Raw genomic sequence first — 113,736 nt, 5'->3', positions numbered from 1 at the left:
TGCTCTCCTTCGGCGACCTGGAGGTGGACACCGAGGGCATGGAGGTCCGCCGGGCGGGCGCCGCCGTGGCCCTGACCCCGACCGAAATGCGCCTGCTGCTGGAGTTCTCCTCCGCACCCGGCACCGTACTGTCGCGCGACCGCCTGCTGGAGCGGGTCTGGGACTACGACTGGGGCGGCGACACCCGCGTCGTGGACGTCCACGTCCAGCGGCTGCGCACCAAGATCGGCCAGGACCGGATCGAGACGGTCCGGGGCTTCGGATACAAGCTCAAGGCATGAGACGGTTCACTTTCCGCACGGGGATCCGCTGGAAGATCACGGTCGCCATCGCCTCCGTGGGCGCCCTCGTCACGATCGCGCTGAGTCTGGTGGTGCACAGCGCTGCCCGCGTGTCGATGCTGGAGAGCGCCCGCGAAGTACAGCTGGAGCGCGTGCAGTTCATCTCCCGCAATGCCGATGCCGGACGCAAGCCGCCCATGGGGGCCAAGCTCAACGATCCCGAACTGCCCGCAGAACTGCGGCACAAGGCGCAGTCGGGCCGGCGCGGGACCTACATCCAGGAGCGGCCGGGCGGGGGGCTGCCCGAGGTGTGGGCCGCCGTACCGCTCGGGAACGGGATGGTGCTGTCGCTGCACACGCCGTTCCGGGAGAGCACCAACCTGCTCCCCGACCTGGACCGGGCCCTGGTCATCGGCGGGCTGTCCGCCGTGATCGGCGGCTCGGCGCTCGGCGTGCTCATCGGCGGTCAGATCTCGCGCCGGCTGCGCAAGGCCGCGGCCGCCTCGCAACGGGTGGCGCACGGCGATCCCGACGTACGCGTACGGGATGCGGTCGGCGGTGTCGTGCGCGACGAGACGGACGACCTCGCGCGGGCCGTGGACGCCATGGCGGACGCCCTCCAGCAGCGGCTGGAGGCCGAGCGGCGGGTGACCGCGGACATCGCGCACGAACTGCGGACTCCGGTGACGGGCCTGCTCACGGCAGCAGAACTGCTGCCTCCGGGGCGGCCGACGGAGCTGGTGCGGGACCGGGCCCAGGCCCTGCGCGCGCTGGTCGAGGACGTACTGGAGGTGGCCCGGCTGGACAGTGCGTCGGAGCGGGCGGAGCTCCAGGAGGTGGCGCTGGGCGAGTTCGTGAGCCGGCGGGTGGCGTCGCTGATGCCGGAGGCGACCGTACGGGTCGTCGCGGACGAGATCGTCAGCACCGACCCGCGCCGCCTGGAGCGGATCCTGGGGAACCTGCTGGCCAATGCCGCGCGGTACGGGCAGCCGCCGATCCAGGTCGACGTCGAGGGACGGGTCGTACGGGTCCGCGACCACGGGCCGGGCTTCCCCGAGGCGCTGCTGCGCGAGGGGCCGAGCCGCTTCCGCACCGGGTCCACGGACCGCGCGGGCGTGGGGCACGGGCTGGGGCTGACCATCGCGGAGGGCCAAGCGCGGGTCCTGGGCGCCCGGCTGACCTTCCGTAACGTGGCCGCCCGTGGCGGCTCGGAGCGTGAGGGCGCGGCGGCGGGCGCGGTGGCGGTCCTGTGGCTGCCGGAACACGCGCCGACGACGACGGGCAGCTTCCCGATCCTCACGCTGCCGCAGGGCTGAACCGGGGCGGGTCGGGCGGGTCGGGCGATACGGGTACCGGGCGGTACCCGCCCGGGGGTCCGTGACTTAGCATCCGTGGCATGACCGACGGTACGAATCCCCCGAGCCACCCGCAGCCCGAGCCCGCCCCCGGGAGCGGCGGATACGGGTTCCCGCCGGGACCGCCCGCGCAGGGCGGCTACGGCTACCCGACCCCGTCCGCCGGCTACGGCTACCCGCAGACGGGGCAGCAGCCGAACCCTTACCAGCAGGACCCGGGAGGCGGCCACCCACAGGACGCGGGAGGCGGCTACCAGCAAGACCCGGGGGGCGGGTACCAGCAAGACCCGGGCGGCGGTTACCAGCAGGACCCGGGGGGCTACGCACCGGACCCGGCGGGCTACCAGCAGGACGCGGGAGGCGGTCAGTGGGCTCCGGCCCCGGCCCAGCCGGGATTCACGAGGCTGGCCGGTCCGGACCTGCCCGGCGCTTCGCAGCAGCCGGACTGGGAGGCCATGGCCGACCGCTCCGCGGCCGAGCGGCGCAAGAAGCGGCTGTGGACGCTGGGCGGCGGGGTGATCGTGCTCGCGCTGCTGGCCGGCGGTGGAACGTTCTTCCTGCTGGGCGGCGACGAGGACGGACAGGACGCCCAGCCCGCGAACTCGGCCTCCGCCTCGCCCGAGCCGGATGATTCGAAGGGGCCCGCCGCCTACACCGCGACCGTCGCGGGCGACGACACGCTGCTGCGCGACAGCTACGGCAACATGGGGATCCGGCTCGGCCCCGACCTCAAGGTCGGCCCGCTGGGCAAGCGCTTCCAGGTCATCGGCAAGGGCAACGGGAACTCGTGGGGGCAGTCCGCCGAACCGGTCGTGGACGTGACCAAGAGCTTCACCGTCACGGCCCGCGCCTACAACTCCGCCGCCAAGGGCTCCCGGATCATCATGAGCCAGGGTGACGGGGAGTCGTTCTCCTTCGAGCTGGGCGTGAACGAGGTGAACGGCAAGCAGGCCTGGATCTTCCGCGTGCAGACGGGCGACAAGGGCGCCGCGGCCACCACGCGGACGGTCGCCGCCGAGGGGCTCAGCATGGTGAAGACGCCCACGCTGCTGATGGCCACCTACGACGCCGAGAAGAAGGCGATAGCCCTGTACGTGGACGGCAAGAAGGCCGGGGAGACCCCGGTGCCGCCCATCTGGCAGGCCCCGGGTCCGCTCCAGCTAGGCCGATCCAAGCACCACAACATCTGGACCGGTCCGTGGCAGGGCGCCCTGCACAGCATCAAGACCTACGACATGGCCTTCACGGAGGAGCAGGCCGCCGGGTACAAGGAGGGGAAGCTCGAACCATCGCCGAAGCCGACCCATGCCTGGCTGCTCACCTGATCGGTGAGCAGGGCGGGTCGGCCGGTACGACGGGTGCTGCGGGTGCTGCGGGTGCTGCGGGCGGGACGGGTCAGACGGTGACGCCGTTGGTGCGCAGGAAGGCGACCGGGTTGACGGCCGAGCCGTAGTTCGGGGTGGTGCGGATCTCGAAGTGCAGGTGCGGGCCGCTGGAGTTGCCGGTGTTGCCGGACAGGGCGATCCGCTGCGAGGAGTTGACCTTCTGGCCGATCTTGACCTGGATCTTCGAGAGGTGCGCGTACTGCGAGTACGTGTTGTTGGCGTGCTTGATCACGATGGCGTTGCCGTACGCGGGGCCGTCGCCGCCGCCGTTCGGGCCCGCCTTGACGACGGTGCCGGCGGCCGCGGCCTTGACCGGGGTGCCGACCGGGACGGCGAAGTCCTGGCCGGAGTGCTTGTGGGACCACATGTTGCCGCCCTTGCCGAAGGTCGCGGACAGCGTGTACTTCTCCAGCGGCTTGTCCCAGAGACCGGTCTTCGAGGAGCCAGCGGCACCGGCGGCGCCGGCGGCCTTGGCGGCGGGGGCGGACTGCGGGGCGTCTGCGAACGCGGCGGTCGTGCCCGCCCCGAGGGCCAGCACGGCACCGAGAGCAGTGGTGCCGACAGCGATACGGGTACGACGGGTGTAGACGCGCTTCGCGAACATGTGCAGACCTCCGGGGCCGGGGACAAGGGGTGTTTCACACCTGTGAGAGGCATGAAGTGACCCGGCACGATCGAGCGAGTGCCGGGCTGGCTCATCTTTGGTAACCCGCGCCCCGGGACTTCCCCAAATGTCCGGATTACTAGCGGAACTCGTAGCGGCGCCCCTGTGACGTGCCCCGTTGACGGCCTCCCTCCAGGGACGAAGGTCCCGCGGCAGGGTGTTTTGGATCTACGAAACGACCTAGTACGTCCGATTTGTCCTGTGCGGCTTGTCACCGGCCCCCACCCCCGTCTGAGGCCCAGGTCACTAGGGGTGTCCCGGCCCCCGAGCCCCGCCCGTCCCGCCGGAGGGGGCGGGCGCGGGCCCGCGTGCCGGGGCGGATCGGTCCCGAGCGGATCGGACCCGAGCGGATCGGACCGCTGGTCCTTGACCTGCCCCCGCCCCCGGAACGGGCCCCTGCCGGCCGGGCGGCCCTGCACACGGTCCAGACCGCGGGCGGGGTGCCGTCCGAGCTCGCCGTACCGGCCCTGTCCCTCCTGCCCCCGCACGCCCCGGTGACGCGTTCGTAGGGGTGCACGCCGAAAAAGGGGCGGCCCCGGAACCTGTTGGTTCCGGGGCCGCCCCTTGGTACTGCGCCGCGCTTACGCGCCCTTCGACAGGTCCGGGCCGGAGCCCGTGGCCTCGATCGGGGGGAGGTCGGGCAGGGCCGACTTCTCCTCGCCGCGGAAGGTGAACTTGGCTTCCTCGCCCTCACCCTCCTTGCCGACGACCACGATGTGACCGGGACGCAGCTCGCCGAAGAGGATCTTCTCCGACAGGATGTCCTCGATCTCGCGCTGGATGGTCCGGCGCAGCGGCCGGGCACCCAGGATCGGGTCGTAGCCGCGCTTGGCGAGCAGGAGCTTGGCGTCGCCGCTCAGCTCGATGCCCATGTCGCGGTCCTTGAGGCGCTCGTCGACCTTCGCGATCATCAGGTCGACGATCTGGATGATGTCTTCCTCGGTGAGCTGGTGGAAGACGACCGTGTCGTCGACACGGTTCAGGAACTCGGGCCGGAAGTGCTGCTTGAGCTCTTCGTTGACCTTCGCCTTCATCCGGTCGTAGCCGGTCTTCGTGTCGCCCTGCGCCGCGAAGCCCAGGTTGAAGCCCTTCGAGATGTCCCGGGTGCCCAGGTTGGTCGTCATGATGATGACCGTGTTCTTGAAGTCCACGACCCGGCCCTGGGAGTCGGTCAGACGACCGTCCTCCAGGATCTGGAGAAGGGAATTGAAGATATCCGGGTGGGCCTTCTCGACCTCGTCGAAGAGGACGACGGAGAACGGCTTGCGGCGCACCTTCTCGGTGAGCTGGCCGCCCTCTTCGTAGCCCACGTAACCGGGGGGTGAACCGAAGAGACGGGAAACCGTGTGCTTCTCGCTGAACTCCGACATGTCGAGGGAGATCAGCGCGTCCTCGTCGCCGAAGAGGAATTCGGCGAGCGTCTTGGAGAGCTCGGTCTTACCGACACCGGACGGACCAGCGAAGATGAACGAGCCACCCGGGCGCTTCGGGTCCTTCAGACCCGCACGAGTACGGCGGATCGCCTGGGAGAGCGCCTTGATGGCGTCCTTCTGGCCGATGACCCGACGGTGGAGCTCGTCTTCCATGCGGAGCAGTCGCGAGGACTCCTCCTCGGTGAGCTTGAAGACGGGAATGCCGGTCGCGGTCGCGAGGACTTCGGCGATGAGCTCGCCGTCGACCTCGGCGACGACGTCCATGTCGCCGGCCTTCCATTCCTTCTCGCGCTTGGTCTTCGCCGCCAGCAGCTGCTTCTCCTTGTCACGGAGAGACGCCGCCTTCTCGAAGTCCTGGGAGTCGATGGCCGACTCCTTGTCGCGGCGCACGCCCGCGATCTTCTCGTCGAACTCGCGGAGGTCCGGCGGTGCGGTCATCCGGCGGATGCGCATCCGGGAGCCGGCCTCGTCGATCAGGTCGATCGCCTTGTCCGGGAGGAAGCGGTCCGAGATGTACCGGTCCGCCAGCGTCGCCGCCTGGACGAGGGCCTCGTCCGTGATGGAAACGCGGTGGTGGGCCTCGTAGCGGTCGCGCAGGCCCTTGAGGATCTCGATCGTGTGGGGGAGGGAAGGCTCCGCCACCTGGATCGGCTGGAAGCGGCGCTCGAGCGCCGCGTCCTTCTCGAGGTGCTTGCGGTACTCGTCGAGCGTCGTGGCACCGATGGTCTGGAGCTCACCACGGGCCAGCATGGGCTTGAGGATGCTGGCGGCGTCGATCGCGCCCTCGGCGGCGCCCGCACCCACGAGGGTGTGGAGCTCGTCGATGAACAGGATGATGTCGCCGCGGGTGCGGATCTCCTTGAGCACCTTCTTCAGGCGCTCTTCGAAGTCACCGCGGTAGCGGGAACCCGCGACCAGGGCGCCGAGGTCAAGCGTGTAGAGGTGCTTGTCCTTGAGCGTCTCGGGAACCTCGCCCTTGACGATCGCCTGGGCCAGGCCCTCGACGACGGCGGTCTTGCCGACGCCGGGCTCGCCGATGAGGACCGGGTTGTTCTTCGTACGGCGGGACAGCACCTGCATGACCCGCTCGATCTCCTTCTCGCGCCCGATGACCGGGTCGAGCTTGGATTCGCGGGCCGCCTGGGTGAGGTTGCGGCCGAACTGGTCCAGGACGAGCGAGGTCGAGGGCGTGCCCTCGGCCGGGCCGCCGGCCGTGGCCGACTCCTTGCCTCCACCGGTGTAGCCGGAGAGCAGCTGGATGACCTGCTGCCGGACTCGGTTGAGATCGGCACCCAGCTTCACGAGGACCTGGGCGGCGACGCCCTCGCCCTCGCGGATCAGGCCGAGCAGGATGTGCTCGGTGCCGATGTAGTTGTGGCCGAGCTGGAGGGCCTCTCGGAGCGAAAGCTCCAGGACCTTCTTCGCCCGCGGAGTGAAGGGGATGTGGCCGGACGGGGCCTGCTGCCCCTGACCGATGATCTCCTCAACCTGCTGGCGAACAGCCTCGAGCGAAATCCCGAGGCTCTCCAGGGCCTTAGCGGCGACACCCTCACCCTCGTGGATCAAGCCCAGGAGGATGTGCTCGGTGCCGATGTAGTTGTGGTTGAGCATCCGGGCTTCTTCCTGAGCCAGGACGACAACCCGCCGCGCGCGGTCGGTGAACCTCTCGAACATCGTTTATCGCTCCTCAGAGCGGTCGGGCAGTTCGGGGTCGGTCCCCGCCCTGTCCTTCCGCATGCTAGTCCCGCGGGGCGGGACAGCTCATTCCAACTGCCGACATCCGTCCGCGGCTCACCCCTGCATCAGCGGGAAAACCGGCTCGGAGAGCCGACAACTGCTCCAACTCGATGGTGCGAGACGATGTTCCCGCAGGCCAGGCAGATACCCGTCATGCGTGTACGCCGACGGCGAACGGATGCCCGTCAAATCAGCGTGTCGCCCCGATCCACTAGGAATGTCTTACCCGTAAGGACTGACACTCCATGCCGGTGCCACCGGTTCCCTCAGCTAAGGGCGAACACAGTTGCGCCTCGAATGTGGACTCCGTACTCCACGGACGTTTACGTTCCGCATGGCGGTGAGTGCGGTGCGTCACATTGAGCGTAACCCTGCGGCCTTTCGGAAGTTGCTCCGGACATGGCCGTAACCCTCCCGCCGCTCGCCCCGCCGACCGTGCCGCCGCCCCGCCCGGCGCCCGAGGAGGACGCGTACGCCTCCTGGTACCGGAGAGTGCTCGGCTGGACCGTCGTGGGCGGGCCGCCCGCCCAGCTCGCGACCGGGAGCCGGTTCGACGTGCTGGAGCTGCCGTCCGACGCGGGGGCCGCCCTGCTGCGCAGGCCGGTCGCCACGGGCCCGGTGGCCCTGATGGGGCGCCGGATGCGGTTCCTGGTGGCCGCGGGGAGCGCAGAGGAGCTGGACGGGCTGCTCGACTGGCTGGAGTGGGGCGGGGTCGCCCTCGATCTCGCCGCCCTGGGTGCGGGTGGCCGGATCACCGCCCCGGTGCCGCCGGGGCATTGCGTACGGGACGGGAGTCCCCGGGGGGCCGCCGTGTGGCTACGGCCCCCCGAGCAGGGGTGCGAGGCACTTCTGCCTGCCCTGTCCGGTCCCGGACAGGGCGCCGGTCCCGGGCGGGTGGGCGCCGGGGCCGATCTCGTGCGCCTGGTCTCCGCGGCGGCGACGGAATGTCACCGCGCGCGGCTCCGGCGCCGTACGCCCCTGCGGAGCGCCGTGGCCGGGCCTCCCTCACGGGCCGGCCGGGTCAGTCCCTGACGGGTCAGCCCCGGTTCTCGTAAGCGTCGCGGATGTCCTGCGGCACGCGACCGCGGTCGTTGACGCTCAGGCCCTGGGACTTCGCCCAGGCGCGGATCTCCGCGGTGTCCGGGTTACCGGACGCCACGGCCGCACGGCCCTTGGCGCGGCCGGTGGACGCGCGGCCACCGGTACGCCGGCCGCCCTTGGTGTACGGGTCGAGCAGACCGCGGAGCTTTTCAGCGTTGGCGGTGGTGAGGTCGATCTCGTAGGTCTTGCCATCCAGAGCGAACGTCACCGTCTCGTCCGCCTCGCCGCCGTCGAGGTCGTCGACAAGAAGGACCTGAACCTTCTGTGCCACCGGGATTTCCTTTCATCGAAAAGCAGTACGCGGAAAGGAAACCGCTTTTGCCTGGAAAACACAAACCCCCGGTGAGAGGTTCGAGACCGCAACAGGGCGGGAAACGTACGCGATTCGGACATAGGCCACAGGTGCGCGGAGCACCGGAAAAGCTGAGGCCATCGATCAGAGGTGCAGAAGCATCCGACTGTTGCCCAAGGTGTTCGGCTTCACTCGTTCGAGACCGAGGAACTCGGCGACACCCTCGTCATAGGAACGCAGCAGCTCCATGTAGACATCGGTCTTGACCGGGGTCTCGCCGATCTCGACGAAGCCGTGCTTCGCGAAGAACTCGACTTCGAAGGTGAGGCAGAAAACCCGGCTCACCCCGAGGGTACGGGCGGTACGCAACAACTGCTCCAGTACCTGATGCCCGACTCCGGCGCCCTTCAAGCCCCGGTCGACGGCGAGAGTGCGCACTTCGGCAAGGTCTTCCCACATCACGTGGAGAGCGCCGCAGCCGACGACCTGGCCGTCGGAGTCGCGTTCCGCGACCCAGAACTCCTGGATGTCCTCGTAAAGGACGACCGGAGCTTTGTCGAGCAGGATCCGCTGCTGCACGTACTGGTCGAGGAGTCGGCGCAGCGCGGGAACATCACGCGTCCGGGCACGGCGGATCGTCACTGTTTCTGCATGTGCAGTGGAAAACTCTCCCATGGCTGCGGACGTTATCGCCCCGGCTCCTGCGGGCGCTCGTCGGACTCCCCCTCGGCCACGGGCGGAGCGGGGGGTTCGGGGGCGGCGTCGGCGCTCGACTCGTCGTCGTACTGGACGACCCGCACGGCGTCCCGGAGGGCTTCGCGCTGTTCCGCGGACATCATGCCGAAGAAGGCCACGAGGGCGGCCGCGGGGTTGTCGCTCGTCGACCAGGCTTCGTTCATGAGTGCGGCCGAGTAGGCGGCGCGGGTGGAGACCGCCGTATATCGATAGGCGCGGCCTTCGGCTTCCCGGCGGACCCAGCCCTTCTGATGGAGATTGTCCATAACGGTCATGACCGTGGTGTACGCGATGGACCGTTCCTGCTGGAGGTCTTCCAGTACTTCTCGCACGGTGACCGGGCGGTTCCACTGCCACACCCGCGTCATGACGGCGTCTTCGAGTTCTCCCAGGGGGCGAGGCACAGCAGCACGATAGTGCGGCTTGTGCTGAATTGCCCGACTACTCGCTCGGCAACGCGCCGGAAAATAGGGCGCACGGCCGGTGAAGCCGCACGCCCCGAGGGTTACTTCTGCTGCTGCTGAGTGGCTTCGGCCCGGGCGAGCACGGCATCGACCGCCGCGTCCTCCTTGGCCTTGTTGGAACCGCCCTGGCTCTTCACGATCGTCATGACGAGAGCAATGAAGAACACGGCCATCACGAAGGGGGGCACGAGCGCGGAAACGTAGTCCATGCCCCACAGCGTAGCTACCCGGCGGCCAGCCCGGCCGCCGGGGGCGGGGTGGGCTTGCGGCGCGGCGGGAACACCTCACCGGGGGTCGGAATCGGCCGCTCCGGGCGGGGCGGCTCCTTGGGGTGCGGAGCCGGGCGGGCCGGCGGCTCGTCCTTCTCCTTGCCGCCGGCCAGGGCCAGCAGCCGGGTCCGGGGCGCGGGGGCGGTCGACAGCCGCCGCCGTACGGAGCGCTCCGCGACCGTCCGGACCCGTTCCAGCAGCGCGGCGGCGATCGGGTTGGCGCGCAGCGCCCGCAGGGCGGCGAGGTCGTCGGGCTCCGGTTCGTACCCGGCGGCCAGGGCGTCCTGCAGCAGCTCCAGGTAGCCGGAGAGACTGCCGGGCAGGGCGCCGCGGTAGCGGGCGAGGTCCGCGAGGAGGAACGCTCTGAGCCGGCCCGCCTCCTGGACCGCTTCGTCCACCGACTGCGCGAGGCGCAGGCAGTCCTGGACCTCCTCGGCCGCCAGGGGGGCCGAGGGGGACTGAAGGGCGTGGGCGAGGAGGCGCGTGAGCAGGTGCAGCTCAGCGGCGCTGAACGCCATGCCGCCGCGGGATCCGTAGGGCGTGGGCATGGGCCGAAGATACGCGCTAATCGGACAAAATCCCCTGATCGCGGGTGCGGCGCGCTCGGCGGGTCCCTCAGCCGGTCTCTTTGACCGCGCGCAGGAAGTCGGCCCAGGCGGCTTGGGTGGTGGCGAGCACGAGGTGGGCGGGGTCGGCGCGGTCGGCGACCTTGACGAGGGCTCCGGGGGCGGTGGCGACGTAGACGCAGGCGTCGCCCTCACTGCAGAACGAGGACTTCCGCCACGCGGGCTGAGTGGTCATGGTGTCTCCTCCGGGCGCGATGGCCGGTAATTGCCGTCAATGACGGTAACGCCGTGGCCGGCTTGCGCCGGTGGCTTTGGGGAATTCCGCATTTCGCCCTTGCCTTCCGGGGGCGCGGATGTGGGTGCGGGTGCGGGTGCGGGTGCCGCTGCGCGGGGCCTCTCCCCGCCCCGCCCTTTCGCCGTTTCCCGGGGCTCCGCCCCCGGACCCCGCGCCTCAAACGCCGGCGGGGCTGGAAGTGCGGGCTCCGCTCCAAGCCCCGCGCCTCAGACGCCCGCGGGGCTGGAGGGGTGGGTGGGGCTGGATCGGGTCCTTCAGATCCGGGCCACGAAGGCCGAAACCGCTTCGTGGACGTCGGACTCCGTCCAGGACAGCCCCGGCTGCGTGATTTCCAGTTCCGTCACCGCGAGGCCCGGCGGGCCGTCGGCGGACCAGCGACGGAAGAGGACCGTCCCCGTCTCCTCCGCCTGCCGCAGGCCCGCCTCCGTCAGCCGGTCCGCCTCGTACGGGAGCCACACCTGGAACTGGTGGGTGTGCGGCTCCTCCGGGTTGATCCGGGCCCACGGGACCCCCGAATCCGCGAACGCCGAGCGCAGCGCCCCGGCCACCACCCGCGCCTGGGCCACGTACGACGGCAGCCGGGGCAGTTCCCGTTCCAGTCCGGCGAGCGCCGAGAGGGCCTGCGGGAACTGCCGGAAGACCTGGCCGCCGTAGCGGTGCCGCCAGACCCGGGTCTCCTCCACGAACTCCCGGGGCCCCGCCAGGGCCGCCCCACTGAGGCCGCCGAGCGACTTGTAGAAGGAGACGTAGACGGAGTCCGCGAGGCCCGCGATCTCGGGCAGGGTGCGGCCGAAGTGGACGGTGGACTCCCACAGCCGGGCCCCGTCGAAGTGGACGACCGCGTCCCGCTCCCGGGCCGCTTCGGTGAGCGCCTCCAGCTCCTCCCAGGTGGGCAGCAGGAAGCCCGCCTCCCGCAGGGGCAGCTCCACCATCAGCGTGCCGAAGGGCTCCCGGAGCGCCTCGACGTCCGCGGCCGACGGCGGGCGGGCCTCCGTGGTCGGGTGCGCCACCCGCAGCCCGGAGACGACCGACAGGGCGTCCCCCTCCCACCGCTCCGGATGGCTCATCGGGTGCAGGGCCACCACCGGGTTCCCGGTCCGACCCGCCCAGCACCGCAGCGCGATCTGCTGGGCCATCGTGCCGGTGGGGAAGAACGCCGCGTCCTGGGTCCCGAGCAGCTCGGCGACCTTGCGCTCCAGCGTGGTGACGACCCCGTCGCCGTAGACGTCGGCCGGCCCGTCCATGTCGTACGGGGCTTCGGCGAGCGAGCCGAGCAGCTCCCCCACGGTGGGCTCCAGCAGACTGCGGGACAGCCTCCGCTCCGCCCCGCGCCAGGCCGCGACCAGCCGCTTCGTACGTTCGGTGTCCTCGCTGTTGTCACTCATGGGGAAAGATCCTCGCTCCCGTCGCCGCCGACCGGCCAATTGCCCCAGGAGCTAGCATGGCGGCGTATCGTCCGGTACCCCCGCGGACTGGAACGGAAGGGCCTCCCCCGCGTGAATCCATCACAGCAGCCACGCCCTGCCCGGCTCGCCGTCGGCGTCGTCGGTGCCGGCCGCGTCGGTCCCGCGCTGGCGCGTGCGCTCCAGCAGGCCGGGCACCGGCCCGTCGCCGTCTCCGGAGTCTCCGACACGTCCGTGCGCCGGGCCGAGCGGATGCTGCCCGACGTGCCGCTCGTACCGCCCGCGCAGGTGCTGGAGCTGGCCGACCTGGTGCTCCTGACCGTCCCCGACGACGCGCTGCCGTCCCTCGTGGAGGGCCTCGCCGACACCGGCGCGGTCCGGCCCGGACAGCTCCTGGTGCACACCTCCGGCCGGTACGGGACCTCCGTGCTCGACCCCGCGCGCCGCGCGGGCGCCCTGCCGCTGGCCCTGCACCCGGCGATGACCTTCACCGGCACCGAGGTCGACGTGCAGCGGCTCGCCGGCTGCTCCTTCGGGGTCACCGCCCCCGAAGAGCTGCGCCTGGCCGCCGAGGCCCTGGTCATCGAGATGGGCGGGGAGCCCGAGTGGATCCGGGAGGAGGACCGTCCGCTCTACCACGCGGCCCTGGCCCTCGGCGCGAACCACCTGGTCACGCTGGTCGCCCAGTCCATGGAGCTGCTGGCCAAGGCCGGGGTGGAGCACCCCGACCGGATGCTCGGCCCGCTGCTCGGCGCGGCCCTCGACAACGCCCTGCGCTCCGGTGACGGCGCCCTGACCGGGCCGGTGGCCCGCGGGGACGCCGGTACGGTCAGGGCGCACGTCTCGGAGCTGCGCCGGCACGCGCCCGCAGCGGTCCCCGGTTACCTGGCGATGGCCCGTACGACCGCGGACCGGGCCCTCGCGCACGGTCTGCTCAAGCCCGAACTCGCCGAGGACCTGCTCGGCGTGCTCGCCGACACGGAGTCCGACGGGGGCGACCAGTGACCGACCTGCTGCTGCACACCGCGGAGGAGCTGCACAAGCTGTCGCGCACCGGCCGCCGGGCCGTGGTGATGACCATGGGCGCCCTGCACGAGGGCCACGCCACCTTGATCCGCACGGCCCGCGAACAGGCCGGGCCCGAGGGACAGGTCGTCGTCACCGTCTTCGTCAACCCGCTGCAGTTCGGGGCGGGCGAGGACCTCGACCGCTACCCCCGCACCCTCGACGCCGACGTGGCGATCGCCGAAGGGGCGGGTGCCGACGCCGTGTTCGCCCCGGCGGTCGACGAGGTCTACCCGGGCGGCGACCCGCAGGTGCGGATCAGCGCCGGCCCCATGGGCGAGCGCCTCGAAGGGGCCACCCGCCCCGGGCACTTCGACGGAATGCTCACCGTCGTCGCCAAGCTGCTCCACCTCACCCGCCCCGACCTGGCCCTCTTCGGCCAGAAGGACGCGCAGCAACTGGCCCTGATCCGGCGGATGGTGACCGACCTGAACTTCCCCGTCGAGGTGGTCGGCGTACCGACCGTCCGCGAGGAGGACGGGCTCGCGCTGTCGTCCCGCAACCGCTACCTCTCCGCCGCGGAGCGGCACACCGCCCTGGCCCTGTCCCGCGCCCTGTTCGCCGGCCGCGACCGGCTCGCCGCGCAGGCGGCGCTGCGCGCCCGCGCCGAGGCCTCCCCGGCCAGCGACGAGCGGGCCACCGCCCTGGCCCGCCTCGGCGAGATCCGTGCCTCCGCCGACGCGCACGCCGTCTCGGCGGCCGGCGCCGGTCTGCCGGACGCCGTACGGGCCGCCGCGCTGCACGTCCTGGACGAGGCGGGCCGCCACGAGCCGCCGCTCGTGCTGGACTACCTGGCGCTGGTGGACCCGCTGGACTTCACCGAGACCGGTCAGGACTTCACCGGGCAGGCCGTGTTGGCCGTGGCCGCGAAGGTGGGCTCGACCCGGCTGATCGACAACATCCCATTGGAATTCGGAGCACACTCGTGAGCACCCCAGGCAGAGGCATCCCGTCGGACGGGGCAGGCGAAGGCACCGGCATACGGCTGCACGCCCCGGCCCCCGGCTGGTCCCTCGACGCCGACGTCGTGGTCGTCGGTTCCGGCGTGGCGGGCCTGACCGCCGCGCTGCGCTGCGCCGCCGGGGGCCGCCGTACCGTCGTGGTCACCAAGGCCCGGCTCGACGACGGCTCCACCCGCTGGGCCCAGGGCGGCATCGCCGCGGCCCTCGGCGAGGGCGACACCCCGGAGCAGCACCTCGACGACACGCTGGTCGCCGGTGCGGGCCTGTGCGACGAGGAGGCCGTCCGGCTGCTCGTCACCGAGGGCCCCGACGCGGTACGGCGGCTGATGGCCACCGGCGCGGTCTTCGACACCTCCACGGAGACCGGCGAGATAGAGCTGACCCGCGAGGGCGGGCACCACCGCCGCCGGATCGCGCACGCGGGCGGCGACGCCACCGGCGCCGAGATCTCCCGGGCGCTCGTCGAGGCCGTCCAGGCCGCGGGCATCGAGACCGTGGAGAACGCGCTCGTGCTGGACCTGCTGCAAGACGCGCAGGGCCGTACGGCCGGTGTGACCCTGCACGTCATGGGCGAGGGCCAGCACGACGGGGTGGGCGCCGTGCACGCGCCCGCCGTGATCCTCGCGACCGGCGGCATGGGCCAGGTCTTCTCCGCCACCACCAACCCGTCGGTGTCCACCGGTGACGGCGTGGCGCTCGCGCTGCGGGCCGGCGCCGAGGTCTCCGACCTCGAATTCGTGCAGTTCCACCCGACGGTGCTCTTCCTCGGCCCGGACGCCGAGGGACAGCAGCCGCTGGTGTCGGAGGCGGTCCGGGGCGAGGGCGCGCACCTCGTCGACGCGGACGGCGTGCGCTTCATGCAGGGCCAGCACGAGCTCGCCGAGCTGGCGCCGCGCGACATCGTCGCCAAGGGCATCATGCGCCGCATGCAGGAGCAGGGCGCGCAGCACATGTACCTCGACGCCCGGCACTTCGGCGCGCAGATGTGGGAGCAGCGCTTCCCGACCATCCTGGCCGCCTGCCGTTCCCACGGCATCGACCCGGTGACCGAGCCCATCCCGGTGGCGCCCGCCGCGCACTACGCGTCCGGCGGCGTCCGCACCGACCTGCACGGGCGGACCACCGTCCCCGGCCTGTACGCCTGCGGCGAGGTCGCCTGCACCGGTGTGCACGGCGCGAACCGGCTGGCCTCCAACTCCCTGCTGGAGGGTCTGGTCTTCGCCGAGCGGATCGCCGAGGACATCGTCGCCGAGCGGCCCGCGGGCAGCGGCCCGGGCATACCGGTCCCGGCGACCGGCCCGCTGCAGCCCGGCGCGGCCCGGTACGAGGTCCAGCGGATCATGACGGAGGGCGCGGGCGTGCTGCGCTCCGCCGACTCGCTCAGTGCCGCGGCCGACGCCCTCGAAGCGCTGTACGCCACCGCCCTGAACGACCTCGAAGCGCACGGCAAGACCGCCGAGCCGGGCGTGGACACCTGGGAGGCCACGAACCTGCTGTGCGTGGCGCGGGTCCTGGTCGCCGCCGCGCAGCGGCGCGTGGAGACCCGCGGCTGCCACTGGCGCGAGGACCACCCCGAGCGGGACGATGCCCACTGGCGCCGCCATCTCGTCGTCCGGCTCTCGGCGACCGAGAAGCGCGCCCTGGTCGTCGTACCCACCGACTCCGCGGACTTCCCGTCCGTGCACCCCCTGAGCACCCCGAGCCTGGAGCAGTGACCGTGAGCACCCCCGAACTTCCCCTGATCGACCAGAACGACGGCGGCTGCGGCGACGACTGCGCCTGCGGCGACGGCGAGGAGAGCGGCCTGGACCCGGCGCTGGCGCAGCTGCTCGCCGACGCCGGCCTGGACCCGATCGAGGTCGAGGACATCGCGCACATGGCGCTGTCCGAGGACCTGGACGGCGGCGTGGACGTGACGACGGTGGCGACCGTGCCGGAGGAGGCCGAGGCCGTCGCCGACTTCGTCGCGCGCGAGGACGGTGTCGTGGCCGGTCTGCGGATCGCCGAGGCCGTGTTCTCCGTGGTCTGCACGGAGGCCTTCGAGGTGGAGCGGCACGCGGAGGACGGCGACGCCGTCCAGGCCGGGCAGCTGCTGCTGTCCGTGCGCTCGCGCACCCGTGACCTGCTCACGGCGGAGCGCAGCGCGCTGAACATCCTGTGCCGGCTGTCGGGCATCGCGACGGCCACCCGCCGCTGGGCCGACGTGCTGGAGGGCACCTCGGCGAAGGTCCGCGACACCCGCAAGACGACGCCGGGCCTGCGCTCGCTGGAGAAGTACGCGGTGCGCTGCGGCGGCGGCGTCAACCACCGGATGTCGCTCTCGGACGCGGCGCTGGTCAAGGACAACCACGTGGTGGCGGCGGGCGGCGTCGCCCAGGCCTTCAAGGCCGTGCGCGAGGCCTTCCCCGAGGTCCCGATCGAGGTCGAGGTCGACACGCTGGAGCAGATCGGCGAGGTCCTGGAGGCCGGCGCCGACCTGATCCTGCTGGACAACTTCACGGTCGAGCAGACCGCGCAGGCCGTGGCCCTGGTGGCCGGCCGCGCGGTGCTGGAGTCCTCCGGCCGCCTGTCCCTGGACACCGCCCGCGCGTACGCGGAGACCGGCGTGGACTACCTGGCGGTCGGCGCGCTGACCCACTCCTCGCCGATCCTGGACATCGGGCTCGATCTGCGCGAGGCGGTGTAACCCGTGCTCCTCACCATCGACGTGGGCAACACCCAAACGGTCCTGGGCCTGTTCGACGGTGACGAGATCGTCGAACACTGGCGCATCTCGACCGACCCGCAGCGCACGGCCGACGAGATGGCCGTGCTGATGCAGGGGCTGATGGGCATGCACCCGATGCTCGGCAGCGAGCTCGGCGACGGGATCCACGGCATCGCGATCTGCTCGGCGGTGCCGTCGGTCCTGCACGAGCTCCGCGAGGTGACCCGCCGCTACTACGGCGACGTGCCCGCGGTGATCGTGGAGCCGGGCACCAAGACGGGCGTGCCGATCCTCATGGACAACCCGAAGGAGGTCGGCGCGGACCGCATCGTGAACGCGGTCGCGGTGGTCGAGCTCTACGGGGGCCCGGCGATCGTGGTCGACCTCGGTACGGCGACCACCTTCGACGCGGTGTCCGCGAAGGGCGAGTACGTGGGCGGGGTGATCTCCCCGGGCATCGAGATCTCGATGGACGCGCTCGGCGTACGGGGTGCCCAGCTGCGGAAGATCGAGCTGGCGCGGCCGCGCAACGTGATCGGGAAGTCCACGGTCGAGGCGATGCAGTCGGGCGTGGTCTACGGCTTCGCCGGGCAGGTCGACGGGGTCGTGACCCGGATGGCGAAGGAGCTGGCCGGACCGCACGGCGACCCGGACGACGTGCGGGTCATCGCCACCGGCGGGCTGGCTCCGATGGTGCTGGGCGAGTCCTCGGTGATCGACGACCACGAGCCGTGGCTGACGCTGATCGGGCTGCGGCTGGTGTACGAGCGCAACGCGCCGAATTTCGTGTAGTGCGGGCGGAGGGGTCCCGGGCCGGGCCGGGCTCGGGGCCTCGCCGGATCAGCACGCCCGCGGGCGGACGAATATCCGGCGCAGGGCGGCGCGCCAGGGGTGGCGGCCCGATCTGCCGTCCAGGACGGCGCGGGCCTGTTCGTACGAGCGGAGCGAGCGCAGGACGGCGACGTCGTCGCGCCCGGGCGGCGGGGGCATCGGGGCGCCCTGCTGGGAGGCCCGGTAGGTGTCGATCATGTACTGCTCGATTGCGGTCATGACCCAAGCCTCACCCCGTCGGCGGCGTTGCGCACGACAATTAACGTTCCCCGTCAATCGACGGCTCGTAAGCGCCCCCGTGGCCATAAACGATCACTCGTCCGGCCGTCGCGCCGGGCCGTCCGCGGCCACCCGTACGGCGGGGCCGACAGGCCCGTCCCGGCGTGCCCGGCGTGCGCGGAACGACAGAATGGCCTGATGAGCGTCACGATCGACATCGCAGGCCTGCCCATCGAGCGGATCACTTTCGCGCCCTCTCCGCTCGCCGAGCTCTGCATGGCCCTGCACGCGCTCTCCCAGCCCGCGCACCACCCCGGGCTGACCTCCTGGACCACCGCCACCGCCGCCTCGCTCGATCCGTGCCTCGCGGACCGGCTGCTGGAGGCCGACTTCATGTGGCGGAGCTCGTTCTCCGACATCTTCATGCCCTTCGCCGGGCTGCCCGGCGGAACCGGGCAGCCGGCCGCGACGCTGGCCGAGGCGCTGGACGTGCTCGACCGCCTCGACGACGAGCGGTTCGTGCGGGCCGCCCTGGAGCAGTGCTGGCTGGCCCTCTACAACGAGGGCGGCCCGGCCTCCTCGCCGCTGGCGAACCCGGCGGCGCGGGCCAAGGCGCTGGAGACGGCCGCCGCCCGCGGCCCGCGCCAGCTGGACTTCTCCATGCGGCTCCTCGACGACACGGCGGCCGTCCGGGTGTGGATGCGGCGCCTGCTGGAGGACTGCGACGAGGCCTTCTTCGCCGAGACGTGGAAGCGCGTGGAGCCCGGGCAGAGCGCCGACGCCCGGCACAAGACGGAGGTGCTGCGCCGCAAGGGGCTGCCGACCGTGCTGAAGGAGGTCTCGGCGGCGCTGAGCGTCGACGAGGGCGGCACCACCATCACCGCCGACAAGATGGTCCACGGATCGACGACCGCGACCGATCCCCGAATAGGCGCCGGCCTGGTCTTCGTACCGACCAACTTCGGCTGGCCGCACCTGCTGGTGCTGCACGCGCCGGGCTGGCGGCCGGTGGTCCACTATCCGCTCGGCTCCCCCGAGCTGGCTTCCGAGCCCGGCTCGGTGGAGTTGCTCCAGCGGCGGATGGAGGCGCTGGCGCACCCGATGCGGATGATGCTGTGCCGGAGCCTGGCGCGGGCCCCGTTCACGACGGGCGAGCTGGCGACCGTGTACGGGATCACCGCGCCGGAGGTGTCGCGGCACCTGGCCGTCCTGAAGAAGGCCGGCCTGATGCACACGCGGCGCCAAGGCCGCTACGCCCAGCACCAGTTGAACCTGCCGGCGGTCGCCCGCATCGGATCGGACTTCATCGAGGGCATCCTCCGCTAGGGCCAACCGGCGGGCGATTGGCTTGATTTGGGCGGCCCAGACTCACCGATATACGGAATTCATAAACCGGAATCGGCGAAAACTCTGGCCATGGTGGCCACTTGCTGTCTAACGTGCGTCCACCGATCCCCCACGTAACGCGCACCACTTCTGCAAACGCGCTCCACGACGCTCCGCCTCGCTGTGCCCTGCTCCGCCCTGCCCTGCTCGCCTTTGCCGTGGAAGGACCTTCATGCCCTCACGTCGTATAGCCGCAGCAACCGCCGCCCTGGCAGCCGCAGCCCTCGTCTCGCCGCTGCTGCTGGCCGGACCGGCCGGCGCCACCGGAAGCCCGCAGAGCGACGCCGCCCGGGGTGACGCGCTCGCCAAGAAGCTGGTCAAGGAAGCGACCGGCAAGGGCGCCTACAACCACCTCAAGGTCCTGCAGTCGCTCGCCGACTACAACAACGGCAACCGCGCGGCCGGATCCAAGGGGCACGTGCAGTCGGCCAAGTACGTCGAGGCCGTGATGAAGGCGGCCGGTTACAAGGTCACCAAGAACGAGTTCGACTTCGTGTACGTCGAGACCATCGAGGAGAAGCTGACGGTGGGCGGCGCGAACCAGCGCGACGTACCGATCCACCTGATGTCGTACACGGCCAACAGCCCCGAGGGCGGTGTGACCGCCGGCGTCGCGGTCGCCCCGGTCGACGCGGACGGGACCAACGGCTGCGAGCCCGGCGACTTCGCCTCCGGCACCTTCACCGGCAAGATCGCCCTGGTCAAGCGCGGCGGCTGCACCTTCGCGGCGAAGCAGGCCAACGCGGCATCGGCCGGCGCGGTCGGCGCGATCATCTACAACAACACCGCGGGCGCCCTCAACGGAACCCTCGGCGACCCGAACGCGGGCAAGATCCCGACGGGCGGCATCACCCAGGAGGACGGCGAGAAGCTCGCCGCCGAGGCCGCGGCCGGTCCGGTCGAGGTCACCCTCGACATCCGGCAGCTGCGCGAGAACCGCAAGACGTACAACGTCATCGCCGAGACCAAGGGCGGCGACGAGAACAACACCGTCTTCCTCGGCTCGCACCTCGACTCGGTCGCGGCCGGCCCCGGCATCAACGACAACGGTTCCGGTTCGGCCGGCATCCTCCAGGTCGCGCAGCGCCTCGCGAGCAGCCAGTCGAAGATCAAGAACAAGGTCAAGTTCGCCTGGTGGTCGGCGGAGGAGTTCGGCCTGCTCGGCTCCGAGGCGTACGTCGCCGGGCTGACGGACGCGCAGAAGAAGCAGATCAAGCTCTACCTGAACTTCGACATGATCGCCTCGCCGAACGCCGCGTACTTCGTCTACGACGGCGACGACTCCGACGCGACCGGCGCGGGCCCCGGACCGGAGGGCTCCGCCCAGCTGGAGAAGGGGATCAACGACTTCCTCGACTCGAAGAAGATCCCGCACGAGGGCACGGACTTCTCGGGCCGCTCGGACTACGGCCCCTTCATCGAGGTGGGCATCCCGTCCGGCGGTACCTTCACCGGCGCCGAGGGCATCAAGACCCCGGAGCAGGCCGCGAAGTTCGGTGGCCAGGCGGGCGTCGCCTACGACGTGAACTACCACGGCAAGGGTGACGACATCACCAACATCGACCAGAAGGCGCTCGACATCAACGTCGACGTCATCGCGGACGCGGTCGGCCACTACGCCTTCGACCTGGCCCCGCTGTCGAAGCCGGTCGTCTCGCAGCCGACCGACGGCACGGGCAGCGGCGGCGGCCTGCACCAGGGCCACGACGAGCTGACGCAGTAAGCACGCGAGCAGGTCGACAGGAGGGCCGGGATCCCGCAGCGGATCCCGGCCCTCCGCGCGTCTGCCCGGCGGCCGGGGGCCTCGTCGATCAGGCCCGGCCCGCGGCTCCCGGCCACGACGGGGCCGGGATGCCGGCCGGCTGGACCAGCCAGCCGAAAGCACCCAGCCCGGCGCGGTCCGTGAGCTCCGCCGCTTCACCGGCCGAGGACAGGGCCCGTACGTAGGCCAGCGGGTCCGTGGAGGCCAGGGCCAGCGGGGGCCGGGCGCCCGAGACGCCGAGCGCGGCCAGGGCTTCGCGCTGGGTCAGCAGGACCGCCCCCGGCCCCGCGCAGGAGTCCAGGGCCACGTGGGCGGTGACGTCGCAGGAGCCGTCCGGCACCGGCGGGACCTCCCGGCCGCCGCGAAAGCCCGTCAGGGTTCCGTAGGGGGGCCGGGCGCCCCGGGTGTGGGCGTAGTCCACCGCCACCGCCAGGCCCCGCTCCAGGGTCCCGGCGGCGGCCGCCCAGGCCTCGTCGCGGGCCCGGCCGATCTCGGCGCGGCCACCGCCGGGCCACCACCGCTCCAGCCAGGCCCGGTCCGCGCCGTCCAGCGGCCCGCCCGGGCTCTCCGTACCGTCCGGGGCGACCAGCACGTAGTGCCCGTCCTCGGCGACCTCCAGCGGCACGTTGTCCAGCCATTCGTTGGCGAAGAGCAGCCCCGTCGTCCCTTCGGGCGGGGCCGCGACCCAACGGATCCGCGGGTCGAGCCCGGCGGGCCGCTCCGCCCGTTCCACGGCGTACGGGCGCACCCGCGCGGCCGTCTGCGGCTCCAGCGCGGCGAGCACCCCGGCCAGCAGCTCCCCCCGCCCGGCCCCGACGTCGACCAGGTCCAGCCCGGCCGGGTGCCCGAGCTCGGCGTCCACCCAGCGCAGCAGCCGGGCCACGGCCGCGGCGTACAGCGGCGAGGCGTGCACGGAGGTACGGAAGTGCCCGGCGGGTCCCGGCCCGCCGGGCCGCACGTAGAAGCCGTCGGGACCGTACAGCGCGGCCTCCATCGCACTGCGCCACCGGACCGGAGTCACGCATTCACCCTGAGAGCTCACCGGACAAAGGCTATGCTTCCGTCCACCTTGGGGAGTACGCCCCCGGCGTCAGGTTCGAACCTCTGGTTGACTCCAGCACCTATCTGCGTTCCCTACTCTGGGTTACGTGCAGCGCCTCTACGACTTCCTCCGCAGACACCCGACGGGCGTCGACAGCTTCTGGGCTGTCTTCCTCTTCGGGATCGGGATGCTGCAAGTCGCCGGCGACAGCTTCAGCAGCACCACCGCACGGCTGCTCGCCGTCCCCGCGGTGGTCGCGATGGGCGTCGTGGTGGCCCTGCGCCGCAAGTGGACGCAGGCGATGTTCTGGCTCGCCGTCGCTACCGGCGTCTACAAGCTGATCACCCATACCGAGGTGAACAACGCCGACCTCGCGATGCTGATCATCCTGTACACGGTCGCCGCCTCCGCCGAAATCTCGCGCCGGATGTCCCGTACCGCGTTCGCCATCGGCTTCCTCGCCTCCCCCCTGTACGCCCTGCGCTTCCAGGTGGACAAGGGCGACTTCCGCGACAACGTCCTCTTCACGCTGTTCGCCATGGTCCCCTTCGCCCTCGCCTGGGTGCTGGGCGACTCCCTGCGCACCCGCCGGGCCTACTACGCCCAGCTCGTCGAGCGGAACCAGCGCCTGGAGAACCAGCGCGAGGCCCAGGCCAAGGTGGCCGTAGCCGCCGAGCGCGCCCGGATCGCCCGCGAGCTGCACGACGTCGTCGCGCACAACGTCTCGGTGATGGTGGTCCAGGCGGACGGGGCGGCGTACGTCATGGACGCGGCCCCCGAACAGGCCAAGGAAGCCCTCCAGACCATCTCCGGCACCGGGCGCCAGGCGCTGGCGGAGATGCGCCGGCTGCTGGGCGTCCTGCGCACCGGCGAGCCGCAGGAGTCCGAGGACTACGTGCCCCAGCCGGACGTCGAGCAGATCGAGGTCCTGGTCGAGCAGGTGCGGACGGCCGGGCTCGCGGTGGACTTCGAGGTCGAGGGCGCGCCGCGGCGGCTGCCCAGCGGGGTCGAGCTGACGGCGTACCGGATCGTGCAGGAGGCGCTGACCAACACCCGCAAGCACGGCGGCCCCGGCGCGAAGGCCAGCGTCCGGCTGGTCTACTTCGACGACGGGCTCGGCCTGCTGGTCGAGGACGACGGCCGGGGCGCGGCCCACGAGCTGTACGAGGACGGCGGCGCCGACGGCGCCGGGCACGGGCTGATCGGCATGCGCGAGCGGATCGGTATGGTCGGCGGAACCCTGGACGCGGGGCCGCGGCCCGGTGGCGGCTTCCGGATCAGCGCGCTGCTTCCCCTGAAGAAGAGATGACGAGGTCGAGGTAACTGATGTCCATCCGCGTGATGCTGGTCGACGACCAGGTGCTGCTGCGCACCGGTTTCCGTATGGTGCTCGCCGCCCAGCCGGACATGGAGGTGGTCGCCGAGGCGGGAGACGGCCTGGAGGCGCTGGAGGTGCTGCGGGCCACGAAGGTGGACGTGGTGCTGATGGACGTCCGGATGCCCCGGCTGGACGGGGTGGAGGCGACGCGGCGGATCTGCGAGCCGGAGGAGCACCCGAAGGTGATCATCCTGACCACCTTCGACCTGGACGAGTACGCCTTCTCGGGCCTGAAGGCGGGCGCGAGCGGATTCATGCTGAAGGACGTCCCGCCGGGCGAGCTGCTCGCGGCCATCCGCTCGGTGCACAGCGGGGACGCGGTGGTGGCCCCGTCGACGACGCGGCGCCTGCTGGACCGCTTCGCGCCGATGCTGCCGACGACCACGCAGGAGCCGCAGAACAAGGAGATCGAGCGGCTGACGGAGCGCGAGCGCGAGGTCATGCTGCTGGTGGCGCAGGGCCTGTCGAACGGCGAGATCGCGGCCCGGCTGGTCCTCTCCGAGGCGACGGTGAAGACCCACGTGGGCCGCATCCTGACCAAGCTCGGGCTGCGCGACCGGGTCCAGGTGGTGGTCCTGGCGTACGAAACGGGCCTGGTCCGCGCGGGCGGCGGCGCGGCTTAGGGCGTGTCCGCAAAGTAGCGCCGGCCGCCCGAAGGGCGGGCCCCGCGGCGTCCGGTGCCGTGCGTGGCGGGGCGGGCGGGCTTTCCGGGGCTACGTCATCCAGCGGTCCGGACGGGCCGCGGCCCGGGAGGTGCGGGAGCGGGCGGCCTGGTCGTGCAGCAGGGTCGCGGCCTCCGGCTCCGGGCGGAGCCGGGCCGTGACCGTGCAGTTCGCGCCGGTGTCCACGTGGACGTCGGCGACGCCGCGGGCGCGGGCCCACGGGCCCTGCGTGAGGCGGACGCTCTGCACCTTGGCGTGCGGGACGATGTCCGTACGCCGGCACAGGCGGCCGTGCCGGGCGGCGAACACCTCCGGGGAGAGCGCCAGGGCGTAGCCCTTCCACCACACCGGGACCACCCAGCGGGACCCGGTCCGCGGGGAGCCGGAGAAGGACAGGGCAGCCAGGTCCACCCCGGGCAGCACCCGGGCGACGACGGCGGTGGCGGCGTCCCGCGAGGCCACCGGGACCAGGACGGCGTTGTTCGAGCCGGCGACCTTCAGCTCGACGCGGACCAGGCCGCGCCGCCGCCACAGCAGCGGCTCCACGATCCGTACGTTCTGCACGCGCCCCGGCGGCACGGTCTCGTGGGCCCGGTCCAGCAGGCCGTGGTCCAGCCGCAGCCCGTCCGGGGACTCGGCGACCCGCCAGTCGTACTCTGTGAGGAAGCGGCCCGCGGTGCCCGCCCAGACCGCGCCGAGCATCGGGAGCACGGAGACGAGGGCCGCCCACGGGCTGGAGCTGAGCCACCACACGACGACCGGCACGGTGAGCCCGGGGACCAGCAGGGCCCAGACGCCCAGGTTGAGCAGGAGCGACACGACGAGCTCGCGCGGGGTCACCCGCAGCAGTTCGCGGTCGGGGGCCTCGCCCAGGCTCACGGCCTCCTCGGGGGCGAAGCCGGCCGCGCGGGCGAGGAGCTCGGCGCGCAGGGCGACGGCCTCCTTCTCGCCGAGGAAGGACAGCTGGTCCTTCTCCTCGGTGCCGATGACGTCGAGCCGGAGGCTGGCGACGCCGGTCAGCCGGGCCAGGAGGGGCCGGGTGACGTCCACGGCCTGGAGCCGGTCGAGGCGGATGTGCGCGGTGCGGCGGAAGAAGAGCCCGCTGCGGATGCGCAGTTCGGTGTCGGTGATGGCGTAGTGGGTGAACCACCAGCTCAGGAATCCGTAGGCGCCGAAAACCATGATCAGGCCCGCCACCGCCGCCACCCGCAGGAGGGCGGACAGGTCGGCCACCCATCTCCCGGCCTGGTCGCCCTGCTGGGCGATCACGCCGACGGTCGCGGCGATCGGCACCCAGGCGCGGCGCAGCGGGGTGAAGGGGTGCAACCGGCGCTCCACCGGGCCGCCTGCGGCGAGCTCGGCGGGGGTTTCCCCACGTACGGGCCCGGGCGCGTGAGCGGGTTCCGCGGCGGACGGCTCACCAGCGGATGCTTCGCCGGCGGCGGGCTTCGCACGCACGGGGTCGTCTGCCGCCGACGGCTCGGGTGCGGTGTGCGCGTCGCGTGCCTCGGGGCGGGGGGCCGAGCCCTGCGGGCCGGGGCTCACAGGCCCGCCGACCTTGCCTCGCCGAGGGCGGTGAGCCGGTCGCGCAGCCGCTCCGCCTCGGCCGGCACCAGCCCGGGGATCTTGGCGTCGGTGGCGGCCGCGGCCGTGTGCAGCTGTACGGAGGCCAGGCCGAAGCGGCGCTCCAGCGGGCCGGAGGTGACCTCGACCAGTTGCATCCGCCCGTACGGCACCACGGTCTCCTCCCGCCACAGCACGCCCCGGCTGATCAGCAGGTCGTCCGCGCGCTCGGCGTACCGCCAGGACCGCCAGTTCCGGCCGAGGAGCACCCAGCCCCAGGCCAGGACCGCGAGCCAGAACGCACCCAGGGCCGCCCACGCCGCCCCGAGCGTCAGCCCCAGTACGACGGCGGTCACGACGGCGAGCAGCACCGTCCACATCAGCAACAGCGTCCGCCGCAGAGTGAGCAGCCCGCCCGGCAGCCCGACCCATGCGGGTCCGCCCGTCTCACCCATCGTCCCCGTTTCCATGCGTCCACCCTAGGGCTGAGACAATGCCCGCATGACGGAGACCACGGTCGGTATCGGCGGAGCGGCGGAGAGCACCGACATGGTGCTCAACATCGGCCCCCAGCACCCTTCCACGCACGGCGTGCTGCGCCTGCGCCTCGTCCTGGACGGCGAGCGGATCGTCAGTGCCGAACCGGTGGTCGGCTACATGCACCGCGGTGCGGAGAAGCTCTTCGAGGCCCGCGACTACCGGCAGATCGTGATGCTCGCGAACCGCCACGACTGGCTGTCCGCGTTCTCGAACGAGCTGGGCGTGGTCATGGCCGTCGAGCGGATGCTCGGCATGGAGGTCCCCGAGCGGGCCGTGTGGATGCGGACGCTGCTGGCCGAGCTGAACCGGGTGCTGAACCACCTGATGTTCCTCGGCTCGTACCCCCTCGAACTGGGTGGGATCACCCCGATCTTCCACGCGTTCCGCGAGCGCGAGGAGCTCCAGGCCGTGATGGAGGAGATCTCCGGCGGCCGCATGCACTACATGTTCAACCGCGTCGGCGGCCTCAAGGAGGACCTCCCGGCCGGCTGGCTCGGCCGGGCCCGCGCCGCGATCGCCGACGTCCGGACGCGGATGGACGTCTACGACAAGCTGGTCCACGGGAACGAGATCTTCCGCGCCCGCACGCGCGGGGTCGGCGTCCTGTCCGCCGAGGCGGTGCACGCGTACGGGGTCTCCGGCCCGATCGCCCGCGCCTCCGGCGTCGACTTCGACCTGCGCCGCGACGAACCGTACCTGGCCTACGGCGAGCTCCAGGACGTCCTGAAGGTGGTCACCCGCACCGAGGGCGACTGCCTGGCCCGCTTCGAATGCCTGCTGGACCAGACCCACAACGCGCTCGACCTGGCCGTGGCCTGCCTGGACCGGATGGACGACCTCCCGCCGGGGCCGATCAACCAGCGCCTGCCGAAGGTCCTGAAGGCGCCCGAGGGGCACACGTACGCCTGGACCGAGAACCCGCTCGGCATCAACGGCTACTACCTCGTCTCCAAGGGGGAGAAGACCCCGTACCGGCTGAAGCTGCGCAGCGCCTCGTACAACAACATCCAGGTTCTGGCCGTACTGCTGCCGGGCCAATTGGTGGCCGACATGGTGGCGATCCTGGGCTCGCTCTTCTTCGTCGTCGGCGACATCGACAAATAGCCCGTCCCGCGGACATGTCCGGATCTAGTCTGTCCACATGATCACTGGCATATACACCGACTACCTGGCCCGGATCGGCATCACCGAACCCGGATCCCCCTCCGTCGAAGGGCTGTTCGCGCTCACGCGGGCCCATCTGGAGCGGATCCCCTTCGAGAACACCGAGATCCAGCTGGGCCGGCCGCCGGGCATCGACCCCGAGCTGTCCGTGCGCCGCATCGGCGCCGGGCGCGGCGGCTACTGCTTCCACCTCAACGGCGCCTTCGCGGCGCTGCTGGAGCACCTCGGGTACGACGTGACGCGCCACTTCGGGGGCGTGACGGCGGATCGCGAGTCCGAAGAGGTGAGCGGGGACCATCTCACCCTGACCGTACGGATCGACGGGGAGGCCTACTTCGTGGACGTCGGCCTCGGCGACGGCCCGCCCGAGCCGCTGCCGCTGCGCGAGGGCTCGTACGAGCGGGGCTTCCGGTACGGCCTGCGGCCGCTGGGGAGCGCGGACGGGCCCGACACGGGCTGGAGCTTCCTCAACGAGAGCTCGCCCTTCCCCGCGATGAACTTCCGCTCGGCCCCCGCGACCATGGCCGACTTCGAGGACGAGCACCTGCGGCTGTCCACCGCCGAGGACTCCCCCTTCCTGCGGTCCTTCTTCATGCTGCGGCGCAACGGCGAGGTCATGAACCGGCTGCACGGCAAGGTCCTGCTGACCCTCGACCCGCAGGGCGGACGCGACAAGCGCGAACTGGCCGGACCGGAGGAGCTCTTCGAGGCCATGTCCACGGTCTTCGGGCGTGAGCTCGACGACCTGACGGCGGCGGACCGGGCGGCGCTGTGGGCCCGGATCGAGCGGGCGCACGAGGCGTGGCTCGCCTCCCAGCAGGACTGATGTCGGTGCGGCAGGGCAGACTGGGCGGCATGTCCCACTCTCCCCGCCGGGCCTGCCCCTCCTGCGGTCGCGACTGCGCCGTCACCGCCGGACGGATCGCCCGCCACGATCCGCCCTCCGGGCGGGGACGCGGCGACCTGGTGTCGTGCCCCGGATCCCGGGCCCGGGTGGTGCTCGGTGCCTCGGCGCCGACCCTGGACGGCTTCGTCCTGTCCGAACACCCCGGACAGCTACCGCTGTTCTGAGGACCGGGAGGGCCGGGGAGCGGGCAAGCGGGCGAGCCGGGGGCTGACGAGCTGCGGAGCTGAGTACGGGGGCCGCGCGGGCTGGGTGCCCGCGCGGATCCCCGTACGGCGGCCCCGCGGCACCGTGGTGGCATGACCCGGAAGCCACTACCCGCCACCGTCTGCGCGTCCCGGATCCGGTCGCGCTCGGTGCTCGCCGCCCTGCTGTTCCCGCCCGCCCTCCTCGTCATGAAGGTGCTGGTGCTGACCACCGACCGGGGCGGCCGGTGCTTCGTGAACGACACCGGGTGCGCGCCCTTCCCGGTCGGCGCCTTCGGGGCGCTGCTCGCCGCGCAGGTGGCGCTGGAGGCGGTGGCCGTACTGCTCGTCGTGGCCTTCCCCTGACCTTTCCCTGACCTTTCCCTGACCCCGGCGGACTCCCCCGGCCGACCGGGGGATATCCCCCTCGGCCGACGGGTGTTGCCGGGATGTCGGGGCGCGGCGGGCGTCCGTAGCGTTCCCGGCATGACGATCACGCAGCACAGCAAGCAGCTCCGCGGGCAGTGGCTGCGGCGCGGCGCCGCAGCCGTGGCCCTCGCCGCCGTACTCGGCGGGATCGCCGCCCCGGCGGCGCTGGCCGCGCCCCCCGCACGGGCCACCGCGTCCGCCGTGTCCGCCGCGTCCGCCGCGTCCGCCGCCCGGGGCGACCTGCTCTCCGTCGTCCCGCTGGACACCCTCGACCGCGACCAAGTCGTCGCCGAACTCGGCACGCTGGGCATCGACCCGGCCACCGTCCGGTACGGCGTGCGCGCCTACCGGCTGACCTACGCCACCGTGGACCCGCAGGGCCGGCCCACCACCGCGACCGGGCTGTTCGTCCTGCCGCGCGGCGGCCCGCACCGCCCTGACCTGGTCTCCGACACCCACGGCACGGTCGCCACCCGCGACGACGCCCCGTCCGGCGGCCCCGGCTCCAACCGGCTCACCCCCTATCTGCACGCCTCCGCCGGCCGGGCCGTCGCCGCACCCGACTACCTGGGCCTGGGCGGCGGCCCGGGCAGCCACCCGTACATGGACACCCGGTCCTCGGTCACGGCCTCCGTCGACATGCTGAAGGCCGCCCGCACGGCCGCCGACCGGCTGGGCCGCCCGGTCAGCCGGGACGTGTACGCCACCGGCTTCTCCCAGGGCGGCCAGGTGGCGATGGCCCTGGGCCGCGAGCTCTCCCGCGGGCGGGACGGCCTGCGGCTGCGGGCACTGGCCCCGATGGCCGGACCGCACGACCTGCTCGGCACCGAGTTCCCCGGGCTCACCGACGGCCGGGTCGATCCGCGCGTCGGCGTCTTCTACCTCTCCTACTTCCTCACGGCCCAGAACCGGCTCCACCCGCTCTACGAGGACCCGGCCGAGGTGTTCCGCGCGCCCTATGCACAGGCTGTGGAGGGCCTGTTCGACGGGAGCCACCCGTTCCAGGACATCGTGGCCGCGCTCCCGGCGACGCCGCAGGAGCTGCTGACCCCGCAGTGGGTCGAGAACATCCGGAGCCCGCGCGGGGCCCTGCTGGAGGTCATACGGGCCAACGACGGCGTCTGCGACTGGAAGCCCGCCGCGCCCGTACGCCTCTACGCGGGCGGTGCCGACACGGACGTCCCGGCCGCCAACTCCCGTGCCTGCGCCGCCGATCTGGCCCGTCACGGGGTCCGGGCGAAGGTCGTGGAAGCGGGCCCGGACGCCGACCACACGGCCACCGCGGTCCGCTCGGCGCCGCAGGTGGTCCGCTGGTTCGACGCGATCCGCCAGGGCCGGTCCAGCTAGGCGGTTCTAGGGCTTGCCGCCCAGCAGGCCGATCAGGCGCGAGCTGCTGTCCGCGCCGAAGCCCGCCTCGACACCACGCCGGTAGAGCTCGGCGTGCGCGGCCAGGATCCCGGTGTCCACGCCGGAGTCCGCGGCCGTGCGCAGGACGTGCTCGACGCTCGCGGCGCACATCGCGAGGCGCTCGTGCTCACCGCCGTGCTCGTCGGCGTCGATCAGCGGGGTACCGCCGGTGTAGAAGCCGCGCATGGTGTCGGCCGTGTAGCCGGCGTACGGAAGGATGTCGGTCGCCGTCAGCCCGTTGGCGCGGGCGACGGCGACCGCCTGGTACCAGCCGGTGTAGGCGGTCCAGAAGAGGATCATGTTGAGCTGGTAGTAGAGCTGCGCGTGGCCGGGGTCGGCACCGCGGTAGTCGGTGGCGGCGAGCAGGTCGAGCGCGGCGCGGTGCTCCTCGTAGACCTCGTGCGGGCCGCTGATGAAGATCGATGACCCCTCCTGCCCGATGCCGGTCGGCGGCACGTTGACCCCGCCGGTGAGGTAGCCCGCCCCGCGCTCCGCGGCCCACCGGGCGGCGGAGCGGGCCTTGTCCGGGACGTCCGAGGACAGGTTGACCAGCACGCGGCCGCCGAGGTCGGTGTCGCCGAGCGTGCCGTACATGGCTTCGACGTCGATGAGGCTGAGCACGGTCAGCCGGCTCGCGGCGACGGCTTCGGCGATGCCGGCGGCGCGGCGGGCTCCGCGGGCGACGAGCTCGCCGTCCTTGCCCGCGCTGCGGTTCCACACGGTGACCTCGTAGCCGGCGTCGAGATAGGCGGCGGCCATGGCGCGGCCCATCGGGCCGAGCCCCACGACGGTGACCTTGGCGTCCCGGGCCCGGGTGGTACGGATCTGGTTCATGACGGAGTTCTCCCCCAACGCATCGTCTAGAACGAACGCTCTATCTAGCGCTCGAGACGACCGTAACACGGGACTAGAACGAACGCTCTATCTAGATTCGGCGGTAGGATCGCGCCCATGGCAACAGCAGCGACGACCACAGCACCCGGGACGCGCGACCGGCTGGTGCGCACCGCATCCCGCCTCATGCAGCACGGCGGATACGAGAACACCCCGATCAAGCAGCTCGTCCGCGAGGCCGAGGCCACCCTCGGCTCGCTGTACCACTTCTTCCCGGGCGGCAAGCAGGAACTCGCGGTGGCCGCGATCCACTTCGGCGACGAGGAGTTCGCGGAGCTGCTCCGCGCCGGGCTCGCCGCCCACGCCGACCCCGCCGATGCGGTCGAGGGCGTGGCCGTCGCGCTCGCGCAGGCGCTGGAGGACTCCGACTGGCGGGACGGCTGCCCGGTGACGGCCACGGCCCTGGAGACGGTCGGACGCCTCCCCGAGCTCCAGGCGGCCTGCGCCCGGGCCTTCGCCAACTGGCAGCACCTGGTGGCCGCGAAGCTCCTGGCCTCGGGCTACCCGGAGGCGGACGCCCGCGACCTGGCGATCACCGTGATCAACACTCTGGAGGGCGCCGAGACGACCTCACAGGTCACCATGAGCCGCACCCCGCTCCTGGTGGCGGGCCGCCACCTGGCCCGGCTGGTGGCCTCGTACCGGGACTGATCCCCGGAGGGGCCGTGGAAGGGCGTCGCGGAAGGGCGCCGGGCCGTCCCTTGCGCAGGGCCGCCGGCCGACGGGGCTAGGAGATCGCGGTCCGGAGCCGGACCACGTCGATCGGCTCGGTCTCGTCGTGAGCCGTCAGATCGATGACCTGGCCCACCGCGCGGGTCTCGTCGGTCGCCGGCTTGAACTCCGGCTCGGCCACGGCCCGGGCGGACTCGGCCTTGTGCACCGCGAGGGCCTCCGCGCCGACCACGTCGGCCAGGTCCTCGTTCTGGACCGCCTCGATCACCGCGCGGGCCTGCGCCGCGTTCTTGGTGCCGAAGAAGTCGAAGCCGCCCTCGACGCGCGAGGTCGTGCGCCGCTGGGCCGCGTACGGGGCCACCGCGGCCGCCGGACGGCGTGCGGGGACCGAGGAGGGTACGGTGGCGGGGACCGGAGCGTGGCCACGGCCGGGGCCGGAATCGGGCTCCGGGGCCGACGGCCCCGCGGGCAGGGCCCGCGCCGCCCGCCTGCGGGCCAGCGCCTCCAGGGCCGAGTGGGCCAGGGCGTAACCGACCGCGGTGGGCGCGCCCGCCGAGGTGCGCTCCTCGGTGACGGCCGGAAGTTCCTTCGGCGCGGCGGCCGGCGCGGCGGAGGCCTCGATGGCCAGCAGCCGACGGCCCTCCAGGGCGCTGGCACGCTCGGTCTCGGCGGTCGCGTACCGCCGCAGCAGCGCCGCGTGTTCGCCGCGCAGGCCCGCCAGTTCGACCCGCTTGGCGCGCAGCTTGGCGTCGAGCCTGGCCCGCAGCATCCGGGCCTCTTCGAGCTCGGATTCGAGCTCGGCTATCCGCTCGTCCGTCCGCCACTCGTCCTTGACCCGCTCGCGCGCGAGCTCGGCGACGCGGCGGCCCGCCGAGCGGTCCCAGGCGCGCATGACGACGGCGCCGGCGACCCCGGCCGCCGCCGTGACGGCCACGAGGAGCCGGAGCGCCATCGGTTCCGCCAGCAGCCAGGCCGCGCCGGCGCCGACGACGGATACACCGGCCACGGTCGTCGGCGTGAGCAGCCGGTGCAGGGGTTCGGGATTGCGGTGGCGTCCACGGGGCATGGCCCGAAATTTACAGGGCATGGGGGTCGAGTGGGATACCCGCCCGGCAAACTCTTCCCGGGCAGTTAAGCCACTTTTCTCCATCAACCCCGTGCACGCTACTTCTTCAGCAGGCCCTTGGACTCCAAGTAGGCCTTCGCGACGTCGGCCGGCTTGGCCCGCTCGGCGTCGACCTTGCGGTTCAGGTCGACCAGATCGGCCGTCGTGAGCGCCTTGGTCAACTTGTCGAGCGCGGCGGCGACCTCCGGGGCCCCGGCGTCCTTGGCGTTGACCACCGGCAGGACGTTGTCGGCGTTCTGGAGCTTCTTGTCGTCGTCCAGCAGGACCAGGCCGTAGCTGTCGAGGGTGGCGTCGGTGGTCGTGGTGAGCACGAGCTGGTCGGCGCCGTCCTTGACCGCCTGCTTGGCCTGCGGGGTGCCGACGCCCTTCGGATCGATACCGGAAACTTGAATTCCGTACGTCTTCGTCAACCCGGGCGCGCAGAAGGGCCGGACGCTGCATTCGTCGCCCGCCGCGATCTTGATCTTGAGTCCGGACTTGCCGAGGTCGGAAAGCGTCTTCAGGTTGTTCTTCTGGGCGAATTCCTTGGTCACGGCGAATGCGTTCTGGTCGACCGCTTCACCGGCGGCCAGCGCCTTCAGGCCAAGCGGGGCCGCGAGCTTCTCCAGGCCCGCCACGGTCGCCGCGACGTCGCTGGAGGCGACCGGCGTCTCCTCAGGCGCCTTCGGGCCGTTGACCTTGGCGTTGAGGAACTCCGCGAGCGTGGCCGCGTACTCCGGGACGACGTCGATCTCGCCCTTCTCCAGCGACGGCTCGTACAGCTCGCGGTTGTTGACCGTCTTGATCGAGGTGCTGTAGCCCGCGTCCTTGAGGACCTGCGCGTACAGCTCGGCCAGCACGTTCGACTCGGTGAACCCGGCCGCGCCGATCACCAGGGCGCCCTTCCCGCCGCCCGCGGACGAGGAGGAATCGGCGGAGCCCGAGCCGCCGTCCTTGCTCTTCTCCAGGCTGTCGCCGCCGCACGCGGCCAGCGACACCGTCAGGGCCAGGGCGCCCAGGGACGCGCCGAGGACGCGCGTGGTCTTGGTCATGGAGGTACTCCGTTCGAGGCGATGGACAGGAATCAGCGGGACGCCGCCGCCCGCGGCAGCAGCAACCGGTCCGCCGCCACCAGCGCGCCCTCCACCAGCAGGGCGAGCGCGGCCACCAGCAGGGCGCCCGCGACGACCTGCGGGGTGTTGTACGTGTTGAAGCCGGCGGTGATGATCCGGCCGAGGCCGCCCTGGCCGACCATGGCGGCGATCGTGGCCGTGGCGATGACCTGCACGGCGCCCGAGCGCAGCCCGGTCATCACCATGGCGCGCGCGAGCGGCAGTTCGACGCGCAGGAAGAGTTGGGTTCCGGACATGCCCATGCCGCGGGCGGCCTCCACGACCGAGCGGTCCACCTCGCGCATGCCGACGTACGCGTTGGTCAGCAGCGGCGGGACGGCGAAGAGCACGAGCGCGGCGATGGTGGGCAGGTAGCCGGCGTTGCGCAGCGGGGAGACCATGAACAGCGCCAGCACCGCGAAGACGGGGACGGCCCGGCCGATGTTGGAGATGTTGATCGCGAGGGTGCCGCCCTTGCCGAGGTGGCCGAGGAACAGGCCGATCGGCAGCGCCACCGCGCAGGCGATCGCGAGCGCGACCGCGCTGACGTAGACGTGCTCGCCGAGCCGGTGCCAGACACCGCTCTCCCCCGACCAGTTGGCCCCGTTCGCCAGCCAGTCCCAGGCCCCTGTGATCACGTCCACGACTTCAGGCCTCCTTCGCCGGAGCCGGAGCCGACGCCGATGCCGCCGACGATGACGGCGACGACGACGCCGATGGCGAAGCCGCGGGCCGGGCGCCGGCCCGGGTCCACGGCGTGAGCAGCCGCTGTACGCCGAGCAGCAGCAGGTCGGCCACGAGCGCGAGCAGCACGCACAGCACCGAGGCGGTGAGCACCTGCGCCTTGAAGGAGCTGTTCACGGCCGGGGCGATGAGATTGCCGAGGCCGCCCTTGCCGACGATGGAGCCGACCGTCGTCAGCGCGACCGTCGAGACGGTGGCGATCCGGACCCCGGCGAGCAGCGCGGGCAGCGCGAGCGGCAGCTCGACCTGCCACAGCAGACGCCCCGGACCGTACCCCATGCCGCGGGCGGCCTCCCGCACGTCCTCGGGGACGGCCTCCAGCCCGGCCAGGACGTTGCGGACCAGGATCGTCAGCGAGTACAGCACCAGCCCGGTCACCACCAGCGCCGCCGAGAGTCCGAAGACCGGCAGCAGCAGGGAGAACATGGCCAGCGAGGGGATCGTGTAGAGCAGGGTGGTCAGGCCGAGGACGGGCGCCGCCCAGTGGCGGCCGCGGCGGGCCAACAGGGCGAGCGGCACGGACACGGCGATGCCGATCAGGACCGACACGCCCGTGATCCAGATGTGTTCGAGGGTGGCGTCGGTGAGTTCCTGGGAGCGGGAGGTGACGTAGTCCCAGCAGATCCAGTCGTTCGCCACCAGGCAGTTCTGTGCCGCCATGCCCCTCACCCCCACCCGTCATTCGAACGTACGCATTCACGATCACCCGTCACGGCGACCCTAACCCCCACCACCCCCGATGGCCGGAATCCTTCGCAGGGGGGCAACACGCCCTTCACAAATCACCGGCCGCCGTGCGGAAAGATGGGTGTGTGATCCGATTCGAGCACGTGACCAAGCGCTACCCCGACGGGACGACAGCCGTCGAGGACCTGTCCTTCGAGGTGGCGGAGGGTGAGCTGGTCACGCTCGTGGGACCGTCCGGCTGCGGCAAGACGACCACGATGAAGATGGTCAACCGGCTGATCGACCCGACCTCCGGCCGGATCCTGCTGAACGGCGAGGACATCGCGGCCGCCGATCCGGTCGAGCTGCGCCGCCGGATCGGGTACGTCATCCAGCAGGTCGGGCTCTTCCCGCACAAGACGGTGCTGGAGAACACGGCGACCGTGCCGCAGCTGATCGGCACCCCGAAGGCGCGGGCCCGCGCCCGGGCGGCCGAACTGCTGGAACTGGTGGGCCTCGACCCGGCCGTGTACGGGGGCCGGTACCCGCAGCAGCTGTCCGGCGGGCAGCGCCAGCGCGTCGGCGTGGCCCGCGCGCTCGCCGCCGATCCGCCGGTGCTGCTGATGGACGAGCCGTTCGGCGCGGTGGACCCGGTGGTGCGCGAGCGGCTGCAGAACGAGTTCCTGACTCTACAGAAGACGGTGCGCAAGACGATCCTGCTGGTCACCCACGACCTGGAGGAGGCGATCCGGCTCGGTGACCGCATCGCGGTCTACGGCACGGGCACCATCGAGCAGTTCGCCCGCCCGGCGGCCGTGCTCGGGGCGCCCGCCACCGACTACGTGGCCTCCTTCGTCGGCGCCGACCGGGGGCTCAAGCGGCTCGCGGTCACCGCGGTCGGGGCGGCCGACCTGGCCCCGGCGCAGGGGGAGGACCCGGCGGCCTCGGTGAAGTTGGGGTCGACGCTGCGCGCGGCGCTCGCCGCCCTGCTCCAGGAGGACTCGGGGCGCATCGGGGTCACGGACCCCGAATCCGGCGCGCTGGTCGGCGTACTGACGCCGGAGGGCGTCCACCGGGCGCTGCGCCGGGCCCAGCTGCAGGAGGCGTGACTCCGTAAAGGGCCCCGCGAGGGCGCCGGGCGGCCCCGGAAACAGCTGTGACCGGCCTCGGGAGGCCGGTCACGGGTGTCGGGCGGTCGGGTGTCGGGCGGTCGGGTGCCGGGTGTCGGCACGCGGCGGGTCAGGCCTGGATGCGGCCGCTCATCCACATCAGCATCGGCGGGATCTCACGTCGCCACGTGTTGAAGTTGTGGCCACCGCTGTCGAGGATGATGGAGGAGACCCGGTCCGGGCCCTGCACCTTCTTGATGAACTTCTTGGTGTCGGCGAGGTTCGGCTCGCCCTTCTCGCTGCTGGTCACGAGGAAGGACGTACCGGTCGGCTTCTTGTGCTCGACGCTGTGCAGCACGTCCGCACGCTTCTTCAGCTTCTCGTCCCCGTGGAACAGGTCACCGGTCGTCGGGTCGTCCGGGGCTTCGTAGTACGCGGACAGACCCGCGGCGGCGCCGAAGGTCTGCGGGTAGTGCGCGGCGATCTTCAGGGCGCAGTAGCCGCCCGTGGAGTTGCCGATGAAGCCCATGTTCTGGGGCTTCTTGCCGACCCGGAAGGTGTCCGTGATGGCCTGCGGGAGGTCCTCGCCGAAGAAGGTCTCGGTCTGCGGGCCGCCGGGTATGTCGACGCACTCGGTGTCGCGCGGCGGCGCCACGGTCGGGCGCAGCATGACCAGGATCATCGGCTTCATCTTGCCCGACTTGGACAGGCTGAAGGCCTTCATGGGGTAGTCGAGCCCTTTGATGAGGTTCTCGGCGGTGCCCGGGTAGCCCGTCAGGACGATGGACGCGGGGAAGTTCTGGTCCTTGTGCTGGGGCTGGAAGTACTCCGGCGGGAGCCAGACGTAGCCGGGGCTCGTTATCTTCGACTTCTGCCCGGTTATGGCAACCTTCAGGATCTGACCACCGACCTGGGGCTTGGCGCCACCGGGTACGTCCAGCTTCTGCTTGTCGACGACCTTGATGTCCTTGCTGCTCATCGAGTGGTCGACGACCTTGCCCATGGACGTCTCCTGACCGAGCAGGTCGGCCCAGGAACCGTAGAAGAGGAACGACTTGTTAGCCGCCAACCCCACTGCCGAGAACAGCGCCAGCTGGGTCGCCAGCAGCAGCCCGATCCGACCGGCGAACGCGCGCCAGGTGCGGCCCGAGAGCTTCGGCCAGAACCAGACCGTGGCTGCGAAGAGCAGCACACCGGCGAGGATCGCCAGCGCCAGAACCGTATTACTGGTGAGACCCATGAGCAGTCAGTCGACTTTCTTGTAACAGGACCGTTTTTTCCGACGAAAGAGTGAACCCGCTCCTCGTCGATGTCGTCCTAAGGGACGCACCACACACCGGAGGCTGTCGCGGCCTTCGGCCACATGATCTCTCGCGGAGCAACGGGAAGCGATGTCTAGCAGGATAGATGGCGATAAGTCGGGACAGGTTCCGAGCAGGGTCCGCCGAATCCTCCGAGGTCCACAGCCGGAGTCGGTGCCCGGCCTGGTAGGTACGGCCGTCATGATCGTCGGCCTTCTGGACATCGCAGCAGGGGTGTTCCCGAGATTCCGGCACAGCCGGATCCACGCGCTCGCCGAGGTGCTGCCGGTGTTCGGCCCCTTCGCAGCGGCCCTCGCCATCAGCGCGGGCGTACTGCTCCTGCTGCTCGCGCACGGCCTCAAGCGCCGCAAGCGCCGGGCCTGGCGGGCAGCGGTCGTGCTGCTGCCGGCCGGCGCCGCGGCGCAGTTCCTCTACCGGCACTCGATCCCCGGCGTGGTCATCGCAGCGCTGCTCTTCGCGCTGCTGCTGCGCCACCAGAGTGAGTTCAAGGCGCTGCCCGACCCGCGCAGCCGCTGGAAGGCCCTCGCCAACTTCGTACTGATGAGCGCCGGATCCATCGGGCTCGGCCTGCTCATCGTGAACGTCCACCCGAACCGGGTCGTCGGCAACCCGAGCCTGTACGAGCAGATCACGCACGTCGTCTACGGCCTCTTCGGCTTCGAGGGCCCCGTCGAGTACACGCACTCGGTGTCCTGGACCGTCGGGTACTCCCTCGGCGCCCTCGGCATGCTCACCGCGCTCACCACCATCTACCTGGCCTTCCGCCCCGAGCACCCGGCCGCCCGGCTCACCGCCGACGACGAGGGCAAGCTGCGCGAGCTGCTCGCCAAGCACGGCGGCCGCGACTCGCTCGGCCACTTCGCGCTCCGCCGCGACAAGGCCGTCGTCTTCTCCCCCAGCGGCAAGGCCGCCGTCACCTACCGCGTCGTCTCCGGTGTGATGCTCGCCTCCGGCGACCCCATCGGCGACGTCGAGGCCTGGCCCGGCGCGATCGAGCGGTTCATGGAGGAGGCCAAGGCCCACTCCTGGACCCCGGCCGTCGTGGGCTGCAGCGAGACCGGCGGCGAGGTCTGGACCCGCGAGACCGGCCTGGACGCCCTGGAGCTGGGTGACGAGGCGATTGTCGATGTCAAAGACTTCTCCCTCGCGGGCCGTCCCATGCGCAATGTCCGCCAGATGGTGAAGCGCATCGAGCGCAACGGCTACACCACCCAGGTCCGCCGGGTCAGCGAGCTGACCGACGAGGAACTGGAGCGGGTCCGCGGCGCGGCCGAGGCCTGGCGCGGTACCGACACCGAGCGCGGCTTCTCGATGGCCCTGGGCCGGGTCGGCGAGGAGGGCGACGGCGATTGCTTCATCGCCACCGCGCACCGCGTGGAAGAGGGCGACACCAGCCCGTTCGGCGACCTGAAGGCCGTCCTGCACTTCGTCCCGTGGGGCAAGGACGGCATGTCGCTGGAGCTGATGCGCCGCGACCGCGCCGCCGACCCCGGCATGAACGAGCTGCTGATCGTCGCCTCCCTCCAGGCCGCCCCCGACCTGAAGATCGAGAAGGTCTCGCTGAACTTCGCGATGTTCCGCGCGGCCCTCGCCCGCGGCGAGAAGATCGGCGCCGGCCCGGTCCTGCGGATGTGGCGCGGCCTGCTGGTCTTCCTCTCCCGCTGGTTCCAGATCGAGTCGCTCTACAAGTTCAACGAGAAGTTCCGCCCCCGCTGGGAGCCGCGCTTCATGGTCTACCGCACCACCCGCGACCTGCCCCGCATCGGCTTCGCCGTGATGCAGGCCGAGGGCTTCGTCACGGTGGCGCTGCCCCGGCTCTTCGCCAGCCGCCGCCGTCCCAAGCCGGTGCGCACCTGCACGCACAACCACATGACGACCGTGCCCAAGCAGCAGGAGCGCGAGGTCCAGGCCGCGTAGCCCCCGCCGGGCGCGCGGACGGTCCTCAAGCCCCGGCTCCGGGCGGGTCCCCCACGTCGGGGTACCCGCCCACCGCAGGCCGGGCCGCAGGCCGGTACGGACGGAGAACCCGGCAGGAGCCGGGAGAGACCAACGCGGCCCCCGCACGCCGGACCTGGCCCCGGCGCCCTCGTACCGCCCGGATAGGGCAAGGGCGCCGGGGCCCTGTCGTATCCAGGTCAGCCCTACCCTTGGACCTATGAACACGAAGCGCGGAGCCACCGGCAGGGGCCGGGTCGCAGGTCTGCCTGACTGGGACCGCTGCGCGGTCATGGGCGTCGTCAACGTCACTCCCGACTCCTTCTCCGACGGCGGTCGGTGGTTCGACACCACCGCCGCGGTCAAGCGCGGCCTCGACCTCGTCGAGCACGGCGCCGACCTCGTCGACGTCGGCGGCGAGTCCACCCGACCCGGCGCTTCCCGCGTCGACGAGGAAGAGGAGCTGCGCCGGGTCGTCCCCGTGGTCCGGGGCCTGGCCTCCGAAGGCGTCACCGTCTCCGTGGACACCATGCGCGCGGCCGTCGCCGCCCGGGCCGTCGAGGCCGGCGCGACCCTGGTCAACGACGTCAGCGGCGGCCTGGCCGACCCCGGGATGATCCCGGCCGTCGCCGCCGCCGAGGTGCCCTTCGTCGTGATGCACTGGCGCGGCTTCAGCGCCGACATGAACAGCCTCGCCGTCTACGACGACGTGGTCGCCGAGGTCACCGCCGAACTGCGGACCCGGATCGACGCGGTCGTGGCCGGGGGGATCGCCCCCGAGCGGCTCCTCGTCGACCCCGGCCTCGGTTTCGCCAAGAACGCCGAGCACGACCTGGCCCTCGTCGCCCACCTGCCCGAGCTGCGCGCGCTGGGCTTCCCGCTGCTGGTCGCCGCGTCGAGGAAGCGTTTCCTCGGCCGGGTCCTGGCCGGTGGGGCCGACACCACCCCGCCGCCCGCCCGCGAGCGGGACGCTGCCACGGCCGCCGTCTCCGCGATCGCCGCCCACCAGGGCGCCTGGGCCGTACGGGTGCACGAGGTACGGGCGACCGCGGACGCGGTTCGAGTGGCCCGTGCCGTGGAAGGCGCACTCTGATCCGTACCCACCGACAAGGAGCACCGTGAGCAGAACCGACATCGAGGCGGTCGAAGAGGTCAACACGGCCTTCTACGAGGCAATGGAGCGGGGGGACTTCGACTCACTGTCGGCGCTCTGGCTGGAGGACGAGATCTCCTGCGTCCACCCCGGCTGGCCGGTGCTCTCGGGCCGCGGCGAGGTCCTGCGCTCGTACGCGCTCATCATGTCGCACACCGACTACATCCAGTTCTTCCTCACCGACACCAAAGTGGCCGTAATAGGCGATACCGCCCTGGTGACGTGTACGGAGAACATCCTCAGCGGAGGCCCCGCCGAGGACGGCGGGGAGCTAGGCCCGCTCGTCGGTCAACTGGTCGTCGCGACGAATGTGTTCCGACGCACATCCGAGGGCTGGCGGCTCTGGTCCCACCACGGTTCTCCCGTCCTCACGGAGTCCGACGAGGACGAGGAGGAGGACGCCTCCTGACCCCTCCGGCGGGAGCCGGAGTATTTCGCAGGTAAATTCGAAGACGGACGACGCCGACCGCACTCGGCGCAGCCATGGCCCCGGGGAGCCCCGGGACCGGAAGCACCTACCAAAGCAGGAGTGATTCGCGTGGATCGTGTCGCGCTGCGCGGCCTCAAGGCTCGCGGGCACCACGGCGTCTTCCCCCGGGAACGCGAGGAAGGCCAGACCTTCATCGTCGACCTCGTGCTGCACCTCGACACCCGCCCCGCGGCGGCCGGAGACGACCTGGCGAAGACCGTGCACTACGGGGTCGTCGCCGAGGAGGTCGTCGACGTGGTCCAGGGCGAGCCCGTCGACCTGATCGAAACCCTGGCCGAGCGAATCGCCCAGCAGTGCCTCAAGCACGAAGCGGTGGCGCAGGTGGAGGTCGTCGTCCACAAGCCGGACGCGCCCATCACCGTCCCCTTCGACGACGTGACCATCACGATCACCCGGAGCCGCGCATGAACAACGGACTGAACGCTCAGAGCGACCCCACCGTCCAGCCGGTCCCCGCCTCCGTCGTGGAGGCGGTCGACGCGGCGGACGTGACCCTGTCCAACCCCAAATGGGCCGTGATCGCGCTCGGCGCGAACCTCGGCAACCGGCTGGAGACCCTGCAGGGTGCCATCGACGCCCTCGGGGACACGCCCGGCATGCGGGTCAAGGCCGTCTCCCCCGTCTACGAGACCGAGCCGTGGGGCGTCGCACCCGGCTCGCAGCCCTCGTACCTCAACGCGGTCGTCGCCGTGAAGACCACCCTGCCGCCGTCCTCGCTCCTGGAGCGCGCGCACGCCGTCGAGGAGGCCTTCGACCGCGTCCGCGAGGAGCGCTGGGGGCCGCGCACGATCGACGTGGACATCGTCGCGTACGCCGACCGGGTCTCTGACGACCCGGTCCTCACCCTCCCGCACCCGCGCGCCCACCAGCGCGCCTTCGTACTGGCCCCCTGGCACGACATCGACCCGGAGGCCCAGATCCCGGGCCGCGGCCCGGTCACGGCGCTGCTGGCCGAAATCGGCCTGGTCGGCGTGGAGCCGCGCCCCGACCTGGAACTCCACCTCCCCGAGTAGTCGTTAGTAGCCTGTTCACGGCTACTCGCTGAAAGTGGGGAACGGGCAAGTGAAGCAACTGAGGCCGGCGGTCCTGGCGGGCATCTTCGTGGTCGCCGGCATCCTGTCCTGGGCGGGCGCGCGCCTGTGGAACGCCTACGGCACCCTGCCGGGCGTTCCGCTGGCCGCGCCGATCGTCCTGGGCGTCATCGCGGCAGTGCTGCTCGCCACGGCCCTGTCCATGCGCGCCCGCCTCAAGGCCCAGCGCGAGCGCCGCCCGGGCGCCAAGGGCGTGGAGCCGCTGATGGCGGCCCGCGCGGTGGTGTTCGGGCAGGCCAGTGCGCTGGTGGCCGCACTGGTGGCGGGCATGTACGGCGGTGTGGGCGTCTTCCTGCTGACCGACGCCCTCGACGTTCCCGCCCGCCGCGACCAGGCCTGGTACGCCGGTTTCTCGGTCCTGGCGGGCATCGCGGTCATCGCCGCGGCCCTCTTCCTGGAGCACGTCCTGAAACTCCCCGAGGACGACGACACCCCCGAGGCCCCGGCCCACGCCTAGGCCGCCTCTTTCGGATCTTGTCGGCCGAGCCCACGCCACCACGGTGCCGACGGCATCGCGCGCGTGCGTCCATCCGGTCCACAAGTGATGTCCGGGGCGGACATCACCGCAGGCCCGAAGCCGCCCGCCGACGGCGTTGACCGTCTGCCTGCTCGGTAGACCCCCAAAGCATCGGTCCCCCTCCGTGAACTCACGGAGGGGGACCGTAGCGGACAGCACGGACGATCCGGCTAGCGCGCCATGATCAGGCTCATCGCCTCGGCACGGGTGGCCGTGGCACGGAGCTGGCCGCGGACTGCGGACGTGGTGGTCTTGGCGCCCGGCTTGCGTATGCCGCGGACCGACATGCACATGTGCTCGGCCTCGATCACCACGATGGCGCCGCGCGCGTCGAGGATGTCCATCAAGGAATCCGCGATCTGCGTGGTGAGACGTTCCTGTACCTGCGGTCGGCGGGCGTAGACGTCCACGAGGCGAGCCAGCTTCGACAGGCCCGTGATCTTGCCGTTCTCCGCCGGGATGTAGCCGACGTGGGCGACTCCGTGGAACGGCAGCAGATGATGTTCGCACAGGGATACGATTTCAATGTCCTTCACCAGGACCATCTCGTCATGCCCCAGGTCGAAGACCGTCGTCAGGACGTCTTCGGGCTTCTGCCACAGACCCCCCAGGATCTCCTTGTACGCCCGCGCCACGCGCGCCGGGGTCTCCAGCAGGCCCTCGCGGTCCGGGTCCTCGCCGACCGCGATCAGGAGCTCACGGACCGCCGCTTCGGCGCGCTTCTCGTCGAACACGCCGATCGTGCCCTCATCGCCGGTCAGGGTCACTGGGTCCGTCATCGATTCCTCGTTCCTGTGAAAAAATACCGCGCCCCCCAGGCTAGAACCTGGGGGGCGCGGCTTCCATTCCGGGTGGGTCGAGCCGCCGGTTACTCGGGGCGGTCCTCGGGAGCCACCTCGATGCCCTTCTCCGTGGAGACCGGCGCGACACTGGCCGACGTGCCGTTCGCCGAGTTCGTCAGCTGGAGCTCCTTGGGAGAGAGCACCGGCGGACGGGTGGAGGGGGTGCGGCGGGCGGAGCCGGTCCACGCGGGGCGGGCCGGACGCTTCACGATCGTCGAGAAGATCTCGGCGATCTGCTCCTTGTTCAGCGTCTCCTTCTCCAGCAGCGCGAGGACCAGGTTGTCGAGGACGTCACGGTTCTCGACCAGGATCTCCCAGGCCTCGTTGTGCGCGGTCTCGATGAGCTTCTTGACCTCTTCGTCGACCAGCGCCGCGACCTCTTCCGAGTAGTCCCGCGGGTGCGACATCTCGCGGCCCAGGAACGGCTCGGTGTTGTCGCCGCCGAACTTGATCGCACCGAGACGCTCGGTCATGCCGTACTGCGTGACCATGGCCCGCGCCGTGGCGGTGGCCTTCTCGATGTCGTTCGCCGCGCCGGTGGTCGGGTCGTGGAAGACCAGCTCCTCCGCCGCGCGCCCGCCCAGCATGTACGCCAGCTGGTCGAGCATCTCGTTGCGCGTGGTGGAGTACTTGTCCTCGTCGGGCAGGACCATGGTGTAGCCCAGGGCCCGGCCGCGGGACAGGATCGTGATCTTGTGGACCGGGTCGGAGTTCGGGGAGGCCGCCGCGACCAGGGCGTGTCCGCCCTCGTGGTACGCGGTGATCTTCTTCTCCCGGTCCGACATGATCCGGGTCCGCTTCTGCGGGCCCGCCACGACGCGGTCGATCGCCTCGTCCAGCGAGTGGTTGTCGATCAGCTTCTTGTCCGAGCGGGCCGTGAGCAGCGCGGCCTCGTTCAGGACGTTGGAGAGATCGGCACCGGTGAAGCCGGGCGTGCGACGGGCGACGGCGCCCAGGTCGACGTCCGGGGCGACCGGCTTGCCCTTCTGGTGGACCTTGAGGATCTCCAGACGGCCCTGCATGTCCGGACGGTCGACCGCGATCTGCCGGTCGAAGCGGCCCGGGCGCAGCAGCGCCGGGTCGAGGATGTCCGGGCGGTTCGTGGCGGCGATCAGGATGACGCCGCCCTTCACGTCGAAGCCGTCCATCTCGACCAGCAGCTGGTTGAGGGTCTGCTCGCGCTCGTCGTGACCGCCGCCGAGACCCGCACCGCGGTGCCGGCCGACGGCGTCGATCTCGTCGACGAAGACGATCGCCGGGGCGTTGGCCTTGGCCTGCTCGAACAGGTCGCGGACACGCGAGGCACCGACACCGACGAACATCTCGACGAAGTCGGATCCGGAGATCGAGTAGAAGGGGACACCGGCCTCGCCCGCGACGGCACGCGCCAGCAGGGTCTTTCCGGTGCCGGGCGGACCGTACAGCAGCACGCCCTTGGGGATCTTGGCGCCGACGGCCTGGAACTTCGCCGGCTCCTGCAGGAACTCCTTGATCTCGTGGAGTTCCTCGACGGCCTCGTCCGAGCCCGCGACATCGGCGAACGTGGTCTTCGGGGTGTCCTTGGTGATGAGCTTGGCCTTGGACTTCCCGAAGTTCATGACCCGGGAGCCGCCGCCCTGCATCTGGTTCATCAGGAACAGGAAGACAACGACGATGAGCACGAAGGGCAGGAGCGAGAGCAGCACGCTCAGGAACGGGCTGGTCTTGTCCGGCGTGACGGAGTAACCGTCCGGGATCTGACCGGCGTCGTACTTGGTCTGGAGGCTCTGGGCGAGCTGGACGCCCTGATCCCCGATGTAGTTGGCCTGGAACTTGGTGCCGTCGTGCTTGCCGAGCTTCTCGCCTTGCTTGAGCTCGATCTTGATCATCTGGCTGTCGCCGGTGGTCAGCTTGGCTGTCTCCACCTGGCCAGTGTTGATCGCCTTGATGACCTCGCTGGTGTCCACCGACTTGTAGCCGCCGCCGGAGCCGACGACATTCATCAACACGACCACGGCGAGGACGGCCAGCACGATCCACATGACCGGCCCACGGAAGTATCGCTTCACGTCCATCCATACGGGACGCCAGGCGTCCCGTCCCTCCTGCCCGTAGGTAAATGCTGCTGTGAGTAAAGACTGTTCTTCGGAATGTACCCCTGAATTGTCACCCGCGGCCCTGTGGGACGGCTGACAGACCCGTCTTCCCCTGCTTCAACGGCGGGGAACGCCCCCAGGTTCCCCGCGGACTGCCGGGGTTCCCGGGGGCGGGAGCGGGAGCGGGATCAGCCGCCGTAGACGTGCGGGGCGAGCGTGCCGACGAACGGCAGGTTGCGGTACTTCTCCGCGTAGTCCAGGCCGTAGCCCACGACGAACTCGTTGGGGATGTCGAAGCCGACCCACTTCACGTCGATCGCGACCTTGGCGGCCTCGGGCTTGCGCAGCAGCGTGACGACCTCCAGGGAGGCCGGCTGGCGGGAGCCCAGGTTCGACAGCAGCCAGGACAGCGTCAGGCCCGAGTCGATGATGTCCTCGACGATCAGGACGTGCTTGTCCTTGATGTCGGTGTCCAGGTCCTTGAGGATCCGCACCACGCCGGAGGACTGGGTCCCGGCGCCGTACGAGGACACCGCCATCCAGTCCATGGTGAGCGGGGTGGACAAGGCACGCGCCAGGTCCGCCATCACCATCACGGCGCCCTTGAGCACACCGACGATGAGCAGGTCCTTGCCCGCGTACTCCGCGTCGATCTTCGCGGCCAGCTCGGCCAGCTTCGCGTCGATCTCTTCCTTGGTGATGAGCACCGACTGGAGGTCGTTGCCCATGTCCTTCTCGTCCACCCGCATCACTTTCGTTGTCGGCCGGGGCTCCGGGGTGCGACCCCGGAGGACTCAGCCGTGTTTCAGCACCAATCAGCCCTGCCGGATGACAAGTCTGCCACCCTGCCGCTGGGCCTCGACCCGGCCGGGCAGGTTGATGGCGCCCTGACCCCGCCATCCGGTGATGAGGCGGTCGACTTCTTCGATGTGGCGGGCGAAGAGGGAGCCCGCGGGGGAACCCGCCGCGACGACGGCCCTGCGCAGCACGCGGCGGCGGACGGCCGGGGGCAGGGCGTAGAGCTTGGCGCACTCCAGGCGGCCGTCCGCGTCGCGCACGCCGGTCTCCGCCTCGGCGGCCCAGGCGTCCAGGGCGTCTGCGTCGTCCCGGGAGAGCTGCGCGGTGCGGGCGAGTGCCTCGACGACCCCCTTGCCGAGCGCCTTCTCCAGGGCGGGCAGTCCCTCGTGGCGCAGCCGGGAGCGGGTGTAGGCGGGGTCGATGTTGTGCGGGTCGTCCCAGACGGGGAGGGACTGGACCATGCAGGCCTTGCGGGCGGTCTGCCGGTCGACCTGGAGGAAGGGGCGGCGGTAGCGGTTCGTTCGGCCCGCGCTGCCGCCGGAGACCTCCGGCATGCCGGAGAGCGAGCGGATGCCGGAGCCGCGGGCCAGGCCCAGCAGGACGGTTTCGGCTTGATCGTCCCGGGTGTGGCCGAGCAGCACTGCGGCGGCGCCGAGGCGGTCCGCGGCTTCGTCCAGGGCCCCGTAGCGGGCGTCGCGGGCGGCGGCCTCGGGTCCGCCGTCGCGGCCGACGCGCACGGCGACGGACTCCACCGGGTCGAGGCGGAGCGCGGTCATGCGGGTGACGACCTCGGCGGCGCGCAGGTCGGAGCCGGGCTGCAGTCCGTGGTCGACGGTGATGCCGCCGGCCCGGATGCCGAGCTTGGGGGCCTCGAAGGCGAGGGCGGAGGCGAGCGCCATGGAGTCGGCGCCGCCGGAGCAGGCGACGAGGACGAGCGGCAGGGAGTCCCCGGCGCGGCGGGGGCCGGCGGGACTGCCCGTGTGGTCGGTGAGGACGTCGTGGAGTACGCGGCGGACCGCCAGGCGTATCGCCGCGACCGCAGGATGGGGACCCATGTCCGGTGCCCTTCGATGGAGTTCGGATGCCTCGGAGGCGTTGGGGTGGTGCGCCGGGGTGCCGGGGTGCTGCTCCCGGCCGCCCCGCGGAACGGGAGGATGTCACTCAGAGTGCGTCGATGGTGACAGAACCGAGCCGTTCCCCGAGCATCGCACGCCCTTCCACGGCCCACGGTCCCTCGGACGGGTGACGCTGCTTCCCCCAGTGAGACATGTTTACGCCCCCTGTGTCACTCCGCTTCGCTCTGTTCGCTCCCCTTGCGGTGCACCCGGGCCACCCAGTCGGCGGGCCTGGCGATCTCGGCCTTGGTCGGCAGTGTGTTCGGGGAGGTCCACACCCGGTTGAAGCCGTCCATGCCGACCTGGCCGACGACGGCGCGTACGAAGCGCTCGCCGTCGCGGTACTGGCGCAGCTTGGCGTCGAGGCCCAGCAGCTTGCGCAGGGCGGCGTCGAGGCGGCCGGCCCCGCTGGCCCTGCGCTGCTGGAACTTCTCCCGGATCTCGGCGACCGAGGGCACCACCTGGGGGCCGACCCCGTCCATCACGAAGTCGGCGTGGCCCTCCAGCAGGGACATGACGGCGGTGAGCCGGCTCAGGATCTCGCGCTGCTCGGGGGTCTGTACGAGCTCCACGAGGGAGCGTCCCTCGTCACCGTGCTCGGCGTCGGGGCGGGCGCCCGCGAAGGACTGGGCGGCCTCACGGATGCGTTCCAGCACGGTGGAGGGGTCCATGTCGGTGGCGCCGAGGAACGTCTGGATTTCGCCTTCGAGGTGCTCGCGCAGCCACGGGACGGCCGTGAACTGTGTACGGTGCGTCTCCTCGTGCAGGCAGACCCACAGCCGGAAGTCGTGCGGGTGCACCTCCAGCTCGCGCTCGACGTGCACGATGTTGGGCGCGACGAGCAGCAGCCGGCCGCCGGCGGCGGAAGCGGGCAGGTCCCGGGAGACGGGCGCGAAGGTCTCGTACTGGCCCAGGACCCGGGAGGCCAGGAAGCTCAGCAGCATGCCCAGCTCGACGCCGGTGACCTTGCCGCCGACGGCTCCGAGGACGGCTCCGCCCGGGGCGCCCGCGCGGCGGTCCTGCATCTTGCCGAGGAGCGGCTGGAGCAGCTCGCGGAAGCCGGCGACGTTGGCCTTGACCCAGCCGGCCCGGTCGACGACCAGGACGGGCGTGTCGGGGACGGCCGACCCCTCGGGGATCATCCGGGTGAACTCGCGCACGTGCCGTTCCGAGGTCCTGGCGTGCCGTCGCAGCTCTGCCACGACGGCCCGCGCCTCGTCCCGGGTGACCTCCGGGCCGGGTCGTACCAGTCGGGTCGCGGTCGCCACCGCGAGGTTCCAGTCGACCATCTCCACACCACCGATGCTCGTCATGCGTCAACCGTACGTGGACCGGCCCTCCTGCGGACCCCCTACGAAGCGGTCGCGACGGCCGCGGCCAGCTTGTCGAGGGCCTTCTCGGCGCCCTCGGGGCCGGGGGTGTTCGCCGTCAGGAAGGCGAAGGCGAGGAGTCGGCCGGAGGGGTCGACCACCGTTCCGGAGAGGGAGTTCACCCCGGACAGGGTGCCGGTCTTGGCGCGGAGCAGGCCGGCGGCCGGGGAGCTGCCGGAGTTGCGGGCCTTCAGGGTTCCGGTGAATCCGGCGACGGGCAGTCCGGTGAGGACCGGCCGCAGCTCGGGGCGCTGGGGGTCGGCGGCTTTGGCGAGGAGCCCGGTCAGCAGGCCCGCGCTGACCTTGTCGGCGCGGTTCAGGCCGCTGCCGTCGGCGAAGCGGGAGCCGGCGGTGTCGACGCCGAGGGCGGTGAGCCGGTCGGTGACGGCCTGCTCGGCGCCCTCGAAGCTCGCGGGTCGGCCGGAGGCGAGGGCGGTCTGCCGGGCGAGGGCCTCGGCGATGTCGTTGTCGCTGCTGGTCAGCATCCGCTCGACGAGCCCGGCGACCGGGGTGGAGAGGGTCACGGCCAGCGGCTGGACGCCGGCGGCGGGTTTGGCCTTCGCCGGTTCGCCGGTGACCTTGATGCCGCGATCGGCCAGCAGGGTGCGGAAGGCCCGGGCGGCGTCCCTGGAGGGGTCGTCGGAGCGGTCCACGGGCCCGGAGGTGGAGTCGTCGGGGCGGCCCTCGTCGGCCGTCAGGGCGGTCACCGGGGCGATGTTGGGGTTGACGCCGATCGGGTGGCGGGCGGGTCCGGTGTAGAGGCCGTCGTCGTACCCGAGGGTCACGGTGTCGGTGCCGGCGGCCTTGAGGGCCTGCGCGGTGTCACCGGCGAGGGCGACGAGGCTGCCGCCGGATCCGGCGGGACTCTTCTTCTTCGCGGTGAGCGAGGGGTCGCCGCCGCCGACCAGGACGATCTGTCCGGGGGTGGCGCCGGGCGTGACGGTGGTCCTGATCCGGTGTTCGGGCCCGAGGGCGGCCAGCGCGGCGGCGGCGGTGACGATCTTGACGGTGGAGGCGGGGGTCATCGCGTCCCCCGCCCCGGACTCGTAGAGCACCTGCCCGGTGGCGGTGTCGACGACGGACGCGGTACGGACGGTGCCGAGCGCGGGATCGGCGAGCAGCGGCTTCAGCGCTGCGGCCAGGCCCCCGGCGGCGGCGGGGGCGCTCTGCGCGCGCGGTGCGCCGGGGCCGATCGCCCCGAGCACCCCGGGGGCGCTGGGCGCGGCCTCGGGCAGGGCGCCGGAACCGGGCCCTCCATCGTGATCTGCGCCACCCGTACGGCCCCAGGAGGCGGCCCTGGCCCGCTCGGCCTTACGCTGGCCGGAGTCCCAAGGACCGGCGGCGGCCACCGCTGCCACCGACAGGGCGAGGCCGGCGACGGCCGACCCCGCGATGAGCTGCCAGGTCTTGACCAATGGCACCTCGGACCAGCCCCTTTCGCGATCACACATATGCGTGAGGGACACTTAACCACTGCGTCTTGCCGCGAGCATGGCACCCCACCCGGCAGGGCTGGGACGGACGCGCACGCAGGTGAAACGACGCAGTCCCGAAGCAATGCAGCTGATCATGGAGGAGCAGGACGTGGAGTTCGACGTCACCATCGAGATCCCCAAGGGTTCGCGGAACAAGTACGAGGTGGACCACGAGACCGGCCGGATCCGTCTGGACCGTCGCCTCTTCACCTCGACCAGCTACCCGGCCGACTACGGCTTCGTCGAGAACACCCTCGGCGAGGACGGCGACCCGCTGGACGCGCTGGTCATCCTGGACGAGCCGACCTTCCCGGGCTGCCTGATCAAGTGCCGCGCCATCGGCATGTTCAACATGACGGACGAGGCGGGCGGCGACGCCAAGCTGCTGTGCGTGCCGGCCTCCGACCCGCGTGTGGAGCACCTGCGCGACATCCACCACGTGTCCGAGTTCGACCGCCTGGAGATCCAGCACTTCTTCGAGGTCTACAAGGACCTGGAGCCGGGCAAGTCGGTCGAGGGCGCGAACTGGGTCGGCCGCACCGAGGCCGAGGCCGAGATCGAGGCCTCGTTCAAGCGCCTCGAGGCGCAGGGCGGCCACCACTGAGCTCGCGCTCGGCGGTAACGGGCCGGGGCACTGCCCCGCGCCCCTCGTGACATGGCGGGCGGTATCCCACGGGGATGCCGCCCGTCGTCGCGTTCGCGGGCCGCCGCGGCGGTCGCGGCCGGGTGCGCACCGGGTCCGTGCCGGGGGTGCGGTGGGGCCGTGCCCGGGGGCAGGGTGGGCGTGCGCTGGGCGTGCGGCGGGAGGAAACGATTCCGCATACTGATACCCCGGGTGATCACGGACTGGAGGACGCGTGGCGGAGGCCGACGGGGCAGAGGACAGGAAGCCCCAGTCCGACGAGGCGCACAGCGCCTTCACGCCGCCGCCCGGCATGGAGCCGGACGTTCCCGAGGAGGACCAGCCCACCTCGGAATTCGCCCGTCCGGCGGGCGCCGATCCGGTGCAGCCCGAGCCCGAGGGGTCGGCCTTCGCCGCCCCGGCCACCTACCGGGCCGCGCAGTCCCCGCCCGCTTACACCCCCGGCCAGGGCTTCCCCGTCGCGCAGATGAAGGAATCGCCCTGGCAGGACCGCATGCGCACGATGCTGCGCATGCCGGTCGACGTGCGGCCCGTACCGGAGCTCGTGCAGCGCCACAGCGAGACCGGGCCCGCCGTGGGCCGCGTGCTCGACCTGACCCTGCGCATCGGCGAGCTGCTGCTCGCGGGCGGTGAGGGCGCCGAGGACGTGGAGGCCGCAATGTTCGCGGTGGCCCGCTCGTACGGGCTGGACCGCTGCGAGCCGACCGTCACCTTCACCATGCTGTCGATCACCCACCACCCCTCGCTGGTGGGCGACCCGGTCACGGCCAGCCGGACCGTGCGCCGCCGCGGCACCGACTACAACCGGCTCGCGGCCGTGTTCCGGCTCGTGGACGACATCAGCGCCCACGAGATCGACGTGACGCTGGAGGAGGCCTACCGGCGCCTCGCCGAGATCCGCCGCAACCGGCACCCGTACCCCGGCTGGATGCTCACGGCCTCCGCCGGACTGCTCGCCGGAGCCGCCTCCACCCTCGTCGGCGGCGGGGTCCTCGTCTTCGTCGCCGCTGCGATCGGCGCGGTCCTCGGTGACCGCCTGGCCTGGCTGTGCGCCGGGCGCGGGCTGCCCGAGTTCTACCAGTTCGTGGTCGCCGCGATGCCGCCGGCCGCCATCGGGGTCGCGCTCAACATGACGGCGATCGACGTCAAGGCCTCCGCCGTGATCACCGGTGGGCTGTTCGCGCTGCTACCGGGCCGGGCCGTGGTCGCGGCCGTGCAGGACGGCCTGACCGGCTACTACATCACCGCGTCGGCCCGGCTGCTGGAGGTCATGTACCTCTTCATCGGCATCATCATGGGCGTGCTGGTGGTGCTCTACGTGGGGTTGCAGTTCGACGCCTCGCCACGGCCGGAGGAGGTCCTCCAGATCCAGCAGCGGCCGCTGATCCAGATCGCCGCCTCGATGGTGCTGGTGTTCACCTTCGCGATCCTGCTCCAGCAGGAACGCTCCACCGTCTTGATCGTGACGCTGAACGGCGCGGTCGCCTGGGTCACCTTCGGGGCCCTGCACTACGCGGGGGGCATCCCGCCCGTACCGTCCACCGCCATCGCCGCCGGGCTGGTGGGCCTCTTCGGGCAGCTCTTCTCCCGCTACCGCTTCGCCTCCGCCCTGCCGTACGTGACGGCCGCCATCGGCCCGCTGCTGCCCGGCTCGGCGGTGTACTACGGGCTGCTGCTGATCGCCGAGAACCGGCTGAACGAGGGCCTGGGCTCGCTGGTGAACGCCGCGGCCATCGCGCTGGCCATCGCGATCGGGGTCAACCTCGGGTCGGAGGCCTCGCGGCTGTTCATGCGCATCCCGGGGGCCACGAGCGCCGCCAAGCGCCGCGCGGCCAAGCGGACCCGCGGCTTCTGAGCGCCCGGGTCCCTCAACCGGCGGAAGCGTCGAGCCAGCGGCGCGCCGCCGTGCTCAGGGGCGGCTCGTCCGCCCGGTCCACCGCCCCCTGGGCCACCCATTCGGCGAACCGGCGCAGGACCCGCGAACGATGCGGCGCCGTCAGCACCGAGGTGCTGATCGAGTGTTGCCACGTCGTGGCGAAGCACAGCACGTTCCCGTCGAGCGAAAGCATGCGGAACTCGGGGCGCAAGGGCGCGCTGCCGAGCGGCCCGGCCGCGCCCTCGCCCATGATGTCCCAGTCGTCCTGCAGTTCGACGCAGCGCCACCCGACCGGGCCGCCCTCCGCCGGACGGTGGGGGAGCAGGAACCTGCGGTCGGCCTCGGAGAAGAGCCCCCCTTCGACCGCCAGGCGGTACCACTCGGCGTTCGCCTTCTCGTGCAGCAGGGGGTCCGTGACGTCGAGCACCGACTCGACGCGGCCCTCCCAGGGCGGACAGCTCGGCGCCTGGCCGGTGAGGAACGGCGGTATGAGCCCCACGGGCTCGCGCCACCCGTCCACTGCCCGCAGACCCGCTGCGGCGAGAGATCGCATCATGTGCCCACCCTGCCGCAGGCGGGAGCCGGGGGCGTGGGCGGCCCCGTGCGGGCACACGTACGCCCCGGGGCCTCTGGTGGGCCTCCGGGGCGTTACGGGCGGGCAGGGCGCCGCAGGCGGGCGCTCAGCGCTTGGCGTGGCGGCCGCGCGCACCCGGGGCCTGCGGGGCGGAGCCGTCGGCCACGGCCTCGGCCGCCTGGGCACCGGCGTTCGCCTTGTTCTCCTTGCGGGCCTTCATCACCTCGAAGACCACCGGGATGACCGAGATCAGGACGATGCCCACCAGGATCGGCTCGACGTTCGTCTTGATGAACTCGATCTGGCCGAGCCAGTAGCCGGCGATCGTGACGCCCGCTCCCCAGCCGATGCCGCCGATGACGTTGTAGGTCAGGAAGGTGCGGTACTTCATCGTGCCGGCGCCGGCGACCATCGGGGCGAAGGTGCGGATGATCGGCACGAAGCGGGCGAGCACGATGGCCTTCGGGCCGTGCTTGTCCATGAACTCGTGCGCCTTGTCCAGGTTCTCCCGCTTGAAGAGCTTGGAGTTCGGCCGGTTGAAGAGCTTCGGCCCGAAGAACTTGCCGATCATGTAGCCGACCTGGTCACCGATGATCGCGGCGGCCACGATCAGGGTGCAGACCAACCACAGCGGCTGCTTGATGTACTGCCCGTCCGCGACCAGCAGGCCCGCCGTGAACAGCAGGGAGTCGCCCGGGAGGAACGCGAAGAGTCCCGACTCGGCGAAGACGATGACCAGGATGCCGATCAGACCGAAGTGCGAGATCAGATAGTCCGGGGACAGCCACGTAGGGCCGAGCGCAAGCGTATACACGGGTTCCGGGCTCTCCTGGATCGGGGGACGTGCAGCGGGACGGGCGGTTTTCAATTATCAACGCACACGACCCCTACCCAGTTCCAGGTACGGGAAGGGGTCGCATGCGTGACATTCCGCTTACGCCCTGCGCACGCCGTTGGCCAGGATCGCGTCCCGCAGGTGCTCGGCGAGGCCCGGCTTCATCGCGTCGTAGAACGCCGTGAACCGCTCGTCCGCCACGTACATCTCACCGAGACACGTGTGCATCTCGTACGAGCAGTCGTAGAACCACTTGTGGATGTGCAGGCGGTGCTCCTCGGCCAGCTCCGTCGCGCGCTCGCCGTCGGCGGGTTCGCCCGCCTCCATGGCCGCTACGTACCGGCGGCCCCAGTCGGCGGACTCGTCCTGGATCCGCTGCCAGTCCTCCTTCGTGTACGAGGCCGCCCGGCGCTGCGACTCGGCGTACGACTCGGTGTCGCCCCAGCGCTCCTCGACCTCCTGCGCGTAACTCTCCGGGTCCTGGTCCCCGAAGACCTCGAACTTCTCCTCGGGCGTGAGGTTGATGCCCATCTTCTTCGCCTCCATGGCGTGCTCAACGGCCTTGGCCATCTGCTGGAGCCGGGCGATCCGGTCGGTCAGCAGGGCATGCTGCCGGCGCAGGTGCTCCTGAGGATCCGATTGCGGGTCGTCCAGCAGGACCGCGACCTCGTCGAGGGGGAAGCCGAGCTCCCGGTAGAACAGGATCCGCTGCAGCCGGTCCATGTCGGCGTCGTCGTACCGCCGGTGTCCCGCGCTGCTGCGGCCGCCCGGGGAGAGCAGACCGATCTCGTCGTAGTGGTGCAGGGTGCGCACCGTGACCCCGGCGAAACCGGCGACCTGGCCCACGGAGTAGCCCATCTCTTCCCTCCTCTGCTTGGGTACGCCCTTCACTGTGGTTCCTCACGCCGCGTGAGGTGCAAGTCCCCTTCGGCGGCTACGTGCTCAGTCCCCGGTAGCGGCCCACCGCCAGCGGGAAGAAGACCGCGAGCAGCAGCAGCGGCCAGGCGACCGCCAGCAGGGCCGCGTGGTCGGCGGCCCACGACGGGGGCGCCGCGGCCGGGTTGCCGAACAGGTCGCGGACGGCCGTGGCCGTCGCCGAGAGCGGGTTCCATTCCACCACCGCGCCCAGCCAGCCCGGCATCGACTCCGGCGTGGCGAACGCGTTGGACAGGAAGCCCACCGGCCACACCAGGATCTGCACCGCCTGCACCAGCTCCGGACGGCCCGCGACCATGCCGAGCCAGATCCCGATCCACAGCATCGCGAAGCGCAGCAGCAGGAGCAGCCCGAAGGCGAGCAGCGCGGCCGCAGCGCCGCCGTGCCAGCGCCAGCCGAGCAGCAGTCCGACCGCGGCCAGGACCGCCAGGCCCACCGCAGACTGGAGCATGTCGGCGGCGCTGCGGCCCATCAGGACCGCCGACGAGGACATCGGCATGGCGCGGAAGCGGTCGATCACCCCCTTGTTCAGGTCCTGGGTGACGGCCGTCAGGGTGGCCTCCAGCCCGAAGGCCATCGTGAGGGCGAGCATCCCCGGGACCAGGAACTCGACGTACTCGCCGTCGATCCCGCGTCCGCCGCCCACCAGGAAGCCGAACATCAGCAGCATCATCACGGGGAAGACCAGGCCGACGACCATTTGGACCGGCTGCCGCGCCCAGTGGGCCAGCTCGCGCCGGGTCATCGTCCAGGAGTCCGAGACCACCCATGCCGCGCTCATGCGGCCACCTCCTCACGGTCGGTCAGGTGCAGGAAGACCTCGTCCAGCGTGGGACGCCGGACGGCGAGGTCGGCCGCCTCGACGCCCGCCTCCTCCAGCGTCCGCAGGGTCCGGGCCAGGCCCGCCATCCGGTCCTCCACCGGGAAGCTCAGGGTCAGGGTGTCGGGATCGACGAGGGGGTCGGGCAGCAGCCGCGCCGCCTCCGCCAGCCGTGCCGCGTCCCGCAGGACCACGACGATCCGGTCCGCCCCGACCAGGGCCTTCAGTTCGTCGGCCGTTCCCTCGGCGGCGACCCGGCCGCCGTCGATCAGGGCGATCCGGTCGGCCAGTTGGTCGGCCTCCTCCAGGTACTGCGTGGTGAGCAGGACGGTCGTACCGCCGCCGACCAGGGAGCGGACCGCGCCCCACACCTCGGCGCGGCCGCGCGGGTCGAGACCCGTGGTCGGCTCGTCCAGGAAGAGCACCTCCGGGTCAGTGATCAGGGAGGCGGCGAGGTCGAGCCGGCGCCGCATGCCGCCGCTGTACTGCTTCACCGCCTTGCGGCCGGTGTCCGTGAGGCCGAAGCGTTCCAGCAGTTCGTCGGCGCGCCGCCCGGCCCGGCGCGCGCCCCGGTGGTGGAGGCGGCCGAACATCTCCAGGTTCTGCCGCCCGGCCAGTTCCTCGTCGAGCGCCGCGTGCTGGCCGAGCAGCCCGATCCGCGAGCGGACGGCCGCCGGGTCCGTGGTGACGTCGTGGCCCGCCACCCGGACCACCCCCCGGTCGTGGCGGAGCAGGGTGCTCATGATCCGCACGGCCGTGGTCTTGCCGGCGCCGTTGGGGCCGAGCACCGCGTGCAAGGTGCCGCGCGCCACCTCCAGGTCCAGCCCGGCCAGGGCCTGCTTGTCGCCGTAGCGCTTGTGGACACCTTCGACGGAGATCGCCAAAGCCACTCCTCATTAATCAAATTTGACTACCAGGATCCGCAAAAGTAGTGCCCGCTCGCGGGCTAGTCAAACTTGATTAGGCGTACGGGTTCTCCTGGCCCTCCGCCAGCACCCCGACGAACGGTTCGCCGCCCTCGCCCGCGAAGGAGTACGCGCCCCCCTCGATCCGGGCGACCAGCCCCCGCGTCCACTCCGCCTCCGCGTCCGCGGAGTGGACCCACCTGTGCATGATCTCGCCGATGTGGCCCAGCGCCTCCGGGCCGCCCTCCGGCGTGTAGTAATCCGTCACCGACGACCGCCAGAGCGCCAGCTTCGCCATCCGCTCCCGGAGCAGCGCGAGGACTTCTTCCCGCGGCAGGTCGACCATGAAGCCGATCGCCGCCGACAGCACGTCCGTCTTCTGGTCGTACGCCGCGAGGGCCTCGCGCAGCAGCCGGAAGTACTCCTCGCGGCCGGCGTCCGTCACCTCGTACTCGGTCCGCGGCGGCCCGCCCGCCGCGCTCGGCCCCACCTCGTGCGCGTGCAGGACGCCCTGCTTCGCCATCTGCTTGAGCGCGTGGTAGATCGATCCGGGCTTGGTGTTCGACCACTCGTGGGCGCCCCAGTACTCCAGGTCGTTGCGCACCTGGTACCCGTGGGCCCGCCCGTGCTGGCGGACCGCACCGAGGACAAGAAGCCGGATCGCTGACATGGGGCCAGGCTAAGCCCCCGCCGTCTAGCCCATCGCCTTGGTGCCGTCGAGCGACTCGCGGACGATGTCCGCGTGGCCCGCGTGCCGGGCGAACTCCTCCACCAGGTGCAGGAGCATCCAGCGCATCGAGACCTTGGCGTCCTTGGGGAACCAGGGCGCCGGCGGGAGGGGGAAGGTTGCGTCCAGGCTCGGGAGGGCGGCGACGAAGGCCGCCGTCTGCTCCGCGACCTCGTCCCAGAAGGCGAGGACCGACGGGATCGACTCGCCGTCGACCAGGCGGAAGGCCTCGCCCCAGGTCTCCTGCGTGCGCTGCCGCTCGTTCGGCGCCTGCTGCGCCAGGCGCAGCCAGTTCAGCTCGACCTCGGCCACGTGCTTGAGCAGACCGGACAGGGTGAGCTCGCTGGCGCTGGGGCGGCTCGCGGCCTGCTCCTCGCTGAGCCCGAGGATCGATTCGCGGATCGCCGTGCGCTGGGCTTCGACGAAGGCGAGGAGGGTGCCGCGCTCGTCGCCGAGGACTTCGGTGGAAATCTGAGCCATGACCGACCGCCTTGTGCGTGGGGTGTCGTGTCGGGGGGCTCCTCCCCCCGACACGACACACGCTACGGAGCGATGCGGTCAGATCCTGTCCTCATTGGCCGTTCAGTTGCCTTCGATCTCCCCGTCGGGGCGGATCGCCGGCAGGGCGGTGGCGGGCTGCGGGAGCAGGGCCTTGGAGAGGTCCTGCTTGCCCGTCGGGTCGAGCCCGTACATCGCCTCGTAGATGTTGCGGACCGCCGGTCCCGAGGCACCCGAGCCGGTACCGCCCTGGGAGATCGTCATGACGATCGCGTAGTCCTCGGTGTACGAGGCGAACCACGAGGTCGTCTGCTTGCCCTGGACCTCGGCCGTACCCGTCTTGGCGTGCATCGGGATCTGCTTCTGCGGCCAGCCGCCGAAGCGCCAGGCCGCGCTGCCGTTGGTGGCGACGCCCGCGAGGGCCTCGTCGATGTCGTCGCGGGTCTTCGCGTCCATCGGCAGCTTGCCCTGCTCCTTCGGCGCGATCTCCTGGACCGACGTGCCGTCGGCGCTGACGATCGCCTTGCCGATGCTGGGCTGGTGGAGCGTGCCGCCGTTGGCGATGGCCGCGTAGACGGAGGCCATCTGGACCGGGGTGACGAGCGTGTCGCCCTGCCCGATCGAGTAGTTGATGGCGTCGCCCTCACGCAACTGGTTGCCCTGGCGGCAGTTCTCGTAGGCGATCTTCTCGGCGAAGGAGCCGTTCTTCTTGCCGTCGCGGCACCAGGCGTCCTTGTTCGCGTCGAAGAAGTCCTGCTTCCACTTCCGGTCGGGGACCCGGCCGGGGACCTCGTTCGGCAGGTCGATGCCGGTGCGCTTGCCCAGCCCGAACTCGTGGGCGGTCTTCAGGAACCAGTCCTTCGGGTCCTTCTTCGGCTTGATCCCGCCGTCCTTCTTCCACTCCTGGTCCGCGAGGGCGTAGTAGACGGTGTCGCAGGAGACCTCCAGCGCCCGGCCGATGGTGATGTCGCCGTGGCCCTGCGACTCGAAGTTCGTGAAGGTCTGGCTGCCGACCGAGTACGAGCTCGGGCAGGGGTAGCGGTTGTTGAACGGGTACCCGGCGTTGACCGCGGCCGTCGAGGTGACCACCTTGAAGATGGAGCCCGGCGCCGCCTGCCCCTGGATCGCCCGGTTCAGCAGCGGGTAGTTCGACTCCTTGTCGGTGAGGGAGGCGTAGTCCTTGGCGGAGATGCCGCCCACCCAGGCGTTGGGGTCGTACGTCGGGTTCGAGGCCATCGCCACGACCCGGCCGGTCTTGGTCTCCATCACCACGACGGCGCCCGAGTCGGCCTCGTAGTTGCGCCCGGTGTTCTTGTCCCGGACCTTGCGGGCCTCGACCATCGCGTTGTTCAGCTCGCGCTCGGCGACCGCCTGCACCCGGGAGTCGATCGACGTCACGATGTTCGAGCCGGACCTCGCCGGATCGGTCTGACCCTGGCCGATGACCCGGCCGAGGTTGTCCACCTCGTAGCGGGTGACGCCCGCCTTGCCGCGCAGCTCCTTGTCGTACGTGCGCTCCAGGCCGGAGCGGCCGACCTGGTCGGAACGCAGGTACGGCGAGTCCGACTTCTTCGCCTTGGCGATCTCCTCGTCGGTGACCGGCGAGAGGTAGCCCAGCACCTGGGAGGTGTTGGCCGCGTCCGGGGCCGCGTAACGGCGCAGGGCGGTCGCCTCGGCCGTGATGCCCGGGAAGTCCTCGGGGTGCTCGCGGATCTGCAGGGCCTGCTCGGTGGTGGCCTCGTCGCTGACCGGGATCGGCTGGTAGGGGGAACCGTTCCAGCAGGGCTGCTTGGTCTTGGCGTCACAGAGCCTGACCTTGTCGATGACCTCCTGGGCGTCCATGCCCAGCACGCCGGCGAGCCGGGTCAGGACGGACTTGCCCTTGTCCTTCATGGTCAGCAACTCGGTGCGGCTGGCGGAGACCACGAGGTGGGTCGCGTTGTCGGCGAGCGGGACCCCGCGCGAGTCGAGGATCGAGCCGCGCACGGCGGGCTGGACCACCTGCTGGACGTGGTTGTTCTTCGCCTCGTCCGTGTACTCCGACCCATTGCGTATCTGGAGGTACCACAGGCGCCCGCCCAGCGTGAGCAACAGCGAGAAGACCACGATCTGGATGACGACGAGACGGTTCTGGACCCGAGGGGTCCGGCCGGTCTCCGGTATGTTGCTCAACTCGTTCTCCCCCGGGCGGCTTCCTACGCCCGGCCGAGTCTAGGGGTGCGACCCGGAAGACCTAGAACGGGAAGGTCGTCCGACCGTGCTGTACGGAGATCCACTTCTGCGTGGTGAAGGCCTCGATCGTGGCCTCGCCGTTCAGCCGGCCCAGACCCGAGGCCTTCTCGCCGCCGAAGGCGGCCAGCGGCTCGTCCCCGATCGTGGAGTCGTTGACGTGGATCATGCCCGTCTCGATCCGCTGGGCGAAGCGGACGCCCCGCTCCACGTCCCGGGTGTGCACGGCGCCGCTCAGCCCGTAGGGGGTCGCGTTGGTCAGCCGTACGGCCTCGTCCTCGCCGTCGAAGACCACCAGCAGGGCCACCGGGCCGAAGATCTCCTGGCTCAGCAGCGGGGAGTCCTCGGGGATCCCGGCGAGCACCGTGGGTTCGACCAGGTTGCCGCGCGTAGACCCGCGTACGAGCGCCTGCGCGCCGGATTCCACGGCCTGGTCCACGAGCGCGGTCAGGGCGTCGGCCTGGAAGGAGTTGATCAAGGGGCCGATGTGGGTGTCGGCCTCGTGCGGGTCGCCCGTCTTGAGGGCGCGCACGCGCGCGGTGAACTTCTCGGTGAACTCCTCCGCGACGGAGGCGTCGACGAGGATCCGGTTCGCGGCCATGCAGACCTGGCCCTGGTAGACGAAGCGGCTGAAGACGGCCGCGTCCACCGCGTAGTCGAGGTCGGCGTCGTCGAGCACGACGAGCGCGCTGTTCCCGCTGAGCTCCAGGACCGTGCGCTTGAAGTGGCGGGCGGCGATCGCCCCGACGTGCCGGCCGACCCGGTCCGATCCCGCGAACGAGATGACCTTGGGGACGGGGTGGGTCAGGAGCGCGTCGCCTATTTCGGCGATGTCGGTGACCAGGACGTTCAGCAGGCCGGCCGGCAGCCCGGCGTCCTCGAAGATCTTGGCGATCACGCCGCCGCCCACGACCGGGGCGTTCTGGTTGGGCTTGATGACGACCGCGTTGCCCAGCGCCAGGGCCGGGGCGACCGACTTCAGGGCCACCAGGAAGGGGAAGTTGAAGGGGCTGATCACCGTGACGACGCCCACGGGGAGCCGCTGGACCCGGTTCTCCTTGCCCTTGACCAGCGAGGGCAAGATCCGCCCCTCGGGCCGGACGGCGAGCTGGAGGGACTCGCGGATGAACTCCATCGCGAGGTAGACCTCGTACTCGGCCTTGGGACGCGTCCCGCCGAGCTCGTCGATCATCGCCTCGACGATTTCCTTCTCGCGCTCCTCGGTGATCCGCAGGGCGCGCTCCAGCACGGCGCGTCTGATGTAAGGGCTGGTGGCGGCCCACTCGCGCTGGGCGCGCTCGGCGCCGCGGTAGGCCTGGTCCACCTGCTCGACCGTGGCCACCGTGATGGCCGCGAGCTTCTCCCCGTTGAAGGGGTTGACGTCGATGATGTCCCACGAACCGGTACCGGCCAGCCATTCGCCGTCGATGTACTGGTGAGCCAGGTCGCTGAATATGGACATGCCATCCCTTACTGCGAGCGCGCACCCGTGCGCTGCACCGGAGACCGATCGGTCATCATGCACTGATCAGACGTCATACTACGTGCGATTCAAGACAGTTGGAGCAGGCCGCGGAGAAGATCCCTGGTCCGTTCGACATCGGGGCAGTCCGCCTGGAGCCGTTCCATCGCCCGCTCGTACTGCCCCACTTCCTCGCCCTTGTCCAGGTAGAGGGCACTGGTGAGCTGTTCCAGATAGACGATGTCCTGGAGGTCGGACTCGGGGAAGCGCAGCAGGGTGAAGGCTCCGCTCTCGCCCGCGTGGCCGCCGAAGGAGAACGGCATCACCTGGAGCTGCACGTTGGGCCGCTGGGAGACCTCGATGAGGTGCTCCAGCTGACCGCGCATGACCTCGCGGTCGCCGTACGGGCGGCGCAGCGCGGCCTCGTCGAGGACGGCGTGGAAGACGGGGGCGTTCTCGGAGACGAGGACCTTCTGGCGCTCCAGGCGCAGGGCGACGCGGCGGTCGACCTCGGCGGCGGTTGCGCCGGGCATGCCGCGGCTGACGACGGCGTGGGCGTACGCCTCGGTCTGCAACAGTCCGTGGACGAACTGGACTTCGTAGATCCGGATGAGCGAGGCAGCGCCCTCCAGGCCGATGTACGTCTGGAACCACCCGGGCAGCACGTCGCCGTAGCTGTGCCACCAGCCGGTCGCATTGGCCTCCCGGACCAGCCCGAGCAGTGACTCGCGCTCCGTGCTGTCCGTGACTCCGTAGAGCGTGAGGAGGTCCTCGACGTCCCTGGCCTTGAAGCTCACCCTTCCCAACTCCAAGCGGCTGATCTTCGATTCGGATGCGCGGATCGAGTAGCCGGCCGCCTCACGGGTGATGCCGCGGGATTCTCGGAGTCGCCTGAGCTGGGAGCCCAGGAGGATGCGGCGCACCACAGAACCGCTTGCTTCTGCGGTCACTAGTACTGCCCTCCCCATCGCATTGGCGTGCGCGTGGTGTGCGCGAGCGTCTCGGGGCCCCCGTACCCCAGGGGCCGCAGTCTGCCACCAAAACGCATCGGCTCGTACTCGTTCTGTAACGGAATCCCGTCTCCGGGAAAAGAAGTCCGTCAGTGTGCGTAGGAAGAAATGAGTCAGAACCGTCACGGGAGGGGACAGGTCCGGCGCGTGCACGTGCATCTGCCCTTGCATCCGGCTCCGGCATTCGGAACGATGGTCCCCGCGCACCTGCGTGCTGTTCGCGCCGGCGCCGGACCCACCCCGCAGTTCTTTCTGGACGGAGATGACCGCTCCGCCCGCGAATCCCGGGAGTGCCTCGCATGGGGACGAATGGATCGACCATGCTCGAGCCGTTACGGCAGGGGCTGCCCCCGGTCGACCCCACGGCTGTCTCCGGGTCCGCCTCCTGCGCTCTGCCCGCCCGCTACGACGCGGTGCGCGGAGCCCGCTCCTTCTGTCGCTCGACCCTGTCCCAATGGGGCCTCGACGACCGCTTCGACGACGTGGCCCTGGTCGTCTCCGAGCTCGTCACCAACGCGCTGCGCCACGCCCTGCCCGAGGACGCACGGGGCGCGGACGCCGAGCCGGAGCCGCCCGTACGGCTGCACCTGATGCGGTGGAGCACGCGACTGGTGTGCGCGGTGCGGGACCCCAGCGAGGACCGGCCCGGAGGGGCGTTCTCGCCGGAGCGCACCGAGGAGAACTTCGACCTGGAGTCCGGGCGCGGGCTGTTCCTGGTGGACTCGTACAGCGACAGCTGGGGCTGGCACCCGCTCGCGGGCCGGCTGACCGGCAAGGTGGTCTGGGCGCTGTTCCTGCTCCAGGACTGAACGGCCGCCAGCCGCCGATCAAGGGCGAACACAGGACGACTGGCCGGGATCGATCATTGCGATCGGTCCCGGCCAGTGCACGTGCATGGCGTGATGGGTGCGCTGTTCCGTCAGTGGATCAGGTGATCGAACTCGCCGTCCTTGACGCCCAAGAGCAGGGCCTCGATCTCGGCCGGTGTGTAGACGAGCGCCGGTCCGTCGGGAAAGCGCGAATTGCGCATGGCGACATCGCCTCCCGGCAGCCGTGCGAACTCCACGCAGGAACCCTGCGAGTTGCTGTGTCTGCTCTTCTGCCACGTCAGCTCAAACAAGGTAGCGAGTTCTGCAGCTGCCATCCCGTTGTACGCGTGGTCCACAGGAAGCCCCCGATAGTGCAGATGTCAACTCCTCCGGATCATAGCTGTGTTCACAGGCTGCTGCACGGGCAGATGCACGTGCACGCGGGGTGGTCCGTTGATCACAGACAGGTCCCTACTCGCGGGTAGCACCCCATCGTGACACCCGTCGCTCCCGTACCGGCTGCGCGCCGGCCCCGTGTCGCCGCGCAGCGCCTCGGCCCGTGGCGCCGAGCGCAAGGGTTTTCAGGACTTCTTCAGATTTGTCCTGACCCGGACCGGGGCTGGAAGGAGCTCCCCGACACGGCCCGCTCGCTGGGCCGGTCGATGCGCATCCTGAAGTCGGAGGCGCGGGCCCCGCGCGCGGAGGACTCCCGTACGGACGGGGGGACGGACGCAGGTACGGACGAGGGCAAGGGCGCGGGTACGAACGCGGGGACGGACGCGGGGACGGACGTGCCCGCGGTCATGCGTACGGGCGCTCCCTAGCGGGGCAGCGGCTTCCGCCCGCCGCCCATGTGGGCACGGTCGGCCGCGGCCGTACCGTCCTCCCAGCCCGCGTGGTCGGTGGCGCCGCGCAGCCGGGTCGTGGTGGTCCGGGGGAACATCTCCTCCGCCCGCGAGGTGACCGCCACGTCGCGCGCCACCAGGGCCGGCAGGTTGTCGGGGGCCTCCGTCGCCGCGTGCTCGGCGGTCTCGGCGAGCCGGTGGCCGAGCCGGCTGGCGTAGGCGAGTAGGAAGGACTGCCGGAATGTCTTCGTCCGCTTGCGCCCGCCGGAGCGCTGCGCGGCCTCCGCGCGGGTCATCGCCGCCGTGCCCTGCACGAGCAGCGAGGTGTAGAGCAGCTCCACCGCCTCCAGGTCGCTCTCGAAGCCGACCACCGTGGAGAACTCGAAGCCGCTGTTCCACACCGCCCGGCAGCGGTTGGCGGTGGCCACCGCATCGAGCAGCACCGCCTTCGCCTCCTCGTACGGCGGCTCGACACCGATCCGGCAGGCGCCGGGCACCTGGGCCGGGCCCTTGCCGCTCGCCGCCAGCAGCGCCTCGTCCACGGTGTGCCGGGCCATCAGCTCCTGGGCCTTGGCACTGAGCGCCTCCGCCTCGTCCGGGAAGGTCGTCGCCTCGGCCTTGGCGAGCAGGGCCCGGATCCGGCTCAGCATGCGCGGCTCGATGTGGGCGTGCTCGGCGAGCGCGTCGGCCGGGTCGCCGGGCAGCGGACCCACCGGTTCTATCGAGGGCAGCCGGATCAGCAGCCGCAGCACCTCCAGGAAGGCGGTGGCCAGCGTGAACCGGTCGGCCCGTTCCCTCTGGGCGAGCCGGTCGGCGTACTCCTCGTCGCCCGTCCACCACACCTCGGTGGCGCCCCAGCGCGCCGGGAGCCGGGCGTAGCGGCGCGCCTCGGCGGCGATGAGGTCCCCGGTGATCCGCAGGTGCCGCTCGTCGAGGTCCCGGCGGACCAGCCGCAGCACGTCGGCCGGCTGCCAGCCCCGCTCCCAGCCCTGGCGTACGTACGCCTCCCCGCGCGCCAGCAGCTCCCGCCCGACCGCGGGCCAGCCCCCCTGGTCCGCGACGAGCAGCGAGGCGCCGGTGTCCAGCCCGGCGTCGTCTTGGGCGTAGAGGGCGGCGGCGAAGGCTCGGTCGACGGTCTCGGCAAGGTCTCTCACACCCCTCAGCTTGGCATGTCCGCCTTCGCGTCCCATTCCCGGCGGGCGGCCTCGATCCGTGCGCGGTGCGCCAGCGACCAGTCCGCGAGGCCCTTGACCAGGAGGGTCAGGCTGCGTCCGAGGTCGGTCAGCTCGTACTCGACCTGGGGCGGCACGGTGGCGTGCACGGTCCGGGTGACCAGGCCGTCGCGCTCCAGGCGGCGGACGGTGAGGGTGAGCATCCGCTGCGAGATGCCGTCGACCGCGCGCTGGAGCTCCTTGAACCGGCGCATGCCGGAGCCGAGTTCCACCACGACCAGGACGGACCACTTGTCGCCGAGCCGGTCGAGTACGTCACGGATGCCGCAGTCGTCGTCACAGCTCAACAGCGGCTCGGGCAGGGGCTCGGGGGTGGTTATCCCGGTGTGCCCTACTGACATGAAAGTGCCTCCTTACGCGCCGTGCGCCCCTCGGCACACGATGTTCCCGCCACCGAAGCCAACCAGGCCGGCCGGCACGAACACGAAGGACTTCCCATGCTTTTGATCACCGGCACCTCCGGCGGACTCGGCTCACTGATCGCGCGCCGGCTGGCGGACCACCCCGACGGCGCGGGCCTCCCGGACGGCGCGGACCGGCCGGACCGGCCGGACGTACGGTTCGGCACCCGCGCCCCGGACGGTCCCGGTCAGGTCCGGGTGGACTTCGACGACCCGGACTCCCTCGACTTCACCGGTGTGGACACCCTGCTGCTCATCTCGGCCGGTTACGGCGAGGACGACCAGGTCATCGCACGGCACGGGGCCGCCGTCTCGGCCGCCGAGCGGGACGGCGTGCGGCACGTCGTCTACACCAGCCTCACCGGGGCGGGCGACCACCTGCCGTACGCGCTGGCGCACCGCTGGACGGAGCGCCGCCTGCGCGGCTCCGGCCTGGCCTGGACCGTCCTGCGCAACGGCCTGTACGCGGAGCTGCTGGCCGCGCTCGCCGCGCCGGGGCCCGACGGGGTGATCACCGCCCCGCTGGGCACCGGCCGGCTGGCGGCGGTCGCGCGGGAGGACCTGGCGGAGGTGGCGGTCCGGGTGGCCCTGGCACCCGACGCGCATGCCGGGCAGGTCTACGAGCTGGTCGGCGACCGCCCGCTGGGCGGAACGGACCTCGCCGCGGCGGTGGGCGCCCGCTACGCCCCGGGCTCCCTGGCCCGGGCCCGCAGCGCCCTCTCCGGCGCCGACGCGGCGCCCTTCCAGCCCCCGATGCTGGTGGCCACGTACTCGGCCGTCGCCGCGGGCTTCCTGGACGCCCCGGACACGGGCACCCTGCACCACCTCCTCGGCCACCCGCCGCGCCCGGCCCTGGAGGTATACGCCGCAACCGCCCATCCCAGCCGCGCCGGCATTTGAGGCGCGGGGGTCCGGGGGGGGCAGCGCCCCCGCAACGGCGCCGCGCCCGGCCGACGGCCGCCGCGCGGCCACTGTCAGACCCCGGTGGGACACTCGCACCCATGAGCGACCGCACTCCCCGGTGGGCCCTCGCCGAGGACGGCGACGGGTGGTGGCACGCCGCGCCCGTACCCCCCACGGACGGAGTCCGGCTCCGCGTCCGCGACCCCGCCGAGGCGATCCGCTCCGCCCCGCCCGGCACCCGCTGGGTCTGGCGGTCCACCGCGGCCGTGTACCCCCGCCTGCTCGCCGCCGGCGCACGCGTCGAGCGGTGCCACGACATCGAGGACGCCGAGCTGCTGCTCCTCGGCCACGAGGGCCGCTTCGGAGAGCCCCGCTCGGCGGCCGCCGCCTGGGCCCGGCTCACCGACGCCCCCGTGCCGCCCGATCCGCGCCCGCGCGCCGCCGAACCCCGCGCCCAGGATTCCCTCTTCGACCCGCAACCCGCCCCGGTCCCCCTGGACGCGCTGCTCGCCATCCACGCCGACCAGGCGGAGCGGCTCGCCGCCACCGCCCACCCCGACCGGATGCGGCTGCTCACCGCCGCCGAGTCGGCGGCCTTCCTCATCGCCGCCGAGATGAACCGCGTGGGCCTGCCCTGGCGGGCCGACGTGCACCGCGCCCTGCTGACCGAGCTGCTCGGTGAGCGGTACGCGGGCGGCGGGGAGCCCCGGCGCCTCGCCGAGCTGGCCGACCGCGTGTCCGCCGCCTTCGGCAGGCGCGTGCGCCCCGATCTGCCCGCCGACGTGATCAAGGCCTTCGCCGGGGCCGGGATCAAGCTCAAGTCCACCCGGCGCTGGGAGATCCAGGAGCTGGACCATCCCGCCGTCGAGCCGTTGATCGAGTACAAGAAGCTGTACCGGATCTACACCGCCCACGGCTGGGCCTGGCTCACGGACTGGGTCCGGGACGGCCGCTTCCGCCCGGAGTTCATCCCCGGCGGCACGCTCACCGGCCGCTGGGTCACCAACGGCGGTGGGGCCCTGCAGATCCCCAAGGTGATCCGCCGGGCCGTGGTCGCCGACCCCGGCTGGCGGCTCGTCGTCGCCGACGCCGACCAGATGGAGCCGCGCGTGCTCGCCGCGATCTCCCGCGACCCCGCCTTCATGGAGGTGGCCGGGGAGGCCTCGGACCTCTACACCGCGGTCTCCCGCCAGGGCTTCTCCGGCGACCGGGAGAAGGCCAAGCTCGCCGTGCTCGGCGCCGTCTACGGCCAGACCTCCGGCGACGGCCTGAAGAACCTGGCCGCGCTGCGCCGCCGCTTCCCCCGGGCCGTCGCGTACGTGGACGACGCGGCGAAGGCCGGGGAGGAGGGCCGGCTCGTACGGACCTGGCTGGGCCGCACCTGTCCGCCGCCGGCCGGTTCCGGCGAGGGGGACGAGGCCGGTGACGGCGGCGTCGACCCCGGCGAGGGGTACGGGGAGGGCGGGGCCGGGACCCCGCAGGACCGGGACGACGGCTGGACCCCGAGCTACGCCTCGACCAACACCCGGGCCCGCGGCCGGTTCACCCGCAATTTCGTCGTCCAGGGCAGTGCGGCCGACTGGGCCCTGCTGCTGCTCGCGGCCCTGCGGCAGGCGACCGCCGGAATGCGGGCCGAGCTGGTGTTCTTCCAGCACGACGAGGTGATCGTGCACTGCCCGGCCGAGGAGGCCGGGGCCGTCGTGGAGGCGATCCGGGCCGCCGGCGAACGGGCCGGCCGGATCGCCTTCGGCGACACCCCGGTCCGCTTCCCGTTCACGACGGCGGTCGTGGAGTGCTACGCGGACGCCAAGTGAGGGCGGTCAGCGGTCCGGCGTGCCCACGTTCCACTCCGGGGCGAGCGCGATCTGCCGCAGCTGCCCCATCGTCAGCGCGGGTGAGGGGCGGGTGGCCGGGCCGTTCTGGTCCGCCGTGTTGAAGGCGCTGACCACCACGCGCAGCCCGTCCTTGCGCAGGGTGTCCACCTTCCACTGGGTCACGCCCCTGTTCTTCTCCCCGGGCCCCGCCGTGACCTTCACCTTGGTCCCGTCGGGGCCCGGGGCGACGGCGGAGTTCCCCGTGAAGCCCGAGGGGTCCGCGTTCGACTGGACGTTGATCTGGACCAGGGACTTGCCCTTGCCGTCGTCGAGCACGACGTAGCCGTACGTCCCCTGCCCGCCCTTGGAGGCGATCGGGACGGTGATCTCGAACCGCTTCATCAGCTGCTCCAGGGCGTCCACGGCCTTCCGGTCCCGCAGGGCGAGCGACTCCGGCCGGGGCGCCGGCTCGGGATCGGCCGCCGGCAGGTCGTTCAGGGCCGGGTGCCACGTGTCCGACGTGACCAGGGTCTTCAACTGCTCGATGGTCAGCGGCGGGTCGGTCCGGGAAACGCGGGCGTCCTTGTCGGCCGCGGCGTTCCACTCGGACGCGTCGACCAGGAAGCCCTGCACCGTCACCAGCACGGCCCGCCAGACCTTGGTGTCCGTCCGGCGGTCCGGGTACTCGTACCCCTGGTGGAGCAACAGCCGGGAGCCGTCCGGCAGCTGCTCGGTCCGGCATTGGTCGTAGGCGTGCAGGTTCTCGTCCTCGCACTCGGTCTGCGCGCGGGACCCGCTGCCGAACGGGTCCACCCGCTGGAGGCTGAGGGAGATGGCCGCCGGGCCCTTCCCGTCGTCGTACACGACCCCGACCCGCGGTCCCAGCTCGTCGTCCGTGCCCCGCGCCTCGGGTTCGGTGAGTCGACCGCCCGGCAGGAGCGACTTCAGGTTGGCGATCATCTGCTCGGCCGTGACCGCGCCGGTGCCGGTCAGCCGCCCGTTGCCCGGCGGGGTCGGCGGCGGCGCCGCGACGTGGACCGCGCCCTCGGCCCCGGAGCCGCCGAACAGGCCGCCGGAGTAGGCCGCCGCCGTGACGATGACGGCCAGGGCCAGCACGGATCCACCGGCCAAGGCGGCCCGGCGGCGCGCCAGTCGCCGGCCGCGCCGCTCACCCGCTTGCGCGAGGGCCCCGGGGTCGACCGCGAAGCCCTCCCCCGTGCGCCGGAGGGCTTCGGCGAGTTCGTCTTCAAAGGACATAGGGAGCCAGACCTTCCGTTTGCCGGGTGGAGTCGGGGGAGGGAGCGGACCGTCGGTCTCAGCGGTCCACGAAGGCGGTGAGGCTGCCGCCCAGCTGTTCCCGCAGCCGGGCGAGCGCCCGCGAGGTCCGGGTACGGACCGCCGCCGAGGAGGCGTTCATCGCGTCGGCGGTCTCCTCGACGCTGCGGTCCTCCCAGTAGCGCAGCACCAGCACCGCCCGGTCCTTGGGCGCCAGCCGCCCCAGCGCCTCCAGCAGCGTCAGCCGCAGCGCCGGATCCCCGCCGCCCGGCGCGGGCGCACCCGTGTCGGGGAGCTCCCCGACCGGCCGTTCCCCCGCCGAACGACGGCGCTGGTGCGTGAGGAAGGCCCGTACCAGCACCGTCTGGGCGTAGGCCGCCGGATTGTCGATGCGGGAGATCCGGCCCCACCGCTGGTACATCCGCCCCAAGGTCTCCTGCACCAGGTCCTCCGCGAGGTGGGTGTCCCCACCCACGAGCAGACACGCCGACCGGTACAAAGGGCCCGAGCGGCCCGCGGCGAACTCACGGAACCCGTCCCTGCGCCCCTGACGCATCTGCTCCCCCCTCGCGTCCGTCCCACCCCTGTGACGCGATGGCGGCGGAGAATGTTTCATCCCCCGCCGCCTTTTCCGCCGCCGTCCCCTTCGGTACTCCTGCCGCCGGCCGGTCAGCCCAGGTCGTGGAAGTACACGTGGAACTCTTCCCGGACGAAGCCCTCCGCCTCGTACAGCCCCTGCGCGACGGTGTTGTCGTACGCGGTCTCCAGCTGCACGCCGGACACCCCGGCCTCGCGGGCCCGGCGCAGCACCTCGCGCAGCAGCGCCCGGCCGGCTCCGGTGCGGCGGCCGGCCGGGGCGACGTAGAGGTCGTTGAGGACCCAGGCGGTCCGCAGGGAGAGGGACGAGAACCCGCGGTAGACCTGCGCGAAGCCGACCGTTCCGGCCTCCGGGACATCGGCGAGCAGCACCAGCGATTCGTCCTTGGCGATCCGCTCCGCCAGGAAGGCCCGCGGGGCGTCCGGGTCCTCGACGTCCACCTCGTAGAAGTCGAGGTAGCCGCGGAACAGCACGGCCGCGGTCTCGACGTCCGCCTCGCCGGCCGCACGGACCGAGACCACGGGAGCGGAGTCCTCCGCCGGGGACCGGCCGTCCCGCTGTACTGCCTGACCGTTCATGTGCGTCTCCCTCAGGGGTGTTTCGCGCGCCGCGGACCGTGGTGGGTGGAGGGTGCCGAGCCGTCCGGACCCCCGGCGCCCTCGACTCCCTACGCTACGGCCGGAGTCGGCCGTGGCGAAGGGCGGGCCGCGCACGCGGTTGCGGGCCCCGGGACCGAAGTCCCGGGGCCCGCCGCGCACATGGGCCGCCGGCCGGCCCGGCTCACGACGCCGGCTGGGCGGGGAGCGTGTAGACCCGGTCAGGGGTCACGATCTTGGTGATCGCCTCGCCGAACAGGGTGCTGGGCTCCTGGCCCTGGTACCCGATGTCCGTGTTGAGCAGCACGACCAGCGTGGCCTTCGCTTCCGGGAGGTAGAGGACCAGCGACCCGTAGCCCGGCAGTGAGCCGTTGTGCCCGATCCAACCCTGGACGTTGAAGATGCCGAGGCCGTAGCCCGTGCCCGGGAGGGCGTCGACCACGTCGAGGCGCTGGGCCTGGGTGGCGGGGGTCAGCAGGGTCCCGGTGGCCAGGGTCTTCGCCCAGCTGCGCATGTCGGGGAGGTCGGAGATCATCGCGCCGGCCGCCCAACCCCAGGAGGGGTTCCAGTCGGTGGCGTCCTCGACCTTCCCGGAGGCCGTCTGGTTCGTGTAGCCGTGGGCGTGCGGGGTGGGGAACTCCGGGCCCGTGGGGAACACGGTGTGCTTCAGTCCGGCGGGCGCGACGACCTTCTGGTCGATGAAGCGGTCGAGGGGGACGCCGCTGACCTTCTCCACCACCAGCCCGAGCAGGATCAGGTTGGTGTTGCAGTAGTAGAACTTGGCGTTCGGCTCGAAGAGCACCGGGTGCTTGAAGGAGTAGCCGAGCAGCTCCTGCGGGGTGAAGGGGCGGTCGGGATTGCTGGTCAGCGCCTTGTAGAAGTCCTCGTCCGCCGAGTAGTTGAACAGCCCGCTCCGCATACCGGCCAGCTCGCGCAGGGTGATCCGGTCGCCGTTCGGGACGCCGTCGATGTACTTGCCGATCGGGTCGTCCAGACCGACCTTCCCCTCGTCCACCAGCTCCAGCAGGGCAGTCACGGTGAAGGTCTTCGTCACGCTGCCGATCCGCATGTTCAGGTTCGGGGTCATCGGCGCGCCCGTAGCCTTGTCGGCGATGCCGAAGGACCGTACGTAGTCACCCTTGCCCGGGGCCGACACGGCCACGATCACGCCGGGGATCTTCGCCTCCGCCAGGACCTTCTTGATCGCGGCGTCCAGTTGGCGGGTGACGGCGGGGGTCAGCTGCGCGAACCCGTCCGAGGCGGGCGTGGGGGTCGGCGCCGGGACGGTAGCGGCCGGCACGGGTGGCGCAGGTGGCGCAGGCGCAGCGGACGCGACCGCGCCCCCTGCGTACACCGTGCCCGCGCTTGCGCCCGCGCCCGCACCCACGGGCCCCGCCACGAGTCCGACCGCCGCCACGGCCACGGCGGCACTGCGCCAGCGCGTCGTCATGACCGGCCTCCTCACCCGCCGAGCCAAGGAACCACCACTCCACGCTAGACCTGTGCACCGGGGCGGGCGACCGGAGCTGGGGACGGCGAATTCGTCCAAAAATCTATTCTAGAAATATCTCCGGATCGGCCAGACTTCCCCCATGACCGGTCGTACCTCCGGCCCGTGGCCGGAACCCGACGAGCAGCGACCCGACGGCTTCGGCCCGCCGCCCGCACCCTTCGCACCCCCGACGCCGCCAGCACTGCCCGCACCCTTCGCAGCGCCTGCACCCTTCGCGGCGAGCGCCCCGCGATCCGGCGGCCGGCGATCCGGCGGCCCACGATCCGGCGGCCGGCGGCGGCCGCCCCGGCCCGTGGCCGCCGTCGGCGCCGCCCTGGCTCTGCTCGCCGCCCTGCTCCTCATCGGCGGCGGCGCCTACCAGCTCACGGTCCGCGGCGGGTCCGCGCAGCCCCCGGCCGGACCCTCCGGTTCGCCCTCGATCGACCGGGGCGACGGCAAGGGCCCCGGCGGGGGACCCGACGCCTACGACCCCAACGCCGGCATCCGGGCGGGCGAGGCCCGGGTCTGGCTGCGCGACAACCAGGCCGAGGTGGCCGGGGCCGGCACCTCGCAGTACGGCCCCTGGCGGGTGGGCGACACCGTGGTCGGCGCCATCACGAGCGGTCTCACCGGCTACGCGGTGGCCGACGGCCAGGAGAAGTGGAAGCTCCCGCTCCAGACCCCGCTGTGCGGGGTCCCGCCGGCCCCGTCCGCACACGGCACGCTCGTCGTGGGGGTCAAGGAGAGCGCGTCGGAGACCTCGCGCTGCACCCACCTCCAGCAGATCGACCTCGCCACGGGGCGGGCGGGCTGGAAGGTTCCGGTGCCGCCGGAGAACGCCCACGACACCACGACGCAGTTCGAGCTGGCGATCAGCGGTGACACCGTGGTCGTCGCCCGGGCGGCCGTCATGAGCGGCTTCTCGGTCACCGACGGCCACAAGCTCTTCGGCACGTCGAGCCCGAACGGCTGCTACCCGTCCGCCGTCGCCGGGGGCTCGCGGCTGATCGGCATCCGCCACTGCCCCGACCCGAACGACGTCCGCGCACCCGGACAGGCGGTGGTCGAGGAGCTGGATCCGGCCACCGGCGGCGCGCGGTGGAGCTACAAGTACGCCCAGGACTGGACGGTCGGCCGGGTGCTCTCCATCGACCCGTTGGTGATCGCCGCGCACCACAAGGACAAGAAGACCTGGAACCTCACGGCGTTCGCCGCTGACGGCACGGTCCGCTCGCAGGGCTCCCCCGCCTTCGGGGTCAGCGGCCGGTGCAACGGATTCGGCAACGCGAGCGGCTTCCAGGAGTGCTACGCCGCCGCGGCCGACGCCGACTCCCTCTACATCGGCGCGGGCAAGCCCGGCACCACCCTCGACACCGAGGTCACCGACCAGGTCGTCGCCGTAGACCTGAACACCGGCAAGGAGCGGTGGCGCACCGCCGAGCAACCCAAGGGGCGCACCATGTGGCCGCTGGCCGTCGAGGACGGCCGGGTCCTCACGTACGTCACCCCCGGCAACGACGAGGCGGGGGCCGTCGTCTCCCTCGCCGCGGCCGACGGGGCCGCGCAGCCGGTCCTGCAGAGCCCGGCCGCGGCCCGCGGCGCCGAGGGCGTCTTCTACCCCCACGGCATCCGCATCGCGTGGGCGGGCGGACGGCTGTTCCTGCTCAACGGCCGGGTCTACAGCCCGGAGCCGCGCAAGGCGAGCCGAGCGATCCTGTCCTTCGGCAAGTAGGGCAGGCAGGTACCAGGAGGGGCACCGTGCACAATCCGTACCACCAGCCGAGTCACCCCGGCGGCGGCCCGTACCCGCCCCCGCCCTTCCCGCCGCCGCACGAGCCCGGCGGCGGGCGCCGGACCAGCAGAAGACGGCTCGTCGTCGGGATCTGCGCCCTGACCGCCCTGGCGGTCGCCGCCGCCGCGACCGGCGTCGTACTCGGCGTCCGCGAGAACCGGGACCGTGCGCGGGCGGCCGTGGCGGCGTCGGCGGCGGACCCGACGAAGCCGCTCGTCGCGGGCTGGAAGACCGTGATCAACCCCACCCACGGCACCGCGTTCGACGTCCCGCCGGGGTGGGAGGTCCTCGAGCCCCAGATCTTCAGCGGCTACGAGGACAGCAAGGACCGGGAGAAGGTCCTCATCGGGCACACGGCCCCGGCCTTCTACAAGTCCCAGTGGTGCAGCATCGACGCGGACGGCGACGGCCAGGTCACGGACGTCCGGCTCGGCAACGTCGGCACCAAGGGCGCCGGCGGCGCCAAGGACCCCGCCGACATCGCCGTGAAGGAGGCGCCCACCTGGGTCTACGCCGCCTACACCCAGCCGGACAAGAGCGTGGTCAAGGCGGACGGGCCGGTGGAGTACACCACGAAGTCGGGGGTCAAGGGGAGTTACGTCAAGGCCCGCTCCTCGGGCGCCCCGCGGCCCCACCGCTGCGCGGGCGACGGCCAGGCGGTCGTCTTCGGCTTCAAGAACTCCCGGGGCGACCTCGTCTCCTGGAACTTCTACGGCCGCACCGGCGTCCCGGGCGCCGTCGACGACGCCCTGATCATGCGCATCCTGAGCACGGTCCGGCTGGCGGGCGACCCGAAGGACCCCGGCCCCGGGCCGTGATCGCCCGCGGCCGTCCGCGGCCGTCCGCGAGGGCCAACTCGGCACTCCTCCTTGGTCCCGGCCACACCCGTGCCCCGCCAGCCGAGGGGCACTTCGCGCCCCTCGGCCCAGGTCGAGTGCTGCTCTTCCCCGTTGACGACAACGGGGAACCGCCCCACGCCACACCTCCACGGACGCGCCGACCCGACGGCCCGGTGACCTCATCTGCGGGCCCAGCCGATCGCGGGCCGCGCCGGCGCCGCGCTGAGCGGGCGCAACCGTGGCGGACGGGACCTCGACGGAGCCGTGATGCGCGACAGGCCCGTGGAGGAGCCGCGGCTTCGAGGCGTCTCCTACCCGATCTGACGCGCGGAGCTCTGGCGGGAGAATGCGCAACCACGAGAAGCCATGCGCAGGGACCTCGGGACGGACGGCCCCGCAGACCCGGAAGTGGGCCGGTACCGCCTCTCAGACGGGAACAGAAGCGGACCCGCAACAGACTCGTGACCGCCCTCGGGTCCGACCCGTACGCGCCGCGCGGCATCGAGGCCGAGCAGCGGGCGGAGGCCACCACCGACCACCACGTTCGCGCCGTCGTGGTGGCGATCGTCCGCAGGACCGGCGCGGCCGGGGACCAGGGGGGCACGCCCCCCGTTATGTTTTTCGCGGTCCTGCAATGGGGCCGCTGGCCTCCGGGCCCGGTATGACTGTGTCCCCTCTGTCGAAGGCATGACCTGGGGGGTGGTGTCGCCGGGCCCGTGGGGTGCCGTCGGAGACGCTGATGAGAGGTCCGGCCACCGCCTGGCCTGGCGCAATGCCGGGCAGTTCGCGGGCGGCAGGTCTGCATAACGTGGATGCGCGAGCACGGTGCCACCGCCGAGGCCGGCACGGTCAACCACCCGGGAGGGGTGCGATGTTAGACACCGGCGATGTGGGCGTCTTCCTGGGTATGGACGTCGGCAAGACAGCTCACCACGGCCACGGACTGACGCCGGCGGGCAAGAAAGTCTTCGACAAGCCGATGCCCAACAGCGAACCGAAACTGCGGGCCGTCTTCGACAAGCTGACCGCGAAGTTCGGCACGGTGCTGGTGATCGTGGACCAGCCGGCCTCGATCGGTGCTCTGCCCCTGACCGTCGCCCGGGACGCGGGCTGCCAGGTCGCCTACCTGCCCGGACTGGCCATGCGACGGATCGCCGACCTCTACCCGGGAGAGGCGAAAACCGACGCGAAGGACGCCGCGGTCATCGCGGACGCCGCCCGCACCATGCCCCACACCTTGCGTTCGCTGGAGCTGACCGACGAGATCACCGCCGAGCTCACGGTGCTGACCGGCTTCGATCAGGACCTCGCCGCAGAAGCCACCCGCACCTCCAACCGGATACGGGGCCTGCTCACCCAGTTCCACCCGTCGCTGGAGCGCGTGCTCGGCCCGCGACTGGACCACCGGGCCGTCACCTGGCTCCTCGAGCGATACGGATCCCCGGCCGCACTGCGCAAGGCCGGCCGCCGCAGACTCGTCGAACTCATCCGACCCAAGGCCCCGCGGATGGCACAGAGGCTGATCGACGAGGTCTTCGACGCTCTCGACGAGCAGACCGTCATCGTTCCAGGCACGGGCACCCTCGACATCGTGATCCCGTCCCTGGCCGCCTCGCTCGCCGCGGTCCATGACCAGCGCCGGGCAATGGAAACCCAGATCAGCACCCTGCTGGAGGCCCACCCTCTTCACCCGGTCCTGACCTCGATGCCGGGAGTCGGAGTCAGGACCGCCGCAGTCCTGCTGGTCACCGTCGGCGACGGCACCGGCTTTCCCAGTGCCGCCCACCTCGCCTCCTACGCGGGCCTCGCCCCCACCACCAAGTCGTCGGGCACCTCGATCCACGGCGAACACGCACCCCGCGGCGGAAACCGGCAGCTCAAACGGGCCATGTTCCTCTCCGCCTTCGCCTGCATGAACGCCGACCCGGCTTCACGCACCTACTACGACCGGCAAAGAGCCCGCGGCAAGACCCACACCCAGGCACTCCTGCGGCTCGCCCGCCAACGCATCAGCGTCCTGTTTGCCATGCTCCGCGACGGCACCTTCTACGAGTCCAGAACCTCAACCGTCACCCTCGCCGCATGACCACCCCAAACAGCCTCACACCCGGCACCACGTCCTTGACGAAGGACATAGAGGCACCCCCCCGGCGGCGGGCACCGTCCGCCGCCGGGGGGCCGCGCGAGTCGGTACGCCGAACGGCTACTTGGCCGCTCGGGTCCACTCGATCAGCTTCTGCATTACTTGAATCAGCGCATCGTGGCGTGACGGAGGAAGGAAGATCCAGGCAAGCCACGCGGGAGCGAGCAGCACGGACACCAGGATGAGCGGGATCAGGCGAAGCGCTGCCAGCAAGTGCCTGGGACTCAGAAGGTCGATGACGGACACCACAGATCGGCCCTTTCCGGATCGGCTGTGGAAGTCCACGACGCGCACCCTCACACGAAGACCCCTGGGCACGGCGGAAACACCACAGCACACTGATCGCCGGTCTCGGCGACGAGTACGTCCACCTGCGCTTCGGGCGCGGTCATAGCTGGAGTGCATTCATCCGGAGCTGCGTGCAGCCCGGCATCTCCCGCTCCTGCCCCTACTTGACCAGGTGGGCTGTGTGTTCTGTCGTGTGCATCCCCCAATTCGGCGTCCACGGGGCTTTCCCCTGTGTGAGACCCATCACCAGGCTAGCGCGCGACCCGCGTCGTCAACAAGCCTCCGCGACGGAGGTGCAGGAGGCACGCCGAGGAGACAACTCTGGCTGGAGCGAACCGATTTGAAGGCCAGGGCCCGCGCCCGTTCAAGGACGGGCGACCGCACCCTCGGACCGCACCGACGTGAAGACCGCACCCCGCAGTACTCCTCGCCGGGAGCAGCGCGGGCCGGGCAGGAGGTCGACCCCGGATCGAGCAGGCGCTGCGGGCCGAGCCCGATCGATCTGACGGGCAGGCCACCCTCGCAGGCGCTCAGCCGGACGGGCACGCAATGGGCACGCACGAGGGCAAGAAGATCATCGCGCTCCGCCCCCGATCGGCCCGGGCATAGCAAAAGCCCCGGGTCACGGCGAGTGATTCCCGGGGCTTCGCTTGAGCCGCCTTCGGGATTCGAACCCGAGACCTACGCATTACGAGTGCGTTGCTCTGGCCAACTGAGCTAAGGCGGCACCGCTGGTCAGACAAGTGTTCCCTCGAAGAGGGGCGCTCATCAGCAGCGGCGCCAAGTCTACAGGGTCTGGACGGGTGCCCCGAACCAGGTTTCGCAGCGACGCGACGTAGGTCACAGATCGGGGCGATCACCTCATAACCGGCACGTTTCGCTACCGAGCCGGACGTGGGTCCCGCAGGTGCACCGGGGTCCGCTCGGGAAGCCGGAGCCGCTCACCGTCCGTGCGCCACAGGGACCCGGGATCGGACGGGAACTCCTGCGTCGGCGGGGCCGGCCGGTGGAACCGCTCCGTGCGCGCCAGCGGCACCTCCACCAGCGCCCCGTCGTGGAACATCCACGGGCCGGAGCAGTCGTCGTCCTCGGCGTGGATCACGACCTGCACGCACTTCGGGTCGACACCGTCCGCGGCCCGCCGGGAGCAAGCCGCCTACCGGTGCGGCGGCCTCAGCACTTCTTGCCGTCCTGCGGGACCTTGCCCTCCAGGAGGTAGCGGTTGATCGCGGTGTCGATGCAGGTGCTGCCGCGCCCGTACGCGGTGTGGCCGTCGCCGTCGTAGGTGAGGAGCGTGCCCGAGTCGAGTTGGCCGGCCAGCGCCTTGGCCCACTTGTACGGGGTCGCCGGGTCGCGCGTGGTGCCCACCACCACGATCGGTGCGGCGCCCTTCGCGGTCAGCTCCCTCGCCTTGCCGGTGGCCTTCACGGGCCAGTACGTGCAGTTCAGCGCGGCCCAGGCCAAGCCCGCGCCGAAGACCGGGGAGGCCTTCTCGAAGGACGGCAGGGCGGTGTCGACGGCCTCGGGGCCGCTGAAGGCCGGGGGCTGGTCGAGGCAGTTGACGGCGGCGTTCGCGAACATCAGGTTGGCGTACTTGCCGTCCGCCTCGCGCTCGTAATAGGAATCGGCCAGGCTCAGCAGGCCCGACCCGTCGCCGTTCATCGCCGAGCTGAGCGCCTCGCGCAGCTGCGGCCAGGCGCTCTCGTCGTACAGCGCCGCGATCACCCCGGTCGTCGCCAGGGCCTCGCCCAGCGGGCGGTCCGGGTCGCCGCTCGCCACGGGCTGGGCGTCGACCTTGCGGAAGAAGTCCTTCAGGCGCGCCTCCACCGCGTTCGGGTCGCCCTTGCCGAGCGGGCAGTCGGGCTGCTTCGCGCAGTCCTTGGCGAAGGCGGTGAAGGCCGTGTTGAAGCCCTCCGTCTGGTCCCGGTTCAGTTCGAGCGCGGGCCGGGCGGGGTCCATCGCCCCGTCCAGGACCAGCCGGCCGACCCGGCCCGGGAAGAGGTCCGCGTACGTGGCGCCCAGGAAGGTGCCGTACGAGGCCCCGACGTAGTTGAGCTTCTCGTCCCCGAGCAGCGCGCGCAGCAGGTCCATGTCCCGGGCGGCGTCGACGGTGGAGACGTGCGGCAGGACCCGCCCGGAATTCGTCTGGCAGGCGGCCGCGAACTCCTTGAAGGCCTTCACCAGCTCGGCCCGCTCGGCCGGGTCGTCCGGCGTCTGGTCCACCTGTGTGTACTTGTCCATGGCCGGGCCGCTCAGGCACTCGACGGGGCTGCTGCGTTCCACCCCGCGCGGATCGAAGGACACCATGTCGTACTGGGCCCGGACGGCCGCGGGATAGCCGATGCCCGCGTACGCCTGGAGGTAGCCGATGCCGGAGCCGCCCGGGCCGCCCGGGTTGACCACGAGCGAGCCGAGGCGCTTGCCGGGACCGGTGGCCGTACGGCGCGACACCGCGATGTCGACGTCCTGGCCGGATCCGGGGTTCGCATAGTCCAGGGGGGCCTTCATGGTGGAGCACTGGAATCCGGGGACACCGCAGTCGCGCCAGGTCAGCTTCTGCGCGTAGTACGGGCGCAGCGCGGCCGCGTCGGGGGACGGCTGCGCCGCGGCCGTGGCGGACTCCGGTGGGGAGGACGCGGCGGCCCGGGGCTCCCCCGGCCCGCCCGAGGTGCAGCCGGAGAGCAGCAGCCCGGCAGCTGCGATCACGGTTCCGGTGGTGCGCAGCAGGCGACTGGTGTCCATCTCCGGAGCCTACGTCTTACCGGAGGACGTCAGCAGGCGGTCCGGGACCGGACGGCCGCACGCCTTCCGTGGTCCGTGCCGGGACCGGCACGGACCGGCCGCTACCCAGCCCCCACGACCGGTTCGCCCGCACGGGTGAGCCAGTCAACCGGGTGTGGACCACCCCCCGGCTGCCCGGACGCGGTCAGCCCGCGCGCAGGGCCATCGTCATCGCCTCGACCGCGAGGAGCGGGGCGACATTGCGGTCGAGGGAATCCCGGCAGGCGATGATCGCCTCGATCCGGCGCAGGGTCCGCTCGGGGCCCGAGGCGCGGGCGACCCGGTCCAGGTCGGGCCGTATCTCCTCGTTCGCGATGGCCACGGACGAGCCGAGCTGCAGGGCCAGGACGTCCCGGTAGAAGCTGGTGAGGTCGGTCAGCGCCAGTTCGAGGGTGTCGCGCTGGGTGCGGGTGCGACGGCGCTTCTGCCGGTCCTCCAGCTCCTTCATCACGCCCGCCGTGCCGCGCGGCATCCGGCTGCCGGCGCCCGCTGAGGCGCCGAGCGCGGTCCTCAGCTCCTCGGTCTCCTTGGCGTCGACCTCCTCCGCGACCTGCTTGGCGTCCTCGGCGGCGGCGTCCACCAGCTCCTGGGCGGCCTTGAGGCAGGCCCCGACGTCGTCCACCCGGAGCGGGAGCTTCAGGACCGTCGCCCTGCGCTCCCGGGCCGCCTCGTCGGTGGCCAGCCGACGGGCGCGGTCGACGTGCCCCTGGGTGACCCGGGCGGCCGCCAGGGCCGCCGTCGGCTCGACGCCGTCGCGCCGCACCAGCATGTCGGCGACGGCGGCGACCGAGGGAGTGCTGAGGTTGAGGTGGCGGCAGCGGGAGCGGATGGTCGGAAGCACGTCCTCCACGGAGGGCGAGCACAGCATCCAGACCGTGCGGGGCGCGGGCTCCTCCACGGCCTTGAGGACCGCATTGGCGGACTTCTCGTTCAGCCGCTCGGCGTCCTCGACCAGGATGACCTGCCAGCGGCCGGTGGCCGGGGACGTGTAGGACTTGCGGACGGTGTCCCGCATGTCGTCGACGAGGATCTGGCTGCCGACCGCGACGACGGTGGAGACGTCCGCGTGCGTGCCGACCATCGTGGTGTGGCAGCCGTCGCAGAACCCGCAGCCGGGCTCACCACCGAGGGCGCGGTCGGGGCTGGTGCACTGGAGGGCGGCGGCGAAGGCCCGGGCGGCGGCGGTCCGCCCGGATCCGGGCGGACCGGTGAACAGCCAGGCGTGGGTCATCTTGGACGCCGCGGGCGGCTCGGTCCCGGCCGTGATGGCCGTGACCAGCGCGTCGGCGTCGCGAGCGGCGGCGGCCAGCTGCGCCCGGACCCGCTCCTGTCCCACCAGGTCGTCCCATACGGGCATCCCGCCCACCACCTTTCACTCTCCGTGCACCCATTGTGGCGGGCGGCACTGACAATCCCGTCCCCGTCGAGGTCAGCGGCGGCGGCGCGGTCCCCGGTCGCCCTCGTCGCCGTCCTCGTCGTCCCGGTGGCGACCCAGCAGTTCGTCCGCCAGCGTCGGCAGGTCGTCCAGCGGGGTCTCCTCGGCCCAGTCCGGGCGCGGCCGGCGCGGCCGGCCCTCGTCGTCGACGACGGGGAGCTCCCGCGTCCGGTCGTTGCCGGAGTCCCGGAAGATGCCCGACGGCACCCGGTCGGCCGGGTTCTCCTCGGGGCGCTGGGCCGTCGGCCGCGTGGCGGACCGGGCGCGCCCGGTACCACTGTCCTGCGGCGCCTGCGGGGACTGCGGCGCCTGCGGGGCGGCCGGACGCACGGGCGGCAGCACCGCGGTCTCGTCGACCGGACGCACCGGCGGCAGCACCGCCGTCTCGGCGGCGGAGGCCGGATCGATCTTCGGCACCGGGACGGTCTGGGTGACGTCGTCCGGCTGGACGACCCGCTTGACCGGCTTGGCCTCCGGGGCCACCGGAGTCGCCGGGACCACCGGGGTCTCCACCGTCACCGCGTCGCCCGGGTGGGGCTCCGGCTCCGGCTCCGGCTTCTTGGTCATGCCGACCTTCGGCGCAGGCGCAGGGGCGGGGGCGGGGGCGGGCGCAGGGGCAGGCGCGGGAGCCACCGGGGCGACCGCAGCAGCCTCCGCGGCCGCCACGGCCGCGGCAGCCGCCGCCTTGGCCGCCGACTCCGCCGCCACCAGCCGACGCGCCTCCTCGGCCTTCAGCAGGGCCTCCTCGGCCCGCCGCTGCTTCTCCAGCCGCCGTTCCTCGGCCTCGGCCCGCAGCCGGGCCTCCTCCTCGGCCTGCCGGCGCAGCCGCTCGGCCTCCGCCGCGCGCGCCTTCTCCTCGGCCTCCAGGCGCAGCCGCTCGGCCTCGGCCCGGGCCCGGGCCTCCTCCTCGGCCCGCAGCCGCTCTTCCTCCGCCCTACGGGCGGCCTCCGCCTCGGCCTTGATCCGGGCTTCCTCGGCTTCCCGGGCCAGCCGGGCCTCTTCCTCGGCCCGCAGGCGCGCTTCCTCCGCCTTGCGGGCGGCCTCTTCCTCGGCCTTGCGCCGGGCCTCCTCCTCGGCGCGGCGCCGGGCCTCCGCCTGCGCGGCGACCTCGGCCTCAGAGAGCGGAAGCATCCGGTCGAGGCGGTGCCGTACGACGGTGGTCACCGACCCCGGGTCCTGGCCCGCGTCGACCACGAGGTAGCGGCCGGGGTCGGCCGCGGCGAGGGTCAGGAACCCGGACCGCACCCGCTCGTGGAACTCCGTCGGCTCCGACTCCAGCCGGTCCGGCGCCTCCGTGAACCGCTCGCGCGCCGCCTCCGGCGACACGTCGAGCAGCACGGTCAGGTTCGGGACGAGCCCGTCGGTGGCCCAGCGCGAAATCCTGGCGATCTCCGTCGGGGAGAGGTCACGGCCGGCGCCCTGGTAGGCCACCGAGGAGTCGATGTAGCGGTCCGAGATGACGACCGCGCCGCGCTCCAGGGCCGGGCGCACCACCGTGTCCACGTGTTCCGCCCGGTCGGCGGCGTACAGCAGTGCCTCGGCGCGGTTCGACAGACCGGCCGAAGAGATGTCGAGCAGGATCGAGCGGAGCCGCTTGCCGACGGGGGTCGCCCCGGGCTCCCGGGTCACCACGACCTCGTGGCCCTTGCCCCGTATCCAGTCGGCCAGCGCCTGGACCTGGGTGGACTTGCCGGCCCCGTCGCCGCCCTCCAGGGCGATGAAGAACCCGGTGGCGGACGCCGCCTGTGCGGGCTCCCCGCCGCGCAGCGCCTCGCGCAGGTCCCGCCGCAGGGGCACGCCCCGGCGGTCGTCGGCCTTGGTGAGCACCACCACGGCGACCGGCAGCAGCAGGGCGCCAACCAGCATCAGGGTGAAGGCGGCGCCGCCGTGTGCGAAGACGACCTCGGCGCCGGTCAGCCGGTGCGGGCCGATGGCCGCGGCCAGGACGGGCGCGGCGACGGCGCCGAGCGCCACGGCCACCCGCACGACCGCCTGGAGGTGCTCGGTGATCCGGGCCCGCCGGAACTCCTCGGTCTCCTGGTCCAGCAGGGTGTGGCCGGTGTTGGCCGCGACGCCCGCGGCGGTGCCGGCGAGCAGCGAGAGGAACAGCACGGTCGCCGTGTCGGGGACGAGCCCGGTCAGCAGCAGCGCGAGCCCGGTGACCGCGATGGCGAGGGCCAGCAGCCGGCGGCGGGACAGGGCGGGCAGCACCTTGCCGGCCTGGGTGGCGCGGATGCCGGCGGCGGTGCCGCCGACCAGCGCGAGGACGAACAGCGCGAAGGCTGCCGGGCCGCCGCCCAGGTCGAAGGCGTGCAGTACGGACACCGATACGGCGCAGGACACCGCTCCGGCGACCGCGGCGCAGCTCATGACGAGGAGGGGGATGGCGCCCGTACGGCCCTTGTCGGGCCGGTCGCCCGCCTTGGGGGTGCGCAGGCCCTCCAGCGGCGAACGCGGACGCGGGGTCGCCCCGCCGGGCAGCACCAGCGGCAGCAGCAGCGAGACCGAGGCGGCGAAGAGGCCGGAGGCCACGTACGAGCCGAGGGCGGCCTGGTTCGCGGCGAACCAGTCGATGCCGAGGCCGAGAGCCTTGCCGACCAGGGTCGCGGCGAGCAGCGCGGCCGCGGCGATCGGGAGCGCCGCGAAGGACGTGCGCAGGGTCAGCCGGCGCAGCGCGTCCAGGTGGTCCGGGAGCGGCCGTACGGTCGCCCCCTCCGGCGGCGGCGCGGGCAGCAGGGCGGGGGCCGCGCTCTCCTTGGCCAGGGTCCACACTCGCTCGGCGGCGCCGGAGACGAAGACGGTGGCCAGCAGCGCGATCAGCGCGTGGGCCGGGATCCAGTCGAGCCACAGCGGGGCGACGACGAAGAGCCCGAGGCGGACCCCGTCGGCCCCGATCATGGTCCAGCGGCGGTCCAGCTTGCCACCGGCGCCCAGCAGCCCGGCCAGCGGGCCGAGGAGGACCGCGCCGAAGAGCAGGGTGGCGAGGATCCGGACCCCGAAGACGGCGGCGACGGCGAGGGCCTGGCCGCGGTACCCGCCGCCGAAGCCCCCTTCCGAGGCCGCTGTCTGAAAGGCCAGCAGCACCAGCACCAGCAGGGCCAGGGCATCGCCGATGCCGCTCACCAACTGGGCGCTCCACAGCCGGCGCAGCCTGGGAGTGCGCAGCAGTGCGCGCACCGCACGCTCGCGGGAATCCGCGGCTAGGGCTTCGTCGTAGGTGGGATTCGCCGGGGCGGTCACGACCGCCGGCTGCTCGGCTCGCGTCATCCGCCCAGCCTATCCGCTGCACTATGCGGGTGCGGAAGCCTGTGGACGAGGCCGGGTGTGACCCCGGACCCACCTTCCGGGGCTCCGCCCCGGGCCCGGACCCCGAGGAGCGCCCAGGGTCCGGGTGCGGCGCCGTTGCGGGGGCGCTGCCCCCGAGCCCCCGCGCCTCGAACGCCGGCGGGGCTGATGGTGCGAGCGACTACTCGTCCGCGGCCGGCGCGGCGGCCGTCTTCTTGGTCGCCGCCTTCTTCGCCACGGTCTTCTTCGCGGTCGTCTTCTTGGCCGCCGTCGTCTTCTTCGCGGCAGCGGCCTTCGTCGCCGTCGCCTTCTTCGCCGGGGCCTTCTTGGCGGGGGCCTTCTTCGCCACCTTCTTGGCCGGGCCCTTCGCCCGCTTCTCCGCGAGCAGCTCGTAGCCCCGCTCCGGCGTGATCGTCTCGACGTCGTCGTCCCGCCGCAGCGTCGCGTTCGTCTCGCCGTCCGTCACGTACGGCCCGAAGCGGCCGTCCTTGACCACCACCGGCTTCTCGCTGACCGGGTCGGTGCCCAGTTCCTTCAGCGGCGGCTTGGCCGCGGCCCGGCCCCGCTGCTTGGGCTGCGCGTAGATCGCGAGCGCCTCGTCCAGCGTGATCGAGAAGAGCTGGTCCTCGGTCTCCAGCGACCGCGAGTCCGTGCCCTTCTTCAGGTACGGGCCGTAGCGGCCGTTCTGGGCCGTGATCTCCACGCCCTCCGCGTCCGCGCCGACCACGCGCGGCAGCGACATCAGCTTCAGTGCCTCGTCGAGGGTGACCGTGTCCAAGTTCATGGACTTGAAGAGCGAGGCCGTCCGCGGCTTGACCGCGTTCTTGCCCGTCTTCGGGGTGCCCTCGGGAAGGATCTCCGTCACGTACGGCCCGTAGCGACCGTCCTTGGCGACGATCTCGTTCCCGCTGACCGGGTCCTTGCCGAGCTGGAACTCGCCGCTCGGCTTGGCGAACAGCTCCTCCGCGTACGCGACCGTCAGCTCGTCCGGAGCCATGTCGTCCGGGACGTCGGCCCGCTGGTGGCCCTCCGCGTCCTTCTCGCCGCGCTCCACGTACGGCCCGTAGCGGCCGACGCGCAGCACGATGCCCTCGCCGACCGGGAAGGAGGAGATCTCCCTGGCGTCGATCGCGCCGAGGTCCGTGACCAGCTCCTTCAGGCCGCCGAGGTGGTCCCCCTCGGCCGGCACGACCTCGGTCGCGTCCTCCGAGCCGAAGTAGAACCGCTTCAGCCACGGCACGGACTGGGCCTCGCCCCGCGCGATGCGGTCGAGGTCGTCCTCCATCTTCGCGGTGAAGTCGTAGTCGACGAGCCGCCCGAAGTGCGTCTCCAGCAGGTTCACCACGGCGAACGACAGGAAGGACGGCACCAGCGCCGTGCCCTTCTTGAAGACGTAGCCGCGGTCGAGGATCGTGCCGATGATCGACGCGTACGTCGACGGACGGCCGATCTCGCGCTCTTCGAGCTCCTTGACCAGCGAGGCCTCGGTGTAGCGGGCCGGCGGCTTGGTCGAGTGCCCGTCCGCCGTGATCTCCTCGGCCGCGAGCGCGTCGCCCTCCGCGACCTGCGGCAGGCGCTTCTCGCGGTCGTCGAGCTCGGCGTTCGGGTCGTCCGCGCCCTCGACGTAGGCCTTCATGAAGCCGTGGAAGGTGATCGTCTTGCCGGAGGCGGTGAACTCGGCGTCGCGTCCGTCCGAGGCGCGACCGCCGATCTTCACGGTGACGCTGTTGCCGACCGCGTCCTTCATCTGGGAGGCGACGGTCCGCTTCCAGATCAGCTCGTACAGGCGGAACTGGTCGCCGGTCAGACCCGTCTCGGCCGGGGTGCGGAAACGATCACCCGAAGGACGGATCGCCTCGTGCGCCTCCTGCGCGTTCTTGACCTTGCCGGCGTAGACGCGCGGCTTCTCCGGCAGGTAGTCGGCCCCGTACAGCTGGGTGACCTGCGCCCGCGCCGCCGACACCGCGGTGTCGGACAGCGTGGTGGAGTCGGTACGCATGTAGGTGATGAAGCCGTTCTCGTACAGCTTCTGCGCCACCTGCATCGTCGCCTTCGCACCGAAGCCCAGCTTGCGCGAGGCCTCCTGCTGGAGCGTCGTCGTACGGAAGGGGGCGTACGGGGAACGGCGGTACGGCTTGGACTCGACCGACCGGACGGCGAACGAGGTGTCCGCCAGCGCGGCGGCGAGCGCCCGGGCGTTCGCCTCGTCGAGGTGCAGCACCTCGCTCTTGAGCTGCCCGTTCGAGCCGAAGTCGCGGCCCTGCGCCACACGCTTGCCGTCCACCGTGTTCAGGCGGGCGACCAGCGTCGAGGGGTCGGAGGCGTCACCGGCCCGGCCGGTGGAGAAGGTGCCGGTCAGGTCCCAGTACTCGGCGGAACGGAAGGCGATGCGCTCGCGCTCCCGCTCGACGACGAGACGCGTGGCCACCGACTGGACGCGCCCGGCCGACAGCCGCGGCATGACCTTCTTCCACAGGACCGGCGAGACCTCGTAGCCGTAGAGGCGGTCGAGGATGCGGCGGGTCTCCTGGGCGTCGACCATGCGCTGGTTCAGCTCGCGCGGGTTGGCGACGGCGTCGCGGATCGCGTCCTTGGTGATCTCGTGGAAGACCATCCGGTGGACGGGGACCTTGGGCTTGAGGACTTCCTGCAGGTGCCACGCGATGGCTTCGCCCTCGCGGTCCTCATCGGTGGCGAGGAAGAGTTCGTCGGACTCGGCCAGCAGCTCCTTGAGCTTCCTGACCTGGGCCTTCTTGTCCGCGTTGACGACGTAGATCGGCTGGAAGTCGTGCTCGACGTCCACACCGAGGCGGCGGACCTCACCGGTGTACTTGTCGGGAACCTCGGCCGCGCCGTTCGGGAGGTCGCGGATGTGCCCGACGCTCGCCTCGACGACGTATCCGGGGCCGAGGTAGCCCTTGATCGTCTTCGCCTTGGCTGGGGACTCGACGATGACGAGTCGGCGGCCGCCCTTTGCGGTCTCGCTAGTCGGGGACAACTTGGCTCTTCTCTCCGGTCGGCACTCGGTCGCAGTACGGCGACGCTGCGGAGTGTGACGGTACAACCCGCCCCCGTGTCAAACGGCAGAAGCCCGCAACGGCCACTCGAACGGTAACCCGACAAGTGCCGTTTCTGCCGCCCGGATGCCGCGCCGGGGCGTTCCCGATCACCGGGCAGGGTGGCCCGGGGGCCGTCTGGCCGCGCCTTCGTGCCTGGTCCCGGGCCTGCTGCGACCTCGGCTTTCCGGACCGGATCCGCGGCCGCGTCCCGGTCCGCCCGGGTCCCTCGATCTCGGTGCCGGAGCCGCGCGGGGCGCCCCGGTCCCAGGGCCTTGACGGCCCCGTCGAGGAGCCCGGCCGGCGCTTCGACCGAGACGGGGCGCGCGCCCTGCGCCACCAGTGCACGGTGGAAGAGCACGCGCCTCCGCCAGGCCTGCCGAGCGGCCCCGAACAGCGGGAACACGGCCGCCGCGAAGATCGCCGGACCGTGTTCCGCGCCGATTCCCCTTGCCCCCGGGCTGCTCTCGGGATCCCCCCGGATCCCCCTGTGCAGGAGACTCGCAGCCCTGTGGATACGGCAGGCGAACCTCGGGTTACATTCCGGGGTCGACTACTGCGCGGGGCCCGCCACGGGGTCCAGGAAGCCCTGCTCGACCAGCAGCCGGATGGCCTCCGGAGTGCGGTCCCGCAGCACGATCGGGTCCTCCTGGACCAGCTGCGCGATCGCGTCCAGGATCCGGCCCGCGCTCAGTGAGCCGTCACACACTCCGGCGAAGCCGGCGCCGACCGTGTCGACCTTGGTGGCGCGCCGCATTCCGCGGTTCTGCCGGAGCACGACGTGTTCCGGATCCTCCGCGCCGGGCGCGCCGACCTGCTCCTGGACCACTTCCTCGGCCAGCGCGAAGTGGGCCTCCAGCAGGGCCGCGTCGTCGTGCTGCCGCAGGTAGTCCTGGCGCGCGAAGTGGGCCAGGACGGTCTCGCCGAGCGGCTGCTCCACCGTGTGGGGCCACTCCTCGACCACGATCGAGGGCTCTGCCGCGTCCGTCCTGCGCAAGGTGATCCATCCGAAGCCGACCGACTTGGTCCCGCGGGCCTCGAACTCGTCCAGCCAGTCCTCGTACCGCTGCGTGTACTCGGCGGGGTCCGTCCGGTGGTCGCCCGCGTCGCGCAGCCACAGTTCCGCGTACTGCGTCACGTCCTGCACGTCGCGCTGCACGATCCAGGCGTCGCAGCCGCGCGGCACCCAGGAGCGCAGCCGGTCGCGCCAGTCCTCGCCCTCGACGTGCTGCCAGTTGCCGAGGAACTGGGCGTACCCGCCCGGGTTGAGCCGCGCGCCGGCCTCCTGGACCAGGGTCCGGCACAGGTCGTCGCCGCCCATACCGCCGTCCCGGTACGTCAGCCGGGCCCCGGGGGAGATCACGAACGGCGGGTTCGACACGATGAGGTCGTACGTGGCCTCGCCGACCGGCTCGAACAGCGACCCGGCGAGCAGCTCGGCCTCCGGGGCCCCGGACAGGGCCAGCGTCAAACGGGTGAATTCCAGGGCCCTGGGGTTGACGTCGGTGGCGGTGACCCGGGTGGCGTGCCGGGACGCGTGCAGCGCCTGGATTCCGGATCCGGTGCCGACGTCGAGGGCGGAGCCGACCGGGGTGCGGACGGTGATCCCGGCCAAGGTGGTGGAGGCGCCGCCGACGCCGAGGACCACGCCCTCCTCGCGGCTGCCGATCCCGCCGGCCCCGCCGACGGAGCAGCCGAGGTCGGAGACGATGAACCAGTCCTCGCCGTCCGGGCCGCCGTACGGGCGTACGTCGACGGTGGCGTGTACCTCATCGCCCTCCAGCCGCAGCCAGCCGTCGGCCAGCGCCGCCTCGATGGGCAGCGCCTCCGCGGCGTGCACGTACGGCTCCGGCTGCTGGAGCAGGAACAGCCGGACCAGGCTCGCGAGCGCTCCGTCGCCCGGGCCACGGGTGGCGCGCAGGGCGGGGACGGTCTCGCTGCGGGCCAGCGCGGCGTAGGCGGGGGCGCCGAGCAGGTCGAGCAGCCCGTCGGCGGTGAATCCGGCGGCGAGCAGGGCGGCGCGGAGCTCGGGGGCGCGTTCGGGCTTGGGGAGGCTGGTGGTACTCACGCGTCCCATTGTGTCCGCTGGGACCCGTCCTGCCGATCACACCGGGCCGCGAACGCAAAAGGGCGGCCGCGGCCCCTTCCGGGACCCCGACCGCCCTGAGCGACGTACCGCGCGCAGCACCGCCCGCGCGGGCCGGCCGTGCTGGTGACCGACCGTGCTACTGGCCGGACGCCGGCGCCGCCGCGACCTGGCAGCCCTTCTGGCTGTTGATCGCCGGGCCGAGGCCGCCCGCCTTGAGCGTGGCGAGGGCGTCCTGGCCGCCCTTCGTCACGTCCTTGAGCCCGCCCGCGACCTCCTTGAGGCCGTCGGCGAACTTCGTCTTGTCCTGGGGGTCGAGGGCGTCCGTCTTCGTCTTCAGGTCGGCGTAGCCCGTGGAGGTCGTCTCGAAGCCCTTGGCAGCCGCCTCCTGGGTCGCGGAGCCGTTCTTGACCGGCGGAACGCCCGCCGATCGCAGGGCGTCCGCCATCGCCTTGTACGACTCGGTCATGGTCGCGAACGCCGCCGAGTCGGTCTTCTGGACCTCGTCGGGCTTGCTGCTCTCCGAGGCGACCCGCTTGATCTCGACGTTGGCGGCTTCGATCTTCTGGATCTGAGGCTGCCACTGGTCACAGACCTTCTTGGCCCATGAGCTGGCCTTCTGGTCAGTATCGTCCCCGCCGCCGCATCCGGACAGGACGAGCATCAGTGCCGCACCGCCCGACAACGCGGCCGCAATCTTCTTGTTCACCGGATTGGTCCCTTCGAAGGCTCTCGGCCCGGAAGATACACGCCCGCCCTGCGCAGACGCACAAAGGCGGACAGACGGCGCGTGAGTCCGCGCCGCCCATCCGCCTTTCGGGCGTACCGGCCGGCCCTGCCCGGCCCTACCCGTACCGCTGACCGGACCTCGGGTCAGGAGACCGTCGCGGGGTCGGCCGGCTGGGCCACCCGCTCGGCGGCTCCGCCCTCGGGCTCGTCGCCGACGGCGATGCCGCGGCGCTTGGAGATGTACACCGCGACGATGATCACCCCGATCGAGAGGACCGCGACGATCGCCCGCACGATCGGGCTGCTGTCCCCGCCGTAGCTGAACTGCACGACCGCGGGTGCGATCAGCAGCGCCACCAGGTTCATGACCTTGAGCAGGGGGTTGATCGCCGGTCCGGCGGTGTCCTTGAACGGGTCGCCGACCGTGTCGCCGATGACGACCGCGGCGTGCGCCTCGCTGCCCTTGCCGCCGTGGTGGCCGTCCTCGACGAGCTTCTTCGCGTTGTCCCACGCGCCACCGGAGTTGGCGAGGAAGACCGCCATCAGGGTGCCCGTACCGATGGCACCGGCGAGGAAGGAGCCGAGCGCGCCCACGCCGAGGGAGAAGCCCACGGCGATGGGGGTGAGCACGGCGAGCAGGCCGGGCGTGGCGAGCTCGCGCAGCGCGTCCTTGGTGCAGATGTCCACGACGCGCCCGTACTCGGGCTTCTCGCTGTAGTCCATGATCCCGGGGTGCTCGCGGAACTGGCGGCGCACCTCGTAGACGACGGCGCCCGCGGAGCGGGATACGGCGTTGATGGCGAGGCCGGAGAACAGGAACACGACGGCCGCGCCCAGGATCAACCCGACGAGGTTGTTGGGCTGTGCGATGTCCAGGCTGAGGTTCATCTCCCCGGCCTTGGCGCCGACTTCCTTGACCGCGGTGGCGATCGCGTCGTTGTACGAGCCGAAGAGCGCCGCCGCGGCGAGCACCGCCGTGGCGATGGCGATGCCCTTGGTGATGGCCTTCGTGGTGTTGCCCACGGCGTCCAGGTCGGTCAGGACCTGCGCACCGGCGCCCTCGACGTCGCCGGACATCTCGGCGATGCCCTGGGCGTTGTCGGAGACGGGCCCGAAGGTGTCCATGGCGACGATGACGCCGACGGTGGTGAGCAGGCCGGTGCCGGCCAGGGCCACCGCGAAGAGCGCGAGCAGGATCGACGTGCCGCCGAGCAGGAACGCGCCGTAGACGCCGAGGCCGATGAGCAGGGCCGTGTAGACGGCGGACTCCAGGCCCACCGAGATTCCGGCGAGGACGACGGTGGCCGCGCCGGTCAGGGAGGACTTGCCGATGTCCCGGACGGGGCGCCGGTTGGTCTCGGTGAAGTAGCCGGTCAGCTGCTGGATCAGGGCCGCGAGCACGATGCCGATGGCGACGGCGACGACGGCCAGGATCCGCGGGTCACCGGTGTGGTTGGTGATCGCCGGGTTCTCGACGCCGACGAGCTCCTTGTAGGTGGCCGGCAGGTAGGCGTAGACCGCGATCGCGACCAGCACCAGGGAGATCACGGCGGAGATGAAGAACCCGCGGTTGATGGCCGTCATGCCGCTGCGGTCGCTGCGGCGCGGGGAGACTGCGAAGATGCCGATCATCGCGGTGATGACGCCGATCGCGGGCACGATCAGCGGGAAGGCGAGGCCCAGGTCGCCGAAGGCGGCCTTGCCGAGGATGAGCGCGGCCACCAGGGTGACGGCGTAGGACTCGAAGAGGTCGGCCGCCATTCCGGCGCAGTCTCCGACGTTGTCGCCCACGTTGTCGGCGATGGTCGCGGCATTGCGCGGGTCGTCCTCCGGAATGCCCTGCTCGACCTTGCCGACCAGGTCGGCGCCGACGTCGGCGGCCTTGGTGAAGATTCCGCCGCCCACGCGCATGAACATCGCGATCAGGGCGGCGCCGAGACCGAAGCCCTCCAGGACCTTGGGGGCGTCGGCGGCGTAGACCAGGACGACGCAGGAGGCGCCGAAGAGGCCGAGGCCGACGGTGAACATGCCGACGACGCCGCCCGTCCGGAAGGCGATCTTCATCGCCTTGTGGGAGACCTCGGTCAGGTCCTTGGCGGGCTCCCCCTCGGCCGGGGTGGCCTCGCGTGCGGCAGCGGCGACACGGACGTTGGCGCGGACCGCCAGGCGCATGCCGATGTAGCCGGTGGCGGCCGAGAAGATGGCGCCCACGAGGAAGAAGGCGGAGCGCCCGCCCCGCTGCGTCCAGTCGTCGGCGGGGAGCAGGAAGAGCAGGAAGAAGACCACGACGGCGAAGATGCCGAGCGTGCGCAGCTGGCGCCCGAGGTAGGCGTTGGCGCCTTCCTGGACGGCTGCGGCGATCTTCTTCATGCTGTCGGTTCCCTCGTCGGCGGCGAGGACCTGGCGGACCAGGATCTGCGCGACGACGAGTGCGGCGAGTGCCACGGCCGCAATGACGATCACGATGAGCCGATTGTCATCGGTAAGTACTGCGGCTGCCAGATCTGTGGTGCGATCGGGCGCGATAGGGGTGAAGAGCCCCGTCATTCGTCCTCCTTGACGTGATGAGCTCAAGATGTGGACGGATTGTAGGGAGCGCGCCCCGATCAAAACAGTGCGCAGGAAACGCAATTGGCGTGCTCTCGCTCCTCAGCAATAGATCGCGTCACTCCATTACCCTCGAAAGTAGTAATGGGACAAAGGCATTGACGCCTCATCATCGATCTAGGGAAAAGGAAAAGGCCCTGCTCAGCAGGGCCTTGATAAAGATCCGAAGATACGAAGGATTGCGCGCGGAGTGGATGACCCCGGGCGTCAGGGAAGCTCGGAAACTCCGGAGACGGGCCAGCTCATCCGGATGGTCCCGCCCGATTCCCCGCTGCTCACCTCGACGTCGTCGACGAGCCCGCTGATCACCGCGAGACCCATCTCGTCCTCGGTCTCGCCCTCGGACTCCAGGACGGCGGTGATGCCGGACACCGCATCGGCCGCGCTGCCGGACGGCCCGGGGACCTCGTCGCCGACCTCGATGGAGAACGTCTTGTCCTCCTCGGTCAGCACCACCCGTACGGGCGCGGTCAGTCCGTTGCTCCGATGGAGTCCGACGGCGCGCGAACAGGCCTCGCCCACGGCGAGGCGGACCTCGTCGAGGACGGCGTCGTCCACGCCGACCCGGCGCGCCACGGCGGCCGCGACCAGGCGGGCCGTCCGGACGTGTTCGGGCTGGGCGCTGAAGCGCAGTTCAACGGTGGCCATGCGCATCCCCCTCGGACTACGGGCGTGCCTTGACAGGGGCCCGGGCCAACCATGGCCCGGTACCCCCGCTCTCCTTGTCGGCTCCCTGCCGCCCGAAGGCCGCAGGGGGCCGCGCGGAGCCGTCAGTCGGTGGCGTTGACTGCGTCTTCCACCGTGGTGTGGATCGGAAACACCTTGGTCAGACCGGTGATGCGGAAGATCTTCAGGATGCGCTCCTGGTTGCACACCAGACGGAGCGAGCCCTCGTGCGCACGGACGCGCTTGAGACCTCCCACCAGCACACCAAGGCCGGTGGAGTCGAGGAAGTCCACCCGCTCCATGTCGACAACCAGGTGGTAGCTGCCGTCGTTCACCAACTCGACCAACTGCTCGCGCAGCTTGGGCGCGGTATACACATCAATCTCGCCACCGACCTCCACGACCGTACGGTCGCCGACAGTGCGAGTCGACAGGGACAGGTCCACGGATCCTCCAGCACCTTGCTATCGAGCGACGCCCCCTCACCCGAAGGTAGGCGAGGGATTGGCTGCCGCGATGGCATTCAATCACTTACCGGCAGGCGCGCACGACGCCTTCGGACCATTGTCCCGCACGCCGGTGACACACTCGGTTCCGATGGCCAACACTCACGGTCCCGGACGGCCCACGGCACCCATGGACCCACGACCCACCCCCGACACGGTCCTGGACCGCCTGTCACGGGGGCCTTCCCGTGCTGCGCGCATCACTCATACGGAGCACTTGCCCCCTCGGGCGGGTCGTCATGCCGTCTGGCCGGACCGCATCCGAACAGACGTCGTAGCCGCGATCGGATCGGCCGGAATCGACCATCCGTGGGAACACCAGGCCGCGGCGGCCGAGCTCGCCCTCGACGGAACGTCCGTGGTCGTGGCCACCGGAACCGCCTCGGGCAAGTCCCTCGCCTACCTGGCGCCCGTGCTCTCCGCCCTCGCGGACGGCGCCGAGGCCCCGAACGGCCGGGGCGCGACCGCCCTGTACCTGGCCCCCACCAAGGCCCTGGCGGCCGACCAGCGGCGCGCCGTACGGGAACTGGCCGCCCCGCTGGGCAACGCCGTACGCCCCGCGGTCTACGACGGGGACACGCCCGTCGAGGAACGCGAGTGGGTGCGCCAGTACGCGAACTACGTCCTGACCAACCCCGACATGCTGCACCGCGGGATCCTCCCGGCCCACCCGCGCTGGTCCTCCTTCCTGCGGGCCCTGCGCTACGTCGTGATCGACGAGTGCCACACCTACCGCGGGGTCTTCGGCTCCCACGTGGCACAGGTACTACGCCGACTGCGGCGGCTGTGCGCCCGCTACGGCGCACAGCCCGTCTTCCTGCTGGCCTCCGCCACCGCGAGCGACCCGGCGGCGGCCGCGTCCCGGCTGACCGGCGTACGGGTGATCGAGATCACCGACGATGCCTCCCCGCGGGGCGAGGTGGTCTTCGCCCTCTGGGAGCCGCCGCTGCTCACCGAGCTGCGCGGCGAGAAGGGTGCGCCCGTACGCCGTACGGCCACCGCCGAGACGGCCGACCTGCTGACCGACCTGGTGGTCCAGGGGGTCCGGACGGTCGCCTTCGTCCGCTCCCGGCGCGGCGCCGAGCTGATCTCCGTGATCACCCAGGAACGGCTCGCGTCGGTCGACCGCTCCCTGGCCCGCCGGGTCGCCGCATACCGGGGCGGCTACCTCCCCGAGGAGCGCCGGGCCCTGGAGCGGGCCCTGCACTCCGGCGAGCTGCTCGGACTGGCCGCCACGACGGCCCTGGAGCTGGGTGTGGACGTCTCCGGCCTGGACGCCGTCCTCATCGCCGGCTACCCGGGTACGAGGGCCTCCCTGTGGCAGCAGGCGGGCCGCGCGGGGCGCTCGGGCCAGGGCGCCCTGGCCGTGCTGATCGCCCGGGACGACCCGCTGGACACCTACCTCGTCCACCACCCGGAGGCGCTGTTCCAGCGGCCGGTGGAGGCCACCGTCCTGGACCCCGACAACCCGTACGTCCTCGCCCCCCACCTGTGCGCGGCGGCGGCGGAGCTACCGCTGACCGACGCGGACCTGGAACTCTTCGGCCCGGCGACCGAGGACCTCCTTCCTCAGCTCGAAGCGGCGAAGCTGCTGCGCCGCCGGGCGACCGCCTGGCACTGGACCCGCCGGGAACGGGCCTCGGACCTGACCGACATCCGGGGTGGCGGCGGCCGCCCGGTGCAGATCGTCGAGGCTTCGACCGGCCGGCTGCTGGGCACGGTCGACGAGTCGGCGGCCCACACCGCCGTCCACGAGGGGGCCGTCCACCTCCACCAGGGCCGCACGTACCTCGTGAAGCACCTGGACCTGGAAGATTCGGCGGCCCTCGTCGAGCAGGCGGACCCGCCCTTCTCCACCACGGCCCGTGACACCACCTCCATCTCCGTCTTGGAGACCGAGACCGAGATCCCGTGGGGCTCGGCTCGGCTCTGCTTCGGCTCCGTCGAGGTCACCAACCAGGTCGTCTCCTATCTGCGCCGCAAGCTGATCACCGGCGAGGTGCTGGGCGAGGCCAAGCTCGACCTGCCGCCCCGCACCCTGCGCACCCGCGCCGTGTGGTGGACGGTGACCGAGGACCAGCTCGACGAGGCCCGGATCAACCCGGAGATCCTCGGCGGCGCCCTGCACGCCGCCGAGCACGCCTCCATCGGCATGCTCCCGCTGTTCGCCACCTGCGACCGCTGGGACATCGGCGGCGTCTCCGTGCCGCTGCATCCCGACACCCTCCTCCCCACGGTCTTCGTCTACGACGGCCATCCCGGCGGTGCCGGCTTCGCGGAGCGCGCCTTCAACACCGCCCGTGCCTGGCTGACGGCGACCCGCGACGCGATCGCGGCCTGCGAGTGCGAGTCCGGCTGCCCTTCCTGCATCCAGTCCCCCAAGTGCGGCAACGGCAACGAACCCCTGCACAAGCGCGGCGCCGTCCGCCTCCTGACGCGCCTCCTCTCCGAATCCCCGGCCACCCCGGCCACCTCGGGCACACCGCCCGCCGCACCCACCGAGCCCTCCGAGTCCTGACGGGACCCGACGCGGCCCCGTACCCGGGCCCAGGGCCCCCAGGGCCTCAGCCCGGCGGGCCGGGCGGGCGGGGCTGGCTTGGCGGGCCCGCCCGGGCCCGGATCACCGCGGTGAACGGGCCCGCGGCGATCCGGGCGGTGACCTCGGCGACCTCGCCCCGGAGCAGGCACCCGCCGAGCGACGCGCCCTGCGCCCGGGCCACCCGCAGGGCCGCCCCGCACGCCGTCTCCGGCCCGTGGGCCCAGGTGGCCGCCGCCGCGAGCGCCGCCAGGTCGGCGGCCGCCGCCGCCCGGTGGCGGGCCACGACGGCCTGGCCGAGCAGCAGCACCCCGCCGAACACCGCACCCAGCACCGTCGCCACCAGCGCCGCCCAGACCGTGGCCGAACCCCGGTCCCGGCTCACGGCGGCGGCCCCACGCTGTCCTCCGCCAGGGCCACCGCCTGCGCGCCGAGCCGTACCGGCAGCCCGCCCGGCCCGGGCGCCTTCGCCGCCACCCGGACCCGCCAGAGGTCGCCCGTCCGCTCCAGCTCCACCCGCGCCCCCGGTGGGGCGGCCTCCCGGGCCGCCGCCTCCGCCACCTCCACCGGCTCCGACCTGGCCGCCGCCCGGGCTCCGGCCCGGGCCGCGTCCACACACCGGATCTGCGCGGCCGCCGCCATCAGGGCCCACACGAGCAGCGCCGCGAACAGCACCAGCGCCGGAATCACCAGGGCGGCCTCCACCGTCACATATCCCCGGTCCGACTTTCCCCGGACGCCCCGTGACGCACTCTCAGAACGGCACATCGAGCGCCTTTCCGATGGTCGACTGAAGGGCCGTGGCGACGACTTCACTCGTCACCACCTTGTAGAGGACGGCCGCGAATGCGCAGGCCGCGATCGTGCCCATCGCGTATTCCGACGTGGACATCCCCTTGTCGCCCCCGTGCGCCCTCATCGCCGTCCGCACACGAAACCAGATGATCCTCATGACACCCTCCTGTGAATTTTCGCTGTTGCTGCTTGTGACCCATGCGACTTCAGGTGTTCGAGAGAAGTCCCGAGGCCATACCGATCACCACCGGAGCGACCCCGATCGCGAGAAAAGCGGGGAGGAAACACAGCCCCACCGGTGCGGTGACGAGGACCGCCGCCCGCTGCGCCCGCGCTCCCGCCGTCCGGGCCCGGTCCTCCCGGAGCCCGGCCGCGAGCCGGGAAACCGGCTCCGCGGCGGGCGCGCCCGTCCGCGCGGCCCGTTCGAGGCACTCCGCGAGCGCCCGGGCGCCCGGTATCTCCGCCAACCTCCCCCACCCGGCGCCCGGTTCGCCGCCGAGCCGCAGCTCCGCCCCGGCCCTCGCCAGCCGGTCGCCCACCGGGCCGCCCAACGACTCCCCCACCACCTCTGCCGCCTCCACCGGGCCCGCCCCGGCCGCCAGGCACGCGGCCAACAGGTCGGCGGCGAAAGGCAACTGACGCTCCGCCTCCCGTGGATCCACTCCGGCCGGGGGCCGCGCCCTGGCCTGCCACTGCCGCACACCGAACGCGGCCAGGACGCCGACAGCCACCCCCATCACCCCGCCCACGAGCACCCAACCCGCGAGCAGCGCCCCGGCCGGCCCGGCCCACGCGGCCACCACACCCCTCAGCGCGGCGCCGAACACCGGCCCCCGGAGCCCGGGTCCGGTTCCCCACAGGGCCGCGGCCCTGCGTCCGGCCGCCCGTGTCCGCAAGCGCGCCGTGACCGCCGACACCAGCCACAGCGCGACCACGGCCAAGCAGGCGGCGATCCCCAGCCTGTGGACGACGAAGCCGCCCATCACCGCTCCCCCGCTCGGACGATCCGCCGGCACCACAGCAGCCCGAGCGCCTCCAGCACCCCGCCGGCCAGCAGGCAACCCCACCCCATCGGCGTGTGCAGCAGCACCCGCAGCGGATCCGCGCCCAGCCCGGTGCCGATCAGCAGACCCACCAGCGGCAGCAGGGCGAGCACCAGCACCGTCGACCGCGCCCCCGCCAACTGGGCCCGCAGCGACTCCTGCCGGTCCCGCTCGGCGCGCAGGGCCCCCTCCAGCCGTTCCAGTCCGGCGGCCAGCCCCGCACCGCCGTCCACGGACACCCGCCAGCAGGCCGCCATCCCGGCCAGCCCTTCCGCCCCGGGCTCCCGCGCCGCCTGGCGCAGCGCACCGGGCACGTCCCCGCCGAAGGCCGCGGCGGCCAGCACGCCCGTCTCCGCCGCACCCGGCCCGCCGGGGCCGACGGCCGTCCTGCGCATGGCGGCCGTCAGCGCCTGCCCGGGCTGAGCTCCCGCCCGCAGTTCTCCCACCACCGCCCCGCACAGGGCCACCACCTCGGCGGCCCGCGCCGCCCGGGCCCGCTCCCGCGCCCGTACCCGCAGCCACCGGCGCACCAGCGGCACCGCCGTCGCCCCCGCCAGCAGCGGGATCACCGACCCGCCGAGCACCGCCACCAGCAGCCCCGCCGCGAGGCAGACCCACTCCCGCCACCGGGCCGCCCGCACCCGTACGGCGATCAGCAGCCGCTCCCGACGCAGCGGACCGACCGGAACCATCGGACCGACCCCGGCGAGCACGACCTGGGCCCGCCGGGCCCCCCGGTCGCCGCCGGCCAGCCCCCAGGCGGCCGCCCCGGCGCACAGCACTCCGGCGAACAGCGGCACCGGCAGCCCCGCCCCCGCGCTCACCGGACGCCTCGCAGCAGCGGGCGGAGCCGTTCCCAGCCCCGCTCCCGTACGAAGCCCCGGGCGGCCCAGCGCAGCGCCGGCACGGTGACCACCAGTCCTGCGGCGTCCCGCTCCAACACGTGCACCTCGGCCAGTCGGCGCCGTCCCTCACGGTCCCGGACCAGATGCAGCACCAGGGTCAGCGCCGCCGCCAACTGGCTGTGCAGGGCCGCCCGGTCGAGCCCGGCGGCCGTCCCGAGCGCCTCCAGCCGGGCGGGGACATGGGCCGCGGCATTGGCGTGGACCGTCCCGCAACCCCCCTCGTGCCCGGTGTTCAGGGCGGCGAGCAGGTCCGCCACCTCGGCGCCCCGCACCTCGCCCACCACCAGCCGGTCGGGCCGCATCCGCAGCGCCTGGCGGACCAGGTCCGCCAGGGTGACCAGACCCGCCTTAGGAACAGTTCGACTGTCTCAGCCGCTGAACTGTCTCACCTGGGCGTCAGCGACGGGGTATGCACGCGGCCCTGCTTCAGAGGCCAAGGTGTCTCAACGATCCGGGCGATCCATTGCCGATTTTTTACCATCTCGGCCGGGGAGTCCCCGCCAACCTCGACCAGTCAGGCGACATCTGCGCCATGCCATCTGCCGGGTGCTTGAAGTTCAAGAGATTCCGGATGAACTTGCACCCGAGAGCATCCCCGGAAGCGTCACGGAGCGGAAGGCCACCGCGGCGGCCGATGTGGACGAACCTGGCCAACCATTGATCCGAAACAGTGTGAAACCGGCGAGTGAGCTCGGATGATCCAGCCAGCGCCACTGGTCGGTGCTGAGGGTGCCGGGGGCGTCGATGACCTTGGGGCTGTGGGTGCGGGTGGCGAGCCACTTGGGTTGGGCCACTCAGTGAGATCCAACCGGCACCAGCCTGCCCCGCCGCGACCAGCAACCCGGTGAACCTTTCCGGTCACAGCACGAGGGACGTCCAGGCCTGGCGGGCCGCCGGAGCCCGCCTGCTCAGCGGCTGCTGCCGGGTCGCCCCTGACCGGACCGGGTCCCTCGGGGCGCGCCTTACCTGACCCGGGCGGACAATGGAGTCGTCCCCTCGGGGGCAACGGGGCAGGGGGCGCAGGGGGCTTGGAGCCGACCATGCCGACCGCATACCGAGGGCGGCGCTCCGCCGCCGCGACGGGAGCCGTGGCCCTGTCGCTAGGACTGTCACTGGGCCTTGCCGCGCCGCTCGCCACGGCTGCCGGGTCGCCACCGCAGGCTGCCGGGTCGCCACCGCAGTACGTGGTGGGCTCGTGCCTGTTCACCGACCGATCCGTCGCGATCGCGACTGGCTTCGAGGGCATGTACTCGCACCACGCCGATTCAACCTCGGGGTGTTCGGTCGTCAAGAACACCTCCACGGACCGGGTGCTCCAATTCTGGGGGCCGGGCCGCATTGACCCGCCGACGCGGTTCGCCGACTGGATCGGCGATACCAGGGCCGCGCAGATCGCTCGCAGGCTGCCACCGGACAGGGTTATTGTCCTACCCGGTGAGAAGGCTGTCCTGTACGAGCCGCCGCCGACCTACTACGTCGCTCTCGCCCCCGCGCCAGCCTTGCTGGGTGACCGTGTCTCGGAGGGCCTCGCCGACCTCGCCCAGATGATGGCCTCCCGTCCGGGGCCGGCGACCCGCCTCATACTGGGCCCGCAGTTGAGAGACCTCATCAACAACTGCGCAATGGCGGCAGACGGTACGTGGCGGGAGCTCCGCGAGGGCGAATCGCTGCAGGACATTTACGAGGAGGCGAAGCTTCTCCCCGCCTGTAAGAAGGCCTACAACTACATCGACCCCACCTACGGAAACCCCGACAAACCCCCCGGGTGGCAGGTCTGGCGCGACCGGCTGGTCACATTCAACGAGCGATGGGTGGCACAGATGAACGACGACCTTGCCCGGACTCTGACCAGGGCGCTGGGACGGATTCCGCGAGTCGGTTGAATGTCAGGCACACCCTAGCTAGCGCTGTGACCGGGAAGGTTCGCCGGGTTGTTCCTGGTGCTGGTTGGAAATGAGCTCTCCAAGCAGCATGGGGAGGCGGGATGGCGAAATCGGTCCGGGTTCGCGGGCTGACGGAGCAGGAGGGCCAGAAACTCCAGCACATCGTCCGGCGGGGCAGCACGAGTTCGGTGCGGTTTCGGCGGGCGATGATGCTGCTGGTTTCGGCCGGCGGCAGCACGGTCCCGGTCATAGCCCGCCTGGTCCAGGCGGACGAGGACACCGTCCGCGATGTGATCCACACGTTCAACGAGATCGGGCTCGCATGCCTGAACCCTCGGTGGGCGGGAGGCCGTCCCCGCCTTCTCAATCGTGACGACGAGGACTTCGTCGTCCAGACGGCCACTACTCGTCCGACCGTGCTGGGCAAGCCCTTCACCCGCTGGTCGATCCGAAAGCTCGCCGATCACCTGCGCAGGAACACTGCCCGGCCTGTCCGGATCGGCCGGGAGGCACTGCGGTGCTTACTGGCCCGCCGCGGGATCTCCTTCCAGCGCACGAAGACCTGGAAGGAGTCCCCGGATGAGGCCTTCGACGCGAAGCTCGCCCGGATCGAGAACGATCCGTGCCGCCCGCCCGGACTGCGCCCCGATCTACGTGATCCTCGACAACCTCTCCGCCGACCGCCCCTTCCACACCCAACGTGGTGATCGTTATGGGGAGCTGGAAGGTAGCGGCGCCACGTGCGTGGCCAGACCTCCCGGTATCGCGAAAGGGCCCCGCCAAGCGAGAAGTCCGGACCTGGGATTTTCGACCTCGTCACGGACGTCGGGCCGAGCAGTGCGGACTGGGATCTTCAACCCGAAGCCCCGCCCCTCACATGGCGTATCAGAATGTGCACCAACGCGCTGGGACCGGCATGGTCGAGGAGACTGGCGGGGGGCGAGTGTCCGAACTGGAAGTTGAGAAGCTCATGGTCTTCTGTTCAGACAAGACGGCGACCTACCTTGCCGGCCTCGGTTACAACGTGATTCGACACCCCTACGCGGACCTGCGCCCTCCAGTGGTGATCGGACGCACAAGCGCCGGCACCGAATGGCTCGGAGATCTGACAGACCTGGTCAAGGATCCTCAAGCCAAGCTGCCAGAGACCGTCGGACCAGTACCGGAAGCCGACATCAGCGGGAAATCGAGCAGCGCGATGTCCTTCAAAGTCGGCACTGACCTCCTCTCCGCGTTCATCGGCGCCATGGGAGGAACGCTGGGGGCGGCTGTCAACTACACGGATGCCAGGACAATGCTGTTCAAGTTCCAGGACGTCCACAAATACCAGGTGAAGCCCGCTGCCGTGTCCGACTACATCGAGTCGGGAGACCTGAAGTGGGACAGTCTTCTGTTCAGACCCTACCTGGAGGGTGAAGGGCAACTCTTCGTGGTTTCGAACGTTGTCACGGCCACCTCGCTGACGGTGAGTTATGAGCGGGGCCATGGAACCGGAGCAAAGGTCGAACTCGAGCCCCTAGAAGATCTACTGGGTGCCACGGTCGACGTGTCTAGGGCTGCAGGCCGTGCGCACGAGATCACCTACTCGGGGAAGCAGGATGTGGCGTTCGCGTTCAAATGCTTCGAGTTCGGGTTTTTTGACGGCAGGCCGAAGCTGTTGAACGTCAAGGCGGGAGGCGTGGCACTTGACGTTGAGGGCTCCGTCTCCACAGACGGGTACGCAGCGCGCGGGGAAGGGGCCGTGTTGACGACATCCGATGCTCCGCTGCTAACGCTCGAACGACGAGAGGGGTGAGAGCATGGCAGGGATCCGGCCCGGTCAAGTCATGGGCGTGCTGGACACGGAGCAGCCAGATTGGGCTCACTACGCGGCCACGGAACTCATCCTTCTGCCCTCCTTCGGGTTGGAGGGCGGGCCTGCCGAGAAACTTCTGTACCGCCTTCATTGGCTGTTGTTGGAGGACGGAGTCCGCTTTTTCGCCGTGGACGACAAACACGAGATCGGGGAGGAGAACTGGCTGCGACCCGTCGAGAAGCCGGACGACGCGCAGATCCACCTGCTGGCCTCCGCCTTCCCTAACGGTCCGAAGTTGGTCCAGGTCTCACCTGACCTCCTCCAGCGTTTTCGAACCGACCCCGGGCCGTTGCGCCTAGTGCCCAACTGCCGGTACCAGACAGTCTCGTTGCACCCTGGGCCTGACCCGAGCCCGATGCCGGGAAGCGCCCCAGTTCTGACGGTCGAGGTCGTCGACGCGACGAGTGGAAAGGCGGTACCTGGGGCTGGCGTAGAGCTGTTCGAGGACGTCCCGCACGCAATTGGGGACCTAGGTACCAGCGATAGCGCAGGACGTATTGACCTGAAGGTGGCCGGCGTCCCCCTGAAGGTTGAGCGCCTATACGTGACGCCACCTGGCACCGGCTACTGGGGCAGATTCGCCGAGAACATCGTGATCACGTCCTCGCCCTATCAGGTGGCCCTAGACCCGGTGGCCGCCGCGCATGTCGATGCGGCACGGCGTGTCTATCCGTCGGTGGACACCAACGGAGCCGGCGTACGGGTCGGGGTGGTGGACCACGGCATCGACGCTGGCGAGGTGCCCGTGGCTGGCGGATGCAACCTGGTCTTGGGTGAGCCAGACGGTGATCACGGTGATGACGGGACCGGGCACGGCACCCATGTGGCGGGAATCATCGCAAACAAGCAGGCTGGGGCCCCCGGCGGTATCGCTCCGGCTGCCGAGATCTTTAGCTACCGCGTGTTTGGCGTGGGGATGGACGCCACTTCGTTCTCCGTGCTCATGGCGGTAGTCGCGGCAGCTGGCGACGATTGCCATCTGATCAATCTGAGCGTCGGCGGCCTCGCCCACGACGCCATCCTGCGCGACCTGGACATTTGGGCGGCCGACCACGGCAGCGTGCTGTTCGCGGCGACGGGCAACGACTGGGGTGGCAATGTCACAATTCCCGCCGCGCTCCATAGCACTCTCGCCGTGGCCGCTGTAGGACGAGTCGGAACCTTCCCCGCCGGCTCCCTTGAGGATGCCTACATCGGCACCAGATCGACCACCGACAACGACGACTTCTTTGCGTCCTTCGCGAACTACCTCCCCAACAGAGCCGTGGACCTCATCGCTCCCGGAGTCGGCATCCTGTCCGTCCGGGAGGGCGGAGGGTATGGGCCGCTCAGTGGCACGTCGCAGGCCTGCGCGGTCGCGACCGGAGCCGCAGCTCGGGCCCTGACCAACGCCTCCTGGCTCACCGACGCGGCCGACCTGGCCCGCTCCGCCGCAATGAAGAACCACCTGATCCCCAACACACAGAGAATCGGCCTTCCACTCGATCTCGAGGGCTCAGGGCTGCTGCCGTAAGGTGGTCGCGTGCGACGACTGGTCATCTGGTATCGCGGAGAGCGCACAGTTACTGCCGACGAGCTCCTGGCGCTGCTTCCCGCTGGGGCCCGCCTGATCCACCAGCAGATGCCGAACATCTTCTTGGTCGAGTCGGACGAGGCCGGAGCCCGGCACGCCCTGCGGTCGGCCGACGGGTGGAGCGTCGCTCCTGAGCAGTTCGGACAATCAGTACAGGTCGGGACCGGCCGGGACCCGAGGTAGGCCGAACCGTCTAATCGACCCACACGAACCGGGGCTGCGGACTCTGCCCACCACGGTCGGGCGGGGTCAATGGCGGCGCGCAGCGGGGCCTCGCGAGGCGACATGCCGGGCCGCTGAGTGAACCTTGGCCGGACGTCGGTGCTCTCCTCGAAGATCTCCCCCGCCAGTAGGGCAGCCGGGCACGTCCCACGGTCGGGCATCGTCCAGCGTTGGGGCGCCTCGGGCGCGCGGCGCTCGGAGAGGAACATCTCCCTCTGCCCGGCTGGCGATCAGACAAGGCAGCAGCTGGGCTCGCCGGACGGCCAGCGCTTCCAAGTCCTTAGTTCGCTCAAGATCCCCCCACAGACCAATGTAGCGATCCTCCATTCGACTGAAGTCAGTATGCAAGTCAAGCGATCTAAACTAAAGTGAATCGGGTTGGGGTGCGCTTCAGCGGGAAGCGCAGAGGGAGGGTGGCGATCGTGAACGATGTGCAGCACGCCTCGGCGTGGGCCGCTCGGCTGTTTGGTGACCGCCAGGAGGGTGTGCGCCAGCGGATTGGCCAAGCGATCCGCGACCGCCAGGAACGTGCGCTCACATGCCAAGACATCGCCGGCGGGAGCACGAAACACGCCTACGGCGGCGCCAGGTACCCCGGCTTCCACGAGAGCTTGATGGAGGAGTTCGCGCGGATTGACGTAGATGATCCGGATTTCAACAATGAAGTTGACTTCGTCAACCCGGATGGCTTCTTCAGGGAGATTGATCTTGTCTGCTACGGAGGGGCCCTGCTGTGGCCCTTCCGGTTCTCCGACCGAGACACCTCCGCAGAACGCGCGAAGCTTTCGAACAGCCGGCTGGTGCGCGAGCTGATGGGGTTTGCCCCGTCACCACCACCGGTGGAGGACTTGTTCGGCACGCACCTCCCCCACAGTCGTTCCATCGATATGCGACCGCGGCTGGCCGCCCTCCCGTCAGATACGAAGCTGCTGCTCATCCCGTTCAGCAGCAACGCGAACGGCCTGTTGAAGGCCTACTGGGGCATCGGCACCCTGATCGACGATCTTGGCACCATCGCATGGTCTGATGGCCCCGACCCCCTTCCCCTGCCAGCGACTCCCACCCGCCGCGGCCTCACCCTCCTGCCTCCTCAGACGCATCTCACGGATCTTCCGAGCTTCGACTCGGGCGCCCAGCCGGTGCCGGAACTCTTCTCACGCCCGGACGCCGACGAGAAGAACCCCGGCCTGTCTCCGCAGTCCGAAAAGCAGGAGCACGAGCCCCTGACCACCGAAGAAGAACATGAGAACTGACCAGCCACTCCTTCCCGGCCTCGGCGACGCGAACTTGTCTCCACGGGCTGTGTACGACGCCTTCGACCCTGCTCGGCTGACCCAGGCTCGGCGCCTGGCAGGGATGACGAAGAAGGAGGTGGCAGAACGTATCGGTGTGACGCCTGCTGCTGTCGGACAGCACGAGACTGGCGTGGCCAAGCCCAGGCCTGAACTCATTCCACTACTGGCGGACGTCTTGGGGGTGCCGCCCGGCTTCTTCGTCGTAGGGCGTCCCAGTAATCGCCTGGATGCCTCCATGGCGCACTTCAGGAGCTTGCGCAGCACGCCGAAGGCCCAACGGGAACGCGCCTTGGCGTACGCAGAGCAGGTGTGGGAACTGACCTACGCCCTCGAGAAGCGAGTGCAGCTCCCCCTCGTCGACCTCCCCGGCTTTGCCGGCGGGGAGGTGCACCCCGGGGAGGTGATCTCCGCCGAGCCTCGAATCGCTGCACGGGAGCTACGCCAGTTGTGGGGCCTGGGCAACGGTCCGGTGACGCATCTCGTGCGCCGGATGGAGACTCACGGAGTCATCGTGGTCACACCCGGCGAAGCGGACGAGGCCGCCAGTACCGTTGACGCCTTCTCCTCGCGCTCTGCGCGACCGCTTGCGGTGCTCACCCCTAACCGAGCCGATGACGTGTTTCGGCATCGCTTCACCGCGGCACACGAGCTGGGACATCTTGTACTGCATAGCGACGCAACAGGCGACAGCAGGCAGGAGCGCGAAGCCGATGCCTTCGCCGCCGAGTTCCTGACTCCTGCCGAGAGCCTCCTGCCGCTACTGCCTGCACGCCTCGACCTTGTCGCTCTCGCCGAGCTTCGGCGTACTTGGGGTGTCAGCGTTCACTCCTTGATCTATCGCACACGCGAGTTGGGCCTGATTTCCGACGCAACTGCAAGCCGTGGCTACCAGCGCCTGCGCGCCCTCCACCAGCAGCCAGGATTTGCCCCGGAGCCCGTCAGCGACTACCCGGGAGAACAACCGGTGCTCCTGGCCAAGGCATTTGAACTCGCTGAGCGTGAGAAAGGGTTGACAGTTGCTCACCTGGCGCAAGAACTCGCCTGGAATCCCTCCCGAGTTCTGGAGTTGCTCGGGATGCCAGAGCAGGCGAGGCCGGTGTTGCGCCTGGTCTGAGAGCTCTCAGACCGAGGTGATCCGACCCGTGCCAGAACAGCGCGATACCGGATGTTCCATCGCTCCACGGCCAGTGAGCCCAGACGGTTAGCCTCCAACGCAGCGGCGTCGCAGACTTTGGTCGCCATGCGGAAGGGACCGGCTCGTCAGAGCCGGTCCCTTCCGCATGGGGGTGGTGGTCAGATGCGGCCGAGGGCTCGGGTCAGCCAGCCGGCCTCGCGCCACTGGTCGGTGTTGAGGGTGCCGCGGGCGTCGATGACCTTGGGACTGGTGGTGCGGGCCGCAAGCCGCTTGGGGTCAATGCTGGAGAACTGGTGCCACTCGGTCAGGTGCAGCAGCAGGTCGGCGTCATCGACGGCGGCGATGAGGTCTTCGACGTAGTCGAGTTCGGGGTGGAGCTTGCGGGCGTTGTCGAGGGCCTTGGGGTCGGTGACGGTGACGGTGGCGCCGAGGTCGTGGAGGGCCTGGGCGACGGCGAGCGCGGGCGAGTCGCGGATGTCGTCGGTCTCGGGTTTGAAGGCGGCGCCCCAGACGGTGATCCGCTTGCCGCGCAGGTCGGGGCCGAGTTCCTCGCGGGCGAGGTCAATGACGTGCTGGCGGCGGCGGGCATTCACCGTGGCGGCTTCGCGGAGGATGCCGACTGCTTCTGCGGCGTCGAGTTCGTCGGCGCGGGTGATGAATCCGCCGAGGTCCTTGGGAAGGCAGCCGCCGCCGAAGCCGAGGCCGGGTCGCATGCCGTGGCGGCCGATGCGGTGGTCGTGGCCGAGGATTTCGGCGAGCTCGGCGACGTTGGCGCCTGACTTCTCGCAGACCTCGCCCATGGCGTTGATGAAGGAGATCTTGGTGGCGAGGAAGGAGTTCGCGGCGCCCTTGGCGAGCTCGGCGGTGGCCCAGTCGGTGACGATCGTCGGCGTTCCTGACTCGATGATCTTGGCGAACGCCTGCCGCAGCAGGGCCTCGGCCCAGGAGTGGTCGGAGTTGAAGCCGAGGACGAGCCGGTCCGGACGGAGGGTGTCATCGACCGCGAAGGACTCGCGGAGGAACTCGGGGTTCCAGGCCACCTCGATGAGGTCCCCGGCCGGTGCCATGCCGCGGAGGAGTTCGGCGACGCGGGGTGCGGTGCCGACCGGGACGGTGGACTTGACCGTGACGACGGCCGGGGTCGTCAGGCCGGGGGCCAGGCGAGTGATGGCGTCGAAGAGGTGGGTGAGGTCGTAGGCATCGGTGCCGGGCTGCGGCGGGGTGCCGACGCCGATGAAGTGCAGGTCGGCGAAGTCGGCGGCCTCGCCGTAGGAGGCGGTGAAGCGGAGCCGGCCGGAGGCGGTGTGCTTGGTGAGGAGGTCGTCGAGGTCGCGTTCGAAGAACGGGGCCTTGCCGGAGTTGAGGGTGTGGACCTTGTCGATGTCGGAGTCCATGCCCAGGACCTCATGGCCGAGCTCGGCCATGCAGGCGGCGTGGGTCGCGCCGAGGTAGCCGCATCCGATGACGGTCATCTTCATGAGCGGGGTCGTCCCTTCGGGTGGGGCCGCCGATAACGGCCCCACCCTTCCCCTCGCCCGGAAGGGCGGGGTGATCAGGAGGGCCTGGCGGCCAGATGGCGGTAGATCCCGTCCCGGATGAACGGTGGGATCGTGAGGATGTCGAGGTAGTCGGGGGCGAAGAACTGGAGCTTGACGCCTTCGGCGAGAAGGAGGTCCGTCTCGTCGCCGTCCCAAGAGGCAGCGAAGAAGGTGATGATCTGCCCGGAGCCGCGACGGTCAGGGATCTCGAACAGCTCGGTCAGGTTCTCGGGGGTCAGACCCGCTTCTTCATCGAGCTCGCGGACGATCGTGTCGGCTGGGGATTCCCCGGGGTCGCAGCCGCCACCCAGGACGGACCAGTGGGCGGGCCAGGCGATCTCGGGGAGGTCGTCGCGGAGGTGGAGGAGGACTTCGCCGCGGCGGTTTGTGATGATCGCGACGGCTCCTCGGGCGGCGGCCGGCTCCTCGGTGGCGGTGGTCTCGGAGTGCATCCCCTCACCGTAGTAAGCGAGTTGGGGATCATGCGGCAGCCCTCACCGTCTGGTCAGAAAACCAGGCGGCTGCCATGAGGGCCTGCATGCGGGTTCGGTCGAAGCGGCCGCCGGGCTTCAAACCCCCCTCGAGGAGGGGGCGGAACGGAGGCGGAGCATCGGTGAGGGCCATGCGGATCTGGGTGTCGGCCCAGGCCGCGAGGTCGCCGTTGAGCCAGACGGGGACCGGGGAGGCGAACCCGAGCTTGTCCCGGCTGGCCCAGACCTCCTTCGGCAGGCCGAGGGCCTTCGCGGCGTCCCGCAGGATCCGCTTGCCCTGGGCCGGGTCGGCGATCTTGTGCTCGACGGGCAGCCGGTAGGAGAACTCGACCAGGTCGCGGGCCAGGTAGGGGGACCGACGTTCGAGCGCGTAGGCGGAAGCGAGTTTGTCGCTGGTCATCACCAGCGGCCTCCAGGCCGTCGCCAGGTCCGCCAGCGTCAGGCCGCGAGCCAGATCCCCGCCCGCGCGGGCCATCGCGTCCGCGACGAGATCGCGAAGACGGCCGTCCGGGTCCGGGCCCCGAAGGATCAGCCGGGTGACCGCCTCCGCCGGGTCCAGGGGCACGTCGGCGGCGTGCATGAGCTTGGCGGCCAGCGGCCGGTAAGCCTCCAGGCCAGCGTTCAGGACAGCGTCAGGGCCGAAGAGGACCAGGGCCTGGCGGACGTAGCCCATCAGGAACTCGTCCGGCCCCAGCCCGCCGATCACGACCCGCAGGCCCAGGTCGGAGATCTTCCGATAGGCCATGTGCTCGGAGAACGTGGACGCGTTCCCCATCGGGTAGTCCAGGGCCCGCATCATGTGCGGCAGAGCGGTGGTGAAGTCGACGTGGTCGGGCTCGACCACCACCAGCTCGGCCTTGATGTCCCGGGCGATGACCGCCGCCGTCGACGACTCATCGAGGCGGTCCTGGCCCGGGTAGCGAACGGTGACGCAGACCGGCGGCCGCATCAGGTAGGCCAGCACCGCCGAGTCCAGCCCGCCGGAGAGGAGGAGGGCGAAGTCGCAGGCCGGCGACCTGAGCGGGATCTGCTCGGCCAGGACCGTGGAGAACTTCGCCAGGGCCTCGTCGTAGGTGCCGGTGAACGGGGACCGGTCCTCCAGGTGCCACCAGGCCATCTGGTCGATCGAGCTCGTCGTCGTGTCGAAGGTCAGCAGCGTGGCCGGCGCCAGCAGCTGAATCCCCTGGAACGGAGTGTCGACCCCGGTCGGGGTTTCGATCGCGGTGACCTCGGGCCGTAAGACCAGCGGGGCCGCCCCGTAGCCCGTCAGGGAGGTCACTTCGGAGGCGAACGCGAGCCGGCCGCCGTCCAGGCGCCAGTAGAGCGGCTTCTCCCCGAGCCGGTCGCGGGCCAGGAACAGCTTCGCGGTCCGGGGGTCATAGACGGCAAGGGCGAACATGCCGTCCAGGCCGTCCAGGCAGGACGGGCCGATCTTGGCCCAGGCCCGCAGCAGGAAGTGGGCGTCCGACTCCCGGTCCCGGACCTCGATGCCCCAGGCCGTCGCCTGCTGCCGCCAGTTGTAGATCTCCCCGTTGAAGGCCAGCAGCACCCCCGTAGTCCGGTCGAGGTAGGGGCCGGGCATGGCCTGCGGGTCGACGATCAGCAGCGTGTTCATGGCCAGCACCGCCCGCCGGTCGCTGCTGGCGGCGTGCATGGTGCCGTCCGGGCCGCGGTAGTGCTGCGAGGCACCCATCGCGGCGACGGTCTTCTCGTGCCGGACGGCGTCGCCTCCGGCCAGTCCTGCAATTCCGCACATCTGGTTCACCCCCGAGCGTGAAGTCGTGGTGCCTTGGCGGCGGCCACCACCGGGAGCCCTTCCTGGCGTCCCGGCGGTGACCTGCGTCCTCATCACATCCGCCGGCGGCCCATGCCAGCGAGGGCTCGCAGGGGGGCTCACAACTCGCAAAGCAGGTTCACCCAGGGTCCGCAGGGCAATACCCTCAGTGCCTCAAGACGCGGGAAGAGCGTGCGGCTTCCCGCGCCCAGCCGGAATGCGCCGACCGGAAATGCCCTGTCGACGTAGCCGGCCCCGTGGCGTTTCCTCGTCAGCAGCCATGTTGCTGACCTGGTGGAAAAGGGGATTCGGGTGGCGTCGACCAGCCGCCGGAAGCGTCCGCCCAACGCGGACCTGGACCGGCTCATCGAGACCTGCGGTGCGAGCCACAAGTCTCTGGCCCTGCGGGTCAACCAGCTCGCCCAGCAGGCCGGGCTGGAGACGGACTACTCGCATACCTCCATCGCAAACTGGTGCCAGCGGGGCATGATCCCCAAGTGGCCGGTGCCCACGTTCCTCGCGCAGGCGATCGCCGAACGGCTCGGCCGTCCGGTGGCGCTTGGCGAAATCGGTATGGGCGATGCGGAGACACCGGACGCGGATGTGGGGTTGGATTTCCCGCGGGACCGTGCTGATGCGGTCCGAGTGGCCACGTCGTTCTGGAGTTTCGTGAACCGCCGCGACTTCTTAACCGGATCCGGCTTTGCCGTGTCCGCGTTCACCACACCCGTGACCCGCTGGCTGGTCACCCCCGCCGACGAGGCCGCCGATGTGGCCGGCGGCAAGAAGCAGGTCGGCCGGGCCGACCTGGAAGAACTCCGGGATGCAGCCGACGAGGCCCGCCGCTGGGACTCCAAATACGGCGGCGGGAACTGGAAGGCCAACTCCGTCACCGTCTGCCTCCAGGAGAGGGCCGCCCCGCTTCTGCGGGGATCCTTCACCGACGCGGTCGGCCGTGACCTGTTCTCCGTCACCTCCGAGCTGTCGAGGCTGGCCGGGTGGACGGCCTTCGACGTCGGGCAGCACGATGTCGCCCAGCGGCACTTCATCCAGGCCCTCCGCCTGGCCCGCGCAGGCGGGGACGTCGAGCTCGGCTGTTATGTGCTGACCACGATGGCGATGCAATCGCTGCTGCGGGGCTTCGGCTCCGAGGCCGTCGATATGGCCCAGGGCGCCTTCGAACGCGCGAAGGGCCAGGCCGCCCCGCGTGTCCTGGCATTCACCAAGCTCATCGAAGCCCGTGCTCATGCCCGCGAGAGGGACGCCAGGGCCGCCTCACGGGCCCTCGCGGCCTCCGAGGACCTCCTGGGTCAGGCTGATGCCGCCA

Annotated in this window: 105 protein-coding genes, 1 tRNA gene and 4 pseudogenes (1 of these 110 only partly in view); 46 read left to right on the top strand and 64 right to left on the bottom strand. The window is 71.4% G+C overall.

Features of this window, described 5'->3' with window-relative positions:
• The 3 genes from cseB to OG594_RS25215 all read left to right on the top strand — a co-directional run.
• On the top strand, positions 1-281 hold the final stretch of the coding sequence (gene cseB, locus OG594_RS25225) for a two-component system response regulator CseB (protein ID WP_266603462.1). It extends 433 nt beyond the left edge of the window; only the last 281 of its 714 coding nucleotides appear in the window; its start codon lies beyond the left edge, outside the window; its stop codon occupies positions 279-281.
• Entirely contained in the window at positions 278-1,597 is a 1,320-nt protein-coding gene (gene cseC, locus OG594_RS25220; RefSeq protein ID WP_266603460.1) for a two-component system sensor histidine kinase CseC, read from the top strand. Before cseB ends, cseC begins: the two co-directional genes overlap by 4 nt.
• Before the next feature lie 80 nt (positions 1,598-1,677).
• The gene (locus tag OG594_RS25215) at positions 1,678-2,961 is read left to right on the top strand and encodes a LamG-like jellyroll fold domain-containing protein (RefSeq protein WP_266603458.1); all 1,284 of its coding nucleotides are present in this window, start codon (positions 1,678-1,680) and stop codon (positions 2,959-2,961) included.
• Positions 2,962-3,031: 70 nt separating this feature from the next.
• Here OG594_RS25215 and OG594_RS25210 read toward each other — a convergent pair whose 3' ends face one another.
• Positions 3,032-3,625 (bottom strand): M23 family metallopeptidase, encoded by a 594-nt coding sequence (locus OG594_RS25210; RefSeq protein WP_266603456.1) that lies wholly within the window; start codon positions 3,623-3,625, stop codon positions 3,032-3,034.
• Between the two features lie 368 nt (positions 3,626-3,993).
• Between OG594_RS25210 and OG594_RS25205 the strand changes: the two genes are divergently transcribed.
• The gene (locus tag OG594_RS25205; RefSeq protein WP_266603454.1) at positions 3,994-4,194 is read left to right on the top strand and encodes a hypothetical protein; all 201 of its coding nucleotides are present in this window, start codon (positions 3,994-3,996) and stop codon (positions 4,192-4,194) included.
• Positions 4,195-4,266: 72 nt separating this feature from the next.
• Here the strand turns inward: OG594_RS25205 and OG594_RS25200 are convergent, their stop codons facing one another.
• Entirely contained in the window at positions 4,267-6,792 is a 2,526-nt protein-coding gene (locus OG594_RS25200) for an ATP-dependent Clp protease ATP-binding subunit (protein WP_266603452.1), read from the bottom strand.
• Between the two features lie 462 nt (positions 6,793-7,254).
• Here OG594_RS25200 and OG594_RS25195 point away from each other — a divergent pair, with 462 nt between their 5' ends.
• The gene (locus OG594_RS25195) at positions 7,255-7,887 is read left to right on the top strand and encodes an SCO3374 family protein (RefSeq protein ID WP_266603449.1); all 633 of its coding nucleotides are present in this window, start codon (positions 7,255-7,257) and stop codon (positions 7,885-7,887) included.
• Positions 7,888-7,891: 4 nt separating this feature from the next.
• On the opposite strand, the gene OG594_RS25190 is transcribed toward OG594_RS25195, so the two are convergent.
• From OG594_RS25190 to OG594_RS25160, 7 genes are all read right to left on the bottom strand, one after another.
• Complete coding sequence (locus OG594_RS25190; protein ID WP_189744080.1) at positions 7,892-8,227, bottom strand: Lsr2 family protein; 336 nt, start codon at positions 8,225-8,227, stop codon at positions 7,892-7,894.
• Between the two features lie 165 nt (positions 8,228-8,392).
• Positions 8,393-8,923 (bottom strand): amino-acid N-acetyltransferase, encoded by a 531-nt coding sequence (locus tag OG594_RS25185; RefSeq protein ID WP_030009901.1) that lies wholly within the window; start codon positions 8,921-8,923, stop codon positions 8,393-8,395.
• An 11-nt stretch (positions 8,924-8,934) separates the two neighbouring features.
• Positions 8,935-9,387, bottom strand: coding sequence for a BlaI/MecI/CopY family transcriptional regulator (locus OG594_RS25180; protein ID WP_266603444.1), 453 nt, complete (start codon positions 9,385-9,387; stop codon positions 8,935-8,937).
• 101 nt (positions 9,388-9,488) lie between these two features.
• Positions 9,489-9,656: a hypothetical protein gene (locus tag OG594_RS25175; protein WP_030009899.1), complete on the bottom strand. Its 168-nt coding sequence runs from the start codon at positions 9,654-9,656 to the stop codon at positions 9,489-9,491.
• Positions 9,657-9,670: 14 nt separating this feature from the next.
• Positions 9,671-10,264, bottom strand: coding sequence for a hypothetical protein (locus OG594_RS25170; RefSeq protein WP_266603441.1), 594 nt, complete (start codon positions 10,262-10,264; stop codon positions 9,671-9,673).
• 67 nt (positions 10,265-10,331) lie between these two features.
• On the bottom strand, positions 10,332-10,517 hold the full coding sequence (locus tag OG594_RS25165; RefSeq protein ID WP_030389722.1) for a DUF397 domain-containing protein: 186 nt from the start codon (positions 10,515-10,517) through the stop codon (positions 10,332-10,334).
• Between the two features lie 314 nt (positions 10,518-10,831).
• Entirely contained in the window at positions 10,832-11,962 is a 1,131-nt protein-coding gene (locus tag OG594_RS25160) for a low specificity L-threonine aldolase (protein WP_266603431.1), read from the bottom strand.
• 111 nt (positions 11,963-12,073) lie between these two features.
• Between OG594_RS25160 and OG594_RS25155 the strand changes: the two genes are divergently transcribed.
• The 5 genes from OG594_RS25155 to OG594_RS25135 are packed head-to-tail and all read left to right on the top strand — an operon-like array spanning position 12,074 to position 17,506.
• Complete coding sequence (locus OG594_RS25155) at positions 12,074-12,985, top strand: Rossmann-like and DUF2520 domain-containing protein (RefSeq protein WP_266603429.1); 912 nt, start codon at positions 12,074-12,076, stop codon at positions 12,983-12,985.
• Entirely contained in the window at positions 12,982-13,974 is a 993-nt protein-coding gene (gene panC / locus OG594_RS25150; protein WP_266603427.1) for a pantoate--beta-alanine ligase, read from the top strand. The genes OG594_RS25155 and panC overlap by 4 nt, the downstream gene beginning before the upstream one ends.
• Entirely contained in the window at positions 13,971-15,722 is a 1,752-nt protein-coding gene (locus OG594_RS25145; RefSeq protein WP_266603425.1) for an L-aspartate oxidase, read from the top strand. The genes panC and OG594_RS25145 overlap by 4 nt, the downstream gene beginning before the upstream one ends.
• A gap of 2 nt (positions 15,723-15,724) precedes the next feature.
• Positions 15,725-16,693 carry a carboxylating nicotinate-nucleotide diphosphorylase gene (nadC, locus tag OG594_RS25140; protein WP_266603423.1) on the top strand — a complete coding sequence of 323 codons (969 nt, stop codon included), beginning with the start codon at positions 15,725-15,727 and terminating at the stop codon, positions 16,691-16,693.
• A gap of 3 nt (positions 16,694-16,696) precedes the next feature.
• Positions 16,697-17,506 (top strand): type III pantothenate kinase, encoded by an 810-nt coding sequence (locus tag OG594_RS25135; protein WP_266603421.1) that lies wholly within the window; start codon positions 16,697-16,699, stop codon positions 17,504-17,506.
• A 48-nt stretch (positions 17,507-17,554) separates the two neighbouring features.
• Here the strand turns inward: OG594_RS25135 and OG594_RS25130 are convergent, their stop codons facing one another.
• A complete protein-coding gene (locus OG594_RS25130; RefSeq protein ID WP_266603419.1) occupies positions 17,555-17,764 on the bottom strand; it encodes a hypothetical protein in 210 nt (69 codons plus the stop codon).
• Positions 17,765-17,962: 198 nt separating this feature from the next.
• Here OG594_RS25130 and OG594_RS25125 point away from each other — a divergent pair, with 198 nt between their 5' ends.
• Positions 17,963-19,090: a DUF5937 family protein gene (locus OG594_RS25125; RefSeq protein ID WP_266603416.1), complete on the top strand. Its 1,128-nt coding sequence runs from the start codon at positions 17,963-17,965 to the stop codon at positions 19,088-19,090.
• Positions 19,091-19,322: 232 nt separating this feature from the next.
• On the top strand, positions 19,323-20,873 hold the full coding sequence (locus OG594_RS25120; RefSeq protein WP_266603414.1) for a M28 family metallopeptidase: 1,551 nt from the start codon (positions 19,323-19,325) through the stop codon (positions 20,871-20,873).
• 88 nt (positions 20,874-20,961) lie between these two features.
• On the opposite strand, the gene OG594_RS25115 is transcribed toward OG594_RS25120, so the two are convergent.
• The gene (locus OG594_RS25115; RefSeq protein ID WP_266606573.1) at positions 20,962-21,906 is read right to left on the bottom strand and encodes an SAM-dependent methyltransferase; all 945 of its coding nucleotides are present in this window, start codon (positions 21,904-21,906) and stop codon (positions 20,962-20,964) included.
• Between the two features lie 154 nt (positions 21,907-22,060).
• Here OG594_RS25115 and OG594_RS25110 point away from each other — a divergent pair, with 154 nt between their 5' ends.
• Both OG594_RS25110 and OG594_RS25105 read left to right on the top strand, forming a co-directional pair.
• Positions 22,061-23,263 carry a sensor histidine kinase gene (locus OG594_RS25110; RefSeq protein WP_266603412.1) on the top strand — a complete coding sequence of 401 codons (1,203 nt, stop codon included), beginning with the start codon at positions 22,061-22,063 and terminating at the stop codon, positions 23,261-23,263.
• A 17-nt stretch (positions 23,264-23,280) separates the two neighbouring features.
• Positions 23,281-23,955, top strand: coding sequence for a response regulator transcription factor (locus OG594_RS25105; RefSeq protein ID WP_266603410.1), 675 nt, complete (start codon positions 23,281-23,283; stop codon positions 23,953-23,955).
• A 90-nt stretch (positions 23,956-24,045) separates the two neighbouring features.
• Here OG594_RS25105 and OG594_RS25100 read toward each other — a convergent pair whose 3' ends face one another.
• Entirely contained in the window at positions 24,046-25,332 is a 1,287-nt protein-coding gene (locus tag OG594_RS25100) for a PH domain-containing protein (protein ID WP_266606572.1), read from the bottom strand.
• Positions 25,333-25,535: 203 nt separating this feature from the next.
• Positions 25,536-26,027: a PH domain-containing protein gene (locus tag OG594_RS25095; protein ID WP_266603407.1), complete on the bottom strand. Its 492-nt coding sequence runs from the start codon at positions 26,025-26,027 to the stop codon at positions 25,536-25,538.
• Positions 26,028-26,058: 31 nt separating this feature from the next.
• Between OG594_RS25095 and OG594_RS25090 the strand changes: the two genes are divergently transcribed.
• The 5 genes from OG594_RS25090 (at position 26,059) to OG594_RS25070 (ending at position 30,126) form a co-directional block, all read left to right on the top strand.
• A complete protein-coding gene (locus tag OG594_RS25090) occupies positions 26,059-27,201 on the top strand; it encodes an NADH-quinone oxidoreductase subunit D (RefSeq protein ID WP_266603405.1) in 1,143 nt (380 codons plus the stop codon).
• Positions 27,202-27,238: 37 nt separating this feature from the next.
• A complete protein-coding gene (locus tag OG594_RS25085; RefSeq protein ID WP_266603403.1) occupies positions 27,239-28,087 on the top strand; it encodes an arylamine N-acetyltransferase in 849 nt (282 codons plus the stop codon).
• A gap of 29 nt (positions 28,088-28,116) precedes the next feature.
• Entirely contained in the window at positions 28,117-28,332 is a 216-nt protein-coding gene (locus OG594_RS25080; protein ID WP_030727007.1) for a hypothetical protein, read from the top strand.
• Between the two features lie 132 nt (positions 28,333-28,464).
• Positions 28,465-28,716, top strand: a complete 252-nt coding sequence (locus tag OG594_RS25075; RefSeq protein WP_266603401.1) for a hypothetical protein — start codon at positions 28,465-28,467, stop codon at positions 28,714-28,716.
• A 120-nt stretch (positions 28,717-28,836) separates the two neighbouring features.
• Positions 28,837-30,126: a S9 family peptidase gene (locus OG594_RS25070; RefSeq protein WP_266603400.1), complete on the top strand. Its 1,290-nt coding sequence runs from the start codon at positions 28,837-28,839 to the stop codon at positions 30,124-30,126.
• 6 nt (positions 30,127-30,132) lie between these two features.
• Here OG594_RS25070 and OG594_RS25065 read toward each other — a convergent pair whose 3' ends face one another.
• On the bottom strand, positions 30,133-31,020 hold the full coding sequence (locus OG594_RS25065; protein ID WP_266603398.1) for an NAD(P)-dependent oxidoreductase: 888 nt from the start codon (positions 31,018-31,020) through the stop codon (positions 30,133-30,135).
• A gap of 117 nt (positions 31,021-31,137) precedes the next feature.
• Here OG594_RS25065 and OG594_RS25060 point away from each other — a divergent pair, with 117 nt between their 5' ends.
• Positions 31,138-31,731, top strand: coding sequence for a TetR/AcrR family transcriptional regulator (locus OG594_RS25060; protein ID WP_266603390.1), 594 nt, complete (start codon positions 31,138-31,140; stop codon positions 31,729-31,731).
• A gap of 76 nt (positions 31,732-31,807) precedes the next feature.
• Here OG594_RS25060 and OG594_RS25055 read toward each other — a convergent pair whose 3' ends face one another.
• The 4 genes from OG594_RS25055 to OG594_RS25040 form a co-directional block, all read right to left on the bottom strand.
• Complete coding sequence (locus tag OG594_RS25055) at positions 31,808-32,818, bottom strand: hypothetical protein (RefSeq protein WP_266603388.1); 1,011 nt, start codon at positions 32,816-32,818, stop codon at positions 31,808-31,810.
• Positions 32,819-32,916: 98 nt separating this feature from the next.
• Complete coding sequence (locus OG594_RS25050; protein ID WP_266603386.1) at positions 32,917-33,909, bottom strand: ABC transporter substrate-binding protein; 993 nt, start codon at positions 33,907-33,909, stop codon at positions 32,917-32,919.
• Positions 33,910-33,941: 32 nt separating this feature from the next.
• Positions 33,942-34,613, bottom strand: coding sequence for an ABC transporter permease (locus OG594_RS25045; RefSeq protein ID WP_030010467.1), 672 nt, complete (start codon positions 34,611-34,613; stop codon positions 33,942-33,944).
• 4 nt (positions 34,614-34,617) lie between these two features.
• Positions 34,618-35,373 carry an ABC transporter permease gene (locus tag OG594_RS25040; protein ID WP_266603383.1) on the bottom strand — a complete coding sequence of 252 codons (756 nt, stop codon included), beginning with the start codon at positions 35,371-35,373 and terminating at the stop codon, positions 34,618-34,620.
• A 152-nt stretch (positions 35,374-35,525) separates the two neighbouring features.
• On the opposite strand from OG594_RS25040, the gene OG594_RS25035 reads away from it, so the two are divergent.
• Positions 35,526-36,488 carry an ABC transporter ATP-binding protein gene (locus tag OG594_RS25035; RefSeq protein WP_266603381.1) on the top strand — a complete coding sequence of 321 codons (963 nt, stop codon included), beginning with the start codon at positions 35,526-35,528 and terminating at the stop codon, positions 36,486-36,488.
• A 130-nt stretch (positions 36,489-36,618) separates the two neighbouring features.
• On the opposite strand, the gene OG594_RS25030 is transcribed toward OG594_RS25035, so the two are convergent.
• Positions 36,619-37,728, bottom strand: coding sequence for an esterase family protein (locus OG594_RS25030; RefSeq protein ID WP_266603379.1), 1,110 nt, complete (start codon positions 37,726-37,728; stop codon positions 36,619-36,621).
• A gap of 151 nt (positions 37,729-37,879) precedes the next feature.
• Here OG594_RS25030 and OG594_RS25025 point away from each other — a divergent pair, with 151 nt between their 5' ends.
• The 6 genes from OG594_RS25025 (at position 37,880) to OG594_RS25000 (ending at position 42,936) form a co-directional block, all read left to right on the top strand.
• Positions 37,880-39,727 (top strand): phosphatidylglycerol lysyltransferase domain-containing protein, encoded by a 1,848-nt coding sequence (locus tag OG594_RS25025; RefSeq protein WP_266603376.1) that lies wholly within the window; start codon positions 37,880-37,882, stop codon positions 39,725-39,727.
• A 238-nt stretch (positions 39,728-39,965) separates the two neighbouring features.
• Positions 39,966-40,838 carry a dihydropteroate synthase gene (gene folP, locus OG594_RS25020; protein ID WP_266603375.1) on the top strand — a complete coding sequence of 291 codons (873 nt, stop codon included), beginning with the start codon at positions 39,966-39,968 and terminating at the stop codon, positions 40,836-40,838.
• 25 nt (positions 40,839-40,863) lie between these two features.
• On the top strand, positions 40,864-41,307 hold the full coding sequence (locus OG594_RS25015) for a nuclear transport factor 2 family protein (RefSeq protein ID WP_266603374.1): 444 nt from the start codon (positions 40,864-40,866) through the stop codon (positions 41,305-41,307).
• 129 nt (positions 41,308-41,436) lie between these two features.
• Positions 41,437-41,796 (top strand): dihydroneopterin aldolase, encoded by a 360-nt coding sequence (gene folB / locus OG594_RS25010; RefSeq protein WP_030010912.1) that lies wholly within the window; start codon positions 41,437-41,439, stop codon positions 41,794-41,796.
• Positions 41,793-42,401, top strand: a complete 609-nt coding sequence (folK, locus tag OG594_RS25005) for a 2-amino-4-hydroxy-6-hydroxymethyldihydropteridine diphosphokinase (protein ID WP_266603372.1) — start codon at positions 41,793-41,795, stop codon at positions 42,399-42,401. Before folB ends, folK begins: the two co-directional genes overlap by 4 nt.
• 49 nt (positions 42,402-42,450) lie before the next feature.
• A complete protein-coding gene (locus tag OG594_RS25000) occupies positions 42,451-42,936 on the top strand; it encodes a DUF3180 domain-containing protein (protein WP_266603370.1) in 486 nt (161 codons plus the stop codon).
• A gap of 230 nt (positions 42,937-43,166) precedes the next feature.
• Here the strand turns inward: OG594_RS25000 and folE are convergent, their stop codons facing one another.
• The 6 genes from folE to dacB form a co-directional block, all read right to left on the bottom strand.
• On the bottom strand, positions 43,167-43,775 hold the full coding sequence (gene folE / locus OG594_RS24995; protein ID WP_266603368.1) for a GTP cyclohydrolase I FolE: 609 nt from the start codon (positions 43,773-43,775) through the stop codon (positions 43,167-43,169).
• A gap of 89 nt (positions 43,776-43,864) precedes the next feature.
• Positions 43,865-45,892, bottom strand: coding sequence for an ATP-dependent zinc metalloprotease FtsH (ftsH, locus tag OG594_RS24990; protein ID WP_030010908.1), 2,028 nt, complete (start codon positions 45,890-45,892; stop codon positions 43,865-43,867).
• Between the two features lie 209 nt (positions 45,893-46,101).
• Positions 46,102-46,662 (bottom strand): hypoxanthine phosphoribosyltransferase, encoded by a 561-nt coding sequence (hpt, locus tag OG594_RS24985; protein ID WP_030010907.1) that lies wholly within the window; start codon positions 46,660-46,662, stop codon positions 46,102-46,104.
• A 66-nt stretch (positions 46,663-46,728) separates the two neighbouring features.
• Complete coding sequence (gene tilS / locus OG594_RS24980; protein WP_266603365.1) at positions 46,729-47,766, bottom strand: tRNA lysidine(34) synthetase TilS; 1,038 nt, start codon at positions 47,764-47,766, stop codon at positions 46,729-46,731.
• Positions 47,767-47,996: 230 nt separating this feature from the next.
• Complete coding sequence (locus OG594_RS24975; RefSeq protein ID WP_266603363.1) at positions 47,997-49,139, bottom strand: zinc-dependent metalloprotease; 1,143 nt, start codon at positions 49,137-49,139, stop codon at positions 47,997-47,999.
• Positions 49,140-49,177: 38 nt separating this feature from the next.
• Positions 49,178-50,617, bottom strand: coding sequence for a D-alanyl-D-alanine carboxypeptidase/D-alanyl-D-alanine-endopeptidase (gene dacB, locus OG594_RS24970; protein WP_266603361.1), 1,440 nt, complete (start codon positions 50,615-50,617; stop codon positions 49,178-49,180).
• A gap of 163 nt (positions 50,618-50,780) precedes the next feature.
• On the opposite strand from dacB, the gene OG594_RS24965 reads away from it, so the two are divergent.
• Entirely contained in the window at positions 50,781-51,275 is a 495-nt protein-coding gene (locus tag OG594_RS24965) for an inorganic diphosphatase (protein ID WP_030756147.1), read from the top strand.
• A 253-nt stretch (positions 51,276-51,528) separates the two neighbouring features.
• Entirely contained in the window at positions 51,529-53,169 is a 1,641-nt protein-coding gene (locus tag OG594_RS24960; protein ID WP_266603359.1) for a threonine/serine exporter ThrE family protein, read from the top strand.
• A gap of 13 nt (positions 53,170-53,182) precedes the next feature.
• Here OG594_RS24960 and OG594_RS24955 read toward each other — a convergent pair whose 3' ends face one another.
• The 10 genes and pseudogenes from OG594_RS24955 to OG594_RS24910 all read right to left on the bottom strand — a co-directional run bounded on the left by OG594_RS24955 (position 53,183) and on the right by OG594_RS24910 (position 63,144).
• Positions 53,183-53,746, bottom strand: coding sequence for a hypothetical protein (locus OG594_RS24955; RefSeq protein ID WP_266603357.1), 564 nt, complete (start codon positions 53,744-53,746; stop codon positions 53,183-53,185).
• A gap of 214 nt (positions 53,747-53,960) precedes the next feature.
• Positions 53,961-54,578: pseudogene (locus OG594_RS24950) on the bottom strand (DedA family protein); the annotation flags it as partial.
• 120 nt (positions 54,579-54,698) lie between these two features.
• A complete protein-coding gene (locus tag OG594_RS24945) occupies positions 54,699-55,457 on the bottom strand; it encodes a MerR family transcriptional regulator (protein ID WP_266603353.1) in 759 nt (252 codons plus the stop codon).
• Positions 55,458-55,533: 76 nt separating this feature from the next.
• Positions 55,534-56,316, bottom strand: coding sequence for an ABC transporter permease (locus tag OG594_RS24940; protein WP_266603351.1), 783 nt, complete (start codon positions 56,314-56,316; stop codon positions 55,534-55,536).
• Positions 56,313-57,245, bottom strand: a complete 933-nt coding sequence (locus OG594_RS24935; RefSeq protein WP_266603349.1) for an ATP-binding cassette domain-containing protein — start codon at positions 57,243-57,245, stop codon at positions 56,313-56,315. Before OG594_RS24935 ends, OG594_RS24940 begins: the two co-directional genes overlap by 4 nt.
• A gap of 70 nt (positions 57,246-57,315) precedes the next feature.
• Complete coding sequence (locus OG594_RS24930) at positions 57,316-57,930, bottom strand: PadR family transcriptional regulator (protein ID WP_266603347.1); 615 nt, start codon at positions 57,928-57,930, stop codon at positions 57,316-57,318.
• Between the two features lie 24 nt (positions 57,931-57,954).
• Positions 57,955-58,467 (bottom strand): DinB family protein, encoded by a 513-nt coding sequence (locus OG594_RS24925; protein WP_266603345.1) that lies wholly within the window; start codon positions 58,465-58,467, stop codon positions 57,955-57,957.
• Positions 58,468-58,581: 114 nt separating this feature from the next.
• Positions 58,582-60,657 (bottom strand): annotated as a pseudogene (gene mrdA, locus OG594_RS24920) (penicillin-binding protein 2); the annotation flags it as partial.
• 61 nt (positions 60,658-60,718) lie between these two features.
• A complete protein-coding gene (locus OG594_RS24915) occupies positions 60,719-62,176 on the bottom strand; it encodes an aldehyde dehydrogenase family protein (protein WP_266603341.1) in 1,458 nt (485 codons plus the stop codon).
• A gap of 89 nt (positions 62,177-62,265) precedes the next feature.
• A complete protein-coding gene (locus tag OG594_RS24910) occupies positions 62,266-63,144 on the bottom strand; it encodes a helix-turn-helix transcriptional regulator (RefSeq protein ID WP_266603340.1) in 879 nt (292 codons plus the stop codon).
• 341 nt (positions 63,145-63,485) lie between these two features.
• Between OG594_RS24910 and OG594_RS24905 the strand changes: the two genes are divergently transcribed.
• Positions 63,486-63,995, top strand: coding sequence for an ATP-binding protein (locus OG594_RS24905; protein WP_078851551.1), 510 nt, complete (start codon positions 63,486-63,488; stop codon positions 63,993-63,995).
• A 110-nt stretch (positions 63,996-64,105) separates the two neighbouring features.
• On the opposite strand, the gene OG594_RS24900 is transcribed toward OG594_RS24905, so the two are convergent.
• Entirely contained in the window at positions 64,106-64,351 is a 246-nt protein-coding gene (locus OG594_RS24900; RefSeq protein ID WP_266603337.1) for a DUF397 domain-containing protein, read from the bottom strand.
• Between the two features lie 306 nt (positions 64,352-64,657).
• Between OG594_RS24900 and OG594_RS24895 the strand changes: the two genes are divergently transcribed.
• Positions 64,658-64,819: a hypothetical protein gene (locus tag OG594_RS24895; protein ID WP_266603335.1), complete on the top strand. Its 162-nt coding sequence runs from the start codon at positions 64,658-64,660 to the stop codon at positions 64,817-64,819.
• On the opposite strand, the gene OG594_RS24890 is transcribed toward OG594_RS24895, so the two are convergent.
• Both OG594_RS24890 and OG594_RS24885 read right to left on the bottom strand, forming a co-directional pair.
• A complete protein-coding gene (locus OG594_RS24890) occupies positions 64,816-65,994 on the bottom strand; it encodes a DUF2786 domain-containing protein (protein ID WP_266603333.1) in 1,179 nt (392 codons plus the stop codon). The two genes, OG594_RS24895 and OG594_RS24890, sit on opposite strands and share 4 nt — an antisense overlap.
• A 5-nt stretch (positions 65,995-65,999) precedes the next feature.
• A complete protein-coding gene (locus OG594_RS24885) occupies positions 66,000-66,413 on the bottom strand; it encodes a helix-turn-helix domain-containing protein (RefSeq protein ID WP_266603331.1) in 414 nt (137 codons plus the stop codon).
• A 96-nt stretch (positions 66,414-66,509) separates the two neighbouring features.
• Here OG594_RS24885 and OG594_RS24880 point away from each other — a divergent pair, with 96 nt between their 5' ends.
• Together OG594_RS24880 and OG594_RS24875 are read left to right on the top strand one after the other, a co-directional pair.
• Positions 66,510-67,373 carry an NAD(P)H-binding protein gene (locus OG594_RS24880; protein WP_266603329.1) on the top strand — a complete coding sequence of 288 codons (864 nt, stop codon included), beginning with the start codon at positions 66,510-66,512 and terminating at the stop codon, positions 67,371-67,373.
• A gap of 101 nt (positions 67,374-67,474) precedes the next feature.
• Positions 67,475-69,190, top strand: coding sequence for a bifunctional 3'-5' exonuclease/DNA polymerase (locus OG594_RS24875; RefSeq protein WP_266603327.1), 1,716 nt, complete (start codon positions 67,475-67,477; stop codon positions 69,188-69,190).
• A 6-nt stretch (positions 69,191-69,196) separates the two neighbouring features.
• Here the strand turns inward: OG594_RS24875 and OG594_RS24870 are convergent, their stop codons facing one another.
• The 4 genes from OG594_RS24870 to OG594_RS24855 form a co-directional block, all read right to left on the bottom strand.
• Entirely contained in the window at positions 69,197-70,447 is a 1,251-nt protein-coding gene (locus OG594_RS24870) for a hypothetical protein (protein WP_266603325.1), read from the bottom strand.
• A 58-nt stretch (positions 70,448-70,505) separates the two neighbouring features.
• A complete protein-coding gene (locus OG594_RS24865; RefSeq protein WP_266603323.1) occupies positions 70,506-71,021 on the bottom strand; it encodes a SigE family RNA polymerase sigma factor in 516 nt (171 codons plus the stop codon).
• Positions 71,022-71,134: 113 nt separating this feature from the next.
• Positions 71,135-71,641: a GNAT family N-acetyltransferase gene (locus tag OG594_RS24860; protein WP_266603321.1), complete on the bottom strand. Its 507-nt coding sequence runs from the start codon at positions 71,639-71,641 to the stop codon at positions 71,135-71,137.
• Between the two features lie 202 nt (positions 71,642-71,843).
• Positions 71,844-73,109, bottom strand: a complete 1,266-nt coding sequence (locus OG594_RS24855) for a serine hydrolase (protein ID WP_266603319.1) — start codon at positions 73,107-73,109, stop codon at positions 71,844-71,846.
• A 142-nt stretch (positions 73,110-73,251) separates the two neighbouring features.
• Between OG594_RS24855 and OG594_RS24850 the strand changes: the two genes are divergently transcribed.
• Together OG594_RS24850 and OG594_RS24845 are read left to right on the top strand one after the other, a co-directional pair.
• Positions 73,252-74,883, top strand: coding sequence for a PQQ-binding-like beta-propeller repeat protein (locus OG594_RS24850; protein WP_266603317.1), 1,632 nt, complete (start codon positions 73,252-73,254; stop codon positions 74,881-74,883).
• Between the two features lie 26 nt (positions 74,884-74,909).
• Positions 74,910-75,761, top strand: a complete 852-nt coding sequence (locus tag OG594_RS24845) for a hypothetical protein (protein ID WP_266603315.1) — start codon at positions 74,910-74,912, stop codon at positions 75,759-75,761.
• Here OG594_RS24845 and OG594_RS24840 read toward each other — a convergent pair.
• Entirely contained in the window at positions 75,653-75,919 is a 267-nt protein-coding gene (locus OG594_RS24840) for an MbtH family NRPS accessory protein (RefSeq protein ID WP_266603313.1), read from the bottom strand. The genes OG594_RS24845 and OG594_RS24840 overlap by 109 nt on opposite strands.
• A gap of 324 nt (positions 75,920-76,243) precedes the next feature.
• On the opposite strand from OG594_RS24840, the gene OG594_RS24835 reads away from it, so the two are divergent.
• Together OG594_RS24835 and OG594_RS24830 are read left to right on the top strand one after the other, a co-directional pair.
• Complete coding sequence (locus tag OG594_RS24835; RefSeq protein WP_266603311.1) at positions 76,244-76,447, top strand: hypothetical protein; 204 nt, start codon at positions 76,244-76,246, stop codon at positions 76,445-76,447.
• A 206-nt stretch (positions 76,448-76,653) separates the two neighbouring features.
• Positions 76,654-77,868 (top strand): IS110 family transposase, encoded by a 1,215-nt coding sequence (locus OG594_RS24830; protein ID WP_266603309.1) that lies wholly within the window; start codon positions 76,654-76,656, stop codon positions 77,866-77,868.
• A gap of 117 nt (positions 77,869-77,985) precedes the next feature.
• On the opposite strand, the gene OG594_RS24825 is transcribed toward OG594_RS24830, so the two are convergent.
• The 12 genes from OG594_RS24825 to bldG all read right to left on the bottom strand — a co-directional run bounded on the left by OG594_RS24825 (position 77,986) and on the right by bldG (position 95,304).
• Positions 77,986-78,210, bottom strand: coding sequence for a hypothetical protein (locus tag OG594_RS24825; protein WP_266603307.1), 225 nt, complete (start codon positions 78,208-78,210; stop codon positions 77,986-77,988).
• A 656-nt stretch (positions 78,211-78,866) separates the two neighbouring features.
• Positions 78,867-78,940 (bottom strand) — tRNA-Thr (locus OG594_RS24820).
• A gap of 153 nt (positions 78,941-79,093) precedes the next feature.
• Positions 79,094-79,324: a hypothetical protein gene (locus OG594_RS24815; protein ID WP_266603305.1), complete on the bottom strand. Its 231-nt coding sequence runs from the start codon at positions 79,322-79,324 to the stop codon at positions 79,094-79,096.
• A 62-nt stretch (positions 79,325-79,386) separates the two neighbouring features.
• Positions 79,387-80,955 (bottom strand): alpha/beta hydrolase, encoded by a 1,569-nt coding sequence (locus OG594_RS24810; RefSeq protein ID WP_266603303.1) that lies wholly within the window; start codon positions 80,953-80,955, stop codon positions 79,387-79,389.
• Between the two features lie 184 nt (positions 80,956-81,139).
• Entirely contained in the window at positions 81,140-82,351 is a 1,212-nt protein-coding gene (locus OG594_RS24805; protein WP_266603301.1) for a DNA polymerase III subunit delta', read from the bottom strand.
• A gap of 72 nt (positions 82,352-82,423) precedes the next feature.
• A complete protein-coding gene (gene tmk / locus OG594_RS24800) occupies positions 82,424-85,696 on the bottom strand; it encodes a dTMP kinase (RefSeq protein WP_266603299.1) in 3,273 nt (1,090 codons plus the stop codon).
• A gap of 199 nt (positions 85,697-85,895) precedes the next feature.
• Entirely contained in the window at positions 85,896-88,712 is a 2,817-nt protein-coding gene (gene topA / locus OG594_RS24795) for a type I DNA topoisomerase (protein WP_266603297.1), read from the bottom strand.
• 611 nt (positions 88,713-89,323) lie between these two features.
• Positions 89,324-90,847: a methyltransferase gene (locus OG594_RS24790; protein ID WP_266603295.1), complete on the bottom strand. Its 1,524-nt coding sequence runs from the start codon at positions 90,845-90,847 to the stop codon at positions 89,324-89,326.
• A 148-nt stretch (positions 90,848-90,995) separates the two neighbouring features.
• A complete protein-coding gene (locus tag OG594_RS24785) occupies positions 90,996-91,565 on the bottom strand; it encodes a small secreted protein (RefSeq protein WP_266603293.1) in 570 nt (189 codons plus the stop codon).
• A 164-nt stretch (positions 91,566-91,729) separates the two neighbouring features.
• A complete protein-coding gene (locus OG594_RS24780; protein WP_266603291.1) occupies positions 91,730-94,132 on the bottom strand; it encodes a sodium-translocating pyrophosphatase in 2,403 nt (800 codons plus the stop codon).
• A 267-nt stretch (positions 94,133-94,399) separates the two neighbouring features.
• Positions 94,400-94,840, bottom strand: coding sequence for an ATP-binding protein (locus OG594_RS24775; protein ID WP_030009988.1), 441 nt, complete (start codon positions 94,838-94,840; stop codon positions 94,400-94,402).
• Between the two features lie 122 nt (positions 94,841-94,962).
• Positions 94,963-95,304: an anti-sigma factor antagonist BldG gene (gene bldG, locus OG594_RS24770; RefSeq protein ID WP_008743037.1), complete on the bottom strand. Its 342-nt coding sequence runs from the start codon at positions 95,302-95,304 to the stop codon at positions 94,963-94,965.
• 70 nt (positions 95,305-95,374) lie between these two features.
• Between bldG and OG594_RS24765 the strand changes: the two genes are divergently transcribed.
• Positions 95,375-97,882, top strand: coding sequence for a DEAD/DEAH box helicase (locus tag OG594_RS24765; RefSeq protein WP_266603288.1), 2,508 nt, complete (start codon positions 95,375-95,377; stop codon positions 97,880-97,882).
• A 46-nt stretch (positions 97,883-97,928) separates the two neighbouring features.
• Here the strand turns inward: OG594_RS24765 and OG594_RS24760 are convergent, their stop codons facing one another.
• The 6 genes and pseudogenes from OG594_RS24760 to OG594_RS24735 form a co-directional block, all read right to left on the bottom strand.
• The gene (locus tag OG594_RS24760) at positions 97,929-98,285 is read right to left on the bottom strand and encodes an Rv3654c family TadE-like protein (RefSeq protein ID WP_266603286.1); all 357 of its coding nucleotides are present in this window, start codon (positions 98,283-98,285) and stop codon (positions 97,929-97,931) included.
• The gene (locus OG594_RS24755; RefSeq protein WP_266603284.1) at positions 98,282-98,668 is read right to left on the bottom strand and encodes a TadE family type IV pilus minor pilin; all 387 of its coding nucleotides are present in this window, start codon (positions 98,666-98,668) and stop codon (positions 98,282-98,284) included. The genes OG594_RS24760 and OG594_RS24755 overlap by 4 nt, the downstream gene beginning before the upstream one ends.
• Entirely contained in the window at positions 98,655-98,852 is a 198-nt protein-coding gene (locus tag OG594_RS24750) for a DUF4244 domain-containing protein (RefSeq protein WP_266603282.1), read from the bottom strand. Before OG594_RS24750 ends, OG594_RS24755 begins: the two co-directional genes overlap by 14 nt.
• Positions 98,853-98,901: 49 nt before the next feature.
• Positions 98,902-99,678, bottom strand: a complete 777-nt coding sequence (locus tag OG594_RS24745; RefSeq protein WP_266603280.1) for a type II secretion system F family protein — start codon at positions 99,676-99,678, stop codon at positions 98,902-98,904.
• Complete coding sequence (locus OG594_RS24740; RefSeq protein ID WP_266603278.1) at positions 99,678-100,562, bottom strand: type II secretion system F family protein; 885 nt, start codon at positions 100,560-100,562, stop codon at positions 99,678-99,680. Before OG594_RS24740 ends, OG594_RS24745 begins: the two co-directional genes overlap by 1 nt.
• Positions 100,559-100,990: pseudogene (locus tag OG594_RS24735) on the bottom strand (ATPase, T2SS/T4P/T4SS family); the annotation flags it as partial. The gene OG594_RS24740 and the pseudogene OG594_RS24735, both read right to left, overlap by 4 nt.
• A 693-nt stretch (positions 100,991-101,683) precedes the next feature.
• On the opposite strand from OG594_RS24735, the gene OG594_RS24730 reads away from it, so the two are divergent.
• From OG594_RS24730 to OG594_RS24700, 7 genes and pseudogenes are all read left to right on the top strand, one after another.
• Positions 101,684-102,526: a hypothetical protein gene (locus tag OG594_RS24730; protein WP_266603276.1), complete on the top strand. Its 843-nt coding sequence runs from the start codon at positions 101,684-101,686 to the stop codon at positions 102,524-102,526.
• A gap of 101 nt (positions 102,527-102,627) precedes the next feature.
• Positions 102,628-103,140: pseudogene (locus OG594_RS24725) on the top strand (transposase); the annotation flags it as partial.
• A 302-nt stretch (positions 103,141-103,442) separates the two neighbouring features.
• A complete protein-coding gene (locus OG594_RS24720) occupies positions 103,443-104,321 on the top strand; it encodes a hypothetical protein (RefSeq protein WP_266603274.1) in 879 nt (292 codons plus the stop codon).
• Positions 104,322-104,352: 31 nt separating this feature from the next.
• Positions 104,353-105,894: a S8 family serine peptidase gene (locus OG594_RS24715; RefSeq protein ID WP_266603272.1), complete on the top strand. Its 1,542-nt coding sequence runs from the start codon at positions 104,353-104,355 to the stop codon at positions 105,892-105,894.
• 9 nt (positions 105,895-105,903) lie between these two features.
• Positions 105,904-106,137: a hypothetical protein gene (locus OG594_RS24710; RefSeq protein WP_266603270.1), complete on the top strand. Its 234-nt coding sequence runs from the start codon at positions 105,904-105,906 to the stop codon at positions 106,135-106,137.
• A 461-nt stretch (positions 106,138-106,598) separates the two neighbouring features.
• Positions 106,599-107,429, top strand: coding sequence for a hypothetical protein (locus tag OG594_RS24705; protein ID WP_266603268.1), 831 nt, complete (start codon positions 106,599-106,601; stop codon positions 107,427-107,429).
• Positions 107,419-108,585 (top strand): XRE family transcriptional regulator, encoded by a 1,167-nt coding sequence (locus tag OG594_RS24700; RefSeq protein ID WP_266603266.1) that lies wholly within the window; start codon positions 107,419-107,421, stop codon positions 108,583-108,585. The genes OG594_RS24705 and OG594_RS24700 overlap by 11 nt, the downstream gene beginning before the upstream one ends.
• Before the next feature lie 179 nt (positions 108,586-108,764).
• On the opposite strand, the gene OG594_RS24695 is transcribed toward OG594_RS24700, so the two are convergent.
• The 3 genes from OG594_RS24695 to OG594_RS24685 all read right to left on the bottom strand — a co-directional run bounded on the left by OG594_RS24695 (position 108,765) and on the right by OG594_RS24685 (position 112,391).
• A complete protein-coding gene (locus tag OG594_RS24695; RefSeq protein ID WP_266603264.1) occupies positions 108,765-110,084 on the bottom strand; it encodes a UDP-glucose/GDP-mannose dehydrogenase family protein in 1,320 nt (439 codons plus the stop codon).
• A gap of 74 nt (positions 110,085-110,158) precedes the next feature.
• Positions 110,159-110,596: an NUDIX domain-containing protein gene (locus OG594_RS24690; RefSeq protein ID WP_266603262.1), complete on the bottom strand. Its 438-nt coding sequence runs from the start codon at positions 110,594-110,596 to the stop codon at positions 110,159-110,161.
• Between the two features lie 28 nt (positions 110,597-110,624).
• Positions 110,625-112,391: an asparagine synthetase B gene (locus tag OG594_RS24685; RefSeq protein ID WP_266603260.1), complete on the bottom strand. Its 1,767-nt coding sequence runs from the start codon at positions 112,389-112,391 to the stop codon at positions 110,625-110,627.
• Positions 112,392-112,721: 330 nt separating this feature from the next.
• On the opposite strand from OG594_RS24685, the gene OG594_RS24680 reads away from it, so the two are divergent.
• Positions 112,722-113,736 (top strand): sporulation protein (locus OG594_RS24680; protein WP_266603258.1); only part of this gene is annotated, 1,015 nt, incomplete at its 3' end.

The organism is Streptomyces sp. NBC_01214 (assembly GCF_026340975.1).
Taxonomy (GTDB): domain Bacteria; phylum Actinomycetota; class Actinomycetes; order Streptomycetales; family Streptomycetaceae; genus Streptomyces.
The sequence above is the reverse complement of the archived record's forward strand: the minus strand, read 5'-3'. Positions and strand labels throughout refer to the sequence as shown.

Bases quoted from the DNA above. Each gene is read 5' to 3' on its own strand.
- cseC (WP_266603460.1), top strand. From the start codon at position 278: ATGAGACGGTTCACTTTCCGCACGGGGATCCGCTGGAAGATCACGGTC.
- OG594_RS25215 (WP_266603458.1), top strand. From the start codon at position 1,678: ATGACCGACGGTACGAATCCCCCGAGCCACCCGCAGCCCGAGCCCGCC.
- OG594_RS25210 (WP_266603456.1), bottom strand. From the start codon at position 3,625: ATGTTCGCGAAGCGCGTCTACACCCGTCGTACCCGTATCGCTGTCGGC.
- OG594_RS25200 (WP_266603452.1), bottom strand. From the start codon at position 6,792: ATGTTCGAGAGGTTCACCGACCGCGCGCGGCGGGTTGTCGTCCTGGCT.
- OG594_RS25195 (WP_266603449.1), top strand. From the start codon at position 7,255: ATGGCCGTAACCCTCCCGCCGCTCGCCCCGCCGACCGTGCCGCCGCCC.
- OG594_RS25185 (WP_030009901.1), bottom strand. From the start codon at position 8,923: ATGGGAGAGTTTTCCACTGCACATGCAGAAACAGTGACGATCCGCCGT.
- OG594_RS25175 (WP_030009899.1), bottom strand. From the start codon at position 9,656: ATGGACTACGTTTCCGCGCTCGTGCCCCCCTTCGTGATGGCCGTGTTC.
- OG594_RS25170 (WP_266603441.1), bottom strand. From the start codon at position 10,264: ATGCCCACGCCCTACGGATCCCGCGGCGGCATGGCGTTCAGCGCCGCT.
- OG594_RS25165 (WP_030389722.1), bottom strand. From the start codon at position 10,517: ATGACCACTCAGCCCGCGTGGCGGAAGTCCTCGTTCTGCAGTGAGGGC.
- OG594_RS25160 (WP_266603431.1), bottom strand. From the start codon at position 11,962: ATGAGTGACAACAGCGAGGACACCGAACGTACGAAGCGGCTGGTCGCG.
- OG594_RS25130 (WP_266603419.1), bottom strand. From the start codon at position 17,764: ATGACCGCAATCGAGCAGTACATGATCGACACCTACCGGGCCTCCCAG.
- OG594_RS25125 (WP_266603416.1), top strand. From the start codon at position 17,963: ATGAGCGTCACGATCGACATCGCAGGCCTGCCCATCGAGCGGATCACT.
- OG594_RS25120 (WP_266603414.1), top strand. From the start codon at position 19,323: ATGCCCTCACGTCGTATAGCCGCAGCAACCGCCGCCCTGGCAGCCGCA.
- OG594_RS25115 (WP_266606573.1), bottom strand. From the start codon at position 21,906: ATGGAGGCCGCGCTGTACGGTCCCGACGGCTTCTACGTGCGGCCCGGC.
- OG594_RS25105 (WP_266603410.1), top strand. From the start codon at position 23,281: ATGTCCATCCGCGTGATGCTGGTCGACGACCAGGTGCTGCTGCGCACC.
- OG594_RS25095 (WP_266603407.1), bottom strand. From the start codon at position 26,027: ATGGAAACGGGGACGATGGGTGAGACGGGCGGACCCGCATGGGTCGGG.
- OG594_RS25090 (WP_266603405.1), top strand. From the start codon at position 26,059: ATGACGGAGACCACGGTCGGTATCGGCGGAGCGGCGGAGAGCACCGAC.
- OG594_RS25085 (WP_266603403.1), top strand. From the start codon at position 27,239: ATGATCACTGGCATATACACCGACTACCTGGCCCGGATCGGCATCACC.
- OG594_RS25080 (WP_030727007.1), top strand. From the start codon at position 28,117: ATGTCCCACTCTCCCCGCCGGGCCTGCCCCTCCTGCGGTCGCGACTGC.
- OG594_RS25075 (WP_266603401.1), top strand. From the start codon at position 28,465: ATGACCCGGAAGCCACTACCCGCCACCGTCTGCGCGTCCCGGATCCGG.
- OG594_RS25070 (WP_266603400.1), top strand. From the start codon at position 28,837: ATGACGATCACGCAGCACAGCAAGCAGCTCCGCGGGCAGTGGCTGCGG.
- OG594_RS25065 (WP_266603398.1), bottom strand. From the start codon at position 31,020: ATGAACCAGATCCGTACCACCCGGGCCCGGGACGCCAAGGTCACCGTC.
- OG594_RS25060 (WP_266603390.1), top strand. From the start codon at position 31,138: ATGGCAACAGCAGCGACGACCACAGCACCCGGGACGCGCGACCGGCTG.
- OG594_RS25055 (WP_266603388.1), bottom strand. From the start codon at position 32,818: ATGCCCCGTGGACGCCACCGCAATCCCGAACCCCTGCACCGGCTGCTC.
- OG594_RS25050 (WP_266603386.1), bottom strand. From the start codon at position 33,909: ATGACCAAGACCACGCGCGTCCTCGGCGCGTCCCTGGGCGCCCTGGCC.
- OG594_RS25040 (WP_266603383.1), bottom strand. From the start codon at position 35,373: ATGGCGGCACAGAACTGCCTGGTGGCGAACGACTGGATCTGCTGGGAC.
- OG594_RS25030 (WP_266603379.1), bottom strand. From the start codon at position 37,728: ATGGGTCTCACCAGTAATACGGTTCTGGCGCTGGCGATCCTCGCCGGT.
- OG594_RS25025 (WP_266603376.1), top strand. From the start codon at position 37,880: ATGTCTAGCAGGATAGATGGCGATAAGTCGGGACAGGTTCCGAGCAGG.
- folP (WP_266603375.1), top strand. From the start codon at position 39,966: ATGAACACGAAGCGCGGAGCCACCGGCAGGGGCCGGGTCGCAGGTCTG.
- folK (WP_266603372.1), top strand. From the start codon at position 41,793: ATGAACAACGGACTGAACGCTCAGAGCGACCCCACCGTCCAGCCGGTC.
- folE (WP_266603368.1), bottom strand. From the start codon at position 43,775: ATGACGGACCCAGTGACCCTGACCGGCGATGAGGGCACGATCGGCGTG.
- ftsH (WP_030010908.1), bottom strand. From the start codon at position 45,892: ATGGACGTGAAGCGATACTTCCGTGGGCCGGTCATGTGGATCGTGCTG.
- hpt (WP_030010907.1), bottom strand. From the start codon at position 46,662: ATGCGGGTGGACGAGAAGGACATGGGCAACGACCTCCAGTCGGTGCTC.
- tilS (WP_266603365.1), bottom strand. From the start codon at position 47,766: ATGGGTCCCCATCCTGCGGTCGCGGCGATACGCCTGGCGGTCCGCCGC.
- OG594_RS24975 (WP_266603363.1), bottom strand. From the start codon at position 49,139: ATGACGAGCATCGGTGGTGTGGAGATGGTCGACTGGAACCTCGCGGTG.
- OG594_RS24955 (WP_266603357.1), bottom strand. From the start codon at position 53,746: ATGATGCGATCTCTCGCCGCAGCGGGTCTGCGGGCAGTGGACGGGTGG.
- OG594_RS24945 (WP_266603353.1), bottom strand. From the start codon at position 55,457: ATGGGCTACTCCGTGGGCCAGGTCGCCGGTTTCGCCGGGGTCACGGTG.
- OG594_RS24940 (WP_266603351.1), bottom strand. From the start codon at position 56,316: ATGAGCGCGGCATGGGTGGTCTCGGACTCCTGGACGATGACCCGGCGC.
- OG594_RS24930 (WP_266603347.1), bottom strand. From the start codon at position 57,930: ATGTCAGCGATCCGGCTTCTTGTCCTCGGTGCGGTCCGCCAGCACGGG.
- OG594_RS24925 (WP_266603345.1), bottom strand. From the start codon at position 58,467: ATGGCTCAGATTTCCACCGAAGTCCTCGGCGACGAGCGCGGCACCCTC.
- OG594_RS24915 (WP_266603341.1), bottom strand. From the start codon at position 62,176: ATGTCCATATTCAGCGACCTGGCTCACCAGTACATCGACGGCGAATGG.
- OG594_RS24910 (WP_266603340.1), bottom strand. From the start codon at position 63,144: ATGGGGAGGGCAGTACTAGTGACCGCAGAAGCAAGCGGTTCTGTGGTG.
- OG594_RS24905 (WP_078851551.1), top strand. From the start codon at position 63,486: ATGGGGACGAATGGATCGACCATGCTCGAGCCGTTACGGCAGGGGCTG.
- OG594_RS24895 (WP_266603335.1), top strand. From the start codon at position 64,658: ATGCGCATCCTGAAGTCGGAGGCGCGGGCCCCGCGCGCGGAGGACTCC.
- OG594_RS24885 (WP_266603331.1), bottom strand. From the start codon at position 66,413: ATGTCAGTAGGGCACACCGGGATAACCACCCCCGAGCCCCTGCCCGAG.
- OG594_RS24880 (WP_266603329.1), top strand. From the start codon at position 66,510: ATGCTTTTGATCACCGGCACCTCCGGCGGACTCGGCTCACTGATCGCG.
- OG594_RS24875 (WP_266603327.1), top strand. From the start codon at position 67,475: ATGAGCGACCGCACTCCCCGGTGGGCCCTCGCCGAGGACGGCGACGGG.
- OG594_RS24870 (WP_266603325.1), bottom strand. From the start codon at position 70,447: ATGTCCTTTGAAGACGAACTCGCCGAAGCCCTCCGGCGCACGGGGGAG.
- OG594_RS24865 (WP_266603323.1), bottom strand. From the start codon at position 71,021: ATGCGTCAGGGGCGCAGGGACGGGTTCCGTGAGTTCGCCGCGGGCCGC.
- OG594_RS24860 (WP_266603321.1), bottom strand. From the start codon at position 71,641: ATGAACGGTCAGGCAGTACAGCGGGACGGCCGGTCCCCGGCGGAGGAC.
- OG594_RS24855 (WP_266603319.1), bottom strand. From the start codon at position 73,109: ATGACGACGCGCTGGCGCAGTGCCGCCGTGGCCGTGGCGGCGGTCGGA.
- OG594_RS24850 (WP_266603317.1), top strand. From the start codon at position 73,252: ATGACCGGTCGTACCTCCGGCCCGTGGCCGGAACCCGACGAGCAGCGA.
- OG594_RS24830 (WP_266603309.1), top strand. From the start codon at position 76,654: ATGTTAGACACCGGCGATGTGGGCGTCTTCCTGGGTATGGACGTCGGC.
- OG594_RS24810 (WP_266603303.1), bottom strand. From the start codon at position 80,955: ATGGACACCAGTCGCCTGCTGCGCACCACCGGAACCGTGATCGCAGCT.
- OG594_RS24805 (WP_266603301.1), bottom strand. From the start codon at position 82,351: ATGCCCGTATGGGACGACCTGGTGGGACAGGAGCGGGTCCGGGCGCAG.
- tmk (WP_266603299.1), bottom strand. From the start codon at position 85,696: ATGACGCGAGCCGAGCAGCCGGCGGTCGTGACCGCCCCGGCGAATCCC.
- OG594_RS24790 (WP_266603295.1), bottom strand. From the start codon at position 90,847: ATGGGACGCGTGAGTACCACCAGCCTCCCCAAGCCCGAACGCGCCCCC.
- OG594_RS24780 (WP_266603291.1), bottom strand. From the start codon at position 94,132: ATGACGGGGCTCTTCACCCCTATCGCGCCCGATCGCACCACAGATCTG.
- OG594_RS24775 (WP_030009988.1), bottom strand. From the start codon at position 94,840: ATGGCCACCGTTGAACTGCGCTTCAGCGCCCAGCCCGAACACGTCCGG.
- OG594_RS24765 (WP_266603288.1), top strand. From the start codon at position 95,375: ATGGCATTCAATCACTTACCGGCAGGCGCGCACGACGCCTTCGGACCA.
- OG594_RS24755 (WP_266603284.1), bottom strand. From the start codon at position 98,668: ATGTGCCGTTCTGAGAGTGCGTCACGGGGCGTCCGGGGAAAGTCGGAC.
- OG594_RS24750 (WP_266603282.1), bottom strand. From the start codon at position 98,852: ATGAGGATCATCTGGTTTCGTGTGCGGACGGCGATGAGGGCGCACGGG.
- OG594_RS24745 (WP_266603280.1), bottom strand. From the start codon at position 99,678: ATGGGCGGCTTCGTCGTCCACAGGCTGGGGATCGCCGCCTGCTTGGCC.
- OG594_RS24730 (WP_266603276.1), top strand. From the start codon at position 101,684: ATGCCGACCGCATACCGAGGGCGGCGCTCCGCCGCCGCGACGGGAGCC.
- OG594_RS24720 (WP_266603274.1), top strand. From the start codon at position 103,443: ATGGTCGAGGAGACTGGCGGGGGGCGAGTGTCCGAACTGGAAGTTGAG.
- OG594_RS24715 (WP_266603272.1), top strand. From the start codon at position 104,353: ATGGGCGTGCTGGACACGGAGCAGCCAGATTGGGCTCACTACGCGGCC.
- OG594_RS24700 (WP_266603266.1), top strand. From the start codon at position 107,419: ATGAGAACTGACCAGCCACTCCTTCCCGGCCTCGGCGACGCGAACTTG.
- OG594_RS24695 (WP_266603264.1), bottom strand. From the start codon at position 110,084: ATGAAGATGACCGTCATCGGATGCGGCTACCTCGGCGCGACCCACGCC.
- OG594_RS24690 (WP_266603262.1), bottom strand. From the start codon at position 110,596: ATGCACTCCGAGACCACCGCCACCGAGGAGCCGGCCGCCGCCCGAGGA.
- OG594_RS24685 (WP_266603260.1), bottom strand. From the start codon at position 112,391: ATGTGCGGAATTGCAGGACTGGCCGGAGGCGACGCCGTCCGGCACGAG.